This window comes from Pseudomonas sp. zfem004, assembly GCF_032621715.1.
Taxonomy (GTDB): Bacteria; Pseudomonadota; Gammaproteobacteria; order Pseudomonadales; family Pseudomonadaceae; genus Aquipseudomonas; species Aquipseudomonas sichuanensis.
In genome coordinates this window covers 112,252-224,351 of sequence record NZ_JAVYJF010000009.1, presented here as the reverse complement: position 1 = coordinate 224,351, position 112,100 = coordinate 112,252, and the positions used below count along the sequence as shown (strand labels likewise).

Sequence of the window (112,100 nt, the reverse complement as noted above, 5' to 3'; positions counted from 1 at the left end):
GGTCACGGCTTTTTCAGTGACGTCGACCATGTTGGCGCGCCCCTGGGAATCAAGATGAGTCAGCACAGCTCTGCTCCTGTGAAGGGAAAGCAGAGTGTAAACCCGTGGGTCAGCTTTGAGCAGAGGGCATCGCGGGGCCGGCCCACTCCCACACATGAAAACCTGGGAGTGGGCCGGCCCCGCGAAGTGTTACAGATGCGACTCGGCGTACTCGGCCAGTACCGAGCGCGGCACACCTTGCAGGGTGATGTGCACGCCGTGGGGGAAGTCCTTGAAGCGTTCGGTCAGGTAGGTCAGCCCGGAACTGGTGGCCGACAGGTAGGGGGTGTCGATCTGCGCCAGGTTGCCCAGGCAGACCACCTTCGAACCTGCACCGGCACGGGTGATGATGGTTTTCATCTGGTGCGGGGTGAGGTTCTGGCACTCGTCGATCAGGATCAGGCTCTGCTGGAAGCTGCGCCCGCGGATGTAGTTCATCGACTTGAACTGCAGCGGGACCCTTTCGAGGATGTATTCGACGCTGCCGTGGGTGCTCTCGTCATCCATGTGCAAGGCTTCGAGGTTGTCGGTGATGGCGCCCAGCCACGGTTCCATCTTTTCCGCCTCGGTGCCCGGCAGGAAGCCGATCTCCTGGTCCAGCCCCTGCACGCTGCGAGTGGCGATGATGCGCCGGTAACGCTTGCTGACCATGGTCTGCTCGATGGCCGCGGCCAGTGCCAGGATGGTCTTGCCGGAGCCGGCGGCGCCGGTCAGGTTGACCAGGTGGATATCCGGGTCGAGCAAGGCGAACAGCGCCAGGCTCTGGTGGATGTCGCGCGGTTTCAGGCCCCAGGCCTCCTGGTGCAGCAGCGGTTCCTGGTGCAGGTCGAGCAGCAGCAGTTCGCTTTCGCGGATGCCCTTGACCCAACCGACGAAGCCCTGCTCATCGATGATGAACTCGTTGATGTGCACGGCCGGCAGGTTGTCGATCATCTGTACCCGGTGCCAGGTGCGCCCACGCTCCTGACGGGTGTCGACCTTGCTGACCCGGTCCCAGAAGGAGCCGGTGACCGAGTGGTAGCCCTTGGACAGCAGGGACACGTCGTCGACCAGCTGGTCGGTGCTGTAGTCCTCGGCGGCAATCCCGCAGGCGCGCGCCTTCAGGCGCATGTTGATGTCTTTGGTGACCAGCACCACGTCCAGGTCCGGGCGCTTGGCGCGCAGGTCCAGCAACTGGTTGATGATGATGTTGTCGGCAAGGTTTTCGGGGAGCAGGCGGTTCGGTTCGTTGCGCGTGCTCATGAGGATGGACAGGAAGCCCTTGGGCCCGCTCTTGCCGCGCTGGATCGGGACACCCTGCTCGACGTCACTGGGCGAGGCGTCGCCCAGGGTCTGGTCGATCAGGCGGATGGCCTGGCGACATTCGGCGGCGATGGTGTGTTTACCGGTCTTGAGCTTGTCGAGTTCCTCCAGCACCGTCATCGGCAGGGCGACGTGGTGCTCCTCGAAGTTGAGCAGGGCGTTAGGGTCGTGAATCAGGACGTTGGTATCGAGCACATACAGGATTGGCTGGTTGGAGGAAGGGTTGCGTCCTTGGTCATCCATACTCGGTCACCTTATGTGAAAGCCACACGGCGCATACGGCTGCGCCGCAAAGTGACTGCCGTTTTCCCCGTATCCGCGTTGTTACGGGCGGGGATTTCACCTGGCAAGGCTGGCGTGGATGACGCCACCTGTGCTGCAGGATTCGGCTGTCTGGTTCCTTGATACCGCAAAAACCATGACGGTAAAAAGTCTTTTTACGCACAGATGAAGTTTATTTTTCCGATTGACGAACAGGGCTTGGCGCGAGGGGTGGGTGGGACTACGCTCAGAGATCAGATGCGGTGTTTTTGCTGGTTTTTTGGTGATCAGTTCAGACATTGCAGCGCCCTACACATAGCCGCCAACACCCAATCAACAGCCAAACCTATTCCTTCACCCCATACTCCCGACACCCCTCCCAGCCAATCCCGCTCTGCGCCGTATGCTGCAACAACCACTCCAGCGCCGGCTGCGCCTTGGGCAGGTAGTCACGGAACTGGATCACCCCCTTGCGCCACAACAGCATCAGGGTCATCACCCGCTGCGCCGAGGCTTCGGCGGTCAACGGCCCGTCATCCTGTGCATCGATATCCCACAATGACACCCGCAACTGCTGGCCGGCCATGAACGCCTCGCCATCCCCGCGCCGCTGCCCGTAGGGCGGGCGGAACAATGGCACATATTGCGCTGGCAGGTCCGCCTGAACCCGCGCCTGGCTGCGCCGCAGCGAATCCTGCCAGCCCTGCCACTGGGCATGGGAGCGGTACTCCCAGCCCTGGATGCCCACGCACTGGCCTGCATACAGCCCGGCCAGCGCCCCACTGTCACGACGCTGCTGCAGCCGATTGCCCAGCACGAAGAAGATGCCGTCGAGCTTCTGCCGACGCAGATAGTCGGCCAGGCCGTCGGTGTTGCCGCCCACAGGGCCGGGGCCGCCGACGAAGCTCAGGAGGAACATGCGGTCGTTGAGCTCATCGCCGTTGCGCTCGCGCGCGGACAGCTTTTCCACCTCGCTGGAGGTCTGCGGGAACACCGCCGCCTTGCGCAGCAGCTCGTCCAGGTAGCGGGAGTGGAACTGGTGGCTGGGCTCGATCCAGGCAGCATAAAACTTGCCGACTTCTGCTGCGAACGTGGCCGACTTCATGCGCAAATCAGCCATCGACTCCAGCGGATAGCAAAACGACGCATCCTGCTCGCAACTCTGCTGCGCCTGCTGATAGTTAGTCCACAGCCGCTGCCACATGCGCGCCCGCAGCGCACGGATCACCGGCAAGTTGACCTGGCGCAGGCCCAGGCGCGCCGCCAGCGCCTGCTCATCGAGCATTTCGCTCTCGTGCAGTACCCGGGCAAACGAAAGAATCTCGGCGCGCGAGGCCACGTCGAACAACGCCGGGCTGTCGAGCTTTTCGGGCCACAGGCTGCGCTCGAAGCTGACGAAATCCGCAGGGGCAGCCTGTACGCCCAGGCTAAGCAGCCCGGCCAACAAGGCAAAAGCGATACGCACGATGAACGGTCTCCATGAAGGCATGCCGCGCACTATAGCGCGACGCCCGGCGAAACTCCGTGGCCATGTGCCCTGGCTATCGTCGCCATAGTTTGGCGTTGCCCCGTCGGCCCCGTAGAATCCGCCCATTGATTCCAGGAGCCGACCCGATGCTGACGGTGATTTCCCCCGCCAAGACCCTCGACTACGACACCCCGCCGGTAACCCAGCGCCACACCTTGCCCCAGTACCTGGACGACTCCCAGGAACTGATCGTGCAATTGCGCGAACTGTCGCCGGCACAGATCAGCGAACTGATGCACCTCTCCGACAAGCTCGCCGGCCTCAACGCCGCGCGCTTCGGCAGCTGGACCCCGGCCTTCAGCCCTGCCAACGCCAAGCAGGCGCTGCTGGCCTTCAAGGGTGACGTGTACACCGGCCTGGACGCCGAAAGCCTGACCGAAGACGACTTCAGCTATGCCCAGGACCACCTGCGCATGCTTTCCGGCCTGTACGGCCTGCTGCGCCCGCTGGACCTGATGCAGCCCTACCGCCTGGAAATGGGCACCAAGCTGGCCAATGCCCGCGGCAAGGACCTGTATGCCTTCTGGGGCACGCGCATCAGCGAGTGGCTGAACCAGGCCCTGGCCGAGCAGGGCGACGACGTGCTGCTCAACCTGGCCAGCAACGAGTACTTCAGCGCGGTGAAGAAGAGCGCCTTGAAGGCGCGGGTGATCAACGTCGACTTCAAGGACCTGAAGAACGGCCAGTACAAGATCATCAGCTTCTACGCCAAGAAGGCCCGCGGGATGATGAGCCGCTTCGTGATCGAGCAGCGCATCAACGACCCCGAGCAGCTCAAGCGCTTCGATGTGCAGGGCTACTACTACAGCGCCGAGCAGTCCAAGCCCGATCACCTGGTGTTCCTGCGCGATCACGCCGAAGGCTGATTGTTGTTCATCGCGGGGCAAGCCCGCTCCCACGAACCACTTGGGAGCGGGCTTGCCCCGCGATTGCATTGGCGGCCCTGCAACGGGGCACACCCTGAAACGCCATTTTTCAGACGCCAAAAAACCACCACGCCTACCTTTATCGCAAAACGCCATAAGACCGTTCGTACTTTTTTGACGAATTTTGAAAATATTTTTCGAATGCTGGCATATAACCATCCCGCTTCGTTTTCGCCCTTTATAACCGGGGGTGAAACTAGCGCGTGCCATCAAAGTGAAAGTATTTGCCACTGAAAAAATATTTAGAAATCTTTCATCCGCGCTGAACCCGGCCAGGAACTTCTACCGCGCCGCACGGCTCATAGCACCCGTAACAAGTTTCAAGCGCCGCAGCGTGAGAGATGACTTACAGATGACAAAGTGCCGCTATCGGGCACAACCAAACAAACTTCAAAGGCGGTACAGGAAGTGCCAAAAGCCATTATCCATGCAGGAGACAAGCGCCCCTAACATACGTCCTAGTGGTTGATTTCAAAGGATTTATCCACTTGAAAAAACAAGCACAGCAGTGCGCATACGGCGAACTGCAATAAAGACGGCTGCATTTCAGGGCACGCCTTATTAATACTGGCCTTAGCTTGCCAACGTTGAGTGCATAACTTTCTGCGCTCCGGATTTATTCATGCCTGCGCACGGTGAAGTGTCAATTCGCCAGGGAGCCGTGCGCCCGAAAACTGCTGGTCAATCAACCCGGCTGGCTCTTTCGAACAAGGGCCGGCGTGACAAACACACGAGGTGAATGCGATGCGTATCAGCATCTTTGGTTTGGGTTATGTGGGTGCAGTCTGTGCCGGTTGCCTGTCGGCACGCGGCCATGAAGTGATTGGTGTGGACGTGTCCAGCACCAAGATCGACCTGATCAACCGGGGCAAGTCGCCCATCGTCGAGCCGGGCCTGGAAGCACTGCTGCAACAGGGCGTGGCCAATGGCCGCCTGCGTGGCACCACCGATTTCGCCGAAGCCATCCGTGCCAGCGACGTGTCGATGATCTGCGTCGGTACCCCAAGCAAGAAAAACGGCGACCTGGGCCTGGAATACATCGAGTCGGTGTGCCGCGAAATCGGCTACGTACTGCGCGATACCAGCCGCCGCCACACCATCGTGGTACGCAGCACCGTGCTGCCGGGCACCGTCAAGAACGTGGTGATCCCGATCCTCGAAGACTGCTCGGGCAAGAAGGCCGGCGTCGACTTCGGCGTCGCGGTCAACCCCGAGTTCCTGCGTGAAAGCACCGCGATCAAGGACTACGACCAGCCACCGATGACCGTCATCGGCGAACTGGACAGCGCCAGCGGCGACGTGCTGCAGGCGCTGTACGAAGAACTCGACGCCCCGGTCATCCGCAAGCCGATCGAAGTGGCCGAGATGATCAAGTACACCTGCAACGTGTGGCACGCCACCAAGGTGACCTTCGCCAACGAGATCGGCAACATCGCCAAGGCCGTGGGCGTCGATGGCCGCGAGGTGATGGACGTGGTCTGCCAGGACAAGGTGCTCAACCTGTCGCAGTACTACATGCGCCCGGGCTTCGCCTTCGGCGGCTCGTGCCTGCCCAAGGACGTGCGCGCCCTCACCTACCGCGCCGCCAGCCTGGATGTGAAGGCACCGCTGCTCGACTCGCTGATGCGCAGCAACGAATCCCAGGTGCAGAACGCCTTCGACATCATCGAAAGCCACGACAAGCGCAAGGTCGCCCTGCTCGGCCTGAGCTTCAAGGCCGGTACCGACGACCTGCGCGAAAGCCCGCTGGTGGAACTTGCCGAACGCCTGATCGGCAAGGGCTACCAGCTCGACATCTACGACCAGAACGTCGAGTACGCCCGGGTGCATGGCGCCAACAAGGAGTACATCGAGTCGAAGATCCCCCACGTTTCCTCGCTGCTCAACGCCAACTTCGAGCAGGTGGTCAACGACGCCGAGATCATCGTTTTGGGCAACCGTGACGAGCAGTTCCGCGCCCTCGCCCAGCAAGCGCCGGAAGGCAAGCAAGTGATCGACCTGGTCGGTTTCATGAGCAAGCCGACCTGCACCACCAGCCGTACCGAAGGTATCTGCTGGTAACCCCGGCCGGGCGGCGCGTCCCTCCCCAGCGCGCCGCCCGCCCACCCCCGAATTCTCGACGGATGCCGAACATGCAAAGGTTCCAGACAGTGCTGTTGCAGTGCGCCGGCTGGCTGCTCTACATGAGCCTGCTCATGCTGATCGCCCTGGCCCTGCCCAGCGATATCTTCGATTCGCAGTCGAAGCACTTCATCTTCCTGGTCGGTGCTGTCGGCATCTGGCGCTACTCCATGGGCGCCACCCATTTCATCCGCGGCATGATCTTCCTGTACATCGTCTACCCCTACCTGCGCCGCAAGGTGCAGAAGCTGGGCACGGCGGCCGACCCGTCGCACGTGTACCTGATGGTCACCAGCTTTCGCATCGACGCCCTGACCACCGCCCAGGTGTACAGCTCGGTGATCCGCGAGGCGATCGACTGCGGCTTCCCCACCACCGTGGTCTGCTCGCTGGTGGAGAAGTCCGACGAGCTGCTGGTGAAGAGCCTGTGGGCCAAGTACAACCCGCCCGACCACGTCACCCTGGACATCGTGCGCATCGCCGGTACCGGCAAGCGCGACGGCCTGGCCTACGGTTTTCGCGCCATCTCGCGGATGCTGCCCGACGACCACGCCGTGGTGGCGGTGATCGACGGCGACACCGTGCTCGGCGAGGGCGTGGTCCGCAAGACCGTGCCCTGGTTCAAGCTCTACCCCAACGTCGGCGGCCTGACCACCAACGAATTCTGTGAAGTGCGCGGCGGCTACATCATGAGCGAGTGGCACAAGCTGCGCTTCGCCCAGCGCCACATCAACATGTGCTCGATGGCCCTGAGCAAACGCGTGCTGACCATGACCGGGCGCATGTCGATGTTCCGCGCAAGCGTAGTGACCGACCCCGAGTTCATCGCCGATGTGGAAAGCGACTCGCTGATGCACTGGCGCCTGGGCCGCTTCAAGTTCCTCACCGGCGACGACAAGTCGAGCTGGTTCAGCCTGATGCGCCTGGGCTACGACACCTTCTACGTGCCGGACGCGGCGATCAACACGGTCGAACACCCGCCGGAGAAGAGCTTCGTCAAGGCCAGCCGCAAACTGATGTACCGCTGGTACGGCAACAACCTGCGGCAGAACTCCCGCGCCCTGGGCCTGGGCCTCAAGCGCCTGGGGCTGTTCACCAGCATCGTGTTGTTCGACCAGCGCGTGTCGATGTGGACCAGCCTGCTGGGCCTGACCGTGGCGGTGATCGCCAGCTTCAAGTTCGGCCTGCAGTTCCTGCTGGTGTACCTGCTGTGGATCGGCATCACCCGCCTGATCCTCACCGTCATGCTGCTGTGCTCGGGCCACAACGTCGGCCCCGCCTACCCGCTGATTCTCTATTACAACCAGATCGTCGGTGCGGTGATGAAGATCTACGTGTTCTTCCGCCTCGACAGGCAGTCCTGGACCCGCCAGCCCACTGCCCTCAAGCGCGACCTCGCCAGCTTTCAACAATGGTTCAACACCTGGTCCTCGCGGACCATGACCTTCTCGGCCGCGAGCATCTTCGTCGCCGTGCTGTTCATGGTCGTGTGAGCCCAACCCGGATCGGATAACAGGAACGAAATCGCCATGAATACCGCCGTGAACGTCAATGTCGTGCATGAGTCCGAAGCGCAGCGCCAGCACGCCCGGGTACGCATCCCCGCCAAGCTGCGCTACCTGGACGGCAACCGCGAGCCGCACGATGTGAAGGTGGACGATCTTTCCGCCGGGGGCCTGTCCTTCCACGCCAAGAAACCGCTCGCCGAAGGCGAAGTGCTGCGCGGGCGCCTGCAGTTCGTGGTCGACAACCTGGGGCTGTCGATGGACGTCGAGCTGCTGGTGCGCACCAGCAGCCGCGACACGGGCCGCACCGGCACCGAGTTCCAGAACCTGGAACCGCGCGACATCGCCACCCTGCGCCACATCATCACCAGCCACCTGTCCGGTGAGCTGATCAGCGTCGGCGACGTGCTCAGCACCTTGCAACGCGACAACTTCACCAAGGCGCGCAAGCAGAACAACGCAGGCTCTGGCCTGTCGGCCTTCGGCCGCCTGAAGGCGGTCACCGTCACCGCCGGCGTGTTCGTGGTCGGCCTGGTGGCCTTCGGTTTCGTCGCCAAGTCGCTGTACGGCCTGTACTTCGTCAGCCATGCCGAGGCCGGCGTGGTCGCCGTGCCCACCACCACCGTCACCATGCCCCGCGACGGCAGCGTGCAAAGCCTGGTCGAAAACGGCACCCCGGTGGCCAAGGGCGCACCGCTGGCGACCTTCAACACCAGCATGCTCGATCTGCTCAAGGGCCACCTGGACGATTCGCAACTGGAGCCGGCCAAGGTCGAGGAGCTGTTCGGCAAGCAGCTTTCCGGCACGCTCACCAGCCCGTGCGACTGCGTGGTGTCGCGCCAGCTGGTGGATGACGGCCAGTACGCCAGCAAGGGCCAGCCGGTGTTCGCGCTGATCCCGCGGACCAGCAACCCGATGGTCGAAGCGCGCTTCAGCTACCGCCAGTTCGACGAAGTGAAGCCGGGCACCCGGGTCAACTTCCAGATCGCCGGCGAAGACGAGGTACGCAGCGGCCGCATCGTCGGCAGCAGCAGCCTGGACACCGACAACCTGGCCTCCGATATCCGCGTGCAGATCAAGCCCGACGACGGCCTGCCGGCAGAACTCGCCGGCCGCCCGGCCGCGGTCAACAGCGACCGTGGCCCGTCGCTGAACTGGCTGATCGACAAGGCCGTGGCCCGCGGGCTGTAAGAGGATCGGACGATGAAACCTTTGAATGGTTTTTCTCCTACAGGGACCGCGCCTCACCCCGTGGGAGCGGGCTTGCCCCGCGATCGAGCGCACAGCGCTCGCCCCTACACCTGGTGCACCCTGGCCCTGGCCATCACCCTGGCCGGCTGCGCCGGCCTGCCCGACCAGCGCCTGGCCAACGAAGCCCTCAAGCGCGGCGACACCGCCACCGCCGAGCGCAACTACAAGGCCCTGGCCGACCTCGGCTACAGCGACGCGCAAGTGGGCCTGGCCGATATCCAGGTGGCCACCCGCGAGCCGGCCAAGCTCAAGCAGGCCGAGGCCACCTACCGCGCCGCAGCCGCCACCTCGCCCCGCGCCCAGGCCCGCCTTGGCCGCCTGCTGGTAGCCAAGCCCGACAGCACCCAGGCCGAGCGCGAGGAGGCCGAGCGCCTGCTCAAGCAGGCCGCGCTGCAAGGCGAAGGCAACACCCTGATCCCGCTGGCGATGCTCTACCTGCAGTACCCGCAGAGCTTCCCCAAGGTCAACGCCCAGCAGCAGATCGACCAGTGGCGCGCCGCCGGCAACCCCGAAGCGGGCCTGGCCCAGGTGCTGCTGTACCGCACCCAGGGCAGCTACGACCAGCACCTGGGCGACGTGGAGAAAATCTGCAAGGCCGCGCTGACCAGCACCGACATCTGCTACGTCGAACTGGCCACCGTCTACCAGAAACGCGCCCAGCCCGACCAGCAGGCCGCCCTGCTCGACCAGCTCAAGGCCGCCTACGCCCGTGGCGCGGTGCCGGCCACCCGGGTCGACAGCGTCGCCCGCGTGCTGGCCGACCGCAGCCTGGGCCAGACCGACGAGAAGACCGCCAAGGCCCTGCTCGAGCAAGTCGCCCCGGCCAACCCGGCGTCCTGGGTGAGCCTGGCGCAGCTGCTCTACGACTTCCCCGAACTGGGCGACACCGAGCAACTGCTGGCCTACATCGACAAGGGCCGCGAAGCCGAACAGCCGCGCGCCGAACTGCTGCTGGGCCGCCTCTACTACGAAGGCAAGACCGTGCCGGCCGATGCCGCCAAGGCCGAACAGCACCTGCAGGCCGCCGCCGACGCCGGTGAAGTCAGCGCCGACTACTACCTCGGCCAGCTCTACCGCCGTGGCTACCTGGGCACCGTCGAGCCGCAGAAAGCCGTCGACCACCTGCTCAGCGCCGCCCGTGGCGGGCAGAACAGCGCCGACTACGCCCTCGCCCAGCTGTTCAGCGAAGGCCATGGCATCCGCCCCGCGCCCACCAATGCCTGGGTGTTCGCCCAACTGTCGCAGGTCAACCCCACGCCGCAGTCGAGCGAGCTGTTGCAGCAGCTCGACCAGCAGCTCACGCCCGAACAGCGCAGCCAGGCCCAGCAACTGCTGGCGCAGGAAAAACAGGCGCGCAGCAGCCTGTTCCAGGGCGGTAACAGCACCCTGGCCATCGAGGCCCTGCAAGACGACGAAACAGCCGTAGACGCCGAGGATTCGCTATGACGCTCAACCCCTTCGTGAAAGCCGGCATCGGCCTGAGCTTCGCCCTGTTGTGGTCGATGCCGACCCTGGCCGCCGAAACCGCACAGAAGAACTTCGGCCTGGATGTGAAGATCACCGGCCAGTCCGAGGACGACCGCGACCTGGGCACCCGCTCCGGCGGCGACGTCAACGGCCTGGGCCTTGACCTGCGCCCCTGGGTGTACGGCGAGCGTGGCAACTGGAGCGCCTTCGCCATGGGCCAGGCGGTCACCGCCACCGACATCATCGAAACCGACACCCTGCGCCAGAACGACGACGGCAGCACCACCGACAATGGCGACGACAGCCGCAAGCCGGACAAGAGCTACCTGGCCATGCGCGAATTCTGGGTCGGCTACAGCGGCCTCACCGCCTACCCCGGCGAGCAACTGCGCCTGGGCCGCCAGCGCCTGCGCAGCGACGACGGCATGTGGCGCGACACCAACATCGAAGCCCTGAACTGGACCTTCGACACCACCCTGCTCAAGGCCGACCTGGGCGTGGCCCAGCGCTTCAGCGAATACCGCACCGACCTCACCGAGCTGGCCCCGCAAGACAAGGACCGCACGCACATCTTCGGCAACGTCGCCACCCAGTGGACGCCCGGCCATTGGGTCGGCGTGCGCGCCCACCACACCCACGACAGCGGCAGCCTGAAGAGCCCCGGCGAAAGCGTCGACGCCCTCGACAAGACCCGCACCGGCGATCTCACCTGGCTGGGCCTGGAAGCCAACAGCGACGCCTACAACTGGCGCAACGACCACACCGTCAACTACTGGGGCAGCGTCACCTGGCTGACCGGCGACCGCGACACCCTCAGCAGCCAGGCCGTGGGCAACGACCAGGTCGCCACCGGCAAGCAGAGCGGCGACGTCAACGCCTGGGCCACCGACCTTGGCATCCGCCTGCGCCTGGACCCCAACTGGCAGGTCGGCGCGGCCTACGCCCGAGGCAGCGGCGGTGGTGGCAGCGACGGTTCGAACAACTTCGAGCAGACCGGCCTCGAGAGCAACCGCTCCAACTTCACCGGCACCCGCTCGCGCGTGCACCGCTTCGGCGAAGCCTTCCGCGGCGAGCTGGGCAACCTGCAGGCGGCCACCCTGTTCACCTCCTGGCAGCTGCGCGACGACTACGACGCCAGCCTCATCTACCACAAGTTCTGGCGTGTCGATGGCAAGCAGAACATCGGCTCCAGCGGCATCAACGCGACAGTCGACGACGGCGGCGTGAACCGCCCGCTGGTCAACGGCGAGAAAGACCTCGGCCAGGAAATGGACGTGGTCGTGACCAAGTACTTCAAGCAAGGCCTGCTGCCGGCCTCGCTCAGCCAGTCGATCGACGAGCCTTCGGCGCTGGTGCGCCTGCGCGCCGGTGTGTTCAAGCCGGGCGACGCCTACGGCAAAGAGGCCGACTCGTACATGCACCGCGCCTTCGTCGACGTGATCTGGCGCTTCTGAGGCCGGGAGAGGATTTGACATGAACCTGCACCCGAACCTTCGCCATAGCCTGCTGGCCAGCGCCCTGCTGCTGGCCGCAGGCCTGGCCCAGGCCGCCGAGCCGGAAATGGCCAAGGGGCTGCAACAGGCCAAGACCTACACCGTTGCCAGCGCGCCGATCGAGCCGCTGCTGATGGACCCGCCCAAGCTGCCCGACCTGTCCGGCTACACCGCCGCCGCCGTGCAGAAGAAGATCGACCGCGCGCACAAGGGCAAGGTCAGCGTGCGCCGCATGCTCCAGGAAGACACCCTCAAGGAGTTCATCGGCGGCGACAACAAGGGCGCCGAATGGGTGCGCCGCCAGCACGGCATCCCCCAGGCGATCTTCGTCGACGACGGCCATGTCGACCTGGTGGAACTGAGCAAGAAGGTACCCGACCAGTACCTGCGCGAAACCGCGCCGGGCGTCTACCTGGCGCGCCTGCCGATCGTGGTCGGGCGCAAGGGCGTGCTGGAGATCGACGGCAAGGTTAAGGAGCTGCGCCTGTCCGAAGAGGGCGGCGCGTTCATCGTCAATGACGGCAAGCTGTTCGTCAGCGACACCCGGGTAACCGGCTGGCGTGAACAGGCCAATGGCCCGGCAACCTTCCGCAAGCCCGATGAATTCCGCCCGTTCCTGCTCAGCTGGGGCGGCACCGAGACCTACATCGTCAACAGCAAGATGGCCAGCTTCGGCTACGCCAAGTCCAAGTCCTATGGTGTGAGCATCTCGCAGTACACGCCGAACATGGCCAAGCAGATGGGCCGCCCGGAACCCACCGGCTGGATCATCGGCTCCGAGTTCAGCGACATGTGGTACGGCTTCTACTGCTACGAGACCAGCGACTTCGTGGTCAAGGACAGCACCTACCGCGACAACATCGTCTACGGCATCGACCCCCACGACCGCTCGCACCGCCTGATCATCGCCGGCAACACGGTGTACGGCACCAAGAAAAAGCACGGGATCATCGTCTCCCGCGAGGTCAACGACAGCTGGATCATCAACAACAAGAGCTACGACAACAAGCTCTCGGGCGTGGTGATCGACCGTAACAGCGTCAACAACCTGATCGCCTACAACGAGATCTACCGCAACCACACCGACGGCATCACCTTGTACGAGAGCGGCGACAACCTGATCTGGGGCAACAAGCTGATCAACAACCGCCGCCACGGCATCCGCGTGCGCAACAGCGTGAACATCCGCCTGTACGAGAACGTCGCCATGGCCAATGGCCTGGTGGGCGTATACGGGCACATCAAGGACCTCTCCGACACCGACCGCGACATCGCCCTCGACCCGTTCGACACCAAGGTGTCACTGATCGTGGTCGGTGGCGAGCTGGCGGCCAATGGCTCCGGCCCCTTGTCGATCGACTCGCCGCTGTCGGTGGAGCTGTACAAGGTGTCGATGCTGATGCCGCGCAAGGCCAACGGCATCAGCTTCAACGGTGTGCTGGGCGAGCGCCAGGACGAAATCCTCGACCTGCTGGTGCGCCAGCAGAAGGCCGTGCTGATCGACCCGGTCGAACGCCAGACCGAAATGATCGATTAAGGAAGCCCAGACCATGACCCCACACCTGATCAAACTGCTCGGCCTGTCCGCCGCCCTCCTGGCCATCAGCCAGGGCGTGCGCGCCGAGGACGTCAAGGCGCCGACCTTCAGCGCCGAACCCTGCTGCCAGCTGTGCCCCGAGGCCCATGACGCCAGCCGCTACACCACACGCTACCAGCAGAACTTCACCACCCTGGTGCAAGCCCAGGGCGACTGGCTGTTCCGTACCCGTGAAGACCTGCGCACCGAGTTCGACACCACCCCCGGCGGCTACAAGCGCCTGCAGCAAGTGCACGACGCATTCAAGAAGCGCGGCGTGGAGCTTGTGGTGGTGTACCAGCCCACCCGTGGCCTGGTGAACCGCAACATGCTCAAGCCCGAAGAGAAGGCCGCGTTCAATTACCAGAAGGCCCTGCACAACTACCAGGCCATGCTCGCCCGCTTCAGCAATATGGGCTACAACGTGCCCGACCTGTCGCCGCTGACCAACGAACAACTGGCCGCCGCCGACCAGGGCAAGGACTTCTACTTCCGTGGCGACCAGCACTGGACGCCTTACGGTGCCGAGCGCGCCGCCAAGATCGTGGCCGACACCGTGCACCACATGCCGGCCTTCGAAGGCATCCCGCGCAAGGAGTTCGAGACCAAGAAGTCCGGGCGCATGGGCAAGACCGGCACCCTGCACAACGTCGCCGGCCAGCTCTGCGGCACCAGCTACGCGGTGCAGTACATGGACCAGTTCGCCACCGAGCCCAAGGGCGGCGCCAGCGGCGGCGACGACCTGTTCGGTGACTCGGGCAACGCGCAGATCACCCTGGTGGGCACCAGCCACAGCGGCAAGAACTACAACTTCTCGGGCTTCCTGGAGCAGTACATCGGCGCCGACGTGCTCAACGTCGCCTTCCCCGGCGGTGGCCTGGAAGGCTCGATGATCCAGTACCTGGGCAGCGAGGAATTCCAGAACCACCCACCGAAGATCCTGATCTGGGAATTCTCCCCGCTGTACCGCCTGGACCAGGAAACCATCTGGCGGCAGATCCTCGGCCTGCTCGACGACGGCTGCGACGGCCGCCCTGCGCAGATGAGCGCCAGCGCCACCCTCAAGCCCGGCAAGAACGAGCTGATGGTCAACGGCAAGAACGGCGTGATCAAGGACCTGGTCAACCGCAACCACCAGCTCGACATCAAGTTCGAGGACAGCTCGGTGAAAGTGCTGCAGGCCACCCTGTGGTACCTCAACGGCCGCCACGAGGACATCAAGATCGAGAAGCCCACGACCTCCGACACCGACGGCCGCTTCGTCTTCCAGATGCGCGAGGACGAAGACTGGGCGGGCCAGAACCTGCTGGCCCTGGAAGTCCAGGGGCCGGAAAGCGGCACCCAGAAAGTCGAAGCGAAACTGTGCAAACGCAACAACTTTGCCAGCCCCGCGCAGCACACCGCGCAAGCTGGCCAGTGAGGCGACCATGACATCCATCAGCCACAAGACTGCACCCGCCCTGCTCGCCCTCGCCCTGTTCGGCGGTGCGGCGCAGGCCGCGCTGGTACCGCCCCAGGGGTACTACGAGGGCATCGAGAAGCTCAAGACCGGCGACGGCAACTTCCGCTGCGAGGCGGCGCCCAGGCCCTACACCGGTTCGCTGCAGTTTCGCAGCAAGTACGAGGGCTCCGACAAGGCCCGCGCGACGCTCAATGTCGCCTCGGAGAAAGCCTTCCGTGACTCGACCAAGGACATCACCACCCTCGAGAAAGGCGTGAGCAAGATGATCGGCCAGTACATGCGCGACGGCCGCCCGGCCCAGCTCGACTGCGCCCTGGACTGGCTCGGCAGCTGGGCCCGCGCCGACGCATTGATGTCCACCGACTACAACCACACCGGCAAGTCCATGCGCAAATGGGCGCTGGGCAGCATGAGCGGTTCGTGGCTGCGCCTGAAGTTCTCCAACTCGCAGCCGCTGGCCGCGCACCAGGCCGAGGCCGAAGCCATCGAAAAATGGCTGGGCCGCCTGGCCTCGCAAACCGTGCGCGACTGGAGCGACCTGCCGCTGGAGAAGATCAACAACCACAGCTACTGGGCGGCCTGGTCGGTGATGGCCACCGCCGTGGCCACCGACCGGCGCGACCTGTTCGACTGGGCGGTGAAGGAATACCGGGTCGGCGCCAACCAGGTCGATGCCCAGGGCTTTTTGCCCAACGAGCTCAAGCGCAAGCAGCGCGCCCTGGCCTACCACAACTACGCCCTGCCGCCGCTGGCGATGATTGCCAGCTTCGCCCAGGCCAATGGCGTGGATGTGCGCGGCGAGAACGACAACGCCCTGCGCCGCCTCGGCGAGAAAGTGCTGAACGGCTCGAAAGACCCCAGCGCGTTCAAGGCCCGCAACGGCGAGAAGCAGGACATGGGCGACCTGAAGATCGACAGCAAGTACGCCTGGCTCGAACCCTGGTGCCAGCTGTACCGCTGCGACGCCGCCACCCTAAAGCGCAAGCACGGCATGCAGCCGTTCAACAGCTTCAGGCTGGGCGGTGATGTGACGCGGGTCTACGACCCGCAGGCCGAACAGAAAAAGTAAGTCGTTGTGGGAGCGGGCTTGCCCCGCGATGAGGCCCGAATGGGCAAAGGTGTTGGCCCTGCCGACGCCATCGCGGGGCAAGCCCGCTCCCACGCCATGGTGATCTCCCACTTTTTTCGTGGGGGGTTTGGGGGGCGCTGTGCCCCAGGTGCTGTGCATAACTAGGAGAACCGGGATGGTCTTCTCGTCCAACGTGTTCCTGTTCCTGTTCCTGCCGGTCTTCCTCGGCTTGTACTACGTGAGCGGGAACCGCTATCGCAACCTGCTGCTGCTGGTTGCCAGCTACATCTTCTACGCCTGGTGGCGGGTGGACTTCCTCGCCCTGTTCGCCGGCGTGACCCTGTGGAACTACTGGATCGGCCTCAAGGTGGGCGCCGCCGGCGTGCGCACCAAGCCCGCCCAGCGCTGGCTGCTGCTGGGCGTGGGCGTCGACCTGTGCATCCTCGGCTACTTCAAGTACGCCAACTTCGGGGTGGACAGCCTCAACGCGATCATGACCTCGATGGGCCTGGAGCCGTTCATCCTTACCCACGTGCTGCTGCCGATCGGCATCTCGTTCTACATCTTCGAGTCGATCAGCTACATCATCGACGTGTACCGCGGCGACACCCCGGCCACCCGCAACCTGATCGACTTCGCCGCGTTCGTGGCGATCTTCCCGCACCTGATCGCCGGCCCCGTGCTGCGCTTCAAGGACCTGGTCGACCAGTTCAACAACCGCACCCACACCCTCGACAAGTTCTCCGAAGGCTGCACCCGCTTCATGCAGGGCTTCATCAAGAAAGTGTTCATCGCCGACACCCTGGCGGTGGTGGCCGACCACTGCTTCGCCCTGCAGAACCCCACCACCGGCGATGCCTGGCTCGGTGCGCTGGCCTACACCGCGCAGCTGTACTTCGACTTCAGTGGCTACAGCGACATGGCCATCGGCCTGGGCCTGATGATGGGCTTCCGCTTCATGGAGAACTTCAAGCAGCCGTACATCAGCCAGTCGATCACCGAGTTCTGGCGCCGTTGGCACATCAGCCTGTCCACCTGGCTGCGCGACTACCTGTACATCACCCTGGGCGGTAACCGCAAAGGCACTTTCAACACCTACCGCAACCTGTTCCTGACCATGCTGCTGGGCGGGCTGTGGCACGGCGCCAACTTCACTTACATCATCTGGGGCGCCTGGCACGGTATGTGGTTGGCCATTGAGCGCGCGTTGGGCCTGGACACCAACCCGCAGCGCTTCAACCCGGTGAAATGGGCCTTCACCTTCCTGCTGGTGGTGGTCGGCTGGGTGATCTTCCGCGCCGAAAACCTGCACGTGGCCGCACGCATGTACGGCGCCATGTTCAGCTTCGGCGACTGGCAGCTGTCGGAACTCAACCGCGCCAACCTCACCGGCCTACAAGTCGCGACCCTGATCGTGGCCTACCTGAGCCTGGCGTTCTTCGGCCTGCGCGACTTCTACCGCAACGCCACGCCTGCACCGAAAGCGGCCGTGGTTCAGGTCAACGCCGATGGCTCGGTTGGCCTGGACTGGACGCGGATCATGACCCGCGCCCTGGTACTGCTGCTGTTCATCGCCTCGGTGCTCAAGCTCTCGGCGCAGAGCTACTCACCCTTCCTGTACTTCCAGTTCTGAGGCCCGACACATGAACCGGACACTTCGCATCACCTACTCGCTGTCGTTCATGGGCCTGCTGGTCGGGCTGGGCGCCTGGTCGGTCGGTGGCCTGGACAGCTTTACCCGCACCGGGCAGATGAGCCTGCTCGACGGCAAGCTGGCCAAGGCCGCCGAAACCCACTACGACGAGCAGTTCCCGATCAAGCGCCTGGGCACCAACCTGTGGGCCGCGCTGGACTTCAAGCTGTTCAACGAAGGCCGTCCCGGCGTGGTGCTGGGCCGCGACCAATGGCTGTTCAGCGACGAAGAGTTCAAGCCCACCGTTGGCGCGCAACAGCAGATGCAGGACAACCTGGCGCTGGTGCGCGGCATCCGCGACAGCTTGCAGCGCCAGGGCGTGCAACTGGTGCTGGCGATCGTCCCGGCCAAGGCCCGGCTGTATTCCGAGTACCTCGGCAAACAGACGCCGGCCAGCCTGCACGACGACCTGTTCAACCAGTTCCACGCCCAGGTGCGCCAGGCCAATGTGTTCGCCCCCGACCTGCTGGCCCCGCTGGAGCAAGCCAAGGCCCGTGGCCAGGTGTTCCTGCGCACCGACACCCACTGGACGCCGCTGGGCGCCGAGGTGGTCGCGCAATCCTTGGCCGAAGCCGTCAACCGCCAGGGCCTGCTCACCGGCGAACCCCAGGCGTACATCACCGAGGCCGGCGCCAGCGCGCCGTACAAAGGTGATCTGACCAACTTCCTGCCGCTGGACCCGCTGTTCAGCAACCTGCTGCCCACCCCGGACACCCTGCAGCAACGCAAGACCCATCCGGTGCCGGCCGAAGGCGAAAGCGGCGACGACGCACTGTTCGACGACAGCCGCATCCCGGTGGCGCTGGTAGGCACCAGCTACAGCGCCAACCCGCACTGGAACTTCCTCGGCGCGCTGCAGCAGGCCCTGCGCAGCGACGTCGCCAACTACGCCGAATACGGCCACGGCCCGCTGCTGCCGATGCTCAAGTACCTGCAAAGCGACGCCTTCAAGAACGCCCCGCCACAGGTTGTGGTGTGGGAATTCCCCGAACGATATCTGCCAATGAAGAACGACCTCAGCGCCTTCGATCCGCAGTGGATCGCGCAGCTGAAGAACTCCCGCAAATCCGAAGAAAACCTGGCCCTGTCGTCCAACCGGACGGACCACTGAAGATAGAGAGGAACACGCACATGACCACCAAGACTTCCATTGCCAAAGCCCTCACCCTCGCTGCCGGCCTGAGCCTGGCCTCGATGCAGGCCTTCGCCGGTGCCGACGCCGCCCTTTACGGCCCGAGCGCGCCGAAAGGTTCGACCTTCGTGCGCCTGTACAACGCTTCGAGCGCCCCCACTGCCGCGAGCGTGGGCAATACCCAGATCAAGCAGGTCGGCGCCCAGGCCAGCAGCGACTTCAGCTTCCTGCCCGGCGGTGACTACACCGCCCAGGTCGGCGGCAAGAACGTCCCGGTCAAGCTGGCCGCCGACAAGTACTACACCCTGGTCAACAACGCCGGCGGCAACCCGCAGCTGATCGAAGAGCCACCGTTCAAGAACAAGCAGAAAGCCCTGGTGCGCGTGCAGAACCTCAGCGACCAGCAACTGACCCTGAAGACCGCCGACGGCAAGACCGAAGTGGTCAAGCCGGTGGCGGCCAAGGGCCGTGGCGAGCGCGAGATCAACCCGGTGAAGGTCAACCTCGCGCTGTATGCAGGCGACAAGAAAGTCGGCGACGTCAAACCCGTCGCCCTGGAGCGCGGCGAAGCGGCCGTGCTGTACGTCACCGGCTCCGGCAGCAGCCTGTCGCCGGTCTGGGTCACCCGCCCAGTGTCCACTAACTGATCCCTGCCTCTTAACGACCTTATTGGAGAAACAACATGATCCCGGTAATTCTTTCTGGTGGTAGCGGTTCGCGTCTGTGGCCTTTGTCGCGCAAGCAGTTCCCCAAGCAGTTCCTGGCCCTGACCGGCGAGCACACGCTGTTCCAGCAGACCATCCAGCGCCTGGTGTTCGACGGCATGGACACCCCCATCGTGGTCTGCAACAAGGACCACAAGTTCATCGTCCAGGAGCAGCTGGGCGCGCTGAAACTGGAAACCCAGGCCATCCTGATGGAGCCGTTCGGGCGCAACACCGCGCCGGCCGTGGCGATGACCGCCATGAAGCTGGTCAACGAAGGCCGTGACGAATTGATGCTGGTGCTGCCGGCCGACCACGTGATCGAGGACCAGAAGGCCCTGCAACGCGCCCTGGCCCTGGCCACCGTGGCCGCCGAGCGCGGCGAGATGGTGCTGTTCGGCGTGCCGGCGACCAAGCCCGAGACCGGCTACGGCTACATCCGCTCCAGCCAGGATGCGCTGCTGCCCGAAGGCGTCGCCCGGGTGGCGCAGTTCGTCGAGAAGCCCGACGAGAAACGCGCCGGCGAGTTCGTCCGCGCCGGCGGCTACTTCTGGAACAGCGGTATGTTCCTGTTCCGCGCCAGCCGTTTCCTCGAAGAGCTGAAGAAACACGACCCGGACATCTACGACACCTGCCTCTTGGCCCTGGAGCGCAGTGACGAAGCGGACGATGTGCTGAGCATCGACGAAGCCACCTTCGCCTGCTGCCCGGACAACTCCATCGACTACGCGGTGATGGAAAAGACCCAGCGCGCCTGCGTGGTGCCGCTGTCGGCCGGCTGGAGCGACGTGGGCTGCTGGTCGTCGCTGTGGGACGTGCACGAGAAGGACGACAACGGCAACGTCACCAAGGGCGACGTGGTGGTGCAGGACAGCCACAACTGCATGATCCACGGCAACGGCAAGCTGGTGTCGGTGATCGGCCTCGAGAACATCGTGGTGGTGGAAACCAAGGACGCCATGATGATCGCCCACAAGGACAAGGTTCAGGGGGTCAAGCAACTGGTCAACACCCTCGATGCCCAGGGCCGCACGGAGACCCAGAACCACCTGGAGGTGTACCGCCCGTGGGGCTCGTACGACTCGGTGGACATGGGCGGGCGCTTCCAGGTCAAGCACATCACCGTCAAGCCGGGCGCCGCGCTGTCGCTGCAGATGCACCACCACCGCGCCGAGCACTGGATCGTGGTGTCCGGCACCGCCGAGGTGACCTGCGACGAGAACGTGTTCCTGCTCACCGAGAACCAGTCCACCTACATCCCGATCGCCTCGGTGCACCGCCTGCGCAACCCGGGCAAGATCCCGCTGGAGATCATCGAAGTGCAGTCCGGGAGCTACCTGGGCGAGGATGATATCGAGCGCTTCGAGGATGTGTATGGGCGTACGTCCACGCCTGTGGAGCGTGGGGTTTCGGTGAAGACCATCGCGCAGTAAGGACAAAAGGCCATACCAACAGCAAGCTGGCCTCTACGCAACTCCTCATAGGAGCCAGCTTGCTGGTCATGACCAGCGTTGCACGTCGGCAAGTGTGTACACTTACGACATCGCAGAAATAACAACGCAGCGAACATCAGTTCGATTTTACTTTGTCAAATCAAATTCAAAGCGTCCAGAAAATTCAACATCCTGGCCTTTATGATCTTTCAAGCTCGCAGTAAATGACTCACACTTGAGAGTAGTCGAATTATTTATCAACCCTTTGATTTTGCCTGAGTGCCCCCTGGCAAAGGGAGTATCCCCCCCTTCGATTTCTGCATAGTTAACGGGAATGGATTCCGGTGTCTGAGGAGTATCCTTGAACTCCAAAATAATCATTGTTCCGTCTTGGACCGCCAGGATCCGCAGCCTTCCGTGATATCTCAAAAGGTCAACCTCAGAGAGGTTAAACTTGAATTCCGGAGCATCCTTATAAACTACAACACCTTTGAAAACACCACTCGCAGCGAGTAAAGACAATGAGCTTTTCATCATGCACCCTCTTCAAATTGATATGAACAGCATCATCATCCTAGGCTTAAGCTAACACCTCGCGAAACTAGCAAAATTAACAGGTACACTTGTACGAAATTTATACGACAAGCTTTCAGGACAATCTCCAAGCACATGTGAGACCGGCGTTGACGCCGCTGACATGTGAGTTTCGATGGAAACCATCGCAGTATTTTCTTGCCCGCTACACCTTTTGAGCCCTCACTCATTTCCCGCTACGATGATCGAACCCCCGCCATCAAGGCCTATTCAATGATCATCGGCGCCCTGCTCGTCCTCACCTGGCTGGTCCTGCTGCTGCGCTACCCGGCCAAGGCCCTGCCGATTTCCCTGGCGGCCGTGTGCGGCCTGGGGCTGGTGGCGCTGGGCGTGGTCTGGCAGGACAACCGCGAAGCGTCGCAACTGGCGCGCCTCGATCTGCGCCTGAGTTACGCCCCCGATCAATGCCCCGCCGACCGCGCCCTGCAGGTGCGCATGAAGAACGGCAACAAGGTCCCCTTGTCCGAACTGCGCTGGCGCGTGGGCGCCTATGCCCCGGGCGATACCGTGAACCTTGCCGAGAACACCTATGCAGCACCGCGCTATCGCGGCCCGGGCGAATTGCAGCCCGGCGCCGAGTGGAGCGACTGCCTGCCGTTGCCGCCGCTGCGTTCGGGGTATCGGCCGCAGACCCTTGAGTTTCGTGCCGAGCATCTGCAAGGTACATTCGCCAACTAATCTGTTGTCTTTACTGGCCTCTTCGCGGGGCAAGCCCGCTCCCACAGGTATTGCACAGGCCTTGAGAACGGTGCCGATCCTGTGGGAGCGGGTTTACCCGCGAAGAGGCCGGAACAGGCACTATCAAAACCTCCAGACCACAGGCCCCCTCCATGCCCACCGTCCTCATCACCGGTTGTTCCAGCGGCATCGGCCGCGCCCTGGCCGACGCCTTCCGCGATGCCGGCCACGAAGTCTGGGCTACCGCCCGCAAGCTCGACGATGTCGACACCCTGCTCGCCGCCGGCTTCGCCGCACGGCAACTGGATGTGAATGACAGCGAGGCGCTGACCCGCCTGGCCGACGAGCTGGAAGACCGCCACGGTGGCCTCGACATCCTCATCAACAACGCCGGCTACGGCGCCATGGGCCCACTGCTCGACGGCGGTGTCGAGGCCATGCGCCAACAGTTCGAAACCAACGTCTTCGCCCTGGTGGGCGTGACCCGCGCGCTGTTCCCGCTGCTGCGGCGCTCACGTGGGCTGGTGGTGAACATCGGCAGTGTCTCGGGCGTGCTGGTCACCCCGTTCGCCGGCGCCTACTGCGCCTCGAAGGCGGCGGTACACGGGCTGACCGATGCGCTGCGCCTGGAGCTGGCGCCGTTCGGCATCCAGGTGATGGAAGTGCAGCCGGGGGCGATTGCCTCGCAGTTCGCCAGCAATGCCCAGCAGCAGGCAGAACAGGTGCTGGCGAGCGACTCGCCGTGGTGGCCGTTGCGTGAGCAGGTGCAGGCCCGGGCGCGGGCCTCGCAGGATCGACCGACTTCGGCGGCGGTGTTTGCCCAGCGCTTGCTGGCCGCTACGCGCAAGTCGCCCGTGCCGGCGCTGGTGCGTATCGGCAATGGCAGCACGGCGTTGCCGTTGATGGCGCGGGTGATACCGCAGCGGCTGCTGGATTGGGTGTTGCGCAAGCGTTTCGGGTTGTTGCGGCCGCTCTGACTCAATCGCGGGGCAAGTCGCCCCTCATCGAACTGCACGCATCCTGTGGGAGCGGCTTTAGCCGCGAACACCGGCAGAGCCGGTGCCATCCACCGCGCCGCCTGCTTCGCGGCTAAAGCCGCTCCCACAGGAACTGTGCGCTTGCGAACACAGTTCCTGGTCGAACGCCTGCCAGCCGCCACCCAGGGCCTTGTACAACCCCACCAACGCCTGCGACACCGCCGCCGAGCTGTCGATCCACTGCTCTTCGCTGGCCAGCAGCGCCCCCTGCACCGTCAGCACATTGAGAAAGTCCACCGCCCCTTCCACATACTGGCGCTGCGCAGTCTCCAGGGCGATGCGGTTCTGCCGCACCGCCTCGGCCAGGTGGTCGCGACGCAGCTGGCTGGCGTTGTACAGGCGCAGCACGTCGTCGATCTCATGCCAGGCACCCAGCACCACCTTGCGGTAGTTCAGCGCCGCTTCCTGTTGCTGGGCTTCGCGCACTTCCAGCGTGCCCTTGAGCCGCCCACCCTCGAAGATCGGCAGCGACAGCTGCGGCCCGAAGGCAAATCGTCGTGAATCCCAGGCGCCGAAATCGGACAACTGCATGGCCTGGAAACCGACACTGCCCGACAGCCGAATGCTCGGGTAGAAGTCAGCCTTGGCCACGCCGATGCTGGCGGTGGCCGCATGCAGGCGGGCTTCGGCCTGGCGGATGTCAGGGCGGCGCTCGGCCAGCTCCGACGGCAGGCCAATGGCAAAGCGCTGCTGCGGCTCGGGCAGCTCGCCGCCTTGCAACAACTCGCTTTGCAGGCTGCGCGGCGGTTCGGCAGCGAGCAGGCTGAGGGCGTTGATCAGGTCGTCGCGGCGCGCCTCCAGGGTCGGCAGCCGGGCTTCGATCGACGCCACCTGGGCGCTGGCCTGGGCCACGTCGAGCCGGGTGGCGACGCCTTGCGCCTGGCGGTCCTCGGACAGCTTCAGGCTGTGGCGGGCAACCTTGAGGTTGTCCTGGGTCACCTCGAGGGTGTGCTGCACGGCACGCAACTGGATGTAGTTGCCGGCGGTTTCCGAGAGCAGCGCCAGCAGCACGCCACGGCGGTCGTTCTCGGCCACTTCGACCGTAGCGTCGGCCGCCTCGACCTGGCGCCGCACGCGGCCCCACAGATCCAGTTCCCAGCCGGCGACCAGGTCGCCCTGCCAGAGGTTATACGCCGCTTTGCCCGCTTTGCCGGAAGGATCGTTCAGGCCTTCGGCGCTGTTGCGCGCACGACTGTAGCCGGCATTCACGTCCACCGACGGCGCTTCGTCCGCCGCCACGGTGCTGCGCAGGGCGCGGCTTTGTAACAGGCGTGCGCTGGCCATCTGCAGGTCGAGGTTGCGCTCGGCGACCTTCTGGATCAGGGCACTCAGGCGTGGATCGTGGAAGCTGTCCCACCAGCGCAGTTCCAGCGGTTCGGCGACCGGTTGGCTAGCGGCGGCCTGGGCTTGTAGCGCGGCCCAATCTTGCGGCGCTTCGCTGGCAGGGCGCAGGAAGTCGGGCCCGAGGGTACAGCCGGCCAGCAACATGGCCAGCAGAACGGGGGCCGCTGCGCCGCGAAAGGGGCGCGCAGCAGCCCCGTCGGCCGCGAAAAAATCAACCTGCCCACTCATCGCGCAGTCACCTCTTTGCCATCGAGCCGGTCACCCTGGGTATCAATGGTCGCCTCCACCGACATGCCCACCCGCAGGCGTGCGAGCAGCGGCTGGCCGTCATCGAAGACGATCTTCACCGGGATGCGCTGCACCACCTTGGTGAAGTTGCCGGTGGCGTTATCGGGTTTCACCGCGGCGAAGGTCACTCCGGTGGCGGGGGCAATGCTTTCAACATGGCCGTGCAGCTTTTCACCGGCGAAGGTATCGACGCTGATACTCACCGGCTGGCCCGGCTGCACGTGGGTCAGTTGGGTTTCCTGGAAGTTGCCGACGATATAGGCGCGCTCCAGCGGCACCACTGACAGCAACCGCGCCCCCGGATTCACGTAGGCCCCCACGCGCAGGGCGCGCTCGCCGACCATGCCGTCCACCGGCGCGGTGATGCGGGTGTAGGACAGGTCCAGCTGAGCTTTCTCCAGCCCCGCTTCGGCACGTTTGAGCTGGCCATCGGCGCTGGCCACCTGGGCGCTGAGGATGTCCACCTGCTTGCGTGTGGCCACCAGGGCCGCCTGGGTATTGGCCAGCCGTGCGCGGGCCTGGTCGACCCGGCTTTGTGCCTGCTGGGCATTCTGCACGGTGCCGGCGCCCTGCTCGGCCAGGCGGCTGTAGCGGGTGACTTCGTGGTCGGCGAAAGCGGCTTCGGCCTGGGCCGCTTTCACCGCCGCCTCGGCCTGGACAATCAAGGCCGCCTGGCGTTCCAGGGTGGCGCGGGCATCCAGGCTCTGGGCCTTGGCCACCAGCAGTTGGGCCTGGGCGGCATCGAGGGCCGCCTGGTAGTCACGCGGGTCGATGGTCGCCAACAACTGGCCGGCCGTGACTTGCTGGTTGTCCTCCACCAGCACCTCCTTGATGAAGCCCGACACCTTGGGCGCGACCACGGTGTAGTCGGCGGTGATGTAGGCATCGTTGGTGCTCTGGCGATGGTCGCTGCCGAGCATCCAGGGCCCGACAATGGCGGCCAGCACGGCCACGGCCAGTACAGAGCCGATGAACAGCGTTTTGCGGTTGTTGGTCATTTCAATGTCTCGAATTCATCCACAGGTTCAGGCCACCGCACGCGGTGGGTAGACCCGGGTAGGCACGAAGGGAATCAGGCAGATCAAAGCGACGGCGATGCACGCCATCACCAGGTAAAGGTCGGCGGAGGTCAGCACCAGCGCTTGGTCGTGGATGCGCTTGGCCAGGCCGGCGGCGTTGTCGTCCACCAGCGGCGCGTTGCCCAGGCTGTCGACCAGGTGGTTGGAATGGAAATGCCGGCGCACGGTGCCCAGGGCATCGAGCAGGCCACCGGCGATCACCGCCGACAGGCCCTTGACCGTGTTGAACCAGCTGGAGGCAAACGGGCCTTCCTGCGGGGTCATGCCGTTGGTCGAGAGCATCAGCAGCGGCAGCACCGCCATCGGCTGGCCGAACACCTGCAGCAGGTAGAAGGGGTAGAAGTCGCCGCGGATCCACTGCGAAGTGAGCAGGCTGCTGCCCACGCACGATGCCGCCAGCATGGCCAGCCCGAGCGCCAGCACCCAGCGGCAGTCCACCGCGCGGATGTTGCACAGCGCCGCCGTAAGCGGCAGTGCGATCAGTTGCGGCATGGCCACCAGCATCATCAGCGGGCTGGTCTGCGCCGGGCGATAGCCCTGGATTTGCGCCAGGTACGCAGACGGAATGCTGCCCACGCCGGAGAGCACGATCAGTACCCCAGCCAGCGTCAGCAGCGCGAAGCTCAGGTTGCGCCGCGACAGCATGCGCAGCTGGAAGAACGGCAGTGGTTCGGACCATTCGTTGTACAGGAACAGCACCAGCAGCAGCAGGCCACCGCCGAGCAGCCAGCAGATCAGCGGCGAGTCGAACCAGCCCCAGCGATCGCCCAGCGACAGGCCCAGGACGATGCTGCTGATCGCCGGCAGGCCGAGCAACACGCCGCGCCAGTCGAACTGCTTGAAACGCTCCAGGCGCAGCGGGTCCTGGGGCAGGCCCCAGCCCACGCAGGCCATGGCCAGCAAGGACGGCAGGATGATCTGCCAGAACGCCCACTGCCAGCCAACGTATTCGGTCCACAGGCCCGCCAGGGGTGTGCCCAGGTTGGGCCCGAAGGTGGCGGTCAGGGCGTAGCAGGCCAGGCCGTAGACCTTGATGCCCGGCGGCAGGAAGCGCAGGGCCACGCTCATCAGCATCGGCGGCAGGGCACCAGAGGCGAAGCCTTGCACAATGCGCAGCAGCATCAGGCTGTGCAGATTGGGCGCGAAGGGTTGGAGCAGGCCAAGCACGGCGAACAGGCCGACGGCGGACATCGTGAAGCGGCGCAGCGAAAAGGTGGTGGCCAGCCACGGGGCGAAGGCCATGGCCGACACCGAGGCGGCGCTGTACACCGCCAGCAGCCAGGCCCCTTCGTCGGCACCGATGCCCATGGCGCCACGGATGTCGCTCAGGGAAATCTTGGTCACCGCCTCGTTGAGCCCGGCGCACAACACCGCCAGCAACACGCCGAACAGCCCCACCACCACCCGCAGGCCGAACGCCGCCTGCACGGGGGCGGCCGGCGCGGGGGCGGCCGGCGCGGGGGCGGCGGCCAGCGCGGCAGAGGGCGCGGTCAGGGAACTCATGGAATGACATCTCCAGCAACAAATTCAGGGCTGGGAGAAGTCTAAGAAGGTCGAATGCTGACGAAAACTGACTTGTTGGCAGGTTTATGTTGCGTCAGACGCAATCCAGCTCTGAAATCGGCGGCGTCTGCTTCGCGGGTAAACCCGCTCCCACAGGTACAGCGCAGGCTTAAGATCTTGCGCAATCCTGTGGGAGCGGGTTTACCCGCGAAGCAGGCGACTCGGTTTTACGGCTCACCCGCGCAGCAGGCGCGCATGGTCCGGCGCAACCAACGGTGCGCCGGGTCGTTGTCGAAGCGTGGATGCCAGGCCTGCATCACCCGCACCTTCTCAAGCGGCACCGGGATATCGAACGAACGCAACGGCAGGCCGAACTTGGTCACGCTGCCGAGGATGTTCGCCGGCATCGGCAGGATCAGGTCCGACTCCGGCAACGAGAACATCGCCGAATGAAAGCTCGGCGTGATCAGCGCTACCCTGCGCTGCACGCCATGGGCGCCCAGCTCTACATCGATCGGCCCGTTGGCCCGCCCGCGTCGCGACACGCTGATCTGCGGGTAGCGGGCAAAGCGCTGCGGGGTGATCTCGGCGTCGAAGATCGGGTGGTCGGCCCGCGCCAGCCCGACGAACCAGGTGTCGAACAGGCTCTGTACCTTGATCTCCGGCCCCATGTCGATGCTCGAACTGACCACCAGGTCGATCTGCCCGTGGCGCAGCACCAGGTCGTCATCGCCCTGGTGCTCGGGGACGAAGCGCAGCACGGTGTTCGGCGCCTCGGCCAGCATCATGTGCAGCAGACGGGCGCCGTACAGGGCGATGAACAGGTCGTTGGTGCGGATATTGAAGGCCCGGTCGAGGTTCGCCAGGTCGACCTCGTCGCCACTGCGAAACACCAACCCGGCCTGCTCCACCAGTGCCCGCACCTGGTCGCGCAGGGCCAGCGCCCGGGGCGTCGGCACCAGCCCGCGGCCGGCGCGCACCAGGATCGGATCGCCCATGGCCTCGCGGATGCGCCCCAGCGTGCGGCTCATGGCTGCCGGGCTCAGGTTCATGCGCTGGGCGGCGCCGACCACGCTGCCTTCGTCGAGCAGGGCGTCGAGGGCGACGAGCAGGTTCATGTCCGGGAGTTGCATGGCCGTTTTCCGTGACAGCTGTGGGAAACGCGATGGTATCAGGTTGGTGGATTGCGTCAGACGCAATGGCACCGTGCGTGGGGGGCCATTTATCCCGGCCGGTCGATGCGTCAGCCTGTACCGGCCCAATCGCGGGGCAAGCCCGCTCCCACGAGCAATCTATAGATGGCGTGGGAGCGGGCTTGCCCCGCGATAGGGCCGCCACTGCCAACAAGGAATTCCCATGCCACACCCAGTGCTGATCGCCATCGACGCCTCCCCCACAGCCGCCAGCCTGCTCACCCTCGCCCGCCGCTACTGCCGCCCCGGCGAGCACACCTTGCACGTGCTGTTGGCCATCGACGCGACCTTCGCCGTGCACGGGCAGCACACGACCTACACCGCGCAAGAGCTGCAGGAATACCCCGCCGCCTGCGACGAGCAGAAGCTGGCTGAACATGCCGTGAGCAACGCCGTGAAGACCCTGCGCGAAGCCGGCTTCGACAGCCTCGGCTGCCTGGTTGCCGCTCAGCCGGTGGACGCCATCGTCGCCAAGGCCCGGGAGCTTGAATGCGAGCTGATCATCGTGGGGCACCGCCACCTGTCGCGGCTCGGAAGGCTGCTGGATCCGTCGATCAGTGCCAAGGTGATCGATCGGGTAGAGGTGCCGGTGTTGGTGGGGGCGGCCTCTGAAAGCTAATAGATGTTTGGTCTGACTGTCCTTGCAGGCCTTGTGCAATTGCCGCTGATCGTCTTCGAAGTTGAGTTGAAAGGTTTTAACTTCTAGGAACATTGGTGCAAGCCTGCGAACTCGATACCCCTTTCAGTCAAGGAACCGAGCAAGGGCGAGCGGGAACTGGGCTGGGTTCGACTCACGCCTGCCGCTACCCGTCAGTCAGAAATGATGGGGATCTCTAACGAACTTGGTACCCTCAGCCAACTTTTCGAAATGCATCTTGGCCGACCAAAGCCTATTAGCCCGCATCCTGTAGTGGCCGGTTACGTTATCAATGACAACTTTATTTCCTTCCATTTTCAACCATCCTGCGGCAACAACTGAAGGACTGGTCTGAAAGTCACGCGCTGCAATCGCGGCCATGCTTGCAAGGGAAGCTTTATGACGATTAAGGACTGGGTCAAGATAGGCCATGACTATCACCTCACCTTTATCGGTAAGCACCCATTTTTTTTGCGTTTTCGATAGATTGATAGCGGTCATCAACGACGTTTTATCGGTTACAACCCTTACCTCCAATGACTTAGATTCCATCTTGGAAGTGGTGTATGAAATCTCATCGTCGAGCTTTAGCGTTTCCCAGTTTTTAAGGGGTTTCCTCGCCGTAATCTCTTTCGACCACCCCTTCATCCCTTGGATTAGACGACGCACGCCAAACGAAAACTGGCCAGTAGGATCAGTCATGTTGACAGGATCACCCGAACAGTAAGCGTAGGCATTAAGACCCCCACGTCCAAATGGGCTCAGCCTGTCCGGGCACTGAAATCGCATCAGCCCGACGTTGTAGATCCTGTGCCCATTCCCAAGCGCGTAATTGCCAGTTAATGCATCAGCTTGAACACCATTGAATCCGAGCAGCCCCGCAGCATCGCTCAGGCCGCCAGAATAGCCATAGGGCCCATAGGCGCGCCAACAGCGTGGTTTGGATTCACCTGCGTTCATCCATGTGCCCTCCATCAACCGCCCGACGAAACAGTCTCTGCCACTATTCTCTGATTCTCCCCCTTGCATAACTGGCAAAATTATCAGTTCTCCTGATGGCCCGGCTTCACCACCACTGTACAAGTCGTCCCCGCCGCCAGCAGATACCCCTCCGGCACCTCATCGATATGAATCCGCACCGGCACCCGCTGCGCCAGCCTTACCCAGTTGAAGGTGGGATTCACATCGGCGATCAGCTCGCGGCTCTGCGGGTTGTCGCGGTCGTAAATACCCCGGGCAATGCTCTCCACATGCCCGCCCAGGCGCTCGCCGCTCATCATCTGCAACTCGGCCACATCGCCCACCTTCACATGGGGCAACTTGGTCTCCTCGAAGAAGCCGTACACCCAGAACGAGTTTTCATCCACAACCGCCATCACCGCCTCGCCGGTGCGGGCGTAGTCGCCCTTGTGGATGTTCAGGTTGGTCACGTAGCCATCCACGGTGGCGACGATCTGCGTACGCTTGAGGTTGAGCTCGGCCGCAGCCAGCTGGGCCTGGGCCTGCTGGTAGTCGGCCAGCGCCGAGTTGGCGATGTTGCTGGCGTCGTCGCGGTTCTCCTTGGAGATCACCAGGTTGTCCATGTCGGCACGGCGCTTGGCGTTGACCTTGCGCATTTCCCAGGTGGCCTTGCGCGAGGCGACCAGCGCCTTGGCCTGATCCACCGCCAGCTGGTAGTGCTCGGGGTCGATGCGGATCAGCACATCGCCCTTCTTCACCCGCTGGTTGTCCTTGACTGGTACGTCCACCACATAGCCCGGCGCGTCGGCGGCGACGTTGATGATGTCGGCGCGCACCCGGCCGTCGCGGGTCCAGGGCGTGGTCATGTAGTGCAGCCACAACTGGCGGCCGATCACCACGGCAGCGGTCAGCACCAGCAGGGTGGCGATCAGGCTGAAGAACTTTTTCATCGAAGGTTTCTCACCAGTAGAGCGACAGCGCGAGGGCGCCGAACAGGCAGACGAACAGGGAAAGGCGCAGCAGCGCCGGGTGCCAGAAGAAGCGGTAGCCGTCATGGCTGGCGATGAACCGGTCCAAGCCCCAGGCCAGGCCCAGGGCGAACAGGAACATCAAGGTCATGGTGGGCATGTACACGCCATGGAAGGCGATCTCACGGGGCATCGTGCAGTCCTTTCGCCGGAGCCAAGGGCGACTGTGGGTCGAGCAGGGAGGTTCGGATGAAGTGCAGGTAGCTCTGCGCCCGGCGCAGCACCGAGGTGTCGAAATGCCGGGCGAAGGGTTCGTCGGTGGCCTGCACCCGGCTGATGGCATGATCGACGGCCACCAGGGCGCGCTCGTGGTTGCTGGCGCTGGGTTGCAGGAACAGGCGCGCCAACGCCCGGCCCATCACGCGGATGGCCTGGCGCCAGGGCTGCGACTCGGCATAGGCCGGGTGCACCGGCGCGCGGGCCTGCTCCTTGCGCAGTTCGATGACGGCGTGGCCGATCTCCAGCACCGTGAACATCCAGCCCATCAGTTGGCTTTGCACCTGCGGCTTGCCGGCGGCCAGGCCATAGGCCTGATGCAGCAGGTCGCGGGTGCGGCTTTCGAAGGCCGAGCCCAGGCCGCGCAGGCGACCGCCGATGGCGAACAGCACCTGCTCGCGCAGTTCCTGCTCCAGGCGGCTCCACAGCCAGCGGCTGTTGGGCGGCAGGATGATCGCCCCGGCCGCGGCGCAGACGAACATGCCGATGACCATGCCGATGTAGTCGTTGATGAAGGTGTAAGGGTTGTAGACGGTGAGGTTGTTGGGCACCGAGCCGATGGCGAAGAACACCAGCAAGCCCAGGCCATAGCCGGCGTAGGCCGGGCGTGAGGCGAGGAACGCGCCGAGCACGAACACCGGCGCCAGCACCATGCACAGCAAGGGAAAACCGTCGATCCAGGGGAACACGAAGAAGGTTTCGAAGAAGCCGATGAAGGCGCCGATCGCCGTGCCGCAGGCCATCTGGAACGACATGCGCTTGGGGTTCGGCGAGGCCGCCGATAGGCCCACGGTGACGGTGGCGATCAGGGTCATCATGGCGCCACTGGGCCAGTCGCTGAGCAGCCAATAGCTGCCCAGCAGCAACAGCACCGCCGACGCGCGCACGCCAGCGGCCAGCGACACCAGCCAGCTGGTCTGGGCCACGTAAGGCTCGTCCCATTGCTCGCGCTCGTGGGTATGGGCGGCCAGCGAGGCGTGGGTCTCGGCGTAGCTGTACATCTCGTCGACGAAGCGGTAGAGCAGCTCGAAGGCGGTGTGGAAATCAAGCAGATCGGACTCGCTGGGGCAGGTTTGCAGGTAGTCCGCCCGCAGCCCACGGACCTGAGCTTGCAGGCCTTCCTTATAAGTACCCAGTTCGAGCGCCAGGCGCAGCGCATCGGCATCGGTCAGCGCCCGGCCTACATAGGGTTGCAACAGCTCGGCCAGCGTCTCAAGGCCCGGCTCGATGGCGCCGACGATCTGCAGCGGGCCACGGGCGCGCAGGCGCTCCAGCAGCCGGTGCAGGGCGTTGAAGCGGGTGGTGATGGCCATGAACTCGCTGTTCATGCGGACCAGCCGGCCAGAGCGGCGACGCATGTGCGGGTCTTCGAAGGCGGTGACGTTGCGCAGGCTCTCGAGCCCTACCGCTTCGGCGACGAAGCGTACGTTGCTGGTCTCGTAGCGGTCGCGCTGGCTGTCGCCGTGCAGCGCTTCGACCACCACCCCGGCGAAGGTGCCGAAGCGCTGGTACAGGGCGTTGCGCATGGCGGCGCTGGCCGACTGCGGCAGGATCGCGGCGCTGACGAAGGTCGACACCAGGATCCCCAGGGCAATTTCCAGCACTCGCCACACCGCGGCCATGAACGCCTGGTCGGGGTGCTCCAGCACCGGCAGACCGATCATCGCCGCAGTGTAACCGGCCAGCACAAAACCGTAGGCGCGGAAGGTGCGGTAGCGCATGGCACCGGCCGAGCACAGGCCCACCCACAAGGCCAGGCTGGGCAGGAACAGCTCGGTGTTCTGCGGGAAGATCGCGATCAGCGCAACCATCATCGCCGAACCGGCCAGGGTGCCGAGCACCCGGTAGAAGCTCTTGGCGAACACGTGGCCGCTTTGCGGCTGCATGACGATGAACACGGTGATCATCGCCGTGCGCGGCTGCGGCAGCTCCAGGCGCATGGCCAGCCACAGGGTGATGAAGGCAGCGGCCAGGACTTTGAAGATGTACACCCAGGTGACGCCGTCGGTGCGCGCCCAGGCGAAGAACCCCCGGCGCCATTCCAGGCTCTGCAGCCAGCGCAGGGGCAAGCTCAGTGCGCTCATTGGGCGTGGTCCGCGTGGTCGAGGAGTTTGTCGACCAGCGTCAGGGCGGCCGGGGTCTGCGGCGCGGCCTGACGCTGTTCATCGGGCACGTCGTTGCCGGCTTCCAGGCCGCCGCCCAGGGCGGTGACCAGTTCGGCATGGGCGATCAGGCGCGCGGCCTGCACTTGCTGTTGCACCTGTTGCTGGCGGAACAGTAGGGTCTGGGCGTTGAGCACATTGAGGTAGTCGGTGAGCCCGCGCTGGAAGGCCACGGTGGCGATGTCGTAGGTCTTCTGCGCGGCGGCCACGGACTCGGCGGCGAAGTGCGCCTGCTCCTTCATCGACTCGCGGCGGATCAACTGGTCGGAGATGTTCTTCAGCGCACCGATCACCGTCTGGTTGTAGCGCGCCACGGCCACGTCATAGCCGGCCGAGGCCACGCCCAGCTGCGAACGCAGGCGGCCACCATCGAAGATCGGCAGGGTGATCGCCGGCCCGACGTTGTAGTTGAACTTGCGCCCGGTGAGGAATTCCAGCGGGCCGCCGCCGGTGGCCATGAAGCCAAGGCTGCCCACCAGGTCGACATTGGGGAAGAAACCGGCATGGGCCACATCGATGCCGCGCGCCTGGGCGGCGACCTGCCAGCGGCTGGCGACCACATCGGGGCGCTGGCCGACCAGTTCGGCGGGCAGGTTCGACGGCAGCTTGAGCGGCGCGCCGAGGGTCAGGCTTGGGCGCTGCAGCTTGCCGCCCTCCCCCGGTCCCTTGCCGGCCAGGGCCGCCAGCTGGTTGCGGGTCAGGGCGATTTCTTCGTTGAGGCTGTCGATCTGGCGGTGGGTTTCGGGCAGCGGCGCTTCGGCCTGGCTGACCTCGAAATGGGTGCCGATGCCACCGTCGAGGCGGCGCTTGGCCAGGGCGACGATCTGCTCCTGCTGGGCCAACTCGGCCTGGACGATATCGCGCCGGGCAAACTGCAGGCTGAGCTGGATGTAGCTGCGCACCACGTTGTTTTCCAGCTCCAGCTGGGCCTGACGCGCCTCGGCCACGCTCATGTGGGCCTGGTCCACGGCCTGTTCGCTGGCATTGCGTTCGCGGCCCCACAGGTCCAGCGCATAGCTGAAGCCGATGGCGGCATTGTTGTCCCAGGTGTTGGCGCCGGCCAGCGCGCCGGGGCCGTAGAACTGATCCTCGGGCCAGTTATGCCGCTTGAGTGAGGCCTGGCCGTTGGCCTGCAACTGCTCGGCCGACTCGACCACACCGGCCATGGCCTTGGCTTCACGCACCCGCGCGGCGGCCATGGCCATGCTCGGGCTGCCCTCAAGGGCCAGCGCCACCCAGGCGTTCAATTGCGGGTCGCCATAGGCGCGCCACCACTGCTGGGCCGGCCAATGGGCATCCCGCGCCGCCTCGCGAATGGCGGCGTCGGTGGTCAGTTGGTTGGCTTGGATTGTCTTGCTTTGCGGGGCAATGCCCCAGGTTCCGATACAGCCGCTCAAGGACAAGCTAAGGGCACAGGCACTGAGCGCTCGGAGCGCTCCGATGTGGCGACGCGGCACAGCTGCGATTTCCCGAGGAAGAGGTGGAGGGGCTGGGCCATTCTAGGGGTGGGTTTGATTGGCGATAAGCGCATATTCCTGCGAATCTTTGTTACCAAAACAGCGATAATCCGGCTTTGGTCGAACGTGAATTCGCGTTACTTCATGTCACAATTTTGTCCTCTAACCCGAGAGTGACCCATGGACACCCTGCAAAACATGCGTGCTTTCAGTTGTGTGGCCCAGCTCGGTAGTTTCACTGCCGCCGCCGTGCAACTGGATACGACCACCGCGAACGTCTCGCGCGCGGTCTCCAACCTGGAAGCCCATCTGCAAACCCGCCTGCTCAACCGCACCACCCGGCGCATCGCGCTGACCGAAGCAGGCAAGCGCTACCTGATGCGCTGCGAACAGATCCTCAGTTACGTCGAGGAGGCCGAAGCCGAAGCCAGCGATGCCCACGCCCGCCCTGCCGGGCAGCTGAAGGTGCATTCGATGACCGGTGTGGGCCAGCATTTCGTGGTCGATGCCATCGCCCGTTACCGCGAATCGCACCCGGACGTGACCTTCGACCTGACCATGGCCAACCGCGTGCCCGATCTGCTCGACGAGGGCTACGACGTGTCCATCGTGCTGGCCAGCGAGCTGCCGGACTCGGGCTTCGTCTCGCAGCGCCTGGGCATTACCTACAGCATCGTCTGCGCCTCGCCCGAATACGTGGCGCGCCACGGCACCGCGCACAAGCCGGCCGACCTGCTCAAGCATTCGTGCCTGCGCATGGTCAGCCCGGTGATCCCGCTGGAGAAGTGGCTGTTCGACGGCCCCGAAGGCCAGGAGCTGGTCAACATCACCACCTCGCCGTTCCAGGTGAACTCGGCCGATGCGATGAAGACCGCGATCCGCAGCAGCATGGGGGTTGGCGTGCTGCCGATCTATTCGGCCATCGATGCCCTGCGTGACGGCAGCATCGTGCGGATCATGCCCGACTACCGCCTGCAGGAGCTCAACCTGTATGCGATCTACCCGTCGCGCCAGTACCTGGATGCCAAGATCAAGACCTGGGTCGAGTACCTGCGTAATTCGTTGCCGGAGATTCTGGCGGCCCATGAGGCGGACCTGAAGACCCACCAGGTGCAGATCGCCAACTGAAAAAGCTGCTGCATTGCGGGTGGGGACAATGGTAGGTTGCTAAGCAATGACACCGCCATTCGCGGGGCAAGCCCGCTCCCACGAGATGGATTGCCCCCAACAAAAGGGGCAGTCCACGCTCGAAAACGTGGGAGCGGGCTTGCCCCGCGATGAGGCCCCACCCACCTTGCAGAGAAGCCCGATGAAAAAGACCGTCCTGGCCTTCAGCCGCATCACCCCCGCCATGGCCGAGCGCCTGCAGCAAGACTTCAACGTGATCCTGCCCAACCCGAAACTGGGCGACATCGCCGCCCAGTTCAACGAAGCCCTGCCCGAGGCCCATGGCCTGATCGGCGTGGGCCGCAAGCTCGGCCGCGCGCAGCTCGAAGGCGCGGGCAAGCTCGAGGTGGTGTCGAGCGTCTCGGTCGGCTACGACAACTACGACCTGGCCTACCTCAACGAGCGCGGCATCGCCCTGACCAACACCCCCGACGTGCTCACCGAAAGCACCGCCGACCTGGGCTTCGCCCTGGTCATGGGCTGCGCCCGCCGTACCGCCGAGCTCGATGCCTGGACCAAGGCCGGCCAGTGGCAGGCCACCGTGGGCCCGGCGCACTTCGGCACCGACGTGCACGGCAAGACCCTGGGGATCGTCGGCATGGGCAACATCGGCGCGGCCATCGCCCGCCGTGGCCGCTTCGGTTTCAACATGCAGGTGCTGTACGCCGGCAACAGCCGCAAGGCGGCGCTGGAGCAGGAGCTCGGCGCACAGTTCAGGAGCCTGGATGAGCTGCTGGCCGAGGCCGATTTCGTCTGTATCGTGGTGCCGCTGTCCGAGGCCACCCGCAAGCTGATCGGCGCACGGGAATTGCAGCTGATGAAGCCCAGCGCGTTCCTGATCAACATTGCCCGCGGCCCGGTGGTGGACGAGGCGGCGCTGGTCGAGGCGCTGCAGAACGGCACCATTCGTGGTGCCGGGCTGGATGTGTACGAGAAAGAGCCGCTGGCCGACTCGCCGCTGTTCAAGCTGCCCAACGCCCTGACCCTACCCCACGTCGGCTCGGCCACCGCCGAAACCCGCGAGGCCATGGCCAACCGGGCGATCGACAACCTGCGCGCGGCGCTGCTGGGTGAGCGGCCGCGGGATCTGGTGAACCCGCAGGTGTGGAAAGGCTGATAGTCGCTTGCTGACTGGACGGGCCCTATCGCCGGCAAGCCGGCTCCCACAAGGTTTCAATGATCGCTGTGGGAGCTGGCTTGCCAGCGATAGGGCCAACCCTCACTTCACTGCCAGTACGCCTTCGACCGGCTTCGCTTTGGGCTTGCGAAACACCAGCACATTCCCCGCCATCACCACCACCAGCCCCAGCAGCGCCGGCGGCGTCCATTGGTAGCCTTCGGCGAACGCCGACACATTCAGCGCCACCAGCGGGAACAATACCGTGCAGTAGGCCGCGCGCTCCGGCCCCATGCGCCCGACCAGGGTGAGGTAGGCGGTGAAGCCGATCACCGAGCCCGGGATCACCAGGTACAGCAGCGAACCGATATAGCGCGTGTTCCACTCCATCTGGAACGGGATGCCGCTGACCAGGCAATACACAGCCAGCATCGACGCGCCGTAGAGCATGCCCCAGGCATTGGTGGTCATGGGCTTGAGCCCGGCCCGTTGCTGCACGCTGGAGAGCATGTTGCCGGCCGAGAAACACAAGGTGCCGAGCAGCGCCAGGCCCAGGCCGTAGAGGGTTTCGCGGCTGGCGGCGTGGTGCGAAAGCTCCGGCCAGAACAGCAGCCCCAGCCCGAGCAGGCCCATGGCACCGCCGCCGAGCACGTTGGCGGCAACCTTCTGGCCGAAGAAGATCCGCGCATTGAGGGCATTCCACAGGGTGGCGGTGGAAAACACCACGGCGATCAGGCCGCTGGCGATCCACTGGCTGGCGGTGAGGAAGCACATGAAGTTGACGCAGAACAGGCAGAAACCCTGGGCCAGGCACACCAGATGGCCGCGCCTGTCCATCGGTTGCAGGCGCCGGGTAAGCAGCAGGATGGCGAACAGGATCAACCCGGCCAGGGCGAAGCGGTAGACGATCGACACCGGGATGGCGACCACGCCCAGTTGCAGTTTCAGGGCGATCCAGGTGGTGCCCCAGATCAGGACGGTGAGCAGGTAGAGCGACAGGTTCATGGTGAACTCCCAGGGCAACCGGCCCATCGCGGGGCAAGCCCGCTCCCACGCCAATTCGCAAAGCAGGCGTGGGAGCGGGCTTGCCCCGCGATGGACATCACAGGAATCCAGTCTCAGGCCTGGGTCCCCCGCCCCGCTTGCACAAACTTGCGCTTTTGCTCATCAGGTAGCTGCCAGCCCCTCGCCATCGCAGTACGATGGCCACCAGAGGACCCGCCCATGCCCGCACTCGATCACCTGCAAGTCTTCAACGCCATGCACGCCTCCCCCCACGCCCGCCTGGAGCTGAGCGCACAGCTGGGCGACGGGCTGGCGGCGGCGTTGTGGAGCAACCGTGACGACGCCCGCGACTACCAGGCTCCCGACCACCACACCCTGTCCTGCTACATCGCCGATGGCACCGGCACCTTCCGCCGCCAGCGTCCGTCGGCCAAGGGTTCGCCGGGCAAGCTGTGCATCATGCCCGCCGGCCACGAGTCGAACTGGGTGGTCAACGGCTCGATCCGCCTGGCCCACCTGTACATCAGCGAAGCGCAGTTCGCCCTGGGCTGCACCCGCCTGCTCGACCGTGAGCCACGGGAGATGCAACTGCGCGAGGCGACCTTCCTTGAAGACCCTTTGCAGGCCGCGCGCTTTCGCCAGCTGATCCAGCTGGACTGGGCCGAGCCCGGCGAACGGCTGCTGGCCAGCAGCCTGGGGCACGCCATCATCGACCATGCCGTGCTGCACCAGGCGGGGCTGCGCCAAGGGCTGAAACTCAAGGGCGGACTGGCGCCGCACCAGCGCCGGCAGTTGGTCGAGTACATCGAGGCCAACCTCGACCAGCCGCTGACGCTGGGTGAGCTGGCGCTGCGCTGCAACCTGTCCGAATACCACTTTGCGCGGATGTTCCGGGCGAGCTTCGGTCTGCCGCCGCATCAGTACCTGCTGGCCCGGCGCCTGCACCGGGCCGGCGAGCTGTTGCGCCTGGGACAACTACCGCTGGGGCAGGTGGCGTTGCTGTGCGGATTTGCCAGTGCCAGCCATTTCAGCAACCGGTTCAGGCAGGCACTTGGGGCGACGCCAGGTGCCTATCGCCAGGCCCTGCGCGGGTGAGCACCATCAGCTGAGTACAGCGTCCCACAGTGCCTTGCGATCGAAGTAGGTAACCGCTCGCCTGATCTTGTTGCCCTTCATCTCGAGAAGGTCGACCCCAGGCACCGCGATCTTCTTGTTTTCCGAACCGGCAATGACCCCGCTACCCGTCACGTGCATCACCCATTCCCAGGTGAAACGTTGACCGTCACCGTAGATACCCAGCGTATCGAACGTCATGTCGGGAAAGTTTCGCCAGGACACATTGCGCAGGAACCCGGGCAGTGACTTGCGATCGAGGGTTGGGTGGGGCGAGTCGACATAGATACCCTTGCGCGTAAAAGTGCTTGCCAGGAGCTCGGCATCGCGCCGCGTCCAGCCCTTCACATAACGACTGATCGCCTTGGGGTATGGGCTTTGGTTTGTCATGCAGTTGGCCTCCTGGGCATCCGTGAGTGCCATCTTCGAATCGGCCCAGGCAGCCGTCTACTGGTAAAAATGACAGTCCTGCGACGTTCAGAACTCGAACGTACTCGACAGGCTCACCTGCCGCGCATCTCCCACCGCGACAAAGTAACGGTTCACCGCCGAGGTGTAATACACCTTGTCGAACAGGTTCTTCACGTTCAGTTGCAGCAGAACCTTGTGCTCGTCGAGCTTGGTCTCGTAGCTGGCAAAGGCATCGGCCACGGTATACGCCGGCAGGTCGAAGTCATTGGTCGCATTGCCGGCGCGTTCCCCCACATAGCGGGCGCCCGCCCCAACACGCAAGCGGTCGCCGCCGAACAGGCTGCCGTAGTCATACACCGCCGACAGCGAACCACTGTGGCGGGCGACGTTCTGCAGGCGATTGCCCTTGAGGTCCGGGTCCTTGGTCACTTCGGCATCGGTGAAGGCGTAGGCGCCGATCAGGCTCCAGCGCTCGCTGAGCTGGCCGGTCAGGTCCAGTTCGACGCCGCGTGAACGCACTTCACCGGCATTGCTGTAGATGATCGTGCCGGGCTGGGTATCGCCGTCAGCCACCAGCACATTGCGCTTGTTGATATTGAACAGCGCCAGGGTACCGGTCACCCGGCCCGGGATATCCAGCTTGGCGCCCAGCTCCCACGACTTGCCTTGCTCCGGCTCGATGCCTGAGTCGAGGGTGAGGGTCTGGCCACCGCCGATGCTCAGCGGCGCGATGGTCGAGTTGGGCTTGAACGACTCGCTGTAGCTGCCATAGAACGACAGTTGCTCGTCGAGCTTGTACACCAGGCCCGCATGGGGCACCCAGGTCTGGCCGCTGTTGTCGGTGTTGACGTTGAACGGGCGGCCACGGCCGGCGTACTGGTCGAACTGCTGGAAGCGCCCGCCGGCGACCAGGATCCAGTGATCGTCCAGGTGCCAGGCATCCTGCAGAAACAGCGAGTCGCTGCGCAGTTCGTCGGTCTGGTCGCTGTCGCTGGCGCGCACGGTGGTGCCTTCTACCTCGCGGCCGTAGACCGGGTTGAGGTAGCTGAAAGTCGAACGGCTGTTCTGGCGGATCAGGTCGGCGCGGTAGATCTTGCGGTCCTCGTGATCGACACCGACCAGCAGGTCGTGACGCTGGCCGGCCAGCTCGATGTTGCCGTTAAGGCTGAAGGTCGCGAACTGGTCACGACTCATGGCGCCCTGGGTGCCGTCGATGCTGCGGGTCAGCGTGCCTTTTGCCTCGTTCACTCCGGTCACGCGGACCTGGCTGGCGTCGTAGGTCTCGCGGTTGAAGCTGTAGCCGAAGTGGGCTTTCCAGGCGTCGTTCAACGCGTGATCGACCTCCAGGCGGTACAGGTCGGAGCGGCCTTCCATGTCGTTGAACGGCTCGTCCAAGCGGCGGCTGGCGGGGATGTTCAGCGGGTGCCCGTCACTGCCGAAGGCGGTGCCGCGGTCGAACGGGTAGCTGAACTCACGGTGCTCGTAGGCCAGCACCACCTGGGTGTCCTCGCCCAGCCAGGCGAACGACGGTGCCACCAGCGACTCACGGTGCACGCCGAAATTGCGCCAGTAGTCTTCGTCTTCATGGTCGACGATCAGTCGATAGGCGAAGTTGCTGTCACCCAGCGCGCCGGTGCTGTCCAGGCCGCCGCCGCTGCCGTTCTTGCCGCTGCCGTAGCTTGAGCCGCGCAGGGTCACGGCGTTGTACTGCGCAAGCTGCGGGCGCTTGCTGACCACGTTGATCACCCCGCCCGGGTCCTGGATGCCGTACAGCAGCGAAGCGGGGCCCTTGAGCACCTCGACCCGCTCGGTGCTGGCGTTGAGGGCGCGGCCCTGCACGATGGGCATGCCGTCGCGCATGATCGAGCCGTCGCGGTTGTCGCCGAAGCCGCGCTTCATCACGGTGTCGGCGGTGCCACCGAAGTTGTTGCCCTGGGTGATGCCGCTGACGTTGTACAGCGCATCGTCGAGGTTGCGCGGCGCCTGGTCGCGGATCACTTGCGCGGGCACCACGTTGATCGCCTGGGGGATGTCCTGGGTCGGGCCCTGGCCGCGCATGATCGAGGCGCTGGCCGGGGGCTGGTAGCTGTAGTCGTCGGCCTGGGATGTGACGGTGGTGGCTTGAAGGTTCACGGCCCCTGAAGTGTCGGCCTGTTCGAGGGTCAGCGTGCGGCCATCGACGCGGCGCCAGGCCAGGCCGGAGCTGCCCAACAGCTGCTGCAGGGCTTGTTCGGCGCTGAACGTGCCGTTCAAGGCGGGCGCCTGCAGGTCGGGCAGCGCCAGGGTGTAGACCACGCTCTGCCCGGTGGTGCGGCTGAAGGCGTTAAGTGCCTGGGCCAGCGGCTGACTCGGCTGGGCGAAGGCATAGGCCTGGCTCTGCTGCTCGGCCATCGCCTGAGAGACCATGGCCAGCACCGACAAGGTGCTGAGGCCGAACCAGAGCGGGACGCAACGCGGGGTGAACTTCATGGACGCTGACCTGTGAGAGGGATGATTGCTTGCGAATGAATCGCACTTCCACTCACTACACGGATGCCGTCGAGAAGTACCTCACCCTCTTGATGAAAAATTTCTTCGCTTCAAACCCTATCGCGGGGCAAGCCCGCTCCCACGCGACCCGATTCGCAACCTGGGCGACGGCGTGGGAGCGGGCTTGCCCCGCGATTGTCTGTCAGCGCAACACCGTCAAGCGCCCCAACAGCGTCTGCCGCGAGAACCCCAGCACCTTGCCCAGCGAGTCCAGCGCCTGCAGCGGCTCGGCCACCGGGAAGCTGCCACTGACCTTGCGCTGCGCCAGCTCGCCGTCGAGCAGCACGATCCGCCCGGGGTAGTAACGCCCCAGGTCCTCGACCACCCGCCCCAGCGGCACCTGGTAATAATTCAGCCAGCCCTGGCGCCAGGCCAGGCGGCTGTCGCTGTCCACTGCCTCGACCGCGCCTGCCACGCCGGTGGCGTAGGCCACCTGCTGGTTGGCGGTCAACTCGCGCGCTGGCTGGCCCTGGGCAGGCGTCACCGCCACCCGGCCGCTGCGCACCGTGACCTGGGCCCCCTCGCCCTGCTCACGCACTTCGAACTGGGTGCCGAGCACGCGCACCTGCCCGCCGTTGGCGTCGACCAGGAACGGCGCGCCGGTGTGGGTCACTTCGAAGAACGCGGCGCCGCGCAGCAGGCGCACGCGGCGCTCGCCGTGATCGAAATCGACGCCAATCGCCGTGTCGGCGTCCAGTGTCAGTTGGGAGCCATCGGCCAAGGTCACTTGGCGCACCTGCTCGGCGCTGGTGTAGTCGGCGCGCAGGTCCTGCAACCAGTGCTGCGGCTGCCAGCCGGCCACCGCGCCCAGCGCCAGCACCAGGCAGGCAGCCACGGCGAAACGCTGCCAATGGGGCTTGCGGGCAGGCCGGCGCATGGCGTCGAGGTACTGCTGCAACCCGGCTTGCTCTTCGGCGGCCAGGCGTGCGGCCGGGGCTTCGGTCTGGCGCCACAATGCCTGGGCCTCGGCATAGGCTTGGCGATGTGCCGGAGCCTGCAGCAGCCAGCGCTTGAACGCGGCGCTTTCGGCCTGCTCCGGCTGCTGGTTGATGCGCATCAACCAGCCCAGTGCGGCCTGGGACTGCTCGGCAGTGATTGGCGATTCGAGGCTCATCGACGGACGCTCCCTGGCCGGCGCGGTGGAGGGGCGGCTTCGGCGACACTCGCCTTGCACGCTTCGAGGGCGCGCATCATATGCTTTTCCACGGCGCTCTGGGACAGCTGCATGGCCTTGGCGATCTCACCATAGGTACAGCCGTGGATGCGGTTGAGCAGGAAGATCTGCCGGGTGCGCTCGGGCAAGGCGCGCAGCGCCGCCTCGATGCGCTGCAGGTCATGGTCGACCTCCAGGGCTTGCTCGGGCGCCTGGGCGAAGGGTTCGTCGTCGGTGTGCTGCAGGCCTTCGGCCACGCGGTCGCGGCTGCCTTCGCTGCGCAGGTAGTCGATGGCCAGGTTGCTGGCGCTGCGCAGCAGGTAAGTATCGAGGGCTTCGACCTTGACCTCGGGGCGGCGCCAGAAGCGCAGGAACAGCTCCTGCACCAGGTCGGCGGCGGTGGCGCGGCAGCCGATGCGCCGGTTGACCAGCGCCTCCATGCGTGCACGCTGGGCGAGGAACACCTGGACGAAACGCGCCCGGCCACGGTTGGCCTCGGCGTCGGCGTCGATCACCTCCCCCGGCTCGCGCAACGCCTTACACCGCCAGCACGGCCAGCAACGGCCCAAGCACTACGCTGGCCGCTGCCAGGCCCAGCAGCAACCGCGGCTGGTACGGCAGGCCGAACACCCACAGCGTCACCCCGGCCATCAGCACGGCGATCCACTCCACCAGGCCCAGGGCCAGGCCCTGCAGGTGCACGGCCAGCACCAGCGACAGCAGCAACAGCGACCAGCCGCCGATGCGCAGGGCCTTGAGCTGATTGGCCGTGGGCTTGCGCCCGAGCAGGTCGCTGAAGTGCTTTTCCATGGCCAGGCACAGGCCGGCGAAACCGGCGAAGCCGAGCAACGCAACGCTCAACATCAGCTCACCTCCACGGCTTTGCCAGCCTTGGGCGCGCGCTTGGCCACAACCTTGGGCGCGCGCAGCATCTTGCCGGCAGCCCAGGCGAGGAACAGCCCGGTGCCCAGTGCGGTCAGATCGAACCCGGCCATGGCCCAGTCACCGACGGCAATGGAATGGTTCAAGCCCTGGCCGGTGGTCAGAGCGTTGAGCAGCGGCAACAGGGCGAAGGCCAGCGCGCCCAACGCCAGTTGTTCGCCCCAGGCCCGGCGCCCGGGGCGCAGCACGGCATGGGCCAGCGCCAACGCCCAGGCCAGGAAGAAGGCATTGATCTCCCAGTCGGCACGCCCCTGCAGCGCCACCGGCAGCAGGCGGTTGGCCCAGAAGAACGCCGCCACGCCGAGCAGCAGGCCGCTCATGCTGGCGATGTTGAGCACCTCGACCAGGCGCAGCTCGACCGGCATGTGCCCGCTCTTGGCATGCTTGAGCTGGCGTTTGCCCAGCCACATCACAAGGCCCGTGCCGATCACCGCCGTGCCGGCCACGCCGAAGGCGAAATACAGCCAGCGCAGCCACGGCCCGGCGAAATTGCCCATGTGCAGGCCGACGAAGGTAAACGAGGTCATCATCGCCGCGCTCTCCGGCGCGCCCTGGGTAAGCAGGGCGCCGCTGACGCCATCGAAGGTCCAGTTGGCGCTGCGCTTGTAGGCCACGCTGTCGGCCGAGGCGCGGCTGAAGGTGACCCGGGCATTGGCGTCGCCTGGGTTCTGTACCTGGATGAAGCCCATGCGCGCGCCCGGCGCCTGCTCCTGCACCTTGGCGTACAACTCTGGCAACGGCGCCAGCGGTGCCGCTACGCCGGCCAGCGCCGGTGTTTCGTCGCGCCCGAACAGGTCGTTGAAATAGTCGCCGCTGTCGCCATAGCTGGCCATGATGCTGGCCGGCATCACCATGTACATGAAGATCACCAGGCTGCTGTAGCTGATCATCAGGTGGAACGGCAGCACCAGCACACCGATGGCGTTATGGCCGTCAAGCCAGGAGCGCTGGCCCTTGCCGGGGCGGAAGGTGAAGAACTCCTTGAAGATCTTCTTGTGGGTGATGATCCCGGTCACCAGGCCCAGCAGCATGATGAAGGCGCAGAAGGTCGCCAGCCAGCGCCCCCACGGATAGGGCATCTCCAACTCGAAGTGGAAGCGGTAGAAGAACTCGCCGCCACGGCTGTCGCGGCCCACCACTTCCTGGCCGCTGACGGCGTCCAGGTCTTTCCTGACCATGCCGCGCCGCCCACCTGCATTCGGGTCGCGCCAACTGACGCTGAGCGCCGGCTCGCGCTCGCTGGGCAGGCGGATGAACCAGCTGTTGGCGTGGCCGGCGTTGCTTTGCAGATAGCGTTGCGCCAGCGCCAGGCTGGCCACAGGATCCAACGGGTGGCTCTGGACTTCTGGCGTGCTCCAGTGGTTGATCTCGTCCTTGAAGTACGACAGCGTCCCGGTGAGGAAAATGGCGAACAGCAGCCAGCCGAAGATCAGCCCGGTCCAGGTGTGCAACCAGGCCATGGCCTGGCGAAAGCCCTCTTTCATCCGTTTTTCATCCAGTAGGCAAGCCCGGCGACCAGCCCCAGCACCAGGCTGGGCAGCAGCACGCCCAGCCAGGCGCGCCAGGCGCTGCGGCAGGCGAAGCACCCGATGAAGGCCAGCAGGTAGACCACGAACGACAGCATCATGCCGGTGAGCGCGGCATCGACCTGGGCCATGGGCGTGAGCAAGGTGATGCACACGCTGGCCAGGGACGCCAGCAGGTAGCCGCCCAGCAGCGCCGCCAGGCTGCGTGAGGCCACGGCCAGGCGATAGCTCAAGGGGAGTCCGGCGGCTTTGCTCTTCATCGCGGTGGTCCGGGGAAATGGGGGTGCAATAGTAATGATTTCAATTCTCATAAGCAAAGTATCGGGGATGAACTGCGCTCCCTATCACCGATTGCCGAAAGGCCAAGGCCTGAATACAATGCGAACAATTCTTACTTCCAGTTGCGCCATTGAGCGCCGGAGTCGCATCGGTGCCCAGCGCCCTCTCCTCCACCGTCGAAGGCCTCTACCTCAACCACCACAGCTGGCTTACCGGCTGGTTGCGGCGGCGCCTGGGTTGCCCGCAGAGCGCCGCCGACCTGGCCCAGGACACCTACGTGCGCCTGCTCCAGGCCCGTGAGGCGCCGCAACTGGTAGAGCCCCGCGCCTTCCTCGCCACCGTGGCCAAGCGCGTGCTATGCAACCACTTCCGTCGCCAGGAGCTGGAGCGCGCCTACCTCGAGGCGCTGGCCCTGGTGCCCGAGCAGGTGGCGCCGAGCGAAGAAGAAAAGGCGATCATCTTCGACACCCTGCTGGAGCTCGACCGCCTCCTCGATGGCCTGCCACCGCTGGTCAAGCGCGCGTTCCTGCTGGCCCAGGTCGATGGCCTGGGCCAGGGCGAGATCGCCCGGGAGCTGGGCATCTCGCTGGCGACGGTCAAGCGCTACCTGCACAAGGCAGCCCTGCGCTGCTACTTCGCCCAATGAACACCACGTTCGAAGCACGGATCGCCGAGCAGGCCGTGCATTGGCTGATCGAATCCCAGGCCGAGGGCTTCGACCAGCACCTGGCACTGGAACGCTGGTTGGCAGCCGACCATGAGCACCAGCGCGCCTGGGCGCACATCCAGCAGGTCAACCAGCGCCTGCGCGGCGTGGCCTCGCCGGTGGTGCACGCGACCCTGCAGGCGCCGCCCTCCCCGGCCCGGCGCCGGGCGCTCAAGGCCCTGTTGCTGGTGGGGGTGGCCAGTGCCACCGGGCTTGGCCTGCAGCAGCACAACCCGCTGCCAGGGCTGATGGCTGACTATCGCAGCCCGGTCGGCCAGCGTCGGCGCCTGACCCTCGACGATGGCAGCCAGTTGCACCTGAACACCCGTAGCGCCGCCGATGTGCGCTTCGATGGCCAGCAGCGGCTGGTGCGCCTGCAGGAGGGCGAGCTGTTGCTGGAAGCGGCCAACGATGCGCGGCCACTGCGGCTGCGCACCGGCGAAGGCGACCTGCTGCTGGATCGCGGGCGCTTCAATGTGCGCCAGTTCGACGGTTACAGCCTGGTCACGGTATTCAGCGGCAGCGCCAGCGTGGCCGGGCAAAGCCTGCTGGCCGGGCACCAGGCGCGTTTCGCCGGGGGCGGTTGGCAGGCGATCGCGCCGCTCGACCCGAACCGCGCAGCCTGGGTGGACGGCATGCTGGTGGTGTCGCAGATGCGCCTGCGCGACTTTGTTGCCGAGCTTTCGCGCTACCGGCTCGGGCAATTGGGTTGCAGCGAACGGGTGGCCGACTTGCGGATTTCCGGGTCGTATCCGCTGGAAGACAGCGAGCGGATCCTGGCCATGCTGGAGGTGGCGTTGCCGGTGAAGGTGCGACGGTTTACCCGGTACTGGGTGTCGGTTGAGGCGGCTACAGGGTGAGCCTGTGCCGGCCCTATCGCCGGCAAGCCGGCTCCCACAGAGGCAGGTGGGAACTGGCTTGCCAGCGATAGGGCCGGTGAAACCTCAAAAAAATTTGAACCAACCTGAGCCATTTCCCCGACCTCGCGTGACAGAGAAGGCAGACCCCCCTTCTCACAGGACCACCGCCCCATGCTTCTGCGCCCCAGCCCCCTCGCCCACGCCCTGCTGCTCGCCATCAGCCTGGGCGCCGCCATGCCCGCCGCCCAGGCCGCCGAAACCCGCAGCTACCACATCGCCTCCGGCAGCCTGGAGGACGCGCTCAACCAGTTTGGGCGCGAAAGCGGTGCGCTGATCTCGTTCGGCTCTACCGTGACCCAAGGGCTGACCAGCCCTGGCCTGGACGGTCAGTACGAGGTCGGCGAGGGCCTGGATGCCTTGCTGCGCGGCAGCGGCCTGCAGGCCCGCCAGGAAGCCGACAACGCCTACAGCCTGCAACCGGTAGCGGCGGGTAACCGCGGTGCGGCCGTGGAGCTGGGCGCCTCGACCGTGGTCGGCGACTGGCTGGCCGATGCGCGCCAGGACAACGTCTTCGAACACCCCGGCGCCCGTGACGTGATACGCCGCGAGGAGTTCGAACGCAGCGGCGCCAGCAGCGCTCGCGAGGTACTCAACCGCATCCCTGGGGTGAACGCGCCGGAGAACAACGGCACCGGCAGCCATGACCTGGCGCTGAACTTCGGCATCCGTGGCCTCAACCCACGCCTGGCGTCGCGCTCCACCGTGCTGATGGACGGCATCCCGGTGCCGTTCGCCCCCTACGGCCAGCCGCAGCTTTCGCTGGCGCCGATCAGCCTGGGCAACATGGACGCGGTGGACGTGGTGCGCGGCGGCGGCGCGGTGCGCTACGGGCCGCAGAACGTCGGTGGCATCGTCAACTTCGTCACCCGTGCCATCCCCGAAGAGGCGACGTTCAAGGCGGCGATGCAGAACCAGATCAGCCCGTCGTCCAGCCAGGATGGCTTGAAGAACAACGCCAACCTGTTGATCGGCGGCACCAACGCCAACGGTCTGGGTGGTGCCCTGCTGTACTCCGGTACCCGCGGCAGCGACTGGCGCGAACACAGCGACACGCAGATCGACGACCTGATGCTCAAGGGCAAGCTGCAGCTCGACGAAGCCAACAGCCTGCATGCCATGGCCCAGTACTACGAAGGCGAGGCCGAGATGCCGGGCGGGCTGAGTGCCGCGGCGTTCGACGACGATCCCTACCAGTCGACCCGCCTCAAGGACAAGTTCTGGGGCCGCCGCACGCTGTTCAACTTCGGCTACGACTACAAGCAGGACGACCGCCAGTTCAGCGTCAACAGCTTCTTCACCAAGACCCTGCGCAGCGGTTATCTGGACCAGGGCAGCTTCGTCTCGCTGTCGCCGCGCGAATACTGGGTGCGCGGTATCGAGACGCGCTTCTCCCAGGGCGTGGCGCTGGGTGACAGCTGGCACGAACTGGGCATCGGCTACCGCTACATCAACGAGGCCGGCCACGAACTGCGCTACCGCGAGCCGACCCGCAGCAACCTGCTGCCAACCACCGACAGCCGCAACGACCGCGACACCCGTGGCAGCACCGAGGCCCATGCGATCTACCTGGACGACCGCATCGACATCGGCCGCTGGACCATCACCCCAGGCGTGCGCTACGAGATGATCGACTCGGAGCAAAGCAACAAGCTCAGCGGCCAGCGCTACCAGGGCAGCTACAACACCGCCCTGCCGGCACTCAACGTGATGTACCACCTGACCGACACCTGGAACCTGTACGCCAACACCGAAGGATCATTCGGCAGCGTGCAGTACAGCCAGATGCCCAACCGGGTCAGCAGCGGCGAGGTAAAACCGGAGAAAGCACGCACCTGGGAAGTCGGTACCCGTTACGACAATGGCGACTTGCAAGCGGAGATCGGTGCATTTCTTATCAATTTCGACAACCAGTACGAAAGCAACCAGACCAACGATTCGGTGATCGCCCGCGGCGAAACCCGCCACCAGGGCATCGAGACCAGCGTGCGCTACGCCCTCGATGGCCTGAGCCCGGCACTGGCCGGTTTCGACGTGCATGCCGGCTACGCCTTCGTCGATGCCACCATCCGTGAGGACGGGCCGAACAAGGGTAACCAGGTGCCGTTCTCGTCGCGCCACAAAGGCACCCTGGGCATTGGTTACACCGAGGGCCCGTGGCAGCTGAACCTGGACAGCAGCTTCCAGAGCAGCCAGTACGCCGACAACGCCAACACCGGCAGCGAGAGCGCCGACGGCAGCACCGGGCGTATCCCCGGCTACATGCTGGTAAGCACCCGAGCCGGCTATGACTTCGGCCCCGCACTTTCGAACCTGAAGGTGGCGGTGGGGGTGAAGAACCTGTTCAACCGCGAGTACTACACCCGCTCGTTCGACGACAACAACAAGGGCAAGTACGTGGGCGAACCCCGTACTCTATACCTGCAAACCTCGGTTGAGTTCTGACCGACGACAACAAAAGCCCGGCGACTGCCGGGCTTTTTGCAACAGGAAATTTTTCTTGCGCAAGGGGTTGAATTCGTCGCGCGGATGCCTGACCTTAGAGTCAAGAGGCGCAAAAAGACCAACGCCCTCAGTGGCTTGAAAGTGCCTCCCGCGAGCAAGCTGAATAAGGATTGAAGTCATGCAAATCCAGGTCAACAGCAGCAACCATTTCGAAGGCAACAACCGTCTCGACGAGTGGGTCCGCGCCACGCTGCACAGCAGCCTCGAGCGCTACGAAGAAGACCTCACCCGCATCGAAGTTCATTTGCGTGACGAGAACGGCGCCAAGCCCGGACCGCACGACAAACGCTGCCAGATGGAGGCTCGCCCCAAAGGCCACCAACCGATTTCCGTGACCCATACCGCCACTTCGCTGGACCAGGCGGTCGATGGCGCCGCCAACAAGCTCAACCACGCACTGGAACATTTCTACGGCAAACTGCGCAGTAAACGTGGCGTGCTTGAGCTGAGCGACCCGGACGCCTGATCCAACCGTCATAGATAAAACGCCCGGCCTTGCGCCGGGCGTTTTCGTTTGCACCGATCAGCGGGCCTGAACCAACCCTGGCATGCCCCGGTCAACTCCTGCAGTCATTCATTGCAGGCCTCGACCATGAACAACCCCTTCGACCAGATCAGCGCTGCATTCGCCCCCGAATACCGGGTCAACCTGAGCATCGAGCGCCTCGATGGCAGCATCATGCTGACCCTCTCCGACGACAGCGGCGTGGTTGCCAGGCGTCTGATCAGCGCGGCCCAGCGCAACGACCCGGTGCGTCTGCAGCGGGTCATCGACAGTATCCGCCTGGGCCTGGCCATCGAGCTTGGCCAGAACCCGCTGCAAGTGCTGGCCGCACTGACCCGCGATCCTGGCCATCGATCACCTGTGGCGGTCTAGGCGAGGCCCCGCGTCGGTGCTCAGCGCTGCTCCAGCAGATCGCGAATGACACGCTCGACGGCTGGCAGGCGCAGGTTGTGCACACGCAACGCCGCATCGAAGGTTTCAGGGGCACTGAACAGCCCATGCAACCCTTGGTCATAAGTGGGCTCGACGCCCTGCTCCAGATGATGCAGGACTTCCTCCAGCAGCGAGCGCGACATCACGATCTGCTCACCGATCACATCGGCGATCTGATTCAGGAACACCGCGTGCGGGTCGATGCCGAGCGGCAGCAAGGCCTGCTCCAGGTGGGCGTTGACGGCTTCGAAATCTAGACTCATGCATTTCTCCTACAGCACGCCGAGCTCGCGACACCCGTCGCGATGACTACTCGCGGCTGGAGGTCATTCAAGCGTCACAGATCGATGCGAATGCAGTAACCATCTAACGCCACGCCGAATCCGGTGCCTCACTTGCCCTCGTCCACTTCCTTGCCGTTGGCGTCCAGTACCTTGGTCGACGGGTAGCGGTAGGAGGCATAGCGCACCACCAGGATGGCGAACGCCAGCAGCAGGATGCCACCACACACGTACAGCAGTCCGACATCCGGCGCCTTGTGGTGCGACACATCGCCGATCAGCAAGCGAGTCAGCGCTGTGATCGCCACGTACAGCAGGAAGCGGATGGGCATGTGGTTGGTCTTGAAGTAGATCCCCACCATCGCCCCCAACTCCAGGTAGATGAACAGCAGCAGGATGTCATCGACGCTGACCCCGCCCTTGCCCAGCATGTCCAGAAAGGTCACCACCGCCGCATAGGCGGTGATCGCGCCGATGCCGAACAATGCCAGGTAGTGGAATGCCTCCACGCACAGGTTGCCCAGCGAGTCGGCGGAGCCATGCAGGCCCTTGCGCAGCTTGTCTGCCCATTTGGTGTTCACGATGTTCGATTCCCCGATACGGCTGAAGGATGGTGCGTCACGCCTGTGACATTTGTTGTGCCATGCAGTTAAAGGGCCAGGCCCTTGCCTTGGAAGGCGGCCGATTGCCGCAGGGCACCTGTGGGCTACGCTTTTTGCCTGCGAATGGCCATCACCGTGGTTGCAGTGGGTAGGCCTTCACCTGTACTGTATAAAAATACAGTTAATACCCCAACCAGCAAAAAGGCATAGAGGTGATGAATGGCCGTCGAAGTGGTGTACCGCAGCAGCCGCGACCCGGAGCGCTTGTTCATGGATAAGGCCGAAGCAGATCGTCACGACAAGATGCTCGAACTGGCCGAGCGCCTGGCTGAAGTGCTGCACAAAGCGGTGCCGTCGCTGAGCGAACAGCAGGTCGAGGAAGCCGGTATCTACATGGCCAAGAACCGCGATGTATTCGCCCGCGCGTTCAAGAGCCAGCCGGATGCGCTGGCAGAACTGCTCGAAGGCGGAGCTGCCGAGTGAAATCGGCACGGCCCCGCCCATGGCATAAACCTTGTTGATCCGAGCGCTGCGTGGGAGCGGGCTTGCCCCGCGAACACCGGCGAAGCCGGTGCCATGTAACCAGGTAACGCAATCGCGGGGCTAGCCCGCTCCCACGCAATAAACCTACAAAGACAGATGCTCCCACGTTCAACCCATGCTCAAGCCATGCGCTCGTCGCACCAGCGCAACCTGGAGGGCTAGCGCTAGCCTTTTCAGCCGTAGAGCAACTTTTCCGCCAGCATCTGCGCCACCCGTGCCGGCGAACGCTTCTCGGCCTGGGCGTGGGCAAACACCTCGGTCAACCGCGTGGGTATCCGCGCCAGGTGCGCGGTGATGGTACCCAGTTCTTCACCACGATACTTCAACGCCACGTAGATCAACCCGCCGGCATTGATCACATAATCCGGCGCATACAGTATCCCGCGGTTCTCCAACTGGTCGGCCACCTGCAAGGTGGTCAGCTGGTTGTTGGCCGAGCCCGCCACCGCCGCGCAGCGCAGCTGCATCACGCTCTGCCCGTTCAGCACCGGCCCTACCCCGCAGGGCGCGAAGATATCGCAGGGAGTACTGATCAACGCATCATTGGTCACCGGGTGAGCATTGAGCTGCTCCACCGCCAGGCGCACCTTCCCCGCATCCAGGTCACTGACCAGCAACTCGGCACCCGCCGCATGCAGTTGCTCGGCCAACGCATAGCCCACATTGCCCAGGCCCTGCACCGCCACCCGCAGCCCTTCCAGGTTGTCGCTACCCAGGCGTGCCATGGACGTTGCGCGGATACCGGCAAACACCCCCATCGCCGCATGGGGCGAGGGATCGCCCGATGCGGTGGTGCTGGTGACATGGGGTGTGGACTGGGCAATGCAATCCATGTCGAGGGTCGAGGTGCCGCTGTCCACGGCCGTGATGAAGCGGCCTTGAAGGGTGTCGACGAAACGGCCGAAAGCCTCGAACAATGCCGCACGGTTCTCCACATGCGGGTTACGTACGATCACCGCCTTGCCGCCGCCCATCGGCAAGCCCGCCAGGGCGGCCTTGAAGCTCATGCCCTGGGCCAAGCGGATGGCATCGGTCATGGCGCTTTCGTCATCGGCATAGGGCAGGTAGCGGCAACCGCCCATGGCCGGCCCCAGGTGTTCGCTGTGAATGGCCACCACGGCCTTCAGCCCCGTGGGCGGGTCGATGAACAGGTGCAGTGACTGGGTGCGGGTGCTTTGCATGAGGGCGAACATCGACGGGCTCCCCCGAGAGGTGCTCCTACCAGTATAGGCAGGTGCATCGGGGCCGCCGCACAGGCGGACCACTGGACGAAAGCCGGCGCCAGGGCTAATAGTACAAGCGTGACGGAGAGTCCCCATGAACCCACGCCAAGCCTGCCTGGCCTGCCTGCAACGCGAACCGGCCGCCCTGCTGGAAGCCGCCCTGTGGATAGCCGCCGAACACGATCACAGCGTCGACCCCTCGATCGGCCTGGCGCGTGTGCACGAGCTGCAGTGCGAGGTCAGCAGCCATCTGCCGATGCTGCCGCTGAGCGAACTGGCCCAGCCGCTGCTGCGCCAGCTCAACGCCCTGGGCTTCCAGCAGGATGAGTACCACCCGCTGCGCCCGCACGTAGCGCTGATGGACAAAGTGCTGCAGCGCCGCCGTGGCCAGCCGCTGCTGTTGGCCATCCTCGCCCTGGAGCTGGCCCGGCAGCTGTCGATCCCGCTCGAAGGGGTCAACTTTCCCGGCCACTTTCTGCTGCGCGTGCCTGGGGCCGATCACCTGCTCGACCCCTGCGGCGGGCGCCGTCTTTACCCCAACGACTGCCGCGAACTGCTCGCCCGCCAGTTCGGTACACAGTTGCCGTTGAGTGCCGAACACCTGCGCAGCGCCTCACCGATGCAGATGCTCCAGCGCCTGTCACGCAACCTGCGCCAGCTGCACAGCAGCAACGACAACGACCTTGCCGCACTCATCGATGCCGAACGGGTGATGCAGCTGGGCCCGGTGCAGGTCAGTGACTACCTGGCCCGGGCAACGCTCTACCAGCACCTTGAGTGCCCCCAGGCCGAGCGTTTCGACCTGGAGCATGCGCTGCTGCTGACCGACGACCCGATCCAGCGCCTGAAACTGAGCGAACGGCTCGGCCAACTACCGTCGACCAAGCGCTCGATTCACTGAACCGGCGTGTCCACCTGCCGCGCCGGGTGGGCCTTGGCAAACGTCGGATGCGCCTCGGCCAGCGCCGCAACCCTGCGAATGCGCGGGTAGCCGCCCAGGTCGATGTTGAAACGCTCGGCCGCGTACAGCTGCGGGATCAGGTAGACATCGGCCAGCCCCGGCGTGGCACCGAAGCAGAAGCCCTCATCGCCGATCAATTGCTCCACTGCCGCCAGCCCTTGGCCGATCCAGTGGGCGATCCACTGATTGACCTGCGCCTCATCGTGCCCCAACTGGCGCAACTGGTTCAGCACACTGACGTTGTGCAGCGGGTGCACGTCGCAACCGATGATCGCCGCCACACCGCGCACCTTGGCGCGCGCCTCGGCAGCGGCCGGCAGCAGCGCCGGCTGTGGATAAACCTCCTCCAGGTACTCGATGATCGCCGGCGACTGCACCAGCAGCTCGCCGCCGTCGATGCGCAGGGCCGGCACCCGCCCTTGCGGGTTGAGCGCCAGATAGTCACCGCCGCGCTGCTCACCCTTGAGCAGGTTGACCGGCAAGGCCTGGTAATCCAGGCCCTTGAGCGCCAGGGCGATGCGCACCCGGTACGACGAAGTGGACCGATAGTAGGTAAACAGCTCCATCGCCCTGCCCCCTCAGTTGGCCGCGACGATGGTGCCGCGGCACTCGCCGAAGCCGATGCTGGCTACGCCATCGCGCACGCAGCGGGCCCGCAGGATGACCTCGTCACCGTCCTCGAGGAACTTGCGCACCTCGCCGCTGGCCAGCTCCACCGGGTGCTTGCCGCCCTCGGTGATCTCCAGCAGGCTGCCGAACGAGCCCGGCGTGGCGCCCGACAGGGTGCCCGAACCGAACAGGTCGCCCGGCTGCAGCTGGCAACCGTTGACGCTGTGGTGGGCAACCATCTGTGCCACGGTCCAGTACATGCTGCGGGTGCTGCTCAGGGTCAGGCGGTGGGCAGGCAGGTTCTGCTCGCGCATGCGCTCGGTCAGCAGCAGCACCTCGAGCTCGATATCAAAGGCGCCACCGGCCTGGTCACGGGTGTCCAGCAGGTACGACAGTGGCTGTGGGTCACCCTCCGGGCGCGCCGGCTGCGCGCAGCGGAACGGCTCCAGCGCTTCGGCAGTCACCACCCAGGGCGACACGGTGCTGATGAAGCTCTTGGACAGGAACGGCCCCAGCGGCTGGTACTCCCAGGCCTGGATATCGCGGGCCGACCAGTCGTTGAGCAGGCAGAAGCCGGCCACGTGCTCGGCGGCATCGCCAATCGGGATCGGCTGGCCCAGGTCATTGCCCTGGCCGATCCAGATGCCCAGCTCCAGCTCGTAGTCCAGGCGCGCGCAGGGGCCGAAACTTGGCTCGGTCTGCCCGGCCGGCAGGGTCTGGCCCTTGGGCCGGCGCACATCGGCACCGGAGGGGCGAATAGTCGAGGCGCGACCGTGGTAGCCGATCGGCACGTGCTTGTAGTTGGGCAGCAGCGGGTTGTCCGGGCGGAACAGCTTGCCGACGTTCTTGGCGTGCTCGATGCCCACATAGAAATCGGTGTAGTCGCCGATCTTCGCCGGCAGGTGCAACTGGCAGGTGCTGGCCGGATACAAGGCAGCTTTCAGCGCGGCCTGGTGTTCGCTCCCCTCGCCCAACAGCACCAGCAGGCGCTCGCGCAGGGCGACCCGCGCCGGGCGGCCGAGGGCAAAGAAGGCATTCAGCGCGCCGCCCTTGGTGGCCTCGACTGCGGCCTTGGCCTCACCTTCGAACAACCCGGCGGCCAGCACGGCCTCGAGATCAAGGATGGCGTCGCCGATGGCCACGCCGCAACGTGGCGCCTGCCCCGGGCGGCTGAAGATGCCCAGCGGCAGGTTCTGCAGCGGGAAGTCGCTGTGCCCGTTGGCGTGCTCGACCCAGCTACGGGCAATGGCGGTGTGGTTCATCGGTTATCTCCGGTTCGGGTTGAAGGTGCTCGGCAAGGTGGCCCAGCAACTATCGTAGTCGGCCTGCAATTGCGGGCTGTCGAGGGCCTGGCGGCTCGGGCGCAGCACCTGGCTGGTCTCGAACATGAAGGCCATGGTGTCGTCGATCTTGTGCGGCGCGAGGTCTGCGGCGATGGCTTTGTCGCAGGTCTCGGCGTCCGGCCCGTGTGCGCTCATCACGCCATGCAGCGAAGCGCCGCCCGGCAGGAAACCTTCGGCCTTGGCGTCGTAGGCGCCTTGGATCAGGCCCATGAATTCGTTCATCAGGTTGCGGTGGAACCATGGTGGACGGAAGGTGTTCTCGGCCACCATCCAGCGCGGCGGGAAGATCACGAAGTCCATGTTGGCCATGCCGTGCACGCTGGTGGGCGAGGTCAGCACGGTGAAGATCGACGGGTCGGGATGGTCGAAGCTGACCGTGCCGATGGTGTTGAAGCGGCGCAGGTCGTACTTGTACGGCACGTTGGTACCGTGCCAGGCGACCACATCCAGCGGCGAGTGCGAAAGCTCGCAAGCCCAGTGTTCGCCGAGGAATTTCTGCACCAGTTGCACCGGGCCGTTGGTTTCTTCGTAGTGGGCCACCGGGGTGAGGAAGTCACGCGGGTTGGCCAGGCCGTTGCTGCCGATCGGGCCAAGGTCCGGGATGCGCAGCGGCGCACCGTGGTTTTCGGCGATGTAGCCGCGGGCCTGGGCATCGAGCAGTTCGACCCGGAATTTCATGCCACGCGGGATGACCGCAATCTCCAGCGGCGCCACGTCCAGCACGCCCAGCTCGGTGGCGATGCGCAGGCGGCCCTGTTCGGGCACCAGCAGCAGCTCACCGTCGGCGTTGAAGAACACCCGCTCCATGGAGCGGTTGGCGCGATAGATGTAAATACTCACGCCAGCCGGCTTTTCCGCCGCCGAGTTGGCCACCATCGGCAACCAGCCTTCGATGAAGTCGGTGGCTTCGGATGGGATCGGCTGGGGGCTCCAGCGCAGGCGATTGGGGGTGATGGCGCCCAGGGCGCCGGCCAGCGGCTGGCGCTCCAGGCGCTCGAAGCGTGGGTGCAAGGCCGATGGGCGAATGCGGTACAGCCAGGTGCGGCGCAGTTCGCTGCGGGCCATGGTGAACGCGGTGCCCGACAGCAGCTCGGCGTACAGCCCGTAGGGCGCCTTCTGCGGCGAGTTCTGCCCGACCGGCAGCGCGCCGGGCAAGGCTTCGCTGGCGAATTCGTTGCCGAAACCGCTCAGGTACTCAAGTTCGGGTGAGGTGTCGCGGGTCATCTCGTTGCCTCCGGGCTGCTCAGAGCCGTCATGGGCAGCTGGCTGCGAAGCCCGATCCTGAAACCGGCACCTGGGGCGGCAGCGCGTCTGCATTGTTATTTTCGTAATCAGATTACGAATAACGTAATTTGCTCGCTTGCAGGCGTCAAGCTATAAAGGCGCCACCCCGTAAAATCTGGATAGACGTCCCCCTCATGGCCAAAGCCAGCACCAGCACCGACAACGGCAAACAGAAGGTCCGCTCGGCGGAAGTCGGCACCGACATCCTCAAGGCCCTGGCCGAACTCTCGCCTTCCACCTCGCTGTCGCGCCTTGCCGAACATGTGCAGATGCCGGCGAGCAAGGTCCACCGGTACCTGCAGGCCCTGATTTCAAGCGGGTTCGCCGAACAGGACGCGGCCACCAACCACTACGGGCTGGGCCGTGAAGCCTTGCGGGTGGGGATGGCGGCGCTGGGCAGCATCGATGTGCTGAAAGTGGCGGCGCTGCCGCTGTCGCAACTGCGCGACGAGCTCAACGAAAGCTGTTTCATCGCGGTGTGGGGCAACCAGGGTGCGACCGTGGTGAGCATCGAGCCGGCAGTGCGCGCGGTGACGGTGGTAACCCAGATGGGCTCGGTGCTGCCGCTGCTCAGTTCGTCCACCGGCCTGGTATTCGCGGCCCACTTGCCGGAGCGCGAGACCATCGAACTGCGAGACCGGGAGTTGGAAGCCCTGAATCAGAGCAGCGATGACTACGTGCCGCTGCTGGCACAAATCCGCCAGCGTGGCCTGCACCATGTACACGGGCTGCTGATGCCGGGCGTGGACGCGCTGTCCGCGCCGGTGTTCAACGCCATGGGCCAGATCGCCGCGGTGATGACCGTGGTCGGGCCGACTTCGATCTTCCATGCCGACGAAAACGGCCCGGCCGCCCGGAGCCTGCTCGCCGCTACCCAAGCCACCAGTTGGCGGATGGGCTACGGCACAAACCAATAAGAATGCTTACAAAGCATTACTTTTATTGGTCAATTCGCCTGGCTATGGTTCGCCCGGCACTTTTACCCGAAACGTAAAGGTGAATGTCACAAGCGGCTATTTTTCCCACAGGATCAAGCGCTTATTCTTACCTCACTGGCCGGCACGAAGGGCTCTCCCCCCCGCCTTTCGCGCCCGCCCAGGTTCACCGACGTTGATTTTGAAGCTCCTTGATCTAACGTCTCGATTGGCCGCTGCCTTTGCAGCGGCCTTTTTTATTCCTGCAAGAATCTGCTGATCCGGTGACAGCGAAACAGCTTCAAGCCGACGGATACTTCTGTAGATTCGCCATCATCTGCTGCAGCGCCTGGAAACTGTCCTGCGGGTGGCTTGCGCCTTCGAAATCACCGATCTGCCCCCAGTTGGCCGCCACCTGCTCCGGGGTGAAACCCTCTCGCGGATCGAAGCCCACGCCCTGGCTACGTTCCCAGCGCACCTTGCCCACCCAGCCACCGCCCACCTCGAACAGCTGGCCGCTGTCCTGGCACTGCTCGCTGCCCAGATACACCACCAGCGGGCTGATCAGCTCGGGCTTGAGCTGCTCGAACACCTGAGGCGGGATCAGCCCCTCGGTCATGCGGGTACCGCCGGTGGGGGCGATGGCATTGACCAGAACGTCATGCTTGCGCCCTTCGATGGCCAGAGTGCGGGTCAGACCGTACAGGCCGAGCTTGGCCATGCCGTAGTTGGCCTGGCCGAAATTGCCGTAGATGCCCGAGGTGGACGAGGTGAAGATCACCCGCCCCCAGTTTTGCGCGCGCAGGTGCGGCCAGGCGGCGTGGGTGACTTTGTAGGCGCCCTCGACATGCACCCGGTACACCAGCTCCCAGTCGCTGTCTTCCATCTTGTGAAACGTCTTGTCGCGCAGGATGCCGGCGTTGTTCACCAGCACATCGACCCGGCCAAAGCTGTCCAGGGCCTGCTCGACGATGCGCGCGCCATCGGTCACCGAGTCATGGTTGGCCACCGCCGTGCCGCCAGCGGCGCGGATTTCTTCCACCACCCGGTCAGCCGCCGACACGTTGGCGCCTTCACCATGGCTGCTGCCACCCAGGTCGTTGACCACCACCTTCGCCCCGTGCCTGGCGAACAGCAGTGCATGGGCCCGGCCCAGGCCGCCACCGGCCCCTGTGACGATCACCACGCGATCTTGCAGACATACCGGTTCGCTCATGCTCAAGGCTCCAGGCAGATGAAGGATGCGCGCAGTGTCGGCCAGCCCTCGCCGCCAGACAATCAAGCACGCCCCGGCGAATGCCGGGGGATAACCCATGGCGATGATCGCCCGGTCACGACCAGGCGATTTTCTGTGGCACGTAGCTCAGCGGTTGTTCACGAAAGGCCAGGTAGTGGCGCAGCACCTGCACCGGCGCTTCGGTATGCGGGTAGTGGCCGATGCCCTGCAACACCACGGTGTCCGGCTCGGGCACCACTTGCCGGTAGCGTTCGACCATGTGCGCGCCGGACAACGGGTCGACCGCACCATTGATGAAACGCAGCCGCACGCCTTCGCGCTGCAGGGCACCGACCCAGCGCTCGCGTTGCGCCCGGCGCTCAGGCAGGAAGTTGATGAGCTTGTGCAGGATGCGCTGGCCGCTGTTGGCGGCGATCAGGCTCCAGCAGTCGTCCAGCGCACTTTCGCTGGGATGGGTGCAGGGCCCGTAGACCTGGGTGACATTGCGCACCAGGTCGTCGCGCCCGAACGAGCGCCCCACCAGCCAGCCAAGGCGGCTGAGCAGCAGTTTCTGGATCAACAGCACGCGACAGCTCTCGGGGAACAGGCCGCTGTTGAGGAACACGCAACTGGCGATCTGCAGGCGCTGCTCGTGGTGCCGGGCCAGCAGCTCCTGGGCGACGCTGCCGCCGTAGTCGTGGGCCAGCAGGTGCACCGGCTGGTCGATCTTCAGGTGCTCCAGCAGCGCCTGCTGCAGGTCAGCCTGCTCCAGCAGGCTGTAGTCGTGGTCTGCGGGCTTGGCCGAATCGCCGAAGCCAAGCATGTCGCAGGCCACCACGCGAAAGCGTTGGGTGAGCGGTACCCACAAATAATGCCAATCCCAGCTGGCGGTGGGGAAACCGTGCAATAAAAGCAGAGGCTCTCCTTGCCCTGCCGTCCAGTAGCGGATGCTCTGGCCCCGGAAGGTGAAACCCTGGCTCCGGGTGCGCCAGACGCACAATGGAATCTCGGCCAGAGGCATCAGGGTCGTCCCGGTGGTATTGGTGTTTGAGTGTCGGAATAGGGCAAGGCTGCGTTCATTGCAAGTTACCTCGGCACATACATGTGCTCTCTATGTCGAGGCTCAGTCTAGAAGCCAATACGAAGGTGTTAAGTCGCCTTTGCAGCCAGCCTGATGACCGTGCGAGTCAGTGGCACGAACGGTCAGAACAGCAACACCAGCAGCGGCGCGGCAAACAGGTTGAGCAGCCCGGTCAGGACCATGACCAGGCCGGCCACCGAACCCTCTTCGCGGCCCACTTCCTGGGCCCGGCTCACGCCCGCACCATGGGCGCCGACACCGAACAGCGCGCCCCGCGCCAACGGTGTGCGCAGCGGCAGCCAGCGCAGCAGCACACCGCCGAACACCGCCCCCAGCACGCCGGTGAACATCACGAACACCGCGGTCAATTCCGGCACCCCCCCCAGGTCCTGGGCCACCGGCATGGCAAACGGGGTGGTGATGGAGCGTGGCAGCAACGACAGGCTGACCGACTCGTCCAGCGCCAGCAGGTGCGCCAGCCCCCAGGAACTGCCGATCGAGGCGACGCTGCCGGCCAGCATGCCCACCAGCAACGCCGGCCAGTGCCGCGCCAACAGTGCCCGCTGCTGCCAGATCGGCACGGCGAAGGCCACCGTCACCGGGCCCAGCACGCCCATCAGCCAATGGGTGTTGCGCGCGTATTCGGCGTAGGCGGTGTGCAGCGGCACGGCCACCGCCAGCAGCAACGCCGGTACCAGGATCAGCGGCGACAGCAGGTAGCGACCACTGCGCCGATACAGCCAGCGGCTGCCCACATAAGCGGCCAGGGTGAGCGCGAGCCAGAACAATGACTTGGCTTCAGGGCTCATGGCGCAGCCTCCAGCGACACACCAGTTCGACCGTCGTGGCGGTGACCACCATCACCAGCAGGGTACTTACCGCGATCACCAGCAGGATGCGCCAGCCTTCGCTGCGCAACAGGCTGCCGTAGTCCAACAGGCTCATCAGCGCGGGGATGAAGAACAGCAGCATCTCGGCCATCAGCCATCCGGCACCCAGTTGCAGGGTGGCGGGCTTGAGCAGGCCTGTGGCGAACAGCAAGAGCAGCAGCGCCAGGCCCATCACCCCGCCGGGGATCGGCCAGCCCAGCCAGGCCGCGAGCTGGCCCCCGACCAGGAACAAGGCCAGCAGCACCGCCAGCTCAACGAGCAGGCGGCAGGTTTTTTTCAGTAATGCAGGGTTCATGGGCACGGTCCTCGACAACGTGCCCAGTTTAAAAGTCGGTCGCAAAGGCCAAAAGCGAATTGTTAGACTGCTCGCCATTCCATATTGGAATCCATAGCATGGAATTCAAACAGCTGCGCAGCTTCATCGAAGTGGTTCACCGGGGTGGCTTCACCCAGGCCGCGGGCACCCTGCACATCAGCCAGTCGGCAGTGAGCAAGCAGGTCGCCCAGCTGGAACAGGCCATCGGCCAGCCATTGCTCGAGCGCCAGGGTTCGCAGCTGCTGCTGACCGCCGCCGGGCGCATCGTGCTGGAGCGTGGTGAAGTGTTGCTGCGCCAGCGCCAGGAACTGCTCAACGAGCTGGACGACCTTGGCCAGATGGCCCGTGGCGAGCTGCGCCTGGGCCTGCCCTTGCTGGGCAGTGATGCACTGTTTGCCGGGTTGTTCGCCGAGTACCGGCGGCGCTACCCGCAGATTTCCGTGCAACTGCTCGAAGGCGGCAGCCGTATGGTCGAGCAGGCGGTGAAGAGTGGCGAGCTGGAGCTGGGCGGCAGCCTGACGCCGAGCGACCCGGCGTTCGACTACCAACCCTTCTGCAATGAGCCGCTGGATGCCCTGCTGCCCGCCGAGCATGCCCTGGCGGGCCAGGCCGAGGTCGATCTGGCGCAACTGGCCGATACGCCGTTCCTGCTGTACCAACGCAGCTTCATGCTCAATGACCGGCTGCTCAGCGCTTGCCAGCAGGTAGGCTTTACCCCGAAGGAAGGTGGGCGCAGTGGCCAGGCGGATTTCCTTGCCTCGTTGGTGGCGGCGGGCCAAGGGGTGGTGCTGCTGCCGCGGGTGGTCGCGCGGGGCCTGGAGCGGCCTGGGGTGGTGCGCTTGCCCTTGCGCGCGCCGGGCGATCTGAGGTGGGACATCGCCTTCATCTGGCGGCGCGGGGCGTACCTGTCACGGGCGGCGCAGGCGTGGTTGGCGTTGTTGCGCGAGCACACCTGAAGGCCGTCTCGCGGGGCAAGCCCGCTCCCACGCAGGTAATTGGCGTGGGAGCGGGCTTGCCCCGCGATGGCATTCAGCCCTGAATGGCAGCGGCAAACTCTGCCAGCCACGGCTCGGCATCGGCCTCCGGGGTCACGGTTTCGCTGGCATCCAGGCGCAGCATCGGCAGCACCTCACGCACGCCCAGCTCGGCAAACAGCTCACGAAGCTGCTCGCCACCCCCGCAGTAGGTATCGCCGTAGCTGGAGTCGCCCAGGCCGATCACGGCACCCGGCAAGCCACGCCAGGCGGCGGGCAGCACATCGCGAATGACGCTGTACAGCGGCATCAGGTTGTCGGGCAGTTCGCCCATGCCGGTGGTCGAGGTCACCGCCAGCAAGGCCTGCGGGGCAAAGCCCTCGATATCCTGCAGGGTGGCACGGCCTGCATGCCAGGCTTCATGGCCAGCAGCGTTGAGCAGCGACACCGCATGACGGGCGACTTCATCGGCGGTGCCATAGACCGAACCGGAAATAATGGCGACTTTCATCAGGTGAGGATTCCGAAACTGAGTGAAAGCGTAGGATACTAGCACCCGACAGTGGCAAAAGGCCGCCTACCGCTAAAGTCACAGCCGCGCAAACTATCCGACCAGTGACCTGAACCAAACGCATAGGCCACTGTCCACCCCCTTGACGTAATCGCCATTACCGATCGCTTCCTCGAGTTCGACCATGCAAGCAGACGCCCTTCTCTCCCAGGACGAGCTGGATTTCATCCAGAACATGCAGCACTCGCCGCAGTTGAACCTGGCCGACCCCATGTCGAGCCTGCTGGTCAATGGCGACCGTCGGCTGAAGGACCTGCTCACCCGCCTGGTGGCCAATGAACAGGTCACGCTGCAGGCCAGCTTCAACAATCAGCAGTTGAGCTTCCCCCTGCAACTGGTCGAAGACGAGTTCCACGCCCTGCACCTGCAGCTGGGTTCACCGGACATCTACGAAGACGGCCCTATGCTGCGGCCGTGGCGCCTGTCGCTGGAGCAACCGGCGGCCTTGCTCGACGACCACCACCAGGCCAGCGACCTGTGGGTACGGGATATCTCGTTCAAGGGCGTGCTGGTGGAAATCCACGGGCAGAGCAAGGCGCCGGCGCATTTCGAGCTGCACTTCGCCGCCGAGGACATCCCGCCGATCGGCCTGCACGGCGCGTTGCGCCGGCGCATCGGCCCGAGGCTTGCCGCCTACGACCTGTCGCACACGCCGGCCGAAGAGATCGAGCGCCTGCGTGAGTACATTCTTCAGGCCCATCGGCAGGCTCACCCCGAACTGCACGCCCAAGCCAACTTCTGACGAGCGTCCGCCCGTTGAAACTGACGGGTCATGATCGATCGGCGATAATCCGCGCCCGATTCTTGCAAGCATGCCTGCGCCGCCCACCACCCCGGGCCGCATGCCAAGGGGCCGGCTACCCGCCAGCCCCGTCGCCAGGAGATACACGATGTCTACCCACCCCGTCACCTTGATGGTGTCGCGCCGCGCCGCCCATGGCCGCTACCAGGACCTGCTGGCCTGGCTGCACGAAGGCGAACAGCTGGCCACCGACTTCCCCGGCTACCTGGGCTCAGGCATCCTCGCCCCGCCTGCCGAAGGCGATGATTTCCAGATCATCTTCCGCTTTACCAATGAGCAAACGCTGCACGCCTGGGAGCATTCGGCCTCGCGTCGCACCTGGTTGCAGCGCGGTGACGGCCTGTTCGAACGCCCCAAAGAGAGGCGCGTCAGCGGCATCGACGACTGGTTCGGCACCAACATGGTGCAAAAACCGCCGCGCTGGAAGCAGGCCACGGCCATCTGGCTGGCGTTCTTCCCGGTCTCGTTGCTGTTCAACCTGCTGTTCGGCCACTGGCTCGCGCCGCTCGACCTGCTGCCGCGGGTGCTGCTCAGCACCCTGGCCCTGACGCCACTCATGGTGTACCTGTTCATCCCGCTGTCGACCCGCCTGCTGGCCGGCTGGCTGAACGCCGCGCCACGCTCGGCCGCAGACCGTGCCGAGGGCCTGCGCAGCCGCTGAGGCACGGGCTCGCAAGGCGGTGCAGTTCGGGTATGCTGGGGCATCACGCACGGACAGATGACAGACCGCCCCGAACATGAACAGCCCTATCCTCATTACCGGTGCCAGCCAGCGTGTCGGGCTGGCCCTGGCACTGGAGCTGGCCCAGGCCGGCCATACGGTGGTCAGCGCCAGCCGCAGCCTCAATGCACAGGCGGCGCACCCGAACATCCAGCAGTTCCAGGCCGACCTCACCAACGCCGACGACCGCCAGGCCCTGATCGACCACCTGCACAGCCACTACGACGGCCTGCGCGCGATCATCCACAACGCCTCGCTGTGGCTCGACGACGGCCTGGACAACCTCGACACCATGTTCCGCCTGCACGTCGAGGCGCCCTACCACCTCAACCTGGCGCTGGGTGAGCTGCTGGGCAAGGTGGATAAGGCCGACATCATCCATATCTGCGACGAGACCTCTTCGCGCGGCAGCAAGAGCCATATCGGCTATGCCGCGACCAAGGCCGCGCTGCAGAACATGGTGCTGTCGTTCGCCGAAAAGTACGCGCCCACGGTGCGCGTCAACGGTATCCTGCCGGGCCTGCTGATCCTCAAGGAGGGTGGCGACGAGCACTATCGCCAGCAGACACTGAAAAAAGCCCTGCTGGAGTTCGAACCCGGCGCCCGCCCACTGATCGACGCCGTGCTGTTCCTGCTGCACAGCCAGTACAGCACCGGCAGCCAGGTGGTCATCAACGGTGGCCGCCATCTGAAGAACCGCATGACCTGAGAGACCGCCATGACTCCCCAGCAACAGCTCGAACTCGAAGCCGCCGCGTTCCGGCGCCTGGTCGACCATCTGCAAAAGCGCACCGACGTGCAGAACATCGACCTGATGAACCTCTCCGGCTTTTGCCGCAACTGCCTGTCCAAGTGGTACAAGGCCGCCGCCGACGAGCGCCAGGTCGACCTGAGCATGGACGACGCCCGTGAAGCGGTGTACGGCATGCCCTACGCCGAGTGGAAAGCCCAATACCAGAAAGAAGCCAGCGCCGAGCAACAGGCGGCGTTCGAACAAGGAAAACCCCGTGACTGACCTGAACACCCTGCGCAGCAGCCTCGCCAGCGGCGAACATGTGTTTGCCGACACCCTGGCGTTCATCGCCGCGAATTACAGCTACCAGCCACAGGCCTTCGACAACGGTGACGTGCACAACGCTGCCGGGCAGAACGAAGGTTCGTGCAAGACCCTGGGCCTGGCCTTGCTGGAAGGTTTGAGCGACCAGGAAGCGCTGCTGGCCTTTGGCGAGCACTACCGCAGCGTGGTGGCCACGCCCGAGGGCAGTGACCATGGCAATATCCGTGCGCTGATCAAGCATGGGCTGGCGGGGGTGAAGTTTGCCGCGCAGCCTTTGGCGCGCCTGGCCTGACAATCCGCATCGCGGGGCAAGCCCGCTCCCACGCCACTCGCGCATTTACAGGTCTGGCGTGGGAGCGGGCTTGCCCCGCGATAAGGCCATGAGCCTTCAGATGATCTTGCCCGGCACACCACCCGCCAACCTCCCCGCCTGCAACCACCCCAGCGCAATCGGCCACAGGCTCTGCCGAAAACGGTCATGAAAGAACGCGAAGTGGCCAATCTCCTCGACGCCGATATCTCCAGGCGCCACCAGCAGGTGCTTGCGCCCGCGCTCATCCAGATACCCCAATAACCGCTCGGTGGCCGCCACCGTGCCGAACGGATCGTCGGTCAGGCTGATCGCCAAGGTCGAAGCGCTGACGTGAGCGAACGGCAAGGCTTCCAGCAATCGCCCGCTGGGCCGGTGCTCGTAGCGTGGCGTGGGCGTGCTCCAGTCGTGCACCACTCCGGCCGGCGTGTCCTCCAGCCAACCCAGGCGCTTGCCGGGAAAGTAGCCGAACACCCGGGTCAGCAGCGGCATCAACACATGCCATTTGCCAAACAACTGCCAGCGCTGGTCCGCCGCATAGTCACGCCAGTAGGCGAACTGCGCCCCCACCAGCACCGCGTGCTGCACTTGCGCCGCCGAAGGCGCCAGCCCCAGCGCCCAGCCGCCGAAACTGTGCCCCACCACATGCACCGGTTGCCCCGGGTGTTCGGCGCCAGCCAGTTGCAGCATTGCCTCGAAATCCAGCCGGCCCCAGTCGCTCCACGAGGCCTGGAAACCGCGCAGCGAGGCCGGGCGCGATTCACCGATGCCACGGTAGTCGTAGCTCAGTACATCGAAGCCTTGGGCGAACAGGTAGTCGGCGAAACGGGAGTAGTAACGGCAACGCACCGAGGTGGCGGCGTTGATGATCACCAGCGGGCGCTGGCTGTCGGGGGTGGCGTGGCGCCAGCGAAAACCGCCGAGGCTGTAGCCGTCGGGGGCATTGTGGCGAAAGGCGGTGGCGGGCTGGGTAAGGCTGCTCATGGCGCGCTTCTATGGTGTTGTGCGCCTACGCTAGCAAAAATTCTTTTACCTGTACCAATGCATCGCGGGGCAAGCCCGCTCCCACGCCTTCAGTATCTGGCGTGGGAGCGGGCTTGCCCCGCGATGGGGTCAAACGCGATTACAGCTCGATGCAGTCGAACTTCACATCGGTGGCCACGTCTTCGTCGTAGTTGACGTCAGCGCGCTCGAAACCGAACAGGTTGAGGAACTGCTTCTTGTAACCGGCGTAGTCGGTCAGCTCGAACAGGTTCTCGGTGGTCACCTTCGGCCACATGGCACGGCAGGCGTCCTGCACATCATCACGCAGTTCCCAGTCGTCCAGACGCAGACGACCTTCGTCGTCCAGTGCAGCCGGCGCACCGTCCGCACGGTACATGCGGTCACGGAACATGCGGTCCAGCTGGTGCTGGGTGCCTTCGTGAATACCCTTCTCCTGCATGATCTTGAAGACCATCGACAGGTACAGCGGCATCACCGGGATCGCCGAGCTAGCCTGGGTAACCACCGACTTCAGCACCGCAACGTTGGCACTGCCGCCGACTTTCTTGCCCAGGCGCTGGGCGGTTTCGTCCAGGTCCTGCTTGGCCTTGCCCAGCGCGCCGTCCCAGTAGATCGGCCAGGTAATGTCAGAGCCGATGTAGCTGAAGGCCACGGTGCGAGCCTGAGGCGCCAGCACGCCGGCGGCGTTCAGGGCGTCGATCCACAGTTCCCAGTCCTGGCCGCCCATCACGGTGACGGTATCGGCGATTTCCTGCTCGGTGGCCGGCTCGATGCTGGCCTCGATGATGGTGTCCTTGTTGGTGTCGATGGCGGTCGACTTGTACGGCTGGCCGATCGGCTTGAGCGCCGAACGAATCACTTCACCGGTCTGCGGCAGCTTGCGCACCGGCGAGGCCAGAGAGTAGATGACCAGATCGACCTGGCCGCCCATTTCGTTCTTGATCAGCTCGATGACCTTGGCGCGGGCTTCGTCGGAGAAGGCGTCACCGTTGATCGACTTGCTGTACAGGCCCTCGGCCTTGGCGAACTTGTCGAAGGCGGCGGCGTTGTACCAGCCGGCGGTGCCGGCCTTGGTCTCGGTGCCCGGCTTTTCGAAGAACACGCCCAGGGTGTCGGCCTTGAAGCCGAATGCCGCGGTGATGCGGGCGGCCAGGCCGTAGCCGCTGGAGGCGCCGATCACCAGGACTTTCTTCGGACCATCCTCGCGCACGCCCAGCTTGCGGGTGGCTTCGATCTGGTCACGGACGTTGAGCTCGCAGCCCTTTGGGTGAGTCGTGGTGCAGATGAAACCGCGAACCTTGGGATGAATGATGGCCAATGTCTGTACCTCGTCAGGTTTAGGCTGGGGCAGCGGCCGGATTTGGGGCGCTGCCGTTTGATCTAGAGGGTGAGACTACCCTCGTGGGATATCCGACACATATTACGGGGTGATCGGATCGTTGCAAAACACCAGCGGCCCTATCGCGGGGCAAGCCCGCTCCCACGCTATACCTGCAAACGCAAGGTTGGCGTGGGAGCGGGCTTGCCCCGCGATAGGGCCATCAATCCTGCACCAGTCCCCCCTTCAACCACTCCAGAAAGCGCCGCGCCTGCGGGTCATCCTGGCTGTCGCGATGCACCAGGCAACTCCACGCCGGCCCACGCACACGCTGGGCAGACAACGCCTGCAAACGCCCCTGCTCCACCAAGCGCTGTGCCAGCAGCTGGCTGACCAGGGCAATCCCCAAGCCCTCGCCCGCCGCCTCCAGCAGCAACCCCGGGTCGGAAAAATTTAGCCCCTTGCCCTGCTGCCCGACATCCTCGCCGCCTTCGACCTGCCAGTGGCTCCAGTCCATCTCCCGCTCGCCATGCAAGGTGGTGCGCCCCTGCTCGGCCAGGTCCGGATGGCAGGCCGGGTACAGCAGGTCCTGGTGCAACACACTGAAGCTGCATTCAGCCTGGGCGCCAATGTCATCGCGGATCGCCAGGTCGATGGTCTCGCTGGCCATGTCCGGCACCTCGAAGCTGGTGAACAGCCACAGGTCCACTTCTGGATAACGCTGGTGAAAATCCCCCAGGCGCGGCAGCAGCCAGTGCCGAGCGAACGCCGGGGTGGTGTTGACCACCAGTTGGTTGGGCTTGCGGTACTGGTCCAACCGGCGGATGCCCACCGCCAGTTGCTGCAGCAAGGTCTGGGTGGTGCTGAGCAGATCATGCCCGGCATCGGTAAGGCTGACGCTGCGCCCGGTGCGATGGAACAGCGGTTGCTCCAGGTAGCTTTCCAGGCTGCGAATCTGCTGGCTGATCGCCGACTGGGTGAGGTTCAGGGCCTCGGCGGCCTTGTGGAAACTGCCCAGGCGGGCAGCGGCTTCGAAACCGCGCAGGGCGTTGAGCGGGGGCCAATGCTTGAGCATGCTGATAAGCCTGACTGATCAGAAATACGCTAAATCTATCGTTTGTCGCCCCAACTTCCCAGCCATAACATTGGCACCAACACCCGCGACGGCGGGCTTCGTTGATAAAAATCCCTAATAGATCGGAGTTCACTATGACCCTGTCCCACGACAGCGGCTGGCGCATGCCTGCCGAATGGGCCCGCCACGCTGCCACCTGGATGATCTGGCCGCACAACCAACCGCTCTGGGAGTCGGGCTGGGGCGTGACCCTGGCCGACGTACAGCGCGACTATGCCCGGGTGGCCGCCGCCATCGCCCGCTTCGAGCCGGTGAAAATGGTGGTGGACCCGTCCGCCATGGCCACCGCCCGCGACCTGTGCGGCCCTGGCATCGAGCTGATCGAGCTGGCCGTCGACGACAGCTGGTGCCGTGACAGCGGCCCGAGCTTCCTGGTCCACCCGCAGCACGGCGTGGCTGGCCTGAGCTGGCGCTTCAACGCCTGGGGCAACAAGTCCGAACACGGCAAGGACCGCAGCCTGGCCCGGCGCATCCTCGACCAGCTCGGTCTCGAAGGCCTCAGCACCCCGCTGTGCAACGAAGGCGGCGCCATCCATGTGGACGGTGAAGGCACGCTGATCACCACCGAATCAGTACTGCTCAACCCCAACCGCAACCCAGGCCTGAGCAAGGCCGAGTTCGAGGATTGCTTCGCCCGCCTGCTGGGCATCCGCAAGACTATCTGGCTGCCGGGCGACCCGCAGTACGTGACCGGTGACATGACCGACGGCCATGTCGACGGCGTGTGCGCCTTCGCCCGCCCCGGCGTGCTGCTGGTGGATGCCACCCATGACCAGGGTTCGGTGTACGCCGAAGTAGTCCGCGAAAACCGCCGTGCACTGGAGCTGGCCACCGACGCCCAAGGCCGCAAATTCGAGCTGCTCGACCTGTACGAGGCCACGGCGGCCGTGGACACCGAGGCCGAGGTGTTCTGCGCCTCCTACACCAACTTCTACCTGGCCAACGGCGCGGTGATCATGCCGGCCTACGGCATCGACGCCGACCAGGCCGCCGCCGATCAGCTCGCCCATGCCTTCCCCGGCCGCGAAGTGGTGCCGGTGCGCATCGACCATATCGCCCACGGCGGCGGCGGCATCCACTGCATCACCCAGCAGCAGCCGGCCTGGCCGCTGCAAGGAGAGCGCCCATGAGCACCCTGCGCATCGCCACCACCCAGATGGCCTGCAGCTGGGATGTGCCCAGCAACCTCGACCGCGCCGAGCAACTGGTGCGCCAGGCCGCCGCAGACGGCGCCAAGGTGATCCTGCTGCAGGAGCTGTTCGCCACGCCGTATTTCTGCATCGAGCAGTGCCACAGCCACCAGGCCCTGGCCGAGGACTACCACGACAGCCCGCTGCTGCGCCGCTTCGCCGCCCTGGCCAAGGAGCTGGGCGTGGTGCTGCCGCTGAGCTGGTACGAGCGCGCCGGCAACGCCTTCTTCAACTCGCTGACCGTGGCCGATGCCGACGGCACGCTGCTGGGGGTGTACCGCAAGAGCCATATCCCCAACGCCATCGGTTACCAGGAGAAGGAGTACTTCAGCCCCGGCGACACCGGTTTCAAGGTCTGGGACACCGCCTTCGGCCGCCTGGGCGTCGGCATCTGCTGGGACCAGTGGTTCCCCGAGACCGCCCGCTGCCTGGCGCTGATGGGCGCCGAAGTGCTGCTGTTCCCCACCGCCATCGGCTCCGAGCCCGGCGCCGCCGGGCTGGATTCGCGCGATCATTGGCAAATCGCCATGCGCGGCCACGCCGCCGCCAACCTGCTGCCGGTGGTCGCCGCCAACCGGGTCGGCGATGAAGTGGCCAAAAGTGACAGCAGCCTGTCGATGCGCTTCTACGGCTCGTCGTTCATCTGCGACCACAAAGGCGCCCTGCTCGCCGAAGCCGACCGCGCCAGCAGTGGCGTGTGGCTGCACGACCTGGACCTGGCGCAGATGCGCGAGGACCGCCTGAGCTGGGGCGTGTACCGTGACCGCCGCCCCGACCTGTACGCGCCGTTGATGACCCTCGACGGCCGCACCCCGCACACCGAGAGGGCCTGACCATGCCACGCCGTCCATCACAACTGCTGGCCATCGCAGCGCTGGCGACCTGCGCCGGCCTCGCCCAGGCCGACCAGGAGGCCTTGCGCCTGTACAACTGGGCCGACTATTTCGCCGAAGACACGCTCAAGCGCTTTACCGCCGAAACCGGTATCCCGGTGATCTACGACGTCATGGACGGCAGCGAGGTACTGGAAGCCAAGCTGATGTCCGGGCGCAGCGGCTACGACCTGGTGTTCCCCGGCGACACCGTGGCCGAACGGCTGATGCGCGCCGGCAGCCTGCAGAAGCTCGACCGCAGCCAGCTGACCGCGCTGGACGACATCGACCCCAGCTTGCGCAAACTGCACGACCAGTACCCCAAGGCCAGCCAGGCCACCGTGCCCTACACCTGGGGCACCATCGGCCTGACCATGGACGCGAAGAAGATCCGCGAGCGCGTGCCCGACGCCCCGCTGAACAGCCTCGACCTGCTGTTCAAGCCGGAGCTGGCGGCCAAGTTCGCCGACTGCGGCATCTCGATGATCGACTCGCCCGACGAAGTGCTGGCCGTGGTGCTGCACTACCTGGGCCGCGAGCCACGTAGCGCCAAACGCGAAGACCTGGCCGCCGCCAGCGAACTGCTCAAGGGCATCCGCCCCTATGTGAAGAAGCTGCAGTCGCAACCGGTGACCGAGCTGGTCAACCAGAACATCTGCCTGTCGCTGGGCTACAGCGGCGACGTGATCCAGGCCCAGCGCACCGCCGAAGCCGCCGGCAAGGCCATCGACTTCCAGTACCGCGTGCCCCGCGAAGGCACCACGGTGTGGATGGACACCATGGCCATCCCCGCCGACGCCAAGCACCCCGAGTACGCCTATCGTTTCATCAACTTCGTCATGCGCCCGGAGAACATGGCCGCGATCAGCAGCACCACCGGCTACCCCACCTCCAGCGCCAAGGCGCGCCCACTGGTGGACGCCCGGCTGCGCGACAACCCCGATATCTACCTTGACGAAGCTACCTATGCCCGGCTGATCCCCGGCAAGGACATCCCCCAGGCCGACATGCGTGCGCGCATGCGTGTCTGGACCCGTTTCAAGACTGCACAGGACTGACCCCATGCCCACTCGCCGCACCTTCCTTCAACAGCTCAGCGTGGTCGCCGGCGTCAGCGCCGTCGCCAGCTTCGGCCTGCCCCTGGGCAGCGCCCGCGCTGCCGAGGCCGGCCGCTGGTTCATGCCCGACGAGGGTGAAAAGCAGCAGTGCGCCTACATAGCCTTCGGCGCCCAGGATGCCATCTGGGAAGACTTCACCGAAGACGTGCAGGCCGCGCTGGGCCGTATCGCCCGGGCCATCGCCGCCTACCAGCCGGTGACGGTGTTCTGCCGCGCCAGCGAACGCGATATCGCCGAGGAAGAGTGCGGCAACCACAACATCACCTATGTCGAAACCGAGCTGGACGACATCTGGATGCGCGACATCGGCGCCAACCTGGTGCTGGACGACGATGGCGCGCTGGGCGCGGTGGACTTCAACTTCAACGGTTGGGGCGGCAAGCAGCAGCACCGGTACGACGCCAAGCTGGCGGCGCGGGTGGCCAAGCTGGCCGGTGCCCAGTACCAGCGCAGCGAGCTGGTGGGCGAAGGCGGCGGCATCGAAGTGGACGGCCACGGCACCGGGATCATGACCGAAAGCAGCTGGATCAACCGCAACCGCAACCCCGACTGGAGCAAGGCCGAGGTCGAAGAGGAGCTGAAGGCGCGGCTGGGGCTGCGCAAGATCATCTGGCTGCCGGGCATCAAGGGCAAGGACATCACCGATGCCCACGTGGACTTCTATGCGCGCTTCGCGGCGCCCGGCGTGGTGGTGGCGAACCTGGACAACGACCCGGATTCCTACGACCACGCGGTGACCCGCAAGCACCTGGAAATTCTGCAGAACGCCACCGACGCCGATGGGCGCAAGTTGCAGGTGCATACGATGTCGCCGCCGTTGAAACCGCGCAGCAACAAGTTCAGCAAGGGCAACCCGGACTTTGCCGCGGGGTACATCAACTACTTCGTGATCAATGGCGCGGTGATTGCGCCGCAGTTTGGTGATCGCAGTGCCGACGAGAAGGCCCGGGCGTTGTTGGTGAAGTTGTATCCGGGGCGGGAAGTGGTGCAGTTGGATATCGATGCGATTGCGGCGGGCGGCGGTGGCATCCACTGCGTTACCAACCAGTGCCCGGCGGTGTAGGCACGATCATCGCGGGGCAAGCCCGCTCCCACGTAAGCATCGCCTCCAATAAGTTGGACACCAATCCAACCCTTGGGGGCAGCCCACAGTCGCAGTGATGCTTGCGTGGGAGCGGCTGTACGTGGGAGCGGGCCTGCCCCGCGATGGCCCTCCAGCCTTTCAAGGATCCTCGGACGACCGCCGCCGCCCGGTCACCATCGACAACGGCAGGTTCTCCCTCAGCCGCACACTCTCCACCAGCGCCGCCAGCAGGTGCACGCCAACCAGCGCCAGCACCGCGTCGGCCAGCCAGCTGTGCAGCGTCTCCAGCCATTCGGCGCCCCACAGGGCATCCACCTCCAGCATCATCCAGCCGGTCACGCCCAGGCTGGCGATGCCGGTCATCATCAGCACCATCACCAGCGCGCCAATCGGCGTATGGCCCATGCGGTGAAAGTGTTCACCACGCCAAAGCGCCAGCGCATGCACCTTCAACCGCGCCCGCGTGGGCCAGAAATCCACCCAGCGCGCACTGCGCGGCCCGACAAAACCCCAGGCAATGCGCAGCACCAGGCAGGCACCGGCGTAGTAGCCCAGCCACTGGTGCCAGTCGTCACCGGCCTCGTTGAAGAAATAATCGGCAAAGAACACCAGCGCCAGGGACCAGTGGCACAGCCTGAGCAACGGGTCCCACAGGCGCACGCTGGTGGTCACTTATGGATCTCGGTCTTGATCGCCTTGCCGGTGACCGGGTCGTGGTAGATCTCGACCTTGCGCCCGTCCTTGTCGAAACCGTAGATCTCGTAGCAGTTGCCCTTGGTGATCTGGAACTTGTTGATCTTGTAGCCCTGCTCCTTGAGCTGGGCCTGGAACTTGTCGGCATCCTGCCAGGTGCTGCGCTCGGCCGTGGTGCATTCGGTCCTGGCGTAGCTGGTGGCGCTGGCGAGCAGCAGGGTGATGGCAATCACTGAGTAGCGCATGGCAGGAAGCTCCGATCTGGTGGTTGGCAAACACTGTCCCCCGAAGCTGATGCCAAGCTTAGTTGCGCCCAGCGCAGGCGTGGCCCGCCGCTGTTCATTCATTTGAATTTCGGATCAATGGCAAAGAAAAACAAACTTCTCAAATCAGCGCCCGGCAGGGATGCTGTGGCGATCATGAGCGTACCCCGGAGAACAACAATGAACGAAGTCGTCATCGTCGCCGCCACCCGCACTGCCATCGGCAGTTTCCAGGGGGCGCTGGCCAACCTGTCCGCTGTCGAGCTGGGCGCTGCGGTGATCCGCCAGTTGTTGGCCCAGACCCAGCTGGACCCGACCCAGGTCGACGAAGTGATCCTCGGCCAGGTGCTCACTGCCGGCGCCGGGCAGAACCCCGCCCGCCAGGCCGCGGTCAAGGCCGGCCTGCCCTATGAAGTGCCGGCGCTGACCCTGAACAAAGTCTGCGGCTCGGGCCTCAAGGCCCTGCACCTGGCTGCCCAGGCCATCCGCTGCGGCGACGCTGAAGTGGTGATCGCCGGCGGCCAGGAGAACATGAGCCTGGCGCCCTACGTGCTGCCTTCGGCCCGCACCGGCCAACGCATGGGCCATGGCCAGCTGGTCGACAGCATGATCACCGACGGCCTGTGGGATGCCTTCAACGACTACCACATGGGCATCACCGCCGAGAACCTGGTGGAAAAATACGGCCTCACCCGCGAGCAGCAGGACGCCTTCGCCGCCGAGTCGCAGCGCAAAGCGGTGGCGGCCATCGAGGCCGGGCGCTTCAAGGATGAGATCACCCCTATCCACATCCCGCAGAAAAAAGGCGAGCCGCTGGTGTTCGACACCGACGAGCAACCGCGCCCCGGCACTACCGCCGAGTCCCTCGGCAAGCTGCGTGCTGCCTTCAAGAAGGACGGCAGCGTCACTGCCGGCAACGCCTCCAGCCTCAACGACGGCGCCGCCGCGGTGCTGCTGATGAGCGCCAGCAAAGCCAAGGCCCTGGGCCTGCCGGTGCTGGCCAAAATCGCCGCCTACGCCAGTGCCGGCGTGGACCCTGCGATCATGGGCATCGGCCCGGTGTCGGCTACCCAGCGTTGCCTGGCCAAGGCCGGCTGGCAGCTGGGCGAGCTGGACCTGATCGAGGCCAACGAAGCCTTTGCCGCCCAGGCGCTGGCGGTGGGCAAGCAGCTGGAGTGGGATGCGGCCAAGGTCAACGTCAACGGCGGCGCCATTGCCCTGGGCCACCCGATTGGTGCGTCGGGCTGCCGGGTGCTGGTGACCTTGCTGCATGAAATGATCAAGCGCGATGCCAAGAAAGGTCTGGCCACGTTGTGTATCGGTGGTGGGCAAGGCGTGGCGTTGGCGATCGAGCGGTAATCGCAATCGCGGGGCAAGTCGCAGCGGCGCACCGCCGCTCCCACGATAGACCTGCACATGCAAGGTTAGCGTGGGAGCGGCGGTGCGCCGCTGCGACTTGCCCCGCGATAGGGCTGCACTTCAGAAGCGCTCGTCGCGCAGCGCCGGCAAGGTGATGTCACGCACATAGCTGGCAGCAGACAGGCTCAACATCATCCGGCACACCTGCACCACATCGTGCAGCGGGATCAGCGAACCTTCGCCGCGCTGCTCGGCCTGGGCCAACGGCACCTCCAGCCCGTCCACAGTGTTGAGGTAGCCCAGGTTCAGGCAACTCACCCCCAACCCCTGCTCACGAAACCCTTCGCGCAAGGTTTCGGCAATACCGCGCAAGCCGAACTTGCTGGCACCGAAGGTCACCTCCGGCCGCCCACTCCCCGGCAACGCCGAGGTCGACCCCGTGAGGATGATCCGTGGCCGCATGCTGTTGAGCAGCACCGGCAACAACCGTTTGATCAGCAGCAACGGCGCCGTGAGGTTGGTGGCGACCATGCGTTCGATCTGCCCGTCGTCATCGTCGAGGAAGCTGTAGCCGTCCTCGAACGCCAGCGCTTCCCAGATCCCGACGTTGTAGACCAATACGTCCAGCCCTTCCCCGGCCACCGCCTCGTGGATCGCCGCCGCGGCCTGGCGCGGTTGGCCGAGGTCGGCCTCGATCCAGCGTACCGCCGCCGGCAACGCTGCAGGCCGTGTGCGCGACACACCGATCAGCGTATCGCCCGCCTGGCCCAGGCCCTCGACCAGTGCCTTGCCCAATCCCTTGCTCGCACCTACCACTAGAATTCGCATCGAATCACTCCCTATGGTTAGCGCCAGATAGTACCCTGCCCCACCCAGTAATTCAGTCGCAAATGCCAGGACGCCCGTGGACAGAGAGCAACTCGAACGCCAGCAGATCCCCGTTTATTTCATCGCCGTTGTGCTCGCCGCCGCCGTCGGCCTGCTGGCGCCTTCGGCGGCCCGGCCCCTGGAGCTGCTGGTAACCCCGGCCATCGCCGTGCTGATGTATGCGATGTTCCTGCAGATTCCCTTTCTCGACCTGCGCGCCGGGCTTGGCAACCGGCGCTTCATGGGCGCGCTGCTGCTGGCCAACTTCGTGCTGGTGCCGCTGCTGGTGTGGGCCGGTACCCGTGGGTTGGTCGACCACCCCGCCGTGCTGGTCGGCGCCCTGCTGGTGCTGCTGACGCCGTGCATCGACTACGTGGTGGTGTTCACCCACCTGGGCAAGGGCGAGTCGCGCCTGACCCTGGCTGCCACGCCGGTGCTGTTGCTGGTGCAACTGGCGTTGCTGCCGCTGTACCTGGCGCTGATGCTCGGTGGCGCCCAGCCGGTGGATATCTCGGTGGCGCCGTTCGTGGAGGCCTTCGTGCTGCTGATCGTGCTGCCGCTGTTGCTGGCCGTGGCCACCAGCACCGGGGCCCGGCGCTCGCCGCTGATTGCGCGCTGGAACGACGCCTGGGCCTGGCTGCCGGTGCCGGCCATGGCGTTGGTGCTGATCGCGGTGATCGGGTCGCAGATTGGCGTGGTGGTGGAGCGACTGGATGAGTTGCTGCCGGTGTTGCCGGTGTATGTCGGCTTCGCCTTGCTGGCACCGCTGCTTGGGTGGGCGGCGGCGCGGCTGCTGCGGTTATCCACAGGCGAGGCGCGGGCGGTGACCTTCAGTGCTGCCACGCGTAATTCGCTGGTGGTATTGCCCTTGGCGTTGGCGCTGCCGGAACCGATTCGCGCGCTGGCGGCGGCGGCGGTGATTACCCAGACGCTGGTGGAGTTGGTCAGTGAGCTGGTTTATATCCGCGTGCTGCCGGCGTTGGTGCGGCGGTAGGGGCAACAACTTTGTTCAATTCGAGCTCGCTGGGGCCGCTTCGCAGCCCTTTCGCTAGCAAGCCAGCTCCCACAGGGATTGCCCAGCCCGGTCAATGTGGGAGCCGGCTTGCCGGCGAAAGGGGCGCGAAGCGGCCCCGGCGATACTAGCCATCACACTGAACTCAGCTGCAACCGCCACTGCCCGTAACGACTGAAACGCACACGTGCCAAGGGTGGCACATCAATGCGCTGAAAGGACTCCAACGGCGCCCCCAGCGCATGCAACATCGCGGCGCGGATGACGAAAGGATGGGTGATGGCGATCCACTCACCCTCGCCCAGGGCACTGTCCATCCACTGGGCCACCCGCAGGCACAGCGCGGCGATTGATTCGCCACCATGGGGCGCTGCCTGCGGGTCACTGAGCCACAGCTGCAGCGCCTTCTCGTCCAGTTGCTTGAGCCGCATGCCCTTCCAGCTACCCAGGTCGCAGTCGCGCAAGCCTTCATCGACCATCGCGGCCAGCCCCTCGGCAGTCTGCCGGGCGCGTAGCTCGGGGGCACTCAGGTAGCGGGCGGTTGTGGATAACTCGCCCAGCGGCCCGGGCGCATCGCGCAGCGGCTCATCATCCAGAGCAAAGCGCCCCACCCGCTGCGCTTCGGTGCGGGCATGGCAGATCAAGGTCAGGTGGATGGGCTTCATGGCACGCCGTTCTGGTCGCAATGGGACGTGCGATGTTGCCTGAATGATCGCGGTGCTGCTACGCAGCGCACAGCCGGGTGGCTTCGGGCTGCTCAAGGGCTTTGGCCAGCGTTGCTACTGCCTGGCACTTCTGCACCGCCAAGGCCAGCCCGCTGTTCAGTTCATCATCGCGTTGCAGCAGCGAACACGACGGCGCGACCCACAGCCGATCACCCAGGCGCTCGTGGGCATGGCGCACCACATCCAGCGCCTGCTCCAGGTCGCAATGCCCAGCTTGGTGACCGTCGACCACGCCCAACGACAGCACCTTGTAGGCCGGCAGGCGGTCGAGGAGAGTCTGGAGCTGGTCCGGGGCGCGCACCAGGTCGACATGCAGGCCATCGACCGGCAGGTTGGCGGCCAGGCCGAGGTTGGCGTCCAGGCCGCCGAAGTAGGTGGCGATCAGCTTTTTCAGCGGGGCGCGCTGGAGGATGTTGTAGGTGCGCTCGTAGGCGTTCTTCCAGTCCTGCGGCAGCTCCAGGGCAAGGATCGGCTCGTCGATCTGCACCCATTCCACACCCTGTGCCGCCAGGCGGTTCAAGACCTGGTCGTACAGCGGCAGCAGGCGGTCGAGCAGGTCCAGCTTGTCGAATTCGCTGCCCTTGGCCTTGCCCAGCCACAGGTAGGTCAGCGGGCCGATCACCACCGGCTTGACCGCGTGGCCCAGGGCCTTGGCTTCTTCGACTTCCTCGAACAACTGCTCCCAGCTCAGGGCGAATTGCTGGTCGGCGGTGAATTCGGGGGCCAGGTAGTGCTCGTTGGTGTCGAACCACGGGGTCACGCCCTGGGCCTCGGCGTCCTGGGCTACGGCGAACAGGGTTTGCAGCGTCGGCTTGGCACCGCCCTTGAAGCGCTCGGGGATTACGCCGAAGGCCAGCGAGTGGGTGAGTACCTGGTCATGCCAGGCAAAGTCGCCGACCGGCAGCAAGTCGATACCGGCAGTTTTCTGCGCCTGCCAATGCGCGGCGCGCAGACCACGGGCCACGGCACGCAGACCGGCCTCGTCCAGCTCGCCCTTGCAGAACGCCGCCTGGGCTTGCTTCAGGTCGCGGCCGATGCAGGGGAAACCCAGGTTGTGTGCCAGTGCCATGTTCGTGTTCCTAGATGCTTGAAATTGAATGAGGGCATTCTGCTGGGGCTGAAGAAGTGAGACAAACTCATAAAATTTGAGATGAAATCAAGATTTGCTCATGATCCTATGCCACGTCCGACCATGATGGCCCTATCGCTGGCAAGCCAGCTCCCACAGGGTCGGCCAGGCCCCTGTGGGAGCCGGCTTGCCGGCGATGAGGCCATTGGGATCAACCGCGAATGTCTCAATCAACACACTCCCCCGCGCAACCAGACATGCCCCGCGCACCAATCTGCTTCACACTGCCACCCTGCCCAAACCCGGTAGCCACCATGAGCCTGCTGAAAACGACCCTGGACGCCAACGCCTTCGCCTGCATCCTCGAGTTCGTCCCCAAGCCCTCCGCCGAGCGTTTCGCCACGCTGGACACCCTCATGGCCCGCACCCAGCTGTGCGGCTGGCCGCTGACCGTGGCCATCGGCGACCGCGTCGGCAGTGCCCTGGACATGTCGCCGCTGGACGCCTTCGCCAGCCTGGCCGAACCCGTCCCCGCCCTGCTGCACTTCTCCGGCAAGGACCGCGAACGCCGCGACCTGCTGGCCCAACTGCAGCGCATGGACGCCGTCGGCCTGGACCAGTTGCTGGTGCTCACCGGCGACCGCCTGCCCGGCCACACCCCAGGCCAGCGCCCGGTGCGCTACCTCGAATCCGTCGCCGCCCTGCAGATCGTGCGCCAGGCCCGCCCGCACTGGCTGCTGGCTGCCGCGCTCAACCCGTTCAAGTACCAGGAAGCCGAGGGCGGCGCGCAGTATTTCAAGGCCGAGAAGAAACTGGCCGCAGGGGCTGACCTGTTCATCCTGCAGCTGGGTTTCGACATCGAGAAACACCAGGAAGCGTACGACTGGATGCAGCGCCAGCCCCGGCCGAAACCGCTGATGGCCTGCATCATGGCGCTGACCGAAGGCCGCGCCGGCATGCTCGAGCACGTCGCCGGGGTGACCGTTACGCCGTCGATGCGCGCCTTGCTGGCGGCAGAAACCGCGGTGTCCAAGCAGTACGCCAAGGACCGCGCCAACCAGCGCCTGGCATTGCAAGTGATTGGCCTGAAGTTGATGGGCTATGCTGGCGTGCACCTGTCCGGCATTCATGATGTCGCCCAGTTCGAAGCGCTGGAGCAGGCCATCAGTGAACTGCAACCGCTGTTCAAGACACTCCAGGACTGGACGCCCGCCTGGCATGCGGCCTGGCAGGAACCTGGCCTGCCCGCAGTCACCTTCCACCCGCCCGGGCATGCCTGGCGCTTCGGGCAACGGCAGATCAGCGCATCGACAAAAGAGAAGGCCCGCTACCACCTGCTGGCAGCGATGCACCATCAACTGTTCAGCCGCACCACGCCGTTGAGCAAAGCCTTCGGCTGGGCCGTGACCCGGCCGCTATGGCGCAACCCGGCGGCAGCGCAATGGCTGCATCAGCTGGAACGGCGCATCAAACGGCCGATGGTGGGGTGCGATACCTGCGGCAGTTGCCGGCTGGAGGACACGCTGTACATCTGCCCCGAGACCTGCCCCAAAGGGCTGGCGAACGGGCCTTGCGGCGGGACCAGCCTGGACCGCTGCGAGTTTGGCGACCGGGAGTGCGTGCACAGCGCCAAGTACCGGCTGGCGGTGGGTGTGGGGCGGGCCGAGGTGTTGCGCGAGCGGTTGATCCCCTGTGTGCAGGTGGAGAACCGGCAGCGCAGTTCGTGGCCGGTGTGGTTCGAGGCTGATGCTTTGCAGACGCACGCCTTGCGGCCCGAGACGACCCCAGAGTTCAACGAATAACGCCCATCTGTCTCGCCTGCCGGTGATCCCATTCGCAGTCTTGCCTGCCACGCGGTGATGATTCAATGTACAGACCATTGTTATTACAGCGAGGCCAAGGCCGTGGCGTCCATCAATGTGCGTGTCGACGACGACCTCAAGGTGCGTGCCTACCGTGAGCTGGAAAAGCTGGGCGTGACTCCTTCCGAACTGATGCGCCAGGCGTTGCAGTATGTCGCTGAGCGGGGACAACTGCCTTTCAAGCCGGGGTTGTTGACCGAAGACGACGAACCCTTGCTCGTCACCGTGCGCGAACGCTTGGCCGCCCCTCAGAGGGTGAAGGTCACACTGGATGACCTATAACTTCGAACTCGATGCGCCCCGTCCACTCCCCTCCCCGTCCTGAAACGACCAACAGCCGATTGCCAGCACCTGAAGCAGCCGCGACACACCGCCCCTGCTCATCCCAGAACGCGCTACGCCCAGCCGCAGCCCAGCCTCCAGTACTGCCGCCATGGTTGGCCATGAGCACCGCCATGGCATGCCGCTGTGCATAACTCTGCAACAAGGCGCTATCCGCTGGATAACCCGTTTCGCCAATGAGCACGCCGGTCGCATACACCTGCGCGCCGCGCTGCGCCGCATGGGCGGCATGCTCGGGATGGGTGAAATCGGCGCACACCGACAAGGCCACGGACACACCGGCGACAGACAGCAACTCGCCCCCGCTCCCCGCGTCGAAGAACACGTCTTCGCCGGTATGCAGATGTTGTTTGGTATAGGCGGTAATCGAGGCATCCGGGTGGAGGATGCACGCCGCGATGCGAGGCTTGTCCTGACCCGGCACCTTGAGCGGCATGCCGACCACTGTGGTCATGCCCGCCTCTTGGGCGAACTGGCGTAGCGGCGCCAGCAGAGGCGTGTCCAAAACCTGGGCCAGGGCACTGGCCGTCTTGAGTGCGTAGCCGGTGAGGGACAGTTCGGGGAAGAGCAGCAGCGTTACGCCGTGCTCATGGGCTTGGCGCATGAACTCAAGGTGCAAGGCCAGGTTGGCGGTGATATCGCCATCGCGAATGGCGCACTGGGCTGCGGCGAAAATGGCTTCCTGCATGGGGCGTCTCCTGACAAGGTAGGCAGACTCTGCGCAAGCGTTATCCAGAAGACAACCCCTGCCTCGTAAACCCGCCTCAATCCAGTTTGCGCGCCTGGTGGAACTGGTAGACCGTCATGCCCAGCAGCTCCGCCGCCTTGGACTCGCCGAGAATCCCCTCCCCCAGCGCGCGGTAGACCAGTTGCTGGAACAGCCGCGTGGTTTCTGGCCGGTACGCCGCACCAGGCTCCTGTTTGCGCCAGCCCTGTTTGGCGAACACCAGGAACAACCGCTCGCGCACGGCGTGCGGGATGATCTCCAGGTCCCCAGCGCGATACAGGCAACCCTGCATGCTGAGGCCATATTCAGCCTTGAGCAGGTACAACTCGCGAACCTCCAGCATGTGGCGGGTATCGCCCAGATGCTGCCGCATGGCGCTGGCCGGCACCAGCAATGCCGAGGCAAAACGGTTACAGGCCTTTTCCTCATCCAGCACTTCGGCCAACCGACCGTGCATCAACAGGTGGCCAAGTTCGTGGGCCAGGGTGAAGCGCTGACGATCGCCCGGCCAGTCCGCCGACACCACAATGACCGGCTGCCCCGCCACACTAGCCTGCAAACCGTCGAATTTCGCCTGTGCATCGACCTGGGTGATGATCACCAGAATCCCGTGGGTCTCCAGCACGTCGATCAAGTCTGGAATGGGACTTGAACCGAGGCCCCACAGTTGCCGCACCTGATCGGCCAGGCTGTCGACCGCCTGCAGCGAGGCAACCTCATCAGGCAGGCCCGCTGGCACGCTGAACGGCTGCACGGGATAGGCCGGCCACAGGTTGATCAGCTCTTGCCAACGCTCCGCCTGATCCAGCACATCGGCCTCGATGCGCTTCAGGATTGCCTTGGGGGCGCTGCAACGCTTGCGGTACTCGCCCCCCGCCAGCTCGACCTTGGCCGGGCGGAAGAAATACTCGGCGCGGACCGACAGCGCCTTGCACAAACGCACAAGCACGCCGGAACTGGGCATGCTCTGGTCATGTTCGTACTTTTTGATCATGTTGGCGCTCACGCCCACCTGATCGCCTAATGCCTGCATCGACAGGCCAGCAGCAGCGCGGGCACGTTTGAGCCGCTCGCCGATCATCGGCTGTCTCCCTCGGTTTACGAAAATAGTAAATATTAGAGAAATATAAACCCGACAAGCCTGACCGTCGAGGCATTGGCGACGGCCGTGCTGGCCGCAGCCTGGGATCGCGCAATCGGCCGCTGATTCATATGCACCTGCAAAGCCTGTATAAAGCGCCCGCGACCTGCGCTCCCGACGTCTGCAAAAAGGAACCCTCTCCATGCTTCGGCTCTCGATGCCAGCCCTGCTCCTGGCGCTTGCCGGCTGCGCCACCAAGCCGCCCGCCAACCCCGAAAACCTCTGCGAGATCTTCCGCGAGAAGCCGAAATGGCACGAGGCGGCCCTAAAGATGCAGGCGCGCTGGGGTGCGCCGGTGCAGGTGCCGATGGCGATGATGTACCAGGAATCCTCGTTCAAGCACGACGCCCTGCCGCCGCGTTATTACTTCCTCGGCATCATCCCCTGGGGCCGGGTCAGCACCGCCTACGGCTACGCCCAGGCCAAGGACGAGACCTGGGCCGACTACAAGCGCGAAGCCGGCGGCTGGGGCGCCGCCCGCGACGACTTCGCCGACGCCCTCGACTTCATGGGCTGGTACATGCAGAAGAGCCAGCGGGTGAATGGCGTGTCCAAGTGGGACGCCTATGGCCAGTACCTGAATTACCACGAAGGCTGGGGCGGCTATCGCAACCGCAGCTTTGACGCCAAGCCGTGGTTGCTGAACGTCTCGCAGAAGGTTCAGGCGCGGGCGTCGGTGTTTGGGGCGCAGTATCGCAGCTGTGAGCAGGAGCTTTCGCGGGGTGGGTGGTTTTGATGGGACCGGCCGATAGAGGCCACGCGAGAGGGCCGCAAAGCGGCCCCTGTGGCACCTAGCATCAGGCGTTTATATCCCCCTCTTCTCTCATCGACTCCAGCTTGCCGACCTGCTCGCTGGCCAGCCGGCTGATGATCCGGATTGCCTGGTGGATCCCCGCCGTGTTGCGAAAGCTCAGTTGCGGGTTTTGTTCGCATTCCAGCATTTCGTCGTGCTGGACCAGGGCTTCGCCTAGCAGTTCGAGGGTCCAGGCGTAGCTTTGGATGGTGGATAGGCGTTCGTGGTCAGTCATGGGGTACCTCACGGTTGGCGAGGGACTGGCTGTCGATCGGGTAGAAGGTTGGGGATGGGGTGGCCGCGGGGCTTGGGCGGCGGAGAGCGGATGCGAGGATCTTGCTCAGAATGCGAATAAGCATGCATGAGACTCCAAGTTTGGGTTTGGAGCGGCCACGATCCTTCCTACGGGATTGGGTGGCAGCTGTGTATGGGGTAGGAATACCGGGAAACTTGGAACCCGGCCAGGCCGAAGCCTGCCCACACACAGCCGCCATGACACATCGCGGCAGGCACAAAAAAAGCGCCAGCCGTTGTGATGGGGCGCCCAGTGCGTGCGCCAAGTTTACCAGCAGGTTCCTACACCTGGCCGCAGATTTTGCTACGACTTGAGGAATCTATCTCCAGGTCGGATTGGTTCGCAACAGGTCTGACTGGAGGAAATTTCCTAAAGCATTGAGGGAAGGAACGCCGGGGGATAAGCGTACACTTGGTCCGCCTTGTTGGTACGACGCGGTTTCATCATGGGCGTTGCCGCCGCCCCACATGACACGTGGCCTGGCCCTGGAAGCCAGCATTCGCAGCCTGTATGCAATGGCGGCAGAGCAGTTCTGAACCCTCGGCCCATCGCGGATATGCCCCGCGATGGGCTTAAAGCAGATACGAGCCATGCGCAACTACTACGAAATTTCCTACAATTGATAGTCATTCGCCATTAACACGTTCTCGGAAGCCCTCCGCCAAGGGTAGAATGCCCGCAAAACCGGGAGCTGCAATGAATCAGGACCGCCTCACCCCCAGCGAAGACGATGCCATCACCGACGCCGCCGCGCATTGGTGCATGCGCCTGCACGCCGAAGACTGCACGGCGGCGGAACAGGCAGCGTTCAGCCAGTGGCTGGCGGCCGACCTGCGGCACGCGCAGGAGTATCAGGCGATGCTGGAGATCTGGCAGACCGCCGACCTGCTGCCGCGCAGCGCCCAGGTAGTGGAGCTCAAACCCCGGCAGGCCGCGGCCCGTAACTGGCGGCCATTGGCCTCGGCGGCGGCCATTGCCCTGCTCGCCCTGCCCCTGGCCGGCTGGGTGGGCTGGGAACAAGGCTGGCTGCCCAACGGCTACCAGCATGTCGAAGCCACCGACCAACTGCGCCAGGTGCGCCTGAGCGACGGCAGCAGCGTCGAACTCAACCTGCACAGCGAGCTGCGCTACCTGAACTACAAGGACGAACGCCGCGTTACCCTGATCAAGGGCGAGGCGTTCTTCAAGGTCGTGCACGACAGCAGCCACCCGTTCATCGTTCGTGCCGGCAACGGCCAGACCCGGGTCACCGGTACCCAGTTCAACGTGTGGAAGTATGAAGACCAGGTCAAGGTGACGCTGGTGGAGGGATCGGTACTGGTCAGCAACGATGGCAACGCCGGTGGCTACCGGCTCGGCCCGGGCATGCAGGCCAGCTATCACACCGGTGATTTCGAACCGCAACTGAGCCAGAGCGACGACTCGGGCAACAGCCTGGCCTGGCGCAGTGGCAAGCTGGTGCTGGACAACCTGAGCCTGGCCCAGGCCCTGCCGGTGATCAACCGCTACCTCGACAAGCCACTGCGCCTGGCCGACGACAGCACTGCCAGGATCCGTATCAGCGGGGTCTATAACACCCGCGAAGTGGCACGCCTGGTCGACACCCTGCCCAAGGTGCTGCCGGTATACCTCACCCGCAGCAAGGACGGCAGCACCGTCCTCAACCGCATCACCCCACCGCCAAGCCGCGGCTAAATCAACCCAGCGCGATCCTTGTAGGAGCGGCCATGTGCCGCTCCTACAGAAGACCGCGCAGCGCCGCTCGACAGGCTTTACAAGGTCATCGCCGCCAACCAGCCGAACGCCAGCAACGGCAGGTTGTAATGGATGAACGTCGGCACCACGGTGTCCCAGATATGGTGGTGCTGGCCATCCACGTTCAGCCCCGAGGTCGGCCCCAAAGTTGAGTCCGAAGCTGGCGAACCGGCATCGCCCAAGGCGCCGGCGGTACCGACGATGCACACCGTGGCCACCGGGTCGAAGCCCAGTTGCACGCACAGCGGCACGAAGATCGCTGCCAGGATCGGCACGGTGGAGAACGACGAGCCGATGCCCATGGTCACCAGCAGCCCCACCAGCAGCATCAACAATGCGCCGACGCCCTTGCTGTGGTCGATCCACTGCGCCGAGGTCTCGACCAGGGTCTTCACTTCACCGGTGGCCTTCATCACATCGGCAAAGCCCGAGGCGGCGATCATGATGAAGCCGATCATCGCCATCATCTTCATGCCCTCGGTGAACAGGCCGTCAGTATCCTTCCAGCGCACGATGCCCGACAGCGAGAAGATCAAGAAACCCACCATCGCGCCAATGATCATCGAGTCCAGCAACAGCTGGATGATGAATGCCGCACCGATGGCCACACCGGCAACCACCAGGGTCAGCGGGTTGTATTTCACACTGACCTGCTCGACCTCTTCGATACGCGCCAGGTCGTAGTCGCGCTTCTTGCGGTAGCTGAAGAACACTGCCAGCAACAGGCCAGCGAGCATGCCGGCCGCCGGGATGGCCATGGCGTGGGTGACATTGACCCCGCTCACATCCACGCCCGCGCGGGCGACGTTGGCCAGCAGGATCTCGTTGAGGAAGATGTTGCCAAAGCCCACCGGCAGGAACATGTACGGGGTGATCAGGCCGAAAGTGATCACGCAGGCGATCAGCCGGCGATCGATGCGCAGGCGCGTCAGTACATAGAGAAGCGGCGGCACCAGCAACGGAATGAAGGCGATGTGGATCGGCAGGATGTTCTGCGACGAAACCGCCACCACCAGCATCAGGCCGATCATCAGCCATTTGACCTTGCCGCCATCGGCATGCCCCTGACGGTCGATCATCGCCAAGGCGCGGTCGGCCAGGGCATGGGCCAGGCCCGACTTGGCGATGGCCACGGCGAAGGCGCCGAGCAGCGCATACGACAACGCCACCGTGGCACCGCCACCCAGGCCACCGTTGAAGGCCTTGAGCGTGCCCTCGATACCCAGGCCACCGACCAGGCCACCGGCCAGGGCGCCGACGATCAGCGCGATGACCACATGCACACGGGACAGGCTCAGGATCAGCATGAGCCCGACCGCGGCAATCACTGCATTCATGGTGTGCAAACCTCTTTACGACAGACAAAAAGCGAGCGTTCCGGCGACAGCTGCGCGCAGGCAGTGGCCGGACCAGGGGATGTTGTTATGAAGGGCGCACACTCTGAAGCACTGCTGGGCAGAAGTCAAAAGCGTCTGCCCCGCGCACCTTGTAGGAAATAGACGAAAGTCGAAGAATTAAATTGAACGTTTGAATAAAGAAAAATTCTGCACCGCCGATACAGCATGCAGCATCAAACCTATTACAAGGGATTTGCCCCCATGCCTGCGCTGCGACAACTCTCCATTCAATGGAAGATCACCCTGCTGGCCGGCCTGTGCCTGGCCAGCATCGTCACCCTGCTGGTCGGCCTTTCGCTGTACCGAATGGACCACAGTTCCGACCTGGTCAAGGCCAGCAGCATGCACATGCTCAGCGAAGCGGCGCAGTCGCGCATCGAATCGCAAGGTGAAGTGCAGGCCCTGAACATCCGCCGCCAGTTCATGGACGCCTACCAGTACGGCGCCGGCTTTGCCCGCCAGGTGCTGTTCCTGCGCGAACAGGCGGAAAAACGTTTCCTCGACGCCTACGACCTGCGCCAGGACATGACCGCCCAGGTGCGTGCTGCGCTGCAGGCCAACCCTGACCTGCTCGGCCTGTCGCTGGTATTCGAGCCCGGCGCACTGGACGGCAAGGACAAGCTGTTCACCGGCCAGGCAGAGCTGGGCAGCAACGAGACCGGCCGCTTCGCCCTGTACTGGTCGCAACCGCGCGCCGGCCAGCTGACCTCGATGGCATTGCCCGAGCACGACATGGCCAACACCGAAGTCGGCCCCAGCGGCCAGCCGGCCAACACCTGGTGGGTGTGCCCACGCAGCACCGGCACGGTGTGCGTGGTCGAGCCGTACTTCTACGACATCGACGGCCAGCGCGTGCTGATGACCAGCATCGTGTTCCCGCTCAAGAGCAACGGCAAGGTGATTGCCACCCTGTCCATCGACATCAACCTCAACAGCCTGCAGGCCCTGAGCGAGTCGGCCAGCCGTGGCCTGTACGAAGGCCGCACCACGGTCGGCATCCTCAGCCCGGTCGGCTTGCTGGCCGGCTACAGCGCCGATGCCGGCAAGCTGGCTCAGCGCCTGGACCAGGTCGACACCGCGCAAGGCGCGGAACTGGTGCGCAAGCTGGCCGAAGGCAAGTTGCAGATCCTGCACGGCGCGCAGCGTCTGAAAGTGCTGGCCGCCTTCGAGCCGATCCCTGGCGGCAAGCCGTGGGGCGTGCTGCTGGACGTACCGGAAAGCGCCCTGACCGGCCCGGCCGAAGCGCTCAAGCAGGAACTCGACGCCCTCAATACCAGCGGCACCCTGCTGGAGCTTGGCCTGGGCCTGGCCGCCGCCATCGCCGGCCTGCTGCTGGTGTGGCTGATGGCCCGCACCGTGACCAAGCCGATCCTCGGCGTGGCCGCCATGCTCAAGGACATCGCCAGCGGCGAAGGCGACCTGACCCGCCGCCTGCAATACGACAAGCGCGACGAGCTGGGCGAACTGGCCGGCTGGTTCAACCGCTTCCTCGACAAGCTGCAGCCGACCATCGCCGAAGTGAAACGCTCGGTGCAGGCCGCCCGCGGTACCGCCGACCAGTCCGCGGCCATCGCCACGCAGACCAGCGCCGGCATGGAGCAGCAGTACCGCCAGGTGGACCAGGTGGCCACCGCCTCCCACGAGATGAGCGCCACCGCCCAGGACGTCGCCCGCAGCGCGGCCCAGGCCGCCCAGGCCGCTCGCGACGCCGACCAGGCCACCCGCGAAGGCCTGGCGGTGATCGACCGCACCACCACCAGCATCGACACCCTGGCCGCCGACATGAGCAGCGCCATGGCCGAGGTCGAAGGCCTGGCGCAGAACAGCGAGAAGATCGGCTCGGTACTGGAAGTGATCCGCTCGATCGCCGAGCAGACCAACCTGCTGGCGCTCAACGCCGCCATCGAAGCAGCCCGAGCCGGTGAAGCCGGGCGTGGTTTTGCGGTGGTCGCCGATGAAGTGCGCAACCTCGCCCGTCGTACCCAGGAGTCGGTGGAAGAGACCCGCCAGGTGATCGAGGCGCTGCAGGCCGGTACCCGCGATGTGGTCGGTGCCATGAACAGCAGCCATCGCCAGGCCCAGGGCGGTGTCGAGCAGGTCGGCCAGGCGGCCACCGCGTTGCAGCGCATCGGCCAGGCGGTGACGGTGATTACCGACATGAACCTGCAGATCGCCAGCGCTGCCGAAGAACAGAGCGCGGTGGCCGAAGAGATCAACAGCAACGTCGCCACCATCCGCGACGTCACCGAGTCGCTGTCGGGCCAGGCCAACGAATCGGCGCGGGTCAGCCAGTCGCTGAACAGCCTGGCCAACCAGCAACAGGGATTGATGGATCAATTCCGGGTGTGAGCCCAAGGTTTGCGGGCGCACCTTGGTGCGCCCGCAGGCTGGCCCCGCAATGCTACAACTCGTCTTTCCCAGGTTGACCACTGACCAATAGGGTGTCGAGCAACGCCATGGCACCCTCGACGTTCGGCCTGGCCCCCATCGGCAACCTCGTCTCGCCAGGCAGCGTGGCGTCCTCATAGCCGGACTTCATCACCAGCAGGTGCATCTGGTCGCCATTGAGGTAGACATGGTGCCGCTCGATGGCATAGGACTGGATCAGGCTTAACGCACCCGCGACCATCGGCGTCGCCGCCGATGTACCGTTGTAGAAGTCGGTGTAGTCACGGTCTGTTCCGGACTTGTCCTGCAAGTCCCTGTCGTGAATCGCACCTAACGTCACGACACCATCCCCCCAACCGTTGAGCATCCGGTACGGGTAATGGAAATTCGACCACTCGCTGGGCTTGCCAGACCATGACTGGCAAGCGCCAACCACAATGGCGCCAGCATCGCCATGATTGTCGAAGTGACGCCAGGCCGAAAGGTCGACACCACGCCCCTTGACTGCTCCAACAGCCGTGTTGTCTGCCTTGTGGCCGTTGCCGGCGGCGCAAACCACCACCGCGCCTCGCGCGTTGAGTTCTCGGATAACTTGCCACCACAACTGGGAGTGAAGAGTTGGCAACCGAGTACCTGGAATGCCCGTGGCCTCGACCTCCCGGTTAAAGGCCACGACATCGCCCGGCAGCACCAGACGCAGCAGTGCCTTGAGCGCCTGCGAGTTGGCACTCTGGTTGGGGTAAACGTACAGCTGCGCGCCATGGGCGATACCGGTTGTACCAAAGCCGTTGGCCTTCGCAACCAAAAGCCCCGCTGCGGCGGTGCCATGCACCGGATCGTCATTGGGCCCGGCCACGACCACATGAATCTGCGCGACACCAGGCAGGTCCTCGTGATCCTTGTTCAGGCCACCATCGGTCAGGTGGGTGCGAATCCCCTTGCCTGTAACCTTCCGCTCCCAGGCCTTGCGAATGTTGAGGCCTTTTGTTGTCGTACCGGGCTCGTCCAGATAGGTTTGCAGCGCCTCGAAGTCTGGCGTCGGACTTGCATTTTCATTCGCTCTGTTACCCAGCACCACAGCGCCTCCGGTAAACAGGGTCGCCAGCAAACCGGCGGCAGCCAGTGCCCAGCCTGGCGACTCTGCCCCCTTCGGCAGAAGCTGCACGCTGAGCACGTAATCCAGCGAGGCAAGGGTCCTGCCCAGGGCGACAAAGGTATCGTTGAGCATGCTGTCGGGTTGCTCGATACGGTAATACGGCGCCAGCACGGCCAATGCCTGGTCGTCTCGCTCATCGGCGTCAAGCACAGGCTGCCATTTGATGACGTCCCCCAGCTTGGGCCACAGCTTCGCCAGATGAGATCCCGACGAAGGCTCCATATCCGCCGCGAATCGTTCCGCGCCACCTTCGGCAAATGCCAACAGCAGCGGGCCCAGTGCAGGGCCGGAGTTGATTTCAGGGTGCCCTTGCAGGGCTTCATCTTCCAGAATCGGCAAGTTATGCGCTTTGTTCTCGATGCTGCGTTCGCGCCGACTCAGTACAGGCTCCAGCGGCACATTATCGAGCAAGCGCCGCGTCGCTTCTGTGGCCTTGATATCGAACATCAATGCAGCGAACGCCTGCGTCCGCTCCCCAGTGCCGTCCAACCAGGTCACCGTTGGCGTTACCGAGTAGGTACCAGCCGAGACCGCCACACTAAACGTGGCGGGGCAACCATAGTCCTCCAGCTGACCGCTGCTGGCCTGGCCCGTAACCGTCCTGTCCTCGAGCCGCCGGGGCCGCCCGTCGATGACCGATCGCAATACGTAGCGGATGCTCTTGACCTTGCCGAGATCGGCGCCCACGCAACGCACGAACAACAAGCCATCAAATTGAAAGTTGCGATAATGCACAAAACTTAGATCATCCATCCTTAGAACCTTGTTTTTCCAGTTGAGCGAATAGCATGTTCGGGCATGCCGGATGAATGATCGATTCTGGGGAGACGATGGCAAGTATTGCAGCCTGCAAACATTCCCCGTGCAGCTCAGGGTCATGGATGCGCACGACCCGCGTCAGCGCAGGTCAGCCAGTCGTTGAACAGCCATGCCAAGCAGCATCAGGACTGGAAGGGGGCAGTACCGGCGGGCCACGCCAGGCGTTGAACGAAAAGTGCCTGCGCGACGATCATGCTGCGTTGAAAACAGGCGGGTGCACCAGCGCGGTCGGAATGCTCACTTACAACACGTAAAGTCGAGCGCGACTCCTTCCGTTGCTCGCCAGTTTTCGCCTTGCCTAATCGCCGCTCGGCAACTTTTTGTACAAACCCCAGGGATAGCGCACCCGTCACACTACTGGCAGAAATGACAGGTCAGCAGCCTGAAAGCTGTGCGGCTCACAGTTCGTCCCTTGGCGAATGGAAACGGCCACCGCCGAGCAGGCGGTCGAGCAGCACCAGCGCGCCATGCACGTCCGGCCGATGCCCCATGGGAAGCACATCGGTGCCCGGCAGCGTTGCGTCCCGATAACCCGAGGCCGAGACCAGCAGGTGCATCTGATCGCCATCCAGGTAGATGTGATGCTGCTCGATGGCATACGACTGGATCAGCGCCAGGGCACCCGCCACCAAGGGCGTCGCCGAGGACGTACCCGCGTAGGTGTCGGTGTAGTCCCGGTCATGGCCGGACTTGTCCTGGAGGTTGCCATAGCCCAGGGTGGCCACGCTGTCACCCCAGGCGTTGAGCATGCGGTGGCGATAATTGAAATTGGAGTATTGGTGCGGCTTGCCGTCCCAGGACTGGCAGGCGCCGACCAGAATGCAGCCGGCATCGCCGTGGTCGGCGAAGTGGCGCCAGTGGGCCAGATCGACGCCATAGCCGCTCACCGTGCCCTTGTCGCTCAAGGTAGCCGAACTGCCATTGGCGGCGGCATTGACCACCACGGCACCGCGACGGCTCAGTGCCTGCATCACATCCCACCACGGCCGGTCATGCAACGACGGCAGCATGGTGGCCAACACTTGCGGGCTGGCGGTCTGCCGGTTGATCCCGACGACATCGCCCGGCTGCACCTGACGTAACAGCTGCTTGAGAGTCAGCCAATTGCCATCAACATCGTTGGCGCGATTGTCATGCAGGTACAGTTCACAATCATGGGCGATTCCGCTCACCCCAAAGCCATTGCGCGTGGCCAGCATGACCCCTGCCGAGGCCGTACCGTGCTCGGGATCGTCATTGGGCGTCGAGCTGACAATCTTGAGGCCAGTGTTGCCACGCAGGTCCTCGTGGTTGGGGAACAGCCCGCCGTCGGAAAAATGGATTCGCGCGCCCTTCCCCGTCACCTGGCCGGCCCAGGCCCTGCGCACGTTAAGGCCCTGCCATCACGGCCCAGGCTCATCGAGGTAGGTCTGGCCTGCTTCAAAATCTGGCGTTGGCTGAGCATTTTCCTGCGCCTGATTGCCTAGCACCACCGCGCCGCCGGTCACCAGCGTCGCCAGCAACGCCGACGCCCCCAGCAGCACATACGGCGCGTCAGGCGCAGGTGGCGCCCACTGCAGCGACTCGACACAGTCCAGCGCGGCGAAAGTCTTGAGCAGGGCAAGATAGGTATCGCCGGTCATGCTGGCAGGCTGCTCCATCCAGCAATAGGGATGCAGCGCAGCCAGCCGTTCATCACGCTGATCCGCAGGCTCAAGCACCGGCCGCAGGACGATGACTGCCGCCAGGTTCGGCCATTGCCGCGACAGGACGCTGTCCGCACCAGGTCGCATGTCTTGCAGCAGTCGCTCCAGGCCCGCGTCGCTGAACTTGATCAGCAGGGATGGATAGCGCTCACCGGGGCCAACCGCAGGCAACGCCGACAAGGTCTGGCCATAGGGGTCATCCAACTGTGCCGCATCGACTGGCAGGGCAACGGCGCGCCTGCTGCGCTGGCGTGTCTCGCGCAGCGGCATCTTGTCGAGGATCCGCCTGCCCAGTTCGTCCTCGTGGATATCGATGATCAATGCCGGCAGATCGATCACACCGTCCGGCCCCACAGGGTGGCCCATTGCCTGTGCCACCTGCTCCAGCAAGATGACCCTTGGGGTGATCCGGTAGCGACCTGCTCGGGCCGAGGTCAGCAGGCTGGCCGGGCAGCCCTGGTCGGCCAACGATCCGGTACGTGCGTACGACCGCGCCGAAACGCCTGCCAGCAACGTCGTACCCTCGGCCGTCACACGATGCAGTTCGTAACGAATGCGGGCGACCTTGTTCAGGTCCTCGCCCTGACAGCGGACATGAAACCTGCCGTCGAAACGGAAGTTGCGGTAATAGACGAAATGCAAAGCCAGGTTCATCGGTTGATCCTTCAACGGGAGGGGTGCGAGTCAGGCACCATTGTTTGCCGAAAACAGCCCCGGCCCCAGCCTGCTGCCCTTCCCTGGCAGCCTGCAGGGCTCGTCTACACTTGCCCGCACCCGAGTCAGACACCCTGAGGCGTCGATGAACAAACTCCCTGTCCTGATGGCCGGCCTGCTCCTGGCCTTCGGCCTGGCCACCGCCGACTCCGCCGCTTCGACCGAACCAGCGGCCCCGATCCACTTCGGCGCCATCGGTTGGGAAAGCGGCGCACTCACCACCGAGATCCTGCGCCTGGTCGTCGAACGGGGTTATGACTACCCCACCGACACCCTGCCCGGCAGCACGGTGAGCATGGAAGTGGCGCTGGCACGCAACGATCTGCAGGTGATCGCCGAGGAATGGGCCGGGCGCAGCCCCGCCTGGGTCAAAGCCGAACAGGCCGGCCAGGTGTTCGCCCTGGGTGATACGGTAAAAAACGCCGAGGAAGGCTGGTGGGTGCCGGCCTACGTGATCAAGGGCGACCCCTCACGTGGCCTGAAGCCATTGGCCCCGGACCTGCGAAATGTTGCCGACCTCAAGCGCTACCCACAGGTGTTCCGCGACCCTGAGGTGCCGGACAAGGGCCGTTTCCTCAACAGCCCCAGTGGCTGGACCTCCGAGACAGTCAACAGCCAGAAGCTCAAGGCCTATGGCCTGGACACCCTATACAACAACTTCCGCAGCGGCACCGGCGCAGCCCTCGACGCCGAGATCGCCTCGGCGATCCGCCGTGGCCAGCCGGTGCTGTTCTACTACTGGAGCCCGACCCCGCTGATGGGGCGTTATGAACTCGTGCAGCTGGAGGAACCGGCGTTCGATGCGGCGGCCTGGGCCACCCTGACCGATGCCAACAACCCCAACCCACAAGGCAGCCGCTCGCTGCCGGCGAAGTTATCGATCGGCGTTTCCAAGGCCTTCCATGACCAGTACCCGGACCTGGTGGCCGTGTTCGAAAAAGTCGACCTGCCCATCGACATCCTGAACAAAACCCTCGCCCACATGAGTGAAGCCCGCCAGAAACCACGTGAGGCGGCCCTCACCTTCCTGCGCGAACACCCCGAGGTTTGGAAGGCCTGGCTGCCCGCCGACAAGGCCGCCAAGGTCGGGGCCGGCCTGTGAGCGGCGGCTTCCCCGAAGCCCTGCAACTCTCCTTCGCGCCCTCGATCAACCACCTGGTCGACTGGCTGGTGCTGCACTACGGCGATCAGTTGCGCGGCGTCTCCGAGCAGTTGCTGCAACTGCTGGTCGGCCTGGAAAGCCTGCTGCGCCTGCTGCCCTGGTGGCTGCTGTTGCTGCTGGTCGGGCTGCTGGCCTGGCACGCCAGCCGCAGCCTGCTGCGCGCCGTGGCCCTGACCGGGCTGCTGATGCTGATCGGAGTGCTGGGACTGTGGGACAAGCTGCTGCAGACCCTCGCCCTGGTACTGGTGAGCACCGGCCTGTGCGTGCTGATCGGGGTGCCGCTGGGCATCCTGCTGGCTACCCGCCCGCTGGCCCGGCGCCTGCTGCTGCCGGTGCTCGACGTCATGCAGACCCTGCCCGCCTTCGTCTACCTGATCCCGGTATTGATGCTGTTCGGCTTGGGCAAGGTGCCGGCGGTGTTCGCCACCCTGATCTACGCCCTGCCGCCGCTGGTACGCCTGACCCACCTGGGCCTGGCTCAGATCGACCCGTCATTGCTGCAGGCCGCTCACGGCCTGGGCGCCGGCCGCTGGCAGCGCTTGCGGCGCATCGCCCTGCCGCTGGCGCTGCCGAGCATCATGGCCGGGCTCAACCAGTCGGTGATGATGGCGCTGTCGATGGTGGTGGTAGCCTCGATGATCGGCGCCCGCGGGCTGGGCGAGGACGTGCTGGCCGGTATCCAGACACTGAACGTCGGCCAGGGCGTCGAGGCGGGCCTGGCGATCGTCGCCCTGGCGATGGTGATCGATCGGATCAGCCAGGCGTATGGGCGTGCTGGGCGTTGAGGCTGCTATTGCAGTATCGTGCCCGCTGCTCATTGCCCCGCACCCCGGAGTTCCCGCGTGTCCCTCAAAGCCCTGCGCACCCTGGTGACCATCGCCCGCCACGGCACCTTCGCCCGCGCCGCCGACCTGCTCAGCCTCACGCCCTCTGCGGTGAGCCTGCACATCAAGACCCTGGAAGACGAACTGCAGGTCACCCTGTTCGACCGCAGCCGCCGGCAAGTCGTGCTGACCGAGGCCGGGCAACTGGCCGTGGCCCGCGCCGAGAGCATCCTCGCCGCCTATGACGAACTGGCCGACACCCTCGCCAGCGGCCCCAGCCTGCGTGGCCGCCTGCGCATCGGCGCGATCCATACCGTACTGGCGCGGCGCCTGCCGCGGGCCTTGGTGTGGATCAAGGCGCACCATCCGCAACTGCATATCAGCGTGGTATCGGGCATGTCGGCGGAGCTGGCGCGGCGCGTCGAGGACGGCGAACTGGATGCGGCGATCACCACCGAGCCGGTCAGCCCCTACCCGCAGAGCCTGCAATTCACGCCGCTGTTCGAGGACCGTTTCTGGGCCATCGCAAGCCCCGAACTTGCCGGGCAAAGCGTGCCGGCGCTGCTCGCCAGCCAACCGTTCCTGCGTTTCGACAAGCGCGCCTGGGCCGGCCGGCAGATCGAGCAGGAGCTGCGCCGCCAGCGCCTGCAGGTCAGCGAACAGATGGAACTGGACAGCCAGGAGGCCCTGGCACGCATGGCGGCCATGGGCCTGGGGGTGGCGGTCATCCCCATGAGCGACGACGACCTCGAGCGCCTGCCGCCGGCCAGTGTGCAGCCGTTCGGCGAGCCGCAGCTGACCCGGCGCGTGGTGTTGCTGGAACATGAGAAAAGCCAGCGGCGGCATTTGAGTGCGGTGTTGAAGACAGCCATGGACGTTTGAGCGAGGCGTTGTGGGAACGGCGGTGCGCCGCTACGACTTGCCACGCGATCGGCGCTAAACCCGGTTGCCGGCCAATCGCGGGGCAAGCCTGCTCCCACAGGGCCCGTGCATTCCCCAGGATTGCCCAGTACCTGTGGGAGCGGGTTTACCCGCGAAGATGACACCTCGGTGCCTGGCACGGGCTAAGCCCGTGTTCGCGGGTGAACCCGCTCCCACAGGGCTCGCGCAGTTGCTCCCACGCCGTAAGGGTCGATGCAGTTTTTCTCAACGGTCACTGCAGAAAACAGCGTTTTTTCTGCTCACTCCCCTCCGCTACCCTGTGCCGGTACCCGACCACGGACTGCCGACCATGCTCCACCTGCTGCTGACTACCCTCGTCCCGATCATCCTGCTCATCGCCCTGGGCACCTGGCTGCGGGTGCGCGGTTTTCTCGCCGAAACCTTCTGGCCCGGCGCCGAGCGCCTCAGCTACTACGTGCTGCTGCCGTCGCTGTTCCTGCACGGCCTGGCCACCGCCAACCTCGACGGCGTGCCGGTACTGGGCATGGTCGGCGTGCTGATGCTCTCGACCCTGCTCGGCGCCCTGCTGCTGGTGCTGTACCAGGGCGCAGCCAGCCATGACGGCGCCGACTTCACCTCGGTGTTCCAGGGCGGCGTGCGCTTCAACAACTACATCGGCGCCACCTTGGCCGCCGGGATCTACGGCAGTGCCGGGATCGCCCTGGCGGCGGTGGCCAACGCGGCCATCGTGCCGCTGGTCAATCTGCTCTGTGTACTGGTGTTCGCCCGCTTCAGCGCGCGCCACAGCTCGCCGGCCACGGTGCTCAAGGCGATCTTCGCCAACCCCTTGATCGTCGGCTGCGCCGGTGGCCTGCTGCTGCGGGTGAGTGGCCTGGGTTTGCCCGTGGGGCTGGAGCCGACCGTCAAGGCGCTCGGCCAGGCCGCCCTGCCGCTGGGCCTGCTGTGCGTCGGCGCGGCCCTTGGCGGCGCGCGCCTGGGCCAGCAGGTGAAACCTTTGCTGGCGGCCTCGCTGTTCAAGTTCCTGGTCATGCCGCTGACCACCTGGGGCCTGTGCCGGCTGCTCGGCCTCGGCGGCCAGGCGGCGGTGGTGGCGGTGCTGTTCCAGGCCCTGCCGACCGCCTCGTCGTCCTATGTAATGGCCCGGCAGATGGGCGGCAACGCACCGCTGATGGCCACCATCATCGCCCTGCAGACCATGGCCGCCGCCCTCACCCTGCCGCTGGTGCTGAGCCTGACGCTGAGTTGAGTCCGCCCGGCTAGACTGTGATCAGCCCCACCACTCGGAACCTCGACCATGCGCCTTTCGTGGATGCTGCTTGGCTTGTCGCTGACCCTGCTTGCAGGCCCGCTCACCGCCGCCGACAGCCAGAAGGCCGCCGTCGCCGAAGACAAGGCGCAGGTGCTGGAGGAAAAGGTGGTGGAGGACGCGCCGCCACCGAAAAAAGCCGAAACCATCACCCCCACCGAAGTGCAGGCGGTCGACCCGGCTGGCCAGGCCCCGATGGACGACAGCATCACCTGCCTGGCCCGCACCATCTACTGGGAAGCCAAGGGCGCCGACAGCGAAGACATGAGCGCGGTGGCCAGCGTGGTGCTCAACCGCCTGGGCCATGACGGTTTCCCGAACACCATCTGCGGCGTGGTCAAGCAAGGGGTGGAGAGCAAGAGCTGCCAGTTCTCCTGGTGGTGCGACGGGCGCCCGGATCAGGTAGAGGAGGAAGAACGCTATGGGGTGGCCAAGGAGATCGCGCGCAAGGCCCTGAACCAGCAGCTCAAGGACCCTACAGGCGGTGCGCTGTACTTCCATGACCGCACCGTGCATCCCGACTGGGCCAAGACTTACCGCAAGACGGCACAAACCACGCACTTCCTGTTCTACAAACCGAACCAGGCACTGGCGCGCTAGCCGATGGCGCCGATGAACTTGTATTTGTGGGAGCGGGTTTACCCGCGAATGCGATGGTGAAGCCATCGATGCTTTCGCGGGTAAACCCGCTCCCACATGTACTGCGCTTTTACAGCAAGACAGTTGCCGCCACAGCTGGCGTTGGTCCGGAGACTAGAAATCAATCGTCCCGGAGAACTTCACCAGGCGCGGATCACCCTGGGTCAGGTAGCCGCCATTGGCCGACGCCCAGTAGTTCTTGTCGGTCAGGTTCTCCACGTTCACCCGCAACGTCAGCGCCTTCTCCAGCAGCTTGAAGCGATAGCGCGCACCGACGTCGAAGCGGTTCCAGGTCGGCAGGCTCAAGGTGTTGCCAGGGTTGGCGTACTGTCCACCGGTGCGCAGCATCCGCGCATTGAGTGCCACGCCCTCGAGCCCTGGCACATCCCAGTCGACACTGGCATTGAGCTGGAAGGTCGGCACCCCGACCGCGTGGTTGCCGTCGTTGTTGCCGCCCTGGGTCTTCTTGAGTTCGGTATCCATACGCGTGCCGCCAGCCATCAGGCGCAAGCCGGGCACCGGCTCGCCGAACACACTCAGCTCCAGGCCCTTGTTGACCTGCTCGCCATCCTGGACGAACACATTGCCTTCGACAAAGCCGTCGGTGGGCCGCTCGATGCGAAACACCGCCAGGTTGGCGCCGAAGCGCTGGTAGTCGAGCTTGACCCCGGCCTCCACCTGCTTGGTCTTGGCGGGTGGGAACACTTCACCCGCGTTGATCACCTGCCCCGAGGCCGTGGCGCCCTGGGCCAGCCCTTCGATGCGGTTGGCGTACAGCGAGATCGACGGGTTGAGCTTGTAGACGATGCCATACACCGGCGTGGTGACCGCTTCATCATAGAACGCATTGCGCCCGGTATCCGGGCCAGGGCCGTCATAGGCATAGCCCTCGACCCGCAGCTGCTGGCGCCGCACGCCGACGGTCAGCAACAGGCTGTCGTCGAACAGGCCCAGGGTGTCGGACAGCGCGAGGCTGCGGTTACGGGTCTTGCCGGTCACCCCGGGGTCGTCCAGCTTGCCGCCGATGAAGGTCGGGGTGGTCGGTTTGGGCAGTGGGTCGGTGTGGTAGATGTTGGTGTCCTGCGAGTTGTAGAAGACGAAGGCGTTTTCCTGCTGAGTCCAGATGCTCGCGGCCCCCAGGTTCAGCTGGTGGCTTACCGGGCCGGTCTCGAAGCGGCCGTTGATGCCGCCCATGACGGTGCTGTTGTCTTCGTTGTGGGGGATTTTCGAGCCGCCGATGGTCGCATCGCCCGTAGCCGCGTCGTTGAGGATCGGCGTACCGTAGAAGCCGTTCTCGTGGGTGTGCTTGATACCACCGGCCAGGTAACCGCTCCAGTTGTCGTTGAAGTCATAGTCGCCGCGGACCATGCCGAAGGTGTCCTCGGTCTCGGTCCAGGCCCAGTCCTGGCCATAGTTGTGGCTGGCGTCGGGGGCATGGGGAATGTCGCTGAGCCCGGCGCCGAGGCGCACCGAGTTGCGCATGTGGTTCACCCGCTGCTTCTGGTAACCGAAGTCGCCGGCAATGCGCAGCCTGTCCCCGCGGTAGTCCAGCCCGGCGACGAACAGCTTGCTGCGCTGGTCCTGATCGTCGACCGCCGTCTCGCCCTCGCGCTGCGACAGGTTCAGGCGTACACCGAAACGGTTGTCTTCACCAAAGCGCTGGCCGATGTCCAGGTGCTCGCCGAGGCGGCCATCGCTGCTGATGTCCTGGGTGTAACGCCGGGTCGGGGTGTCGCCGGCACGCTTGGGCTGCAGGTTGACGTTGCCGCCCAGGCCAGTGCCCGTGGGGCTGGCACCATTGAGGAAGGCGTTGGGGCCCTTGAACACCTCGACCCGCTCCAGCGCATCGGTCGAGATCATCTGCCGTGGCAGCACGCCGTACAGGCCGTTGAATGCCACGTCGTCACCGTTGAGCGGCAGGCCACGGATGACGAAGACCTGCGACTGGTTGCCAAAGCCGAACGACTGGCGCACCGAGGGGTCATTGAGCAGCACGTCGCCAATGTCCTCGGCCTGCTGCTCCTCGATCAGCTGCGAGGTGTAGCTGGTCAGGATGAAGGGCACGTCCATCATGTCCTGGTTGCCCAGCACGCCCATCTGCCCGCCACGCGCCACCTGGCCGCCAGCGAAGGCCTCGGGCAACTGGTTGGCTGGTGCCTTGGCGGCTTCGGCATTGATGGCGGTGGGGTCGAGCACGATGGCGCCGTCGGCGCCATGGGCACCCACGGCAACGGAACAGCACAGGGCCAGCAGGGTCGATTGATACGGGCAGGAATGCGCCATGGAAGGCTCCCGGTCTGAGGGTCTGCGCCTTCCTGGCGGATGAGAAGCATAGGGTTACTGAGTACTGTTTCTAGTCGACAACGGGAATTATTACCAAAGGATCGCACTTTCTTGCCGACCGGCGGTCTACTGCCTCTTTTGCCCTATCTCATCGAGTGATCGAGGGTTCACAACCCTGCACATCCTCGGGCCAAAAGCCCTGCGCTTGTGTAGGATGGGCAGCGCACAAGCAGACGCTGCCAGTACAGGGAGATCCACATGCGCGTCCCATCCGTTGCCTGCCTCTTCGGCCTGTCGCTGGGCCTGCTCGCCTCGACCGGCGCCCAGGCCATCACCGGCGAAGAAGCGCAACTGATCGATACGATCAACGTCTACCGCAGCCAGCCCCAGCGCTGTGGCGGCGAAGCCTCGCTGGAGCTGCCGCCGCTCAACAGCGACACCCGCCTGGCCCTGTCGCCGGAAGGCACCCGCGACCTGCAGCAGGCCATGAGCCGCGCCGCCTACCCCATGGTCAACGTGCAGGCCATCAGCCTGTCCGGACCACGCGACGCGAAGGCGGCAATGAAAGCCATCGAAGAAAGCTTCTGCCAGGTGGTGCTCGACCCGCAGTTCGTCGACATCGGCGTGAGCCAGGAGGGCCGCGACTGGCGCATCGTGCTCGCCCGGCCGTTGCTCAGCGGGCGCCTGGGTGACTGGCAGGCCGAAGGGCAGAAGCTGCTGCAGGCGATCAACGCCGCACGCGGCGTACCGCGCCAGTGCGGTGGCCAGCCCTTCCCCGCCGCACCCGCCTTGAGCTGGAACACCGTGCTGGCCGGCGCCGCCGCCAACCACACGCGCAACATGGCCAACCAGAACTTCTTCGACCACATCGACCGCGACGACCGCACACCGGGCGACCGCGCCGAACTGGCCGGGTACAGCTACCAGCAGATTGGCGAGAACATCGCCGCCGGCAGCGATACCGTGCGCAAGGTGGTCGATGGCTGGCTGGCCAGCCCCGGGCATTGCGCCACCCTGATGAACCCGGACTTCCGCGACCTCGGCGCAGCCTACGCAACAGACCCGAAAAGCGACGCCGGGATCTACTGGACCGGGTTGTTCGGCACACCGCAAAAAGACTAGCCCGCCTCGCCGCCCCGGCCGAAGTAGACCGACGGCGAAACCCCCAGCGTGCGCCGGAACATCGCACTGAACGCGCTGGGGCTGTCGTAGCCCTGGTCCAGCGCCACCGTCAGCACCGATTGCCCGGCCGCCAGCGCATCCAGCCCGGCCAGCAGGCGCATGCGCCGCAGCCACTGCACCAGGCTCAGGCCAGTCTCGCGCTGGAACGCGCGGGTCAGGGTGCGGGCATTGAGCCCACAGTGCGCCGCCGCCCGGGCCAGGCTCCAGTATTCTGCCGGGGCCAGGCGCAGCGCCTCGCACAGCGCCTGCAAGGCCGGCGAGCGTGGGCTGGGCACATGCAGGGCGGCCACCGGCAACACGCGGATCTCGTCGAGGATCAGGTGCATGATCCGCGCCTCGCGCCCATGGGGCGGGTGATCGGGCGCTATGTCCATGGCCCGGATGATCAGCTCGCGCAGCAGCGGCGAGATCTCGATCACCTGGCACTGGCGCGGCAGGTCCGGGCGCGCATCAGCGTCGACGAACAGGGTGCGCATGCGAACCACGCCGGCCATCCGCAACTCATGCTCGCTGGCCGCTGGCACCCATACCCCACGCCCGGGCGGCACCACCCAGCTGCCCTCCCGGGCAGTGACCGTGATCACGCCGCTGATGGCGTGGATCAGCTGCGCGCGGTCGTGGCAGTGCGCAGCGATGTGCTCGCCGTGGCGGTAGTTCTCGGCGAGCGGGAGGATGATCGGGCGGGGCATGGTGGGTGTTCCGCAGTCAGGGAATGTCCATAGTCGCAGGCTGCCAGGGAAAATTCACTGGATGGGTAAACGAGCTGTCAACGGCTGCGCAACAGCAACGCCGCCAGCGCGCACCCCAGCAACGCCACGCAAGCCAGGAAGAACGCATCCGAGTAAGCCATCAGGTACGCCTGCTCGCGTACGCTGCGGTCGATCAGCGCCAGGGTTTGCATCACCTCGGGCGACTGCGGGTCGACCATCCCGCCCGGCAGCCGCTGCTGCAACGCGCCGTCGAACAGCGTCAGCCCCTCGCCGATGCGCACCGAATGGAAGCGCTCGCGCTGCGACACCAGTTGCGTCAACAAGGCCGTGCCCAAGGCGCCACCCAGGTTGCGCAGCATCGAGATCAACGCCGAGGCCGAGCCGGCCTGGGCCTTGTCCAGGCCTTTGACCGCCAGTACCGACAGCGCCACCATGATCAGCGGCTGGCCGATGCCGCGCACCACGGTGGAGGGAATGATCACATTGCTGCCCGCATCCACCGTCAGTTGCGCGCCCAGCCAGCAGCCCAGGGCCATGATGGCGAAACCGCCGGCCACCAGCAGCTTGGCGTTGAGCCAGCGCATCAGGCGCGGCAGCAGCGGCGCCAGCAGCAACTGCACCAGGCCATAGGCGATCAGGCTCTTGCCGATCTCGCTGGCACTGTAGCCCTGCACCAGCGACAGGTAGTTGGGCACCAGGAACACCAGGCCGAAGGTCGCCGCACCGAACACCGCCATGGCCAGGCTGGCGACACCGAAGTTGTAGCTGCCCAACAGCCGCAGGTTGATGAACGCACGCCCACCCCAAAGCTGGCGCTGAATGAATAGCGCCAACGCGCACCCGGCGACCAGGCTGAAGGTGATGATGAAGGGCGAATCGAACCAGTCCTTGCGCCCGCCCTCCTCCAGCACGATCTGCAGTGCGCCCAGGCCCAGTGCCATGGCGGCGATACCGAGCCAGTCGGCCTTGCGCAACGCGCCGTGATCGCCGGCCTGGCGCCTGATCGACCAGGCCACCGCCGCCAGCAGGGCGATACCCGGCGGCAATTGCAACAGGAAGATCCAGCGCCAGGAGTACAGGTCGGTAAGCCAGCCGCCGATCGATGGCCCGGCGGCCTGGGCCACGCTGTTGGCCAGGCTGAACAGCGCCATGCCCAGGGGCAGGCGGCTGGCCGGCAGTTCGGTGATGATCAGTTGCATCGACAGCGGGATCAGCACCGCGCCGGAGGCTCCCTGGATCACCCGCAAGCTGATCATTGCCGCAAGGCTTGGGGCCAGGGCGCAGCTGACCGAACTGGCCAGGAACACCATTGAGCCCACCAGCATCACCCGGCGCAGCGAAAACACCTGCACCAGCCAGGCGGTCAGCGGGATCATGCTGATCTCGGCCACCAGGTAGGCGGTGGAAATCCACGAACCTTCCTCGAAGCTGGCCCCCAGCGCCCCCTCGATTTCCGGCAACGCAGCGCTGGTGACATGCACGTTCATGCCGGCCATGAAGCAGCCAAACAGGCCGCCGACGACTGCCACCCAAGCGCGCAGGGAAACTTTTTCGTCAGCGCTCATCGGGTATCCACCGTGGCAATTACCGACATGCCCGGCAGCAGCCGCGGGGCATCGCCCGGCGGCGGCTCAAGCTGTATGCGCACCGGGAAGCGCTGGACGATCTTGGTGAAGTTACCGGTGGCATTGTCCGGTGGCAGCAGCGCGAATACCGCGCCCGAGCCAGGCGAAACACTGTCGACCGTGCCACGCCAGTGCTGGCCGAAGGTATCGATTTCGAGGTTGACCGCCTGCCCGGGGCGCAGCCGCGCCAGTTGGGTTTCCTTGAAGTTGGCCACCACATAGGCCTGCGCCACCGGCACCACCGCCAGCAGTGGCAGCCCGGGGGTGACGTACTGCTGCTGGCGCACCTTGCGCTGGCCGACCACGCCATCGAAGGGGGCGCGGATCTCGGTATCGGCCAGTGCGCTACGGGCCAGGGCCGCTTCGGCGCGGGCCTGTTCCAGGTCGGCCTGGCGCTGCTGCAATTCGGCCTGCAACTGCCGGCCCTGCTGGGCCAGCACGGCCTTGCGCGCATGCTGGCGGGCCAGCTCGGCTGCGGCTGCGTGCTGCAGCGCGCTGGCCTGGATACGCGTGGCGCGGGCCTGCTCGGTGCGTTGCACACTGACCGCCTGGGACGCGGCCAGGCGCTGGTAGCGCTGCCAGTCGGCCTCGGCACGCTGGGCCTCGCCGCGGCTACCGAGCTGTTCGGCGGCGGCACGGGCGATCACCTGTACCTGCTCGTCCTGTTCAGCGGCGAAGGTGTGCAGGCGCATGCGCTGCACCTGCACCGCCGCCTCGCTCACCGCCAGGCGTGCTTGCGCCTGGCGCAGGCGCTCGCGAAAGTCGCGCGGGTCCAGGCGCACCAGCAGGTCGCCGGCCTTGACCTGCGCGTTGTCGGCCACCAGCACATCGGCCACGTAGCCACTGACCCGGGCACTGACCGGCGCCCAGTCGGCGCGCACATAGGCGTCGTCGGTCTGCTGCAGAAAACGTGCATCCAGCCACCAGTACGCGCCGTAGCCGAGTACCGCCAGCCCCAGGCCGCCGCACAGGCCCAGGCGCAGCCAGCGTTGCCGCCGCTGCTGCCGTTCGAGGACCTGTTGTGAGTCTGGGCTGACCGCCTGGTTCATGATTGGGCTCCATCCGTTTTGGGGGAGCGCCAGCGTAAGGAATCTGCGCTTGTCGTTCGCGCGTGAATCGGCAACCTATCGTCGCGAAATGGACACCACTACCCAGCGACAAGCCGGCCATCAGCCCCCTAGAAACGCCACGACCTGCTCCGCCGCCGCTGCCGGGTCTTCCTGCATGAAGCAATGCCCACCCGCCACCTGCTGCGCACTCACCTGATTGTTCAGCCTGGCCAGGCGCTGCACCGAGTGGGGCACGAACGGATAAGTGTGTTCACCGTAGAGGATGCGTGTGGGGGTGTGGATGGCCAGCAGTTGCTGCCACATGCGCGCCGGGAACGAACTGAAGATCTCCACCTCGCGGCTGGGCCGGCACTTGAGCACCACGCCTTCGCCGCAATCGCCGATGGCATGCTCCACATAGGCGTGCAGCGCGGTTTCGCTCCAGCCCTTGAAGATGCCGCGCCCCTGCAGCGCGGCCAGCGCGGCCTGACGATCCGGCCAGTGGCTGCGGCGGGTCGCGGCCTTGCGCGCCAGGGCGTGACGCCGGTGCAGGCCGACCAGCGCGGCGGCGCCCATCACCCCCAGCATGCGCCGGCTGAACAGCACCGGGTCGAGCAGCACCGCGCGCTGGAACAGTTGCGGTTGGTCGGCCAGGATCAGGCCGGTGAGCACGCCGCCGAAACTGTGGCCGACGGCAAAGCGAGGCACGTCGCCGTATTCGCCACGCCCTGCCTCGAACGCTTCCACCGCCAGCGCCGCCGTGCGGTTCCAGCCAACGAAGTTGCCGCCGTGATCACTGTCGCCATGGCCCTGTACATCGCTCAGCCACAGGTCGAAGTGCTCCGCCAGGCGCAGCAGCATGGGCTGGTAGGCCAGGCAGCAGAAGCCGTTGCCGTGCAGGAAATGCAGCAAAGGCCGGCCACTGGGCGGCATGCGCCAGCCGCGCAGGGTGAAGCCTTCGGCGCACTCATGGGACCAGGGAATCAACTCCATCTATTTACTGCACTCGTCGGTTCTAGGAAAACGACGATTCTACAAACAACAGCGGATACAGCGAAATCACCAACAGCACGGCCATCAGGACATTGAACAGCACCACCGCACGCGGATTGCGCAACAGGTTGCGCAAGGCACTGCCGAACATCACCCAGACCCCGACGCTGGGCAGGTTGACCAGGCCGAACACGGCGGCGATGACGATCACATTGAACACATAGCCTTGGGCCGGGGTGTAGGTGGTGATCGCCCCCACCGCCATCACCCAGGCCTTGGGGTTGACCCATTGAAAGGCTGCTGCGCCCCAGAAACCCAGGGGCTTGCGGCTGCCGGCAGTGTCACCGGACATCGGCCCGGAGGTAGCGATCTTCCACGCCAGGTACAGCAAGTAGGCGGCGCCGGCATAGCGCAGGATGCTGTACAGCGGCGGCCATGCCTTGAACACCTCGCCCAGCCCCAGGCCCACCGCCAGCACCATCACCGCGAAGCCGATGCTGATGCCCAGCGCATGGGGGATGCTGCGGCGCACACCGAAGTTGACCCCCGAGGCCAGCAACATGGTGTTGTTGGGGCCGGGGGTGATGGAGGATACAAAGGCGAACAGCACGAAGGCAGTGAGCAGGTCGAGCGAGGCAAGCATGGCGGCAGTCTTCCGGGTTTCTCGTTATGTATTGCCACACAGTAACGGAGCCGTGCAGCGGCTAACCGGTACAGTTAAGTAAAATTGCATGAATACACTCTACTGAACTGGTCGTATCGCTTCTGTGCCAACGGGCCAGTACGATGGCGACAGCCCATACACAAGGAAGCCCAACCATGAGCCTGACCATTCGCCCTGCCGTGCGCAGCGATGCCGCGCAAATCCTCGCCTTCATCACCGAGCTGGCCGACTACGAGCGCGCCCGCCACGAAGTGGTGGCCAGCCTCGCCGATATCGAGCACAGCCTGTTCGATGAAGGCAGCACCGTGCGCAGCCTGATCTGCGAGCGCGAAGGCCAGGCCATCGGTTTTGCCGTGTACTTCTACAGCTACTCCACCTGGCTGGGGCGCAACGGCATCTATCTCGAAGACCTGTACGTCACCCCACAGCAACGCGGTGACGGCGCCGGGCGCACGCTGCTGCGCCACATTGCCCGGGAGGCGCTGGCAAACAACTGCGGGCGTCTTGAATGGAGCGTACTGGACTGGAACGAGCCGGCGATCGGCTTTTACCAGTCGCTGGGCGCCGAGCCGCAGGATGAGTGGATTCGCTATCGCCTGGACGGCGAACGCCTGCGCCAGTTCGCCGAGGGCTGAAACGCGACTGTGTAGGAGCAACTGTCTTGCATCAAATCTAAAATCTGGCGCAGTCCCTGTGGGAGCGGGCTTGCCCGCGAACACCGGCGCAGCCGGTGCCATCCACCGCGCCGCCTGCTTCGCGGTGGTCCGGCACTCCGGTAAACCCGCTCCCACAGAGGGATCGACAACGGCAAAATTTCCCTCGTCATGGTTTGAACATCGCCCCCTTTCTGGCCTCCAACGTTTGATGCCTCGCCATCTTTCGCCAGGAGCCCTGCCATGCTCACTTGCTCTCCCGCAGCGCCATGAAGATGCCCTGCCGCGCACCCAATGCCTGCCTGCAACTGGATTATGTCCGCGACACCCTGTTCGGCCCGGTGGCCTCGAGCGTCGAATGCCAGGCACAACTCGCCGCCCTCACCCTGCAAGGCCGCCCTGCGTTGCGCCTGCATATCTGCCCGCCGCTGCCGGACAAGGTCGAGCGCGCCCACAGCGTGGCGTTTGTCTGGGATGGCCGCAACTACCGCGGCGTGGTCCGCGAGCAAGGTCGGTGCGGTGATGGTGGGTTGAATCTGCTGCTCGAGTTGCAATAAGGCGTTGTTCAATGGCGGCGAAACCGCCTGAACAGCGCCCGGTCAGCACACCTGGGCCGACCGGGCACGACGCCCTCAGGCGATAGCCTTGAACGTCTGCGCTTGCGCGTGGTGGTGCTGTTTGAGCTGCGCCACCAGCGCCACCAGGTCACGGCAACTGTTGAGGCTGGCCACCGACACCTCGGTGGTGAAGCACTCTCCCAGGTTGTCGCCCTGGCTCAGGCGGATGGTGAGGTGTTCGCCGTCCGGGCAGCTCACCTCACAGTGATCGGGCAGGCAGCCCTGTTCGATCATTTGCCGCATCTCAAGCATCGAAACGCCTATCAACGACATGGTACGACCCTCTCTATGCTGGATGGCCTGTTGTGTGTGGTTACGCCGTAAACCGGCGCAGTGCCAATTGATATTGCCCATGCCCTGGGGTTGGTCCATTCACCCGGGCAATGATGACGCGCAAGATCCTCTAGCACCTTAGTGGAAGAAAACCACCCTGCAGGCAGGGTTCGATCATTGACGGCAACTTGGCGACAGATGGCAGGCACATGACCGTTCGTCCCCAGTCACCCGCATCGGGTAAAACTTTTCCGCCCTGGGGCGGCTCCCACAATCAGGCATGGACCCGCTTGACCAAAGGAACCCCGATGATCGACGCCAAACTCTACGTGATCGACTACGCACTGCACGGCCAGCACAAGACGTTCATCATCCGCGCCGAGCGGATGGACAACGCCGAGGCCTGGCACTGGGCCAGTTGCGATGCCGGTGTGGGTCGTATCGGTCGCTACGACCGCGAGAAGATCCGCAAAGTCAGCCGGCCGATGGCCGAGCGCTACGGCATCAGCGAAGTCAGCTGGCGCCAGTCGGGCCAGTGAGCGCCAACGATGCCCACAGGTGCTGCGCCGCATAAGCGCGCCATGGCCGCCAGGCCAAGGCCCGCTCGGCCAGCAGCGCCTGCGGCCCCTCCAGCAGGCGCAGGGCCTTGACCAGTGCCACATCGCCCAACGGCAAAGCATCTTTGGCCCCCACCTGGCGCAGGGCCAGGTAGTGGGCACTCCACGGGCCGATGCCCTTCAAGCTGCACAAACGTGCGAGCACCGCGTCCAGGGTTTGCCCAGGGTGCAGCAGGTTAGGCTGCTCGAGCAACGCCCTGGCCAGGGTGCCGAGGGTTGCCGCCCGCGCCCGTGGCATACCCAGCCCTTCGAGTTCAGCCGCTGCCACGGCCATGGCCGATGGAAATACATGGCTCAGCGCCGCCGCCTTCACCTGCAGCAACGCCCCATGCCGCGCCACCAGGCGCCCGGCCAAAGTCATCGCCCCGGCCACGCTGATCTGCTGGCCGAGCACCGTGCGCATGGCCTGTTCGAACGCATCCCAGCCCTGGGGTACTCGCAAACCGGGGCGCGCGGCGAGCAGCCCGGCCATCAGCGCATCACCGGCCAGCCCGGCGACGATTTGTGCAGGACACGCATCCAGGTCGTAGACCCGGCGCAGGCGTGCGATCAACCCCGGCAACAGCGCCGGCGCTACGTGATGCAGACGTACCTGCAGCCAGGGGCCTGCTACCGGGGTCGCTTCCAGCACGCCCTGCCGCCCGCAATGGACGAAACTGCGCCGGTACACGCC

At 65.1% G+C, this 112,100-nt stretch carries 107 protein-coding genes and 3 pseudogenes (2 of these 110 only partly in view); 54 read left to right on the top strand and 56 right to left on the bottom strand.

Features of this window, described 5'->3' with window-relative positions:
- The 4 genes from moaC to RTH46_RS12585 all read right to left on the bottom strand — a co-directional run.
- Nucleotides 1-66, bottom strand: partial view of a cyclic pyranopterin monophosphate synthase MoaC gene (moaC, locus tag RTH46_RS12600; RefSeq protein ID WP_153784847.1) — the 5' end (the start) only. It extends 405 nt beyond the left edge of the window; the window shows 66 of its 471 coding nt (coding positions 1-66); the start codon lies at nt 64-66; its stop codon lies beyond the left edge, outside the window.
- 123 nt (nt 67-189) lie between these two features.
- Nucleotides 190-1,584: a PhoH family protein gene (locus RTH46_RS12595; RefSeq protein WP_316905814.1), complete on the bottom strand. Its 1,395-nt coding sequence runs from the start codon at nt 1,582-1,584 to the stop codon at nt 190-192.
- 96 nt (nt 1,585-1,680) lie between these two features.
- Entirely contained in the window at nt 1,681-1,902 is a 222-nt protein-coding gene (locus tag RTH46_RS12590) for a hypothetical protein (protein WP_153784849.1), read from the bottom strand.
- Between the two features lie 46 nt (nt 1,903-1,948).
- Complete coding sequence (locus RTH46_RS12585; RefSeq protein WP_153784913.1) at nt 1,949-3,067, bottom strand: polysaccharide deacetylase family protein; 1,119 nt, start codon at nt 3,065-3,067, stop codon at nt 1,949-1,951.
- A gap of 149 nt (nt 3,068-3,216) precedes the next feature.
- On the opposite strand from RTH46_RS12585, the gene yaaA reads away from it, so the two are divergent.
- The 13 genes from yaaA to RTH46_RS12520 all read left to right on the top strand — a co-directional run bounded on the left by yaaA (nt 3,217) and on the right by RTH46_RS12520 (nt 20,962).
- Nucleotides 3,217-3,996 (top strand): peroxide stress protein YaaA, encoded by a 780-nt coding sequence (yaaA, locus tag RTH46_RS12580; RefSeq protein WP_153784850.1) that lies wholly within the window; start codon nt 3,217-3,219, stop codon nt 3,994-3,996.
- A gap of 804 nt (nt 3,997-4,800) precedes the next feature.
- Complete coding sequence (locus tag RTH46_RS12575) at nt 4,801-6,117, top strand: nucleotide sugar dehydrogenase (protein ID WP_153784851.1); 1,317 nt, start codon at nt 4,801-4,803, stop codon at nt 6,115-6,117.
- Nucleotides 6,118-6,188: 71 nt separating this feature from the next.
- Nucleotides 6,189-7,670: a glycosyltransferase family 2 protein gene (locus RTH46_RS12570; RefSeq protein ID WP_316905813.1), complete on the top strand. Its 1,482-nt coding sequence runs from the start codon at nt 6,189-6,191 to the stop codon at nt 7,668-7,670.
- Between the two features lie 36 nt (nt 7,671-7,706).
- Nucleotides 7,707-8,873 (top strand): alginate biosynthesis protein Alg44, encoded by a 1,167-nt coding sequence (locus RTH46_RS12565; RefSeq protein ID WP_316905812.1) that lies wholly within the window; start codon nt 7,707-7,709, stop codon nt 8,871-8,873.
- Between the two features lie 12 nt (nt 8,874-8,885).
- The gene (algK, locus tag RTH46_RS12560) at nt 8,886-10,379 is read left to right on the top strand and encodes an alginate biosynthesis TPR repeat lipoprotein AlgK (RefSeq protein WP_316905811.1); all 1,494 of its coding nucleotides are present in this window, start codon (nt 8,886-8,888) and stop codon (nt 10,377-10,379) included.
- On the top strand, nt 10,376-11,854 hold the full coding sequence (locus RTH46_RS12555) for an alginate export family protein (protein ID WP_153784855.1): 1,479 nt from the start codon (nt 10,376-10,378) through the stop codon (nt 11,852-11,854). The genes algK and RTH46_RS12555 overlap by 4 nt, the downstream gene beginning before the upstream one ends.
- 19 nt (nt 11,855-11,873) lie before the next feature.
- On the top strand, nt 11,874-13,430 hold the full coding sequence (gene algG / locus RTH46_RS12550; protein ID WP_153784856.1) for a mannuronan 5-epimerase AlgG: 1,557 nt from the start codon (nt 11,874-11,876) through the stop codon (nt 13,428-13,430).
- A 13-nt stretch (nt 13,431-13,443) separates the two neighbouring features.
- Nucleotides 13,444-14,889 (top strand): alginate O-acetyltransferase, encoded by a 1,446-nt coding sequence (locus RTH46_RS12545; protein ID WP_316905810.1) that lies wholly within the window; start codon nt 13,444-13,446, stop codon nt 14,887-14,889.
- Nucleotides 14,890-14,896: 7 nt separating this feature from the next.
- On the top strand, nt 14,897-16,000 hold the full coding sequence (locus tag RTH46_RS12540) for a mannuronate-specific alginate lyase (protein ID WP_153784858.1): 1,104 nt from the start codon (nt 14,897-14,899) through the stop codon (nt 15,998-16,000).
- Nucleotides 16,001-16,175: 175 nt separating this feature from the next.
- Nucleotides 16,176-17,633 (top strand): MBOAT family O-acyltransferase, encoded by a 1,458-nt coding sequence (locus RTH46_RS12535; protein WP_153784859.1) that lies wholly within the window; start codon nt 16,176-16,178, stop codon nt 17,631-17,633.
- A gap of 10 nt (nt 17,634-17,643) precedes the next feature.
- The gene (locus tag RTH46_RS12530) at nt 17,644-18,804 is read left to right on the top strand and encodes an alginate O-acetyltransferase (RefSeq protein WP_316905809.1); all 1,161 of its coding nucleotides are present in this window, start codon (nt 17,644-17,646) and stop codon (nt 18,802-18,804) included.
- A gap of 20 nt (nt 18,805-18,824) precedes the next feature.
- Complete coding sequence (locus tag RTH46_RS12525; RefSeq protein WP_153784861.1) at nt 18,825-19,472, top strand: alginate O-acetyltransferase AlgF; 648 nt, start codon at nt 18,825-18,827, stop codon at nt 19,470-19,472.
- 35 nt (nt 19,473-19,507) lie between these two features.
- Nucleotides 19,508-20,962: a mannose-1-phosphate guanylyltransferase/mannose-6-phosphate isomerase gene (locus tag RTH46_RS12520; RefSeq protein ID WP_153784862.1), complete on the top strand. Its 1,455-nt coding sequence runs from the start codon at nt 19,508-19,510 to the stop codon at nt 20,960-20,962.
- Between the two features lie 147 nt (nt 20,963-21,109).
- Here the strand turns inward: RTH46_RS12520 and RTH46_RS12515 are convergent, their stop codons facing one another.
- Entirely contained in the window at nt 21,110-21,496 is a 387-nt protein-coding gene (locus RTH46_RS12515; protein WP_316905808.1) for a hypothetical protein, read from the bottom strand.
- Between the two features lie 273 nt (nt 21,497-21,769).
- On the opposite strand from RTH46_RS12515, the gene RTH46_RS12510 reads away from it, so the two are divergent.
- Both RTH46_RS12510 and RTH46_RS12505 read left to right on the top strand, forming a co-directional pair.
- Nucleotides 21,770-22,234: a multidrug transporter gene (locus tag RTH46_RS12510; RefSeq protein ID WP_153784864.1), complete on the top strand. Its 465-nt coding sequence runs from the start codon at nt 21,770-21,772 to the stop codon at nt 22,232-22,234.
- Between the two features lie 152 nt (nt 22,235-22,386).
- Nucleotides 22,387-23,211 (top strand): SDR family oxidoreductase, encoded by an 825-nt coding sequence (locus RTH46_RS12505; protein WP_316905807.1) that lies wholly within the window; start codon nt 22,387-22,389, stop codon nt 23,209-23,211.
- Nucleotides 23,212-23,349: 138 nt separating this feature from the next.
- Here the strand turns inward: RTH46_RS12505 and RTH46_RS12500 are convergent.
- From RTH46_RS12500 to RTH46_RS12485, 4 genes and pseudogenes are all read right to left on the bottom strand, one after another.
- Nucleotides 23,350-24,759 (bottom strand): annotated as a pseudogene (locus RTH46_RS12500) (efflux transporter outer membrane subunit); the annotation flags it as partial.
- A gap of 80 nt (nt 24,760-24,839) precedes the next feature.
- Nucleotides 24,840-25,901 carry an HlyD family secretion protein gene (locus RTH46_RS12495; protein ID WP_316905806.1) on the bottom strand — a complete coding sequence of 354 codons (1,062 nt, stop codon included), beginning with the start codon at nt 25,899-25,901 and terminating at the stop codon, nt 24,840-24,842.
- A 27-nt stretch (nt 25,902-25,928) separates the two neighbouring features.
- On the bottom strand, nt 25,929-27,485 hold the full coding sequence (locus tag RTH46_RS12490; RefSeq protein WP_316905805.1) for an MFS transporter: 1,557 nt from the start codon (nt 27,483-27,485) through the stop codon (nt 25,929-25,931).
- Between the two features lie 227 nt (nt 27,486-27,712).
- Entirely contained in the window at nt 27,713-28,618 is a 906-nt protein-coding gene (locus RTH46_RS12485) for a LysR family transcriptional regulator (protein WP_153784868.1), read from the bottom strand.
- Nucleotides 28,619-28,841: 223 nt separating this feature from the next.
- Here RTH46_RS12485 and RTH46_RS12480 point away from each other — a divergent pair, with 223 nt between their 5' ends.
- A complete protein-coding gene (locus tag RTH46_RS12480) occupies nt 28,842-29,297 on the top strand; it encodes a universal stress protein (RefSeq protein WP_153784869.1) in 456 nt (151 codons plus the stop codon).
- A 195-nt stretch (nt 29,298-29,492) separates the two neighbouring features.
- Here the strand turns inward: RTH46_RS12480 and RTH46_RS26305 are convergent, their stop codons facing one another.
- From RTH46_RS26305 to RTH46_RS12455, 5 genes are all read right to left on the bottom strand, one after another.
- On the bottom strand, nt 29,493-30,275 hold the full coding sequence (locus RTH46_RS26305) for an RHS repeat-associated core domain-containing protein (RefSeq protein WP_410478569.1): 783 nt from the start codon (nt 30,273-30,275) through the stop codon (nt 29,493-29,495).
- Nucleotides 30,276-30,358: 83 nt separating this feature from the next.
- Entirely contained in the window at nt 30,359-31,225 is an 867-nt protein-coding gene (locus RTH46_RS12470; RefSeq protein ID WP_153784870.1) for an HlyD family secretion protein, read from the bottom strand.
- 10 nt (nt 31,226-31,235) lie between these two features.
- Nucleotides 31,236-31,436 (bottom strand): DUF1656 domain-containing protein, encoded by a 201-nt coding sequence (locus RTH46_RS12465; protein ID WP_008097766.1) that lies wholly within the window; start codon nt 31,434-31,436, stop codon nt 31,236-31,238.
- On the bottom strand, nt 31,426-33,603 hold the full coding sequence (locus RTH46_RS12460; RefSeq protein WP_316905804.1) for an FUSC family protein: 2,178 nt from the start codon (nt 33,601-33,603) through the stop codon (nt 31,426-31,428). Before RTH46_RS12460 ends, RTH46_RS12465 begins: the two co-directional genes overlap by 11 nt.
- The gene (locus tag RTH46_RS12455) at nt 33,600-35,138 is read right to left on the bottom strand and encodes an efflux transporter outer membrane subunit (RefSeq protein WP_316905803.1); all 1,539 of its coding nucleotides are present in this window, start codon (nt 35,136-35,138) and stop codon (nt 33,600-33,602) included. The genes RTH46_RS12460 and RTH46_RS12455 overlap by 4 nt, the downstream gene beginning before the upstream one ends.
- Before the next feature lie 180 nt (nt 35,139-35,318).
- Here RTH46_RS12455 and RTH46_RS12450 point away from each other — a divergent pair, with 180 nt between their 5' ends.
- Nucleotides 35,319-36,266 (top strand): LysR family transcriptional regulator, encoded by a 948-nt coding sequence (locus tag RTH46_RS12450; RefSeq protein ID WP_153784873.1) that lies wholly within the window; start codon nt 35,319-35,321, stop codon nt 36,264-36,266.
- A 181-nt stretch (nt 36,267-36,447) separates the two neighbouring features.
- Nucleotides 36,448-37,422 (top strand): 2-hydroxyacid dehydrogenase, encoded by a 975-nt coding sequence (locus tag RTH46_RS12445; RefSeq protein ID WP_153784874.1) that lies wholly within the window; start codon nt 36,448-36,450, stop codon nt 37,420-37,422.
- Between the two features lie 102 nt (nt 37,423-37,524).
- Here the strand turns inward: RTH46_RS12445 and RTH46_RS12440 are convergent, their stop codons facing one another.
- On the bottom strand, nt 37,525-38,427 hold the full coding sequence (locus RTH46_RS12440; RefSeq protein ID WP_153784875.1) for a DMT family transporter: 903 nt from the start codon (nt 38,425-38,427) through the stop codon (nt 37,525-37,527).
- 219 nt (nt 38,428-38,646) lie between these two features.
- Between RTH46_RS12440 and RTH46_RS12435 the strand changes: the two genes are divergently transcribed.
- The gene (locus tag RTH46_RS12435; RefSeq protein WP_153784876.1) at nt 38,647-39,522 is read left to right on the top strand and encodes a helix-turn-helix domain-containing protein; all 876 of its coding nucleotides are present in this window, start codon (nt 38,647-38,649) and stop codon (nt 39,520-39,522) included.
- Between the two features lie 6 nt (nt 39,523-39,528).
- On the opposite strand, the gene RTH46_RS12430 is transcribed toward RTH46_RS12435, so the two are convergent.
- The 7 genes from RTH46_RS12430 to RTH46_RS12400 all read right to left on the bottom strand — a co-directional run bounded on the left by RTH46_RS12430 (nt 39,529) and on the right by RTH46_RS12400 (nt 46,361).
- Nucleotides 39,529-39,930 (bottom strand): nuclear transport factor 2 family protein, encoded by a 402-nt coding sequence (locus tag RTH46_RS12430; protein ID WP_178125727.1) that lies wholly within the window; start codon nt 39,928-39,930, stop codon nt 39,529-39,531.
- Between the two features lie 87 nt (nt 39,931-40,017).
- A complete protein-coding gene (locus RTH46_RS12425) occupies nt 40,018-42,420 on the bottom strand; it encodes a TonB-dependent receptor (protein WP_316905802.1) in 2,403 nt (800 codons plus the stop codon).
- A 202-nt stretch (nt 42,421-42,622) separates the two neighbouring features.
- Nucleotides 42,623-43,594 (bottom strand): FecR family protein, encoded by a 972-nt coding sequence (locus tag RTH46_RS12420; protein ID WP_316905801.1) that lies wholly within the window; start codon nt 43,592-43,594, stop codon nt 42,623-42,625.
- A complete protein-coding gene (locus RTH46_RS12415; RefSeq protein ID WP_410478568.1) occupies nt 43,591-44,148 on the bottom strand; it encodes an RNA polymerase sigma factor in 558 nt (185 codons plus the stop codon). The genes RTH46_RS12420 and RTH46_RS12415 overlap by 4 nt, the downstream gene beginning before the upstream one ends.
- 22 nt (nt 44,149-44,170) lie before the next feature.
- Nucleotides 44,171-44,497 (bottom strand): DUF3325 domain-containing protein, encoded by a 327-nt coding sequence (locus tag RTH46_RS12410; RefSeq protein ID WP_153784881.1) that lies wholly within the window; start codon nt 44,495-44,497, stop codon nt 44,171-44,173.
- Nucleotides 44,497-46,059 (bottom strand): PepSY-associated TM helix domain-containing protein, encoded by a 1,563-nt coding sequence (locus tag RTH46_RS12405; protein WP_316905799.1) that lies wholly within the window; start codon nt 46,057-46,059, stop codon nt 44,497-44,499. Before RTH46_RS12405 ends, RTH46_RS12410 begins: the two co-directional genes overlap by 1 nt.
- Nucleotides 46,056-46,361: a DUF3649 domain-containing protein gene (locus RTH46_RS12400; protein WP_153784883.1), complete on the bottom strand. Its 306-nt coding sequence runs from the start codon at nt 46,359-46,361 to the stop codon at nt 46,056-46,058. The genes RTH46_RS12405 and RTH46_RS12400 overlap by 4 nt, the downstream gene beginning before the upstream one ends.
- A gap of 170 nt (nt 46,362-46,531) precedes the next feature.
- Here RTH46_RS12400 and RTH46_RS12395 point away from each other — a divergent pair, with 170 nt between their 5' ends.
- From RTH46_RS12395 to RTH46_RS12375, 5 genes are all read left to right on the top strand, one after another.
- The gene (locus RTH46_RS12395; RefSeq protein WP_279845182.1) at nt 46,532-47,026 is read left to right on the top strand and encodes a sigma-70 family RNA polymerase sigma factor; all 495 of its coding nucleotides are present in this window, start codon (nt 46,532-46,534) and stop codon (nt 47,024-47,026) included.
- Nucleotides 47,023-47,946 (top strand): FecR domain-containing protein, encoded by a 924-nt coding sequence (locus RTH46_RS12390; RefSeq protein ID WP_153784885.1) that lies wholly within the window; start codon nt 47,023-47,025, stop codon nt 47,944-47,946. Before RTH46_RS12395 ends, RTH46_RS12390 begins: the two co-directional genes overlap by 4 nt.
- 171 nt (nt 47,947-48,117) lie before the next feature.
- Nucleotides 48,118-50,448 carry a TonB-dependent Fe(3+) dicitrate receptor FecA gene (fecA, locus tag RTH46_RS12385; RefSeq protein WP_316905798.1) on the top strand — a complete coding sequence of 777 codons (2,331 nt, stop codon included), beginning with the start codon at nt 48,118-48,120 and terminating at the stop codon, nt 50,446-50,448.
- Between the two features lie 178 nt (nt 50,449-50,626).
- The gene (locus RTH46_RS12380) at nt 50,627-50,974 is read left to right on the top strand and encodes an HPF/RaiA family ribosome-associated protein (RefSeq protein WP_110991697.1); all 348 of its coding nucleotides are present in this window, start codon (nt 50,627-50,629) and stop codon (nt 50,972-50,974) included.
- Between the two features lie 126 nt (nt 50,975-51,100).
- Entirely contained in the window at nt 51,101-51,385 is a 285-nt protein-coding gene (locus RTH46_RS12375) for a DUF3509 domain-containing protein (protein WP_153784887.1), read from the top strand.
- Between the two features lie 20 nt (nt 51,386-51,405).
- On the opposite strand, the gene RTH46_RS12370 is transcribed toward RTH46_RS12375, so the two are convergent.
- Together RTH46_RS12370 and RTH46_RS12365 are read right to left on the bottom strand one after the other, a co-directional pair.
- Nucleotides 51,406-51,708, bottom strand: a complete 303-nt coding sequence (locus RTH46_RS12370; protein WP_316905797.1) for a hypothetical protein — start codon at nt 51,706-51,708, stop codon at nt 51,406-51,408.
- Nucleotides 51,709-51,836: 128 nt separating this feature from the next.
- Nucleotides 51,837-52,307, bottom strand: a complete 471-nt coding sequence (locus RTH46_RS12365; RefSeq protein WP_110991698.1) for a phosphate-starvation-inducible protein PsiE — start codon at nt 52,305-52,307, stop codon at nt 51,837-51,839.
- 240 nt (nt 52,308-52,547) lie between these two features.
- On the opposite strand from RTH46_RS12365, the gene RTH46_RS12360 reads away from it, so the two are divergent.
- On the top strand, nt 52,548-52,811 hold the full coding sequence (locus RTH46_RS12360) for a YebG family protein (RefSeq protein WP_012274138.1): 264 nt from the start codon (nt 52,548-52,550) through the stop codon (nt 52,809-52,811).
- Nucleotides 52,812-53,044: 233 nt separating this feature from the next.
- On the opposite strand, the gene RTH46_RS12355 is transcribed toward RTH46_RS12360, so the two are convergent.
- Nucleotides 53,045-54,064 (bottom strand): Leu/Phe/Val dehydrogenase, encoded by a 1,020-nt coding sequence (locus RTH46_RS12355; protein ID WP_153784889.1) that lies wholly within the window; start codon nt 54,062-54,064, stop codon nt 53,045-53,047.
- Nucleotides 54,065-54,188: 124 nt separating this feature from the next.
- On the opposite strand from RTH46_RS12355, the gene RTH46_RS12350 reads away from it, so the two are divergent.
- The gene (locus RTH46_RS12350; protein ID WP_316905796.1) at nt 54,189-54,995 is read left to right on the top strand and encodes a SirB1 family protein; all 807 of its coding nucleotides are present in this window, start codon (nt 54,189-54,191) and stop codon (nt 54,993-54,995) included.
- Here the strand turns inward: RTH46_RS12350 and maiA are convergent.
- From maiA to hmgA, 3 genes are read right to left on the bottom strand one after another with little or no spacing between them, the layout of a single operon-like run.
- Entirely contained in the window at nt 54,989-55,621 is a 633-nt protein-coding gene (gene maiA, locus RTH46_RS12345) for a maleylacetoacetate isomerase (protein ID WP_316905795.1), read from the bottom strand. The genes RTH46_RS12350 and maiA overlap by 7 nt on opposite strands.
- A 12-nt stretch (nt 55,622-55,633) precedes the next feature.
- Nucleotides 55,634-56,926, bottom strand: a complete 1,293-nt coding sequence (fahA, locus tag RTH46_RS12340; RefSeq protein ID WP_316905794.1) for a fumarylacetoacetase — start codon at nt 56,924-56,926, stop codon at nt 55,634-55,636.
- 3 nt (nt 56,927-56,929) lie between these two features.
- Nucleotides 56,930-58,231, bottom strand: a complete 1,302-nt coding sequence (gene hmgA, locus RTH46_RS12335; RefSeq protein WP_153784893.1) for a homogentisate 1,2-dioxygenase — start codon at nt 58,229-58,231, stop codon at nt 56,930-56,932.
- Between the two features lie 194 nt (nt 58,232-58,425).
- On the opposite strand from hmgA, the gene RTH46_RS12330 reads away from it, so the two are divergent.
- Nucleotides 58,426-59,208, top strand: a complete 783-nt coding sequence (locus tag RTH46_RS12330) for an IclR family transcriptional regulator (protein ID WP_316905793.1) — start codon at nt 58,426-58,428, stop codon at nt 59,206-59,208.
- A 298-nt stretch (nt 59,209-59,506) separates the two neighbouring features.
- On the opposite strand, the gene RTH46_RS12325 is transcribed toward RTH46_RS12330, so the two are convergent.
- The 4 genes from RTH46_RS12325 to RTH46_RS12310 all read right to left on the bottom strand — a co-directional run bounded on the left by RTH46_RS12325 (nt 59,507) and on the right by RTH46_RS12310 (nt 62,687).
- Complete coding sequence (locus tag RTH46_RS12325; RefSeq protein WP_316905792.1) at nt 59,507-60,421, bottom strand: SDR family oxidoreductase; 915 nt, start codon at nt 60,419-60,421, stop codon at nt 59,507-59,509.
- 115 nt (nt 60,422-60,536) lie between these two features.
- Nucleotides 60,537-61,442, bottom strand: coding sequence for an alpha/beta fold hydrolase (locus RTH46_RS12320; RefSeq protein ID WP_153784896.1), 906 nt, complete (start codon nt 61,440-61,442; stop codon nt 60,537-60,539).
- 182 nt (nt 61,443-61,624) lie between these two features.
- Complete coding sequence (locus RTH46_RS12315) at nt 61,625-62,311, bottom strand: LrgB family protein (RefSeq protein ID WP_279845193.1); 687 nt, start codon at nt 62,309-62,311, stop codon at nt 61,625-61,627.
- Nucleotides 62,301-62,687, bottom strand: a complete 387-nt coding sequence (locus tag RTH46_RS12310) for a CidA/LrgA family protein (RefSeq protein WP_316905791.1) — start codon at nt 62,685-62,687, stop codon at nt 62,301-62,303. The genes RTH46_RS12315 and RTH46_RS12310 overlap by 11 nt, the downstream gene beginning before the upstream one ends.
- Before the next feature lie 98 nt (nt 62,688-62,785).
- Between RTH46_RS12310 and RTH46_RS12305 the strand changes: the two genes are divergently transcribed.
- Nucleotides 62,786-63,664, top strand: coding sequence for a LysR family transcriptional regulator (locus tag RTH46_RS12305; protein ID WP_316905790.1), 879 nt, complete (start codon nt 62,786-62,788; stop codon nt 63,662-63,664).
- A 73-nt stretch (nt 63,665-63,737) separates the two neighbouring features.
- Here the strand turns inward: RTH46_RS12305 and RTH46_RS12300 are convergent, their stop codons facing one another.
- On the bottom strand, nt 63,738-64,193 hold the full coding sequence (locus RTH46_RS12300; RefSeq protein ID WP_125462625.1) for a flavodoxin: 456 nt from the start codon (nt 64,191-64,193) through the stop codon (nt 63,738-63,740).
- 184 nt (nt 64,194-64,377) lie between these two features.
- On the opposite strand from RTH46_RS12300, the gene RTH46_RS12295 reads away from it, so the two are divergent.
- The 5 genes from RTH46_RS12295 to RTH46_RS12275 all read left to right on the top strand — a co-directional run bounded on the left by RTH46_RS12295 (nt 64,378) and on the right by RTH46_RS12275 (nt 67,125).
- A complete protein-coding gene (locus RTH46_RS12295) occupies nt 64,378-64,995 on the top strand; it encodes a hypothetical protein (RefSeq protein ID WP_316905789.1) in 618 nt (205 codons plus the stop codon).
- A gap of 148 nt (nt 64,996-65,143) precedes the next feature.
- On the top strand, nt 65,144-65,716 hold the full coding sequence (locus RTH46_RS12290; RefSeq protein ID WP_153784901.1) for an antibiotic biosynthesis monooxygenase: 573 nt from the start codon (nt 65,144-65,146) through the stop codon (nt 65,714-65,716).
- A 76-nt stretch (nt 65,717-65,792) separates the two neighbouring features.
- The gene (gene folM, locus RTH46_RS12285; protein ID WP_279845198.1) at nt 65,793-66,485 is read left to right on the top strand and encodes a dihydromonapterin reductase; all 693 of its coding nucleotides are present in this window, start codon (nt 65,793-65,795) and stop codon (nt 66,483-66,485) included.
- 9 nt (nt 66,486-66,494) lie between these two features.
- Nucleotides 66,495-66,791 carry a DUF1244 domain-containing protein gene (locus tag RTH46_RS12280; RefSeq protein ID WP_110991715.1) on the top strand — a complete coding sequence of 99 codons (297 nt, stop codon included), beginning with the start codon at nt 66,495-66,497 and terminating at the stop codon, nt 66,789-66,791.
- Nucleotides 66,784-67,125 carry a HopJ type III effector protein gene (locus RTH46_RS12275; protein ID WP_178125728.1) on the top strand — a complete coding sequence of 114 codons (342 nt, stop codon included), beginning with the start codon at nt 66,784-66,786 and terminating at the stop codon, nt 67,123-67,125. Before RTH46_RS12280 ends, RTH46_RS12275 begins: the two co-directional genes overlap by 8 nt.
- Nucleotides 67,126-67,221: 96 nt before the next feature.
- On the opposite strand, the gene RTH46_RS12270 is transcribed toward RTH46_RS12275, so the two are convergent.
- From RTH46_RS12270 to RTH46_RS12260, 3 genes are all read right to left on the bottom strand, one after another.
- Nucleotides 67,222-68,127 carry an alpha/beta fold hydrolase gene (locus RTH46_RS12270; protein ID WP_316905788.1) on the bottom strand — a complete coding sequence of 302 codons (906 nt, stop codon included), beginning with the start codon at nt 68,125-68,127 and terminating at the stop codon, nt 67,222-67,224.
- 139 nt (nt 68,128-68,266) lie between these two features.
- Nucleotides 68,267-69,466, bottom strand: a complete 1,200-nt coding sequence (gene fabV / locus RTH46_RS12265) for an enoyl-ACP reductase FabV (RefSeq protein WP_153784904.1) — start codon at nt 69,464-69,466, stop codon at nt 68,267-68,269.
- Nucleotides 69,467-69,689: 223 nt separating this feature from the next.
- Nucleotides 69,690-70,541: a LysR substrate-binding domain-containing protein gene (locus RTH46_RS12260; RefSeq protein WP_153784905.1), complete on the bottom strand. Its 852-nt coding sequence runs from the start codon at nt 70,539-70,541 to the stop codon at nt 69,690-69,692.
- Nucleotides 70,542-70,675: 134 nt separating this feature from the next.
- Between RTH46_RS12260 and RTH46_RS12255 the strand changes: the two genes are divergently transcribed.
- The 4 genes from RTH46_RS12255 to RTH46_RS12240 are packed head-to-tail and all read left to right on the top strand — an operon-like array spanning nt 70,676 to nt 74,844.
- Complete coding sequence (locus tag RTH46_RS12255) at nt 70,676-71,731, top strand: agmatine deiminase family protein (RefSeq protein WP_316905787.1); 1,056 nt, start codon at nt 70,676-70,678, stop codon at nt 71,729-71,731.
- Nucleotides 71,728-72,624, top strand: a complete 897-nt coding sequence (aguB, locus tag RTH46_RS12250) for an N-carbamoylputrescine amidase (protein ID WP_316905786.1) — start codon at nt 71,728-71,730, stop codon at nt 72,622-72,624. The genes RTH46_RS12255 and aguB overlap by 4 nt, the downstream gene beginning before the upstream one ends.
- Nucleotides 72,625-72,626: 2 nt before the next feature.
- Nucleotides 72,627-73,721 carry an extracellular solute-binding protein gene (locus RTH46_RS12245; protein WP_316905785.1) on the top strand — a complete coding sequence of 365 codons (1,095 nt, stop codon included), beginning with the start codon at nt 72,627-72,629 and terminating at the stop codon, nt 73,719-73,721.
- A 4-nt stretch (nt 73,722-73,725) separates the two neighbouring features.
- Complete coding sequence (locus tag RTH46_RS12240) at nt 73,726-74,844, top strand: agmatine deiminase family protein (protein WP_316905784.1); 1,119 nt, start codon at nt 73,726-73,728, stop codon at nt 74,842-74,844.
- 159 nt (nt 74,845-75,003) lie between these two features.
- Here RTH46_RS12240 and RTH46_RS12235 read toward each other — a convergent pair whose 3' ends face one another.
- Both RTH46_RS12235 and RTH46_RS12230 read right to left on the bottom strand, forming a co-directional pair.
- Nucleotides 75,004-75,537 (bottom strand): cytochrome b/b6 domain-containing protein, encoded by a 534-nt coding sequence (locus tag RTH46_RS12235; RefSeq protein WP_316905783.1) that lies wholly within the window; start codon nt 75,535-75,537, stop codon nt 75,004-75,006.
- Nucleotides 75,534-75,803, bottom strand: coding sequence for a PepSY domain-containing protein (locus RTH46_RS12230; RefSeq protein WP_316905782.1), 270 nt, complete (start codon nt 75,801-75,803; stop codon nt 75,534-75,536). The genes RTH46_RS12235 and RTH46_RS12230 overlap by 4 nt, the downstream gene beginning before the upstream one ends.
- Before the next feature lie 198 nt (nt 75,804-76,001).
- On the opposite strand from RTH46_RS12230, the gene RTH46_RS12225 reads away from it, so the two are divergent.
- Nucleotides 76,002-77,180 (top strand): acetyl-CoA C-acetyltransferase, encoded by a 1,179-nt coding sequence (locus tag RTH46_RS12225; RefSeq protein WP_316905781.1) that lies wholly within the window; start codon nt 76,002-76,004, stop codon nt 77,178-77,180.
- A gap of 120 nt (nt 77,181-77,300) precedes the next feature.
- Here RTH46_RS12225 and RTH46_RS12220 read toward each other — a convergent pair whose 3' ends face one another.
- Entirely contained in the window at nt 77,301-78,008 is a 708-nt protein-coding gene (locus tag RTH46_RS12220; RefSeq protein WP_316905780.1) for an SDR family oxidoreductase, read from the bottom strand.
- Nucleotides 78,009-78,084: 76 nt separating this feature from the next.
- Here RTH46_RS12220 and RTH46_RS12215 point away from each other — a divergent pair, with 76 nt between their 5' ends.
- Nucleotides 78,085-79,041 (top strand): arsenic resistance protein, encoded by a 957-nt coding sequence (locus RTH46_RS12215; protein WP_316905779.1) that lies wholly within the window; start codon nt 78,085-78,087, stop codon nt 79,039-79,041.
- A gap of 152 nt (nt 79,042-79,193) precedes the next feature.
- Here the strand turns inward: RTH46_RS12215 and RTH46_RS12210 are convergent, their stop codons facing one another.
- Nucleotides 79,194-79,724 carry a histidine phosphatase family protein gene (locus RTH46_RS12210; RefSeq protein WP_316905778.1) on the bottom strand — a complete coding sequence of 177 codons (531 nt, stop codon included), beginning with the start codon at nt 79,722-79,724 and terminating at the stop codon, nt 79,194-79,196.
- 61 nt (nt 79,725-79,785) lie between these two features.
- Nucleotides 79,786-80,853 (bottom strand): annotated as a pseudogene (locus RTH46_RS12205) (5-methyltetrahydropteroyltriglutamate--homocysteine S-methyltransferase); the annotation flags it as partial.
- Nucleotides 80,854-81,167: 314 nt separating this feature from the next.
- Here RTH46_RS12205 and RTH46_RS12200 point away from each other — a divergent pair.
- Together RTH46_RS12200 and RTH46_RS12195 are read left to right on the top strand one after the other, a co-directional pair.
- Entirely contained in the window at nt 81,168-82,655 is a 1,488-nt protein-coding gene (locus tag RTH46_RS12200) for a methylenetetrahydrofolate reductase C-terminal domain-containing protein (RefSeq protein WP_316905777.1), read from the top strand.
- 102 nt (nt 82,656-82,757) lie between these two features.
- Entirely contained in the window at nt 82,758-82,997 is a 240-nt protein-coding gene (locus RTH46_RS12195; RefSeq protein ID WP_316905776.1) for a type II toxin-antitoxin system RelB/DinJ family antitoxin, read from the top strand.
- Here the strand turns inward: RTH46_RS12195 and RTH46_RS12190 are convergent.
- Both RTH46_RS12190 and RTH46_RS12185 read right to left on the bottom strand, forming a co-directional pair.
- Nucleotides 82,978-83,745 (bottom strand): carbon-nitrogen hydrolase family protein, encoded by a 768-nt coding sequence (locus tag RTH46_RS12190; RefSeq protein ID WP_316905775.1) that lies wholly within the window; start codon nt 83,743-83,745, stop codon nt 82,978-82,980. The genes RTH46_RS12195 and RTH46_RS12190 overlap by 20 nt on opposite strands.
- Nucleotides 83,746-83,821: 76 nt before the next feature.
- Nucleotides 83,822-84,865, bottom strand: a complete 1,044-nt coding sequence (locus RTH46_RS12185) for a helix-turn-helix domain-containing protein (RefSeq protein ID WP_316905774.1) — start codon at nt 84,863-84,865, stop codon at nt 83,822-83,824.
- Between the two features lie 202 nt (nt 84,866-85,067).
- On the opposite strand from RTH46_RS12185, the gene RTH46_RS12180 reads away from it, so the two are divergent.
- Nucleotides 85,068-85,661, top strand: coding sequence for a hypothetical protein (locus tag RTH46_RS12180; protein ID WP_316905773.1), 594 nt, complete (start codon nt 85,068-85,070; stop codon nt 85,659-85,661).
- Between the two features lie 61 nt (nt 85,662-85,722).
- Here RTH46_RS12180 and RTH46_RS12175 read toward each other — a convergent pair whose 3' ends face one another.
- Nucleotides 85,723-85,953: a hypothetical protein gene (locus RTH46_RS12175; RefSeq protein ID WP_316905772.1), complete on the bottom strand. Its 231-nt coding sequence runs from the start codon at nt 85,951-85,953 to the stop codon at nt 85,723-85,725.
- Nucleotides 85,954-86,709: 756 nt separating this feature from the next.
- On the opposite strand from RTH46_RS12175, the gene RTH46_RS12170 reads away from it, so the two are divergent.
- Nucleotides 86,710-87,708, top strand: coding sequence for a FecR family protein (locus RTH46_RS12170; protein WP_153788644.1), 999 nt, complete (start codon nt 86,710-86,712; stop codon nt 87,706-87,708).
- 77 nt (nt 87,709-87,785) lie between these two features.
- Here RTH46_RS12170 and RTH46_RS12165 read toward each other — a convergent pair whose 3' ends face one another.
- On the bottom strand, nt 87,786-89,105 hold the full coding sequence (locus RTH46_RS12165) for a Na+/H+ antiporter family protein (RefSeq protein ID WP_153788643.1): 1,320 nt from the start codon (nt 89,103-89,105) through the stop codon (nt 87,786-87,788).
- Between the two features lie 225 nt (nt 89,106-89,330).
- On the opposite strand from RTH46_RS12165, the pseudogene RTH46_RS26300 reads away from it, so the two are divergent.
- Nucleotides 89,331-90,656, top strand: a pseudogene (locus RTH46_RS26300) (HAMP domain-containing protein); the annotation flags it as partial.
- Between the two features lie 102 nt (nt 90,657-90,758).
- Entirely contained in the window at nt 90,759-91,514 is a 756-nt protein-coding gene (locus tag RTH46_RS26295) for a methyl-accepting chemotaxis protein (protein ID WP_371923751.1), read from the top strand.
- A 52-nt stretch (nt 91,515-91,566) separates the two neighbouring features.
- Here RTH46_RS26295 and RTH46_RS12155 read toward each other — a convergent pair whose 3' ends face one another.
- The 3 genes from RTH46_RS12155 to RTH46_RS12145 all read right to left on the bottom strand — a co-directional run bounded on the left by RTH46_RS12155 (nt 91,567) and on the right by RTH46_RS12145 (nt 95,867).
- A complete protein-coding gene (locus RTH46_RS12155) occupies nt 91,567-93,462 on the bottom strand; it encodes a S8 family serine peptidase (RefSeq protein ID WP_316905770.1) in 1,896 nt (631 codons plus the stop codon).
- A 464-nt stretch (nt 93,463-93,926) separates the two neighbouring features.
- On the bottom strand, nt 93,927-94,895 hold the full coding sequence (locus RTH46_RS12150) for a S8 family serine peptidase (RefSeq protein WP_316905769.1): 969 nt from the start codon (nt 94,893-94,895) through the stop codon (nt 93,927-93,929).
- 15 nt (nt 94,896-94,910) lie between these two features.
- A complete protein-coding gene (locus RTH46_RS12145) occupies nt 94,911-95,867 on the bottom strand; it encodes a hypothetical protein (protein ID WP_316905768.1) in 957 nt (318 codons plus the stop codon).
- A 145-nt stretch (nt 95,868-96,012) separates the two neighbouring features.
- Here RTH46_RS12145 and RTH46_RS12140 point away from each other — a divergent pair, with 145 nt between their 5' ends.
- The 5 genes from RTH46_RS12140 to RTH46_RS12120 all read left to right on the top strand — a co-directional run bounded on the left by RTH46_RS12140 (nt 96,013) and on the right by RTH46_RS12120 (nt 100,722).
- Nucleotides 96,013-97,029 (top strand): ABC transporter substrate-binding protein, encoded by a 1,017-nt coding sequence (locus tag RTH46_RS12140; RefSeq protein WP_153788639.1) that lies wholly within the window; start codon nt 96,013-96,015, stop codon nt 97,027-97,029.
- Complete coding sequence (locus tag RTH46_RS12135; protein WP_153788638.1) at nt 97,026-97,874, top strand: ABC transporter permease; 849 nt, start codon at nt 97,026-97,028, stop codon at nt 97,872-97,874. The genes RTH46_RS12140 and RTH46_RS12135 overlap by 4 nt, the downstream gene beginning before the upstream one ends.
- 57 nt (nt 97,875-97,931) lie before the next feature.
- Complete coding sequence (locus RTH46_RS12130) at nt 97,932-98,795, top strand: LysR family transcriptional regulator (protein ID WP_153788637.1); 864 nt, start codon at nt 97,932-97,934, stop codon at nt 98,793-98,795.
- A 349-nt stretch (nt 98,796-99,144) separates the two neighbouring features.
- Entirely contained in the window at nt 99,145-100,062 is a 918-nt protein-coding gene (locus tag RTH46_RS12125; protein WP_153789241.1) for an AEC family transporter, read from the top strand.
- A 48-nt stretch (nt 100,063-100,110) separates the two neighbouring features.
- Nucleotides 100,111-100,722 (top strand): cell wall hydrolase, encoded by a 612-nt coding sequence (locus RTH46_RS12120; protein ID WP_153789240.1) that lies wholly within the window; start codon nt 100,111-100,113, stop codon nt 100,720-100,722.
- A gap of 153 nt (nt 100,723-100,875) precedes the next feature.
- On the opposite strand, the gene RTH46_RS12115 is transcribed toward RTH46_RS12120, so the two are convergent.
- Entirely contained in the window at nt 100,876-103,044 is a 2,169-nt protein-coding gene (locus RTH46_RS12115) for a TonB-dependent siderophore receptor (RefSeq protein ID WP_316905767.1), read from the bottom strand.
- Between the two features lie 258 nt (nt 103,045-103,302).
- Between RTH46_RS12115 and RTH46_RS12110 the strand changes: the two genes are divergently transcribed.
- The gene (locus tag RTH46_RS12110) at nt 103,303-104,166 is read left to right on the top strand and encodes a CAP domain-containing protein (protein ID WP_153789238.1); all 864 of its coding nucleotides are present in this window, start codon (nt 103,303-103,305) and stop codon (nt 104,164-104,166) included.
- Here RTH46_RS12110 and RTH46_RS12105 read toward each other — a convergent pair.
- From RTH46_RS12105 to RTH46_RS12085, 5 genes are all read right to left on the bottom strand, one after another.
- A complete protein-coding gene (locus tag RTH46_RS12105; protein ID WP_316905766.1) occupies nt 104,163-104,915 on the bottom strand; it encodes a helix-turn-helix transcriptional regulator in 753 nt (250 codons plus the stop codon). The genes RTH46_RS12110 and RTH46_RS12105 overlap by 4 nt on opposite strands.
- A gap of 77 nt (nt 104,916-104,992) precedes the next feature.
- Nucleotides 104,993-106,501, bottom strand: a complete 1,509-nt coding sequence (locus tag RTH46_RS12100; RefSeq protein WP_410478567.1) for an MDR family MFS transporter — start codon at nt 106,499-106,501, stop codon at nt 104,993-104,995.
- Nucleotides 106,498-107,610: an HlyD family efflux transporter periplasmic adaptor subunit gene (locus RTH46_RS12095; RefSeq protein ID WP_410478566.1), complete on the bottom strand. Its 1,113-nt coding sequence runs from the start codon at nt 107,608-107,610 to the stop codon at nt 106,498-106,500. Before RTH46_RS12095 ends, RTH46_RS12100 begins: the two co-directional genes overlap by 4 nt.
- Nucleotides 107,611-107,730: 120 nt before the next feature.
- Nucleotides 107,731-108,603 (bottom strand): alpha/beta fold hydrolase, encoded by an 873-nt coding sequence (locus RTH46_RS12090; RefSeq protein WP_153789234.1) that lies wholly within the window; start codon nt 108,601-108,603, stop codon nt 107,731-107,733.
- A gap of 22 nt (nt 108,604-108,625) precedes the next feature.
- Nucleotides 108,626-109,246, bottom strand: a complete 621-nt coding sequence (locus RTH46_RS12085; protein ID WP_279848327.1) for a LysE family translocator — start codon at nt 109,244-109,246, stop codon at nt 108,626-108,628.
- Between the two features lie 176 nt (nt 109,247-109,422).
- Here RTH46_RS12085 and RTH46_RS12080 point away from each other — a divergent pair, with 176 nt between their 5' ends.
- Nucleotides 109,423-109,902 carry a GNAT family N-acetyltransferase gene (locus RTH46_RS12080; RefSeq protein WP_316905765.1) on the top strand — a complete coding sequence of 160 codons (480 nt, stop codon included), beginning with the start codon at nt 109,423-109,425 and terminating at the stop codon, nt 109,900-109,902.
- Between the two features lie 287 nt (nt 109,903-110,189).
- A complete protein-coding gene (locus RTH46_RS12075) occupies nt 110,190-110,477 on the top strand; it encodes a hypothetical protein (RefSeq protein ID WP_153785929.1) in 288 nt (95 codons plus the stop codon).
- Between the two features lie 75 nt (nt 110,478-110,552).
- Here RTH46_RS12075 and RTH46_RS12070 read toward each other — a convergent pair whose 3' ends face one another.
- Nucleotides 110,553-110,810 (bottom strand): DUF1652 domain-containing protein, encoded by a 258-nt coding sequence (locus RTH46_RS12070; RefSeq protein ID WP_125463799.1) that lies wholly within the window; start codon nt 110,808-110,810, stop codon nt 110,553-110,555.
- A gap of 308 nt (nt 110,811-111,118) precedes the next feature.
- Between RTH46_RS12070 and RTH46_RS12065 the strand changes: the two genes are divergently transcribed.
- The gene (locus tag RTH46_RS12065; RefSeq protein WP_110995934.1) at nt 111,119-111,349 is read left to right on the top strand and encodes a DUF6555 family protein; all 231 of its coding nucleotides are present in this window, start codon (nt 111,119-111,121) and stop codon (nt 111,347-111,349) included.
- Here the strand turns inward: RTH46_RS12065 and RTH46_RS12060 are convergent.
- Nucleotides 111,324-112,100 carry the 3' portion of a DNA-3-methyladenine glycosylase family protein gene (locus tag RTH46_RS12060; protein ID WP_316905764.1) on the bottom strand. Its footprint extends 156 nt past the window's final position, so only the last 777 of its 933 coding nucleotides appear in the window; its start codon lies beyond the right edge, outside the window; its stop codon occupies nt 111,324-111,326. The two genes, RTH46_RS12065 and RTH46_RS12060, sit on opposite strands and share 26 nt — an antisense overlap.

Bases quoted from the DNA above. Each gene is read 5' to 3' on its own strand.
- RTH46_RS12595 (WP_316905814.1), bottom strand. From the start codon at position 1,584: ATGGATGACCAAGGACGCAACCCTTCCTCCAACCAGCCAATCCTGTAT.
- RTH46_RS12590 (WP_153784849.1), bottom strand. From the start codon at position 1,902: ATGTCTGAACTGATCACCAAAAAACCAGCAAAAACACCGCATCTGATC.
- yaaA (WP_153784850.1), top strand. From the start codon at position 3,217: ATGCTGACGGTGATTTCCCCCGCCAAGACCCTCGACTACGACACCCCG.
- RTH46_RS12575 (WP_153784851.1), top strand. From the start codon at position 4,801: ATGCGTATCAGCATCTTTGGTTTGGGTTATGTGGGTGCAGTCTGTGCC.
- RTH46_RS12570 (WP_316905813.1), top strand. From the start codon at position 6,189: ATGCAAAGGTTCCAGACAGTGCTGTTGCAGTGCGCCGGCTGGCTGCTC.
- RTH46_RS12565 (WP_316905812.1), top strand. From the start codon at position 7,707: ATGAATACCGCCGTGAACGTCAATGTCGTGCATGAGTCCGAAGCGCAG.
- algK (WP_316905811.1), top strand. From the start codon at position 8,886: ATGAAACCTTTGAATGGTTTTTCTCCTACAGGGACCGCGCCTCACCCC.
- RTH46_RS12555 (WP_153784855.1), top strand. From the start codon at position 10,376: ATGACGCTCAACCCCTTCGTGAAAGCCGGCATCGGCCTGAGCTTCGCC.
- algG (WP_153784856.1), top strand. From the start codon at position 11,874: ATGAACCTGCACCCGAACCTTCGCCATAGCCTGCTGGCCAGCGCCCTG.
- RTH46_RS12545 (WP_316905810.1), top strand. From the start codon at position 13,444: ATGACCCCACACCTGATCAAACTGCTCGGCCTGTCCGCCGCCCTCCTG.
- RTH46_RS12540 (WP_153784858.1), top strand. From the start codon at position 14,897: ATGACATCCATCAGCCACAAGACTGCACCCGCCCTGCTCGCCCTCGCC.
- RTH46_RS12535 (WP_153784859.1), top strand. From the start codon at position 16,176: ATGGTCTTCTCGTCCAACGTGTTCCTGTTCCTGTTCCTGCCGGTCTTC.
- RTH46_RS12530 (WP_316905809.1), top strand. From the start codon at position 17,644: ATGAACCGGACACTTCGCATCACCTACTCGCTGTCGTTCATGGGCCTG.
- RTH46_RS12525 (WP_153784861.1), top strand. From the start codon at position 18,825: ATGACCACCAAGACTTCCATTGCCAAAGCCCTCACCCTCGCTGCCGGC.
- RTH46_RS12520 (WP_153784862.1), top strand. From the start codon at position 19,508: ATGATCCCGGTAATTCTTTCTGGTGGTAGCGGTTCGCGTCTGTGGCCT.
- RTH46_RS12515 (WP_316905808.1), bottom strand. From the start codon at position 21,496: ATGAAAAGCTCATTGTCTTTACTCGCTGCGAGTGGTGTTTTCAAAGGT.
- RTH46_RS12510 (WP_153784864.1), top strand. From the start codon at position 21,770: ATGATCATCGGCGCCCTGCTCGTCCTCACCTGGCTGGTCCTGCTGCTG.
- RTH46_RS12505 (WP_316905807.1), top strand. From the start codon at position 22,387: ATGCCCACCGTCCTCATCACCGGTTGTTCCAGCGGCATCGGCCGCGCC.
- RTH46_RS12495 (WP_316905806.1), bottom strand. From the start codon at position 25,901: ATGACCAACAACCGCAAAACGCTGTTCATCGGCTCTGTACTGGCCGTG.
- RTH46_RS12490 (WP_316905805.1), bottom strand. From the start codon at position 27,485: ATGAGTTCCCTGACCGCGCCCTCTGCCGCGCTGGCCGCCGCCCCCGCG.
- RTH46_RS12485 (WP_153784868.1), bottom strand. From the start codon at position 28,618: ATGCAACTCCCGGACATGAACCTGCTCGTCGCCCTCGACGCCCTGCTC.
- RTH46_RS12480 (WP_153784869.1), top strand. From the start codon at position 28,842: ATGCCACACCCAGTGCTGATCGCCATCGACGCCTCCCCCACAGCCGCC.
- RTH46_RS26305 (WP_410478569.1), bottom strand. From the start codon at position 30,275: ATGAACGCAGGTGAATCCAAACCACGCTGTTGGCGCGCCTATGGGCCC.
- RTH46_RS12470 (WP_153784870.1), bottom strand. From the start codon at position 31,225: ATGAAAAAGTTCTTCAGCCTGATCGCCACCCTGCTGGTGCTGACCGCT.
- RTH46_RS12465 (WP_008097766.1), bottom strand. From the start codon at position 31,436: ATGCCCCGTGAGATCGCCTTCCATGGCGTGTACATGCCCACCATGACC.
- RTH46_RS12460 (WP_316905804.1), bottom strand. From the start codon at position 33,603: ATGAGCGCACTGAGCTTGCCCCTGCGCTGGCTGCAGAGCCTGGAATGG.
- RTH46_RS12450 (WP_153784873.1), top strand. From the start codon at position 35,319: ATGGACACCCTGCAAAACATGCGTGCTTTCAGTTGTGTGGCCCAGCTC.
- RTH46_RS12445 (WP_153784874.1), top strand. From the start codon at position 36,448: ATGAAAAAGACCGTCCTGGCCTTCAGCCGCATCACCCCCGCCATGGCC.
- RTH46_RS12440 (WP_153784875.1), bottom strand. From the start codon at position 38,427: ATGAACCTGTCGCTCTACCTGCTCACCGTCCTGATCTGGGGCACCACC.
- RTH46_RS12435 (WP_153784876.1), top strand. From the start codon at position 38,647: ATGCCCGCACTCGATCACCTGCAAGTCTTCAACGCCATGCACGCCTCC.
- RTH46_RS12430 (WP_178125727.1), bottom strand. From the start codon at position 39,930: ATGACAAACCAAAGCCCATACCCCAAGGCGATCAGTCGTTATGTGAAG.
- RTH46_RS12425 (WP_316905802.1), bottom strand. From the start codon at position 42,420: ATGAAGTTCACCCCGCGTTGCGTCCCGCTCTGGTTCGGCCTCAGCACC.
- RTH46_RS12420 (WP_316905801.1), bottom strand. From the start codon at position 43,594: ATGAGCCTCGAATCGCCAATCACTGCCGAGCAGTCCCAGGCCGCACTG.
- RTH46_RS12410 (WP_153784881.1), bottom strand. From the start codon at position 44,497: ATGTTGAGCGTTGCGTTGCTCGGCTTCGCCGGTTTCGCCGGCCTGTGC.
- RTH46_RS12405 (WP_316905799.1), bottom strand. From the start codon at position 46,059: ATGAAAGAGGGCTTTCGCCAGGCCATGGCCTGGTTGCACACCTGGACC.
- RTH46_RS12400 (WP_153784883.1), bottom strand. From the start codon at position 46,361: ATGAAGAGCAAAGCCGCCGGACTCCCCTTGAGCTATCGCCTGGCCGTG.
- RTH46_RS12390 (WP_153784885.1), top strand. From the start codon at position 47,023: ATGAACACCACGTTCGAAGCACGGATCGCCGAGCAGGCCGTGCATTGG.
- fecA (WP_316905798.1), top strand. From the start codon at position 48,118: ATGCTTCTGCGCCCCAGCCCCCTCGCCCACGCCCTGCTGCTCGCCATC.
- RTH46_RS12380 (WP_110991697.1), top strand. From the start codon at position 50,627: ATGCAAATCCAGGTCAACAGCAGCAACCATTTCGAAGGCAACAACCGT.
- RTH46_RS12375 (WP_153784887.1), top strand. From the start codon at position 51,101: ATGAACAACCCCTTCGACCAGATCAGCGCTGCATTCGCCCCCGAATAC.
- RTH46_RS12370 (WP_316905797.1), bottom strand. From the start codon at position 51,708: ATGAGTCTAGATTTCGAAGCCGTCAACGCCCACCTGGAGCAGGCCTTG.
- RTH46_RS12360 (WP_012274138.1), top strand. From the start codon at position 52,548: ATGGCCGTCGAAGTGGTGTACCGCAGCAGCCGCGACCCGGAGCGCTTG.
- RTH46_RS12355 (WP_153784889.1), bottom strand. From the start codon at position 54,064: ATGTTCGCCCTCATGCAAAGCACCCGCACCCAGTCACTGCACCTGTTC.
- RTH46_RS12350 (WP_316905796.1), top strand. From the start codon at position 54,189: ATGAACCCACGCCAAGCCTGCCTGGCCTGCCTGCAACGCGAACCGGCC.
- maiA (WP_316905795.1), bottom strand. From the start codon at position 55,621: ATGGAGCTGTTTACCTACTATCGGTCCACTTCGTCGTACCGGGTGCGC.
- fahA (WP_316905794.1), bottom strand. From the start codon at position 56,926: ATGAACCACACCGCCATTGCCCGTAGCTGGGTCGAGCACGCCAACGGG.
- hmgA (WP_153784893.1), bottom strand. From the start codon at position 58,231: ATGACCCGCGACACCTCACCCGAACTTGAGTACCTGAGCGGTTTCGGC.
- RTH46_RS12330 (WP_316905793.1), top strand. From the start codon at position 58,426: ATGGCCAAAGCCAGCACCAGCACCGACAACGGCAAACAGAAGGTCCGC.
- RTH46_RS12325 (WP_316905792.1), bottom strand. From the start codon at position 60,421: ATGAGCGAACCGGTATGTCTGCAAGATCGCGTGGTGATCGTCACAGGG.
- RTH46_RS12320 (WP_153784896.1), bottom strand. From the start codon at position 61,442: ATGCCTCTGGCCGAGATTCCATTGTGCGTCTGGCGCACCCGGAGCCAG.
- RTH46_RS12315 (WP_279845193.1), bottom strand. From the start codon at position 62,311: ATGAGCCCTGAAGCCAAGTCATTGTTCTGGCTCGCGCTCACCCTGGCC.
- RTH46_RS12310 (WP_316905791.1), bottom strand. From the start codon at position 62,687: ATGAACCCTGCATTACTGAAAAAAACCTGCCGCCTGCTCGTTGAGCTG.
- RTH46_RS12305 (WP_316905790.1), top strand. From the start codon at position 62,786: ATGGAATTCAAACAGCTGCGCAGCTTCATCGAAGTGGTTCACCGGGGT.
- RTH46_RS12300 (WP_125462625.1), bottom strand. From the start codon at position 64,193: ATGAAAGTCGCCATTATTTCCGGTTCGGTCTATGGCACCGCCGATGAA.
- RTH46_RS12295 (WP_316905789.1), top strand. From the start codon at position 64,378: ATGCAAGCAGACGCCCTTCTCTCCCAGGACGAGCTGGATTTCATCCAG.
- RTH46_RS12290 (WP_153784901.1), top strand. From the start codon at position 65,144: ATGTCTACCCACCCCGTCACCTTGATGGTGTCGCGCCGCGCCGCCCAT.
- folM (WP_279845198.1), top strand. From the start codon at position 65,793: ATGAACAGCCCTATCCTCATTACCGGTGCCAGCCAGCGTGTCGGGCTG.
- RTH46_RS12280 (WP_110991715.1), top strand. From the start codon at position 66,495: ATGACTCCCCAGCAACAGCTCGAACTCGAAGCCGCCGCGTTCCGGCGC.
- RTH46_RS12270 (WP_316905788.1), bottom strand. From the start codon at position 68,127: ATGAGCAGCCTTACCCAGCCCGCCACCGCCTTTCGCCACAATGCCCCC.
- RTH46_RS12260 (WP_153784905.1), bottom strand. From the start codon at position 70,541: ATGCTCAAGCATTGGCCCCCGCTCAACGCCCTGCGCGGTTTCGAAGCC.
- RTH46_RS12255 (WP_316905787.1), top strand. From the start codon at position 70,676: ATGACCCTGTCCCACGACAGCGGCTGGCGCATGCCTGCCGAATGGGCC.
- aguB (WP_316905786.1), top strand. From the start codon at position 71,728: ATGAGCACCCTGCGCATCGCCACCACCCAGATGGCCTGCAGCTGGGAT.
- RTH46_RS12245 (WP_316905785.1), top strand. From the start codon at position 72,627: ATGCCACGCCGTCCATCACAACTGCTGGCCATCGCAGCGCTGGCGACC.
- RTH46_RS12240 (WP_316905784.1), top strand. From the start codon at position 73,726: ATGCCCACTCGCCGCACCTTCCTTCAACAGCTCAGCGTGGTCGCCGGC.
- RTH46_RS12230 (WP_316905782.1), bottom strand. From the start codon at position 75,803: ATGCGCTACTCAGTGATTGCCATCACCCTGCTGCTCGCCAGCGCCACC.
- RTH46_RS12225 (WP_316905781.1), top strand. From the start codon at position 76,002: ATGAACGAAGTCGTCATCGTCGCCGCCACCCGCACTGCCATCGGCAGT.
- RTH46_RS12220 (WP_316905780.1), bottom strand. From the start codon at position 78,008: ATGCGAATTCTAGTGGTAGGTGCGAGCAAGGGATTGGGCAAGGCACTG.
- RTH46_RS12210 (WP_316905778.1), bottom strand. From the start codon at position 79,724: ATGAAGCCCATCCACCTGACCTTGATCTGCCATGCCCGCACCGAAGCG.
- RTH46_RS12200 (WP_316905777.1), top strand. From the start codon at position 81,168: ATGAGCCTGCTGAAAACGACCCTGGACGCCAACGCCTTCGCCTGCATC.
- RTH46_RS12190 (WP_316905775.1), bottom strand. From the start codon at position 83,745: ATGCAGGAAGCCATTTTCGCCGCAGCCCAGTGCGCCATTCGCGATGGC.
- RTH46_RS12185 (WP_316905774.1), bottom strand. From the start codon at position 84,865: ATGATCGGCGAGCGGCTCAAACGTGCCCGCGCTGCTGCTGGCCTGTCG.
- RTH46_RS12180 (WP_316905773.1), top strand. From the start codon at position 85,068: ATGCTTCGGCTCTCGATGCCAGCCCTGCTCCTGGCGCTTGCCGGCTGC.
- RTH46_RS12175 (WP_316905772.1), bottom strand. From the start codon at position 85,953: ATGACTGACCACGAACGCCTATCCACCATCCAAAGCTACGCCTGGACC.
- RTH46_RS12170 (WP_153788644.1), top strand. From the start codon at position 86,710: ATGAATCAGGACCGCCTCACCCCCAGCGAAGACGATGCCATCACCGAC.
- RTH46_RS12165 (WP_153788643.1), bottom strand. From the start codon at position 89,105: ATGAATGCAGTGATTGCCGCGGTCGGGCTCATGCTGATCCTGAGCCTG.
- RTH46_RS26295 (WP_371923751.1), top strand. From the start codon at position 90,759: ATGGAGCAGCAGTACCGCCAGGTGGACCAGGTGGCCACCGCCTCCCAC.
- RTH46_RS12155 (WP_316905770.1), bottom strand. From the start codon at position 93,462: ATGGATGATCTAAGTTTTGTGCATTATCGCAACTTTCAATTTGATGGC.
- RTH46_RS12145 (WP_316905768.1), bottom strand. From the start codon at position 95,867: ATGAACCTGGCTTTGCATTTCGTCTATTACCGCAACTTCCGTTTCGAC.
- RTH46_RS12140 (WP_153788639.1), top strand. From the start codon at position 96,013: ATGAACAAACTCCCTGTCCTGATGGCCGGCCTGCTCCTGGCCTTCGGC.
- RTH46_RS12125 (WP_153789241.1), top strand. From the start codon at position 99,145: ATGCTCCACCTGCTGCTGACTACCCTCGTCCCGATCATCCTGCTCATC.
- RTH46_RS12120 (WP_153789240.1), top strand. From the start codon at position 100,111: ATGCGCCTTTCGTGGATGCTGCTTGGCTTGTCGCTGACCCTGCTTGCA.
- RTH46_RS12115 (WP_316905767.1), bottom strand. From the start codon at position 103,044: ATGGCGCATTCCTGCCCGTATCAATCGACCCTGCTGGCCCTGTGCTGT.
- RTH46_RS12110 (WP_153789238.1), top strand. From the start codon at position 103,303: ATGCGCGTCCCATCCGTTGCCTGCCTCTTCGGCCTGTCGCTGGGCCTG.
- RTH46_RS12105 (WP_316905766.1), bottom strand. From the start codon at position 104,915: ATGCCCCGCCCGATCATCCTCCCGCTCGCCGAGAACTACCGCCACGGC.
- RTH46_RS12100 (WP_410478567.1), bottom strand. From the start codon at position 106,501: ATGAGCGCTGACGAAAAAGTTTCCCTGCGCGCTTGGGTGGCAGTCGTC.
- RTH46_RS12095 (WP_410478566.1), bottom strand. From the start codon at position 107,610: ATGAACCAGGCGGTCAGCCCAGACTCACAACAGGTCCTCGAACGGCAG.
- RTH46_RS12090 (WP_153789234.1), bottom strand. From the start codon at position 108,603: ATGGAGTTGATTCCCTGGTCCCATGAGTGCGCCGAAGGCTTCACCCTG.
- RTH46_RS12085 (WP_279848327.1), bottom strand. From the start codon at position 109,246: ATGCTTGCCTCGCTCGACCTGCTCACTGCCTTCGTGCTGTTCGCCTTT.
- RTH46_RS12080 (WP_316905765.1), top strand. From the start codon at position 109,423: ATGAGCCTGACCATTCGCCCTGCCGTGCGCAGCGATGCCGCGCAAATC.
- RTH46_RS12075 (WP_153785929.1), top strand. From the start codon at position 110,190: ATGAAGATGCCCTGCCGCGCACCCAATGCCTGCCTGCAACTGGATTAT.
- RTH46_RS12070 (WP_125463799.1), bottom strand. From the start codon at position 110,810: ATGTCGTTGATAGGCGTTTCGATGCTTGAGATGCGGCAAATGATCGAA.
- RTH46_RS12065 (WP_110995934.1), top strand. From the start codon at position 111,119: ATGATCGACGCCAAACTCTACGTGATCGACTACGCACTGCACGGCCAG.